116 protein-coding genes and 1 tRNA gene (2 of these 117 cut by a window edge) are annotated in these 110,996 nt (G+C 59.7%); 61 read left to right on the forward strand and 56 right to left on the reverse strand.

All coding sequences use genetic code 11. From position 1 onward, the window contains the following. Positions 1–492 carry the 5' portion of an ABC transporter substrate-binding protein gene (locus ACP0KA_RS02010; protein ID WP_424627167.1) on the reverse strand. The gene continues 765 nt to the left of window position 1, outside the view, so only the first 492 of its 1,257 coding nucleotides appear in the window; the start codon lies at positions 490–492; its stop codon lies beyond the left edge, outside the window. A 180-nt stretch (positions 493–672) separates the two neighbouring features. Here ACP0KA_RS02010 and ACP0KA_RS02015 point away from each other — a divergent pair, with 180 nt between their 5' ends. Next, a complete protein-coding gene (locus tag ACP0KA_RS02015; RefSeq protein WP_424627168.1) occupies positions 673–1,371 on the forward strand; it encodes a GntR family transcriptional regulator in 699 nt (232 codons plus the stop codon). A 27-nt stretch (positions 1,372–1,398) separates the two neighbouring features. Next, complete coding sequence (locus tag ACP0KA_RS02020; protein ID WP_424627169.1) at positions 1,399–2,175, forward strand: SDR family oxidoreductase; 777 nt, start codon at positions 1,399–1,401, stop codon at positions 2,173–2,175. A gap of 63 nt (positions 2,176–2,238) precedes the next feature. Here ACP0KA_RS02020 and ACP0KA_RS02025 read toward each other — a convergent pair whose 3' ends face one another. After that, positions 2,239–2,835, reverse strand: coding sequence for a TetR/AcrR family transcriptional regulator (locus ACP0KA_RS02025; RefSeq protein ID WP_424627170.1), 597 nt, complete (start codon positions 2,833–2,835; stop codon positions 2,239–2,241). Positions 2,836–3,055: 220 nt separating this feature from the next. On the opposite strand from ACP0KA_RS02025, the gene ACP0KA_RS02030 reads away from it, so the two are divergent. Both ACP0KA_RS02030 and ACP0KA_RS02035 read left to right on the forward strand, forming a co-directional pair. Beyond that, on the forward strand, positions 3,056–4,234 hold the full coding sequence (locus tag ACP0KA_RS02030; RefSeq protein WP_424627171.1) for an efflux RND transporter periplasmic adaptor subunit: 1,179 nt from the start codon (positions 3,056–3,058) through the stop codon (positions 4,232–4,234). Between the two features lie 92 nt (positions 4,235–4,326). Then, positions 4,327–7,527 (forward strand): efflux RND transporter permease subunit, encoded by a 3,201-nt coding sequence (locus tag ACP0KA_RS02035; RefSeq protein ID WP_424627172.1) that lies wholly within the window; start codon positions 4,327–4,329, stop codon positions 7,525–7,527. A 73-nt stretch (positions 7,528–7,600) separates the two neighbouring features. Here ACP0KA_RS02035 and hutX read toward each other — a convergent pair whose 3' ends face one another. The 3 genes from hutX to ACP0KA_RS02050 all read right to left on the reverse strand — a co-directional run bounded on the left by hutX (position 7,601) and on the right by ACP0KA_RS02050 (position 10,988). Next, positions 7,601–8,101 (reverse strand): heme utilization cystosolic carrier protein HutX, encoded by a 501-nt coding sequence (gene hutX / locus ACP0KA_RS02040; protein WP_424627173.1) that lies wholly within the window; start codon positions 8,099–8,101, stop codon positions 7,601–7,603. 27 nt (positions 8,102–8,128) lie between these two features. Continuing rightward, positions 8,129–8,464 (reverse strand): antibiotic biosynthesis monooxygenase family protein, encoded by a 336-nt coding sequence (locus ACP0KA_RS02045; RefSeq protein ID WP_424627174.1) that lies wholly within the window; start codon positions 8,462–8,464, stop codon positions 8,129–8,131. Positions 8,465–8,612: 148 nt separating this feature from the next. Further along, positions 8,613–10,988, reverse strand: a complete 2,376-nt coding sequence (locus tag ACP0KA_RS02050) for a TonB-dependent hemoglobin/transferrin/lactoferrin family receptor (RefSeq protein ID WP_424627175.1) — start codon at positions 10,986–10,988, stop codon at positions 8,613–8,615. Positions 10,989–11,226: 238 nt separating this feature from the next. On the opposite strand from ACP0KA_RS02050, the gene hemP reads away from it, so the two are divergent. The 4 genes from hemP to ACP0KA_RS02070 are packed head-to-tail and all read left to right on the forward strand — an operon-like array spanning position 11,227 to position 14,289. After that, positions 11,227–11,430, forward strand: a complete 204-nt coding sequence (gene hemP / locus ACP0KA_RS02055) for a hemin uptake protein HemP (protein WP_424627176.1) — start codon at positions 11,227–11,229, stop codon at positions 11,428–11,430. Between the two features lie 8 nt (positions 11,431–11,438). Next, a complete protein-coding gene (locus ACP0KA_RS02060; RefSeq protein ID WP_424627177.1) occupies positions 11,439–12,401 on the forward strand; it encodes a heme/hemin ABC transporter substrate-binding protein in 963 nt (320 codons plus the stop codon). A 50-nt stretch (positions 12,402–12,451) separates the two neighbouring features. Beyond that, complete coding sequence (locus ACP0KA_RS02065; protein ID WP_424631467.1) at positions 12,452–13,495, forward strand: FecCD family ABC transporter permease; 1,044 nt, start codon at positions 12,452–12,454, stop codon at positions 13,493–13,495. Beyond that, positions 13,492–14,289: a heme ABC transporter ATP-binding protein gene (locus ACP0KA_RS02070; protein ID WP_424627178.1), complete on the forward strand. Its 798-nt coding sequence runs from the start codon at positions 13,492–13,494 to the stop codon at positions 14,287–14,289. Before ACP0KA_RS02065 ends, ACP0KA_RS02070 begins: the two co-directional genes overlap by 4 nt. Before the next feature lie 62 nt (positions 14,290–14,351). Here the strand turns inward: ACP0KA_RS02070 and ACP0KA_RS02075 are convergent, their stop codons facing one another. Beyond that, entirely contained in the window at positions 14,352–15,479 is a 1,128-nt protein-coding gene (locus tag ACP0KA_RS02075; protein WP_424627179.1) for an iron-containing alcohol dehydrogenase, read from the reverse strand. A gap of 188 nt (positions 15,480–15,667) precedes the next feature. On the opposite strand from ACP0KA_RS02075, the gene ACP0KA_RS02080 reads away from it, so the two are divergent. The 8 genes from ACP0KA_RS02080 to ACP0KA_RS02115 all read left to right on the forward strand — a co-directional run bounded on the left by ACP0KA_RS02080 (position 15,668) and on the right by ACP0KA_RS02115 (position 21,632). Then, positions 15,668–16,477, forward strand: a complete 810-nt coding sequence (locus tag ACP0KA_RS02080) for a FadR/GntR family transcriptional regulator (protein ID WP_424627180.1) — start codon at positions 15,668–15,670, stop codon at positions 16,475–16,477. Further along, entirely contained in the window at positions 16,467–16,964 is a 498-nt protein-coding gene (locus ACP0KA_RS02085) for a 2,4'-dihydroxyacetophenone dioxygenase family protein (protein ID WP_424627181.1), read from the forward strand. Before ACP0KA_RS02080 ends, ACP0KA_RS02085 begins: the two co-directional genes overlap by 11 nt. Then, on the forward strand, positions 16,964–17,740 hold the full coding sequence (locus ACP0KA_RS02090; RefSeq protein ID WP_424627182.1) for an SDR family NAD(P)-dependent oxidoreductase: 777 nt from the start codon (positions 16,964–16,966) through the stop codon (positions 17,738–17,740). The genes ACP0KA_RS02085 and ACP0KA_RS02090 overlap by 1 nt, the downstream gene beginning before the upstream one ends. A gap of 134 nt (positions 17,741–17,874) precedes the next feature. Beyond that, a complete protein-coding gene (locus ACP0KA_RS02095; RefSeq protein WP_424627183.1) occupies positions 17,875–18,687 on the forward strand; it encodes an ABC transporter permease in 813 nt (270 codons plus the stop codon). Then, the gene (locus tag ACP0KA_RS02100) at positions 18,684–19,490 is read left to right on the forward strand and encodes an ABC transporter permease (RefSeq protein WP_424627184.1); all 807 of its coding nucleotides are present in this window, start codon (positions 18,684–18,686) and stop codon (positions 19,488–19,490) included. The genes ACP0KA_RS02095 and ACP0KA_RS02100 overlap by 4 nt, the downstream gene beginning before the upstream one ends. Then, a complete protein-coding gene (locus ACP0KA_RS02105; RefSeq protein ID WP_424627185.1) occupies positions 19,487–20,245 on the forward strand; it encodes an ABC transporter ATP-binding protein in 759 nt (252 codons plus the stop codon). The genes ACP0KA_RS02100 and ACP0KA_RS02105 overlap by 4 nt, the downstream gene beginning before the upstream one ends. Continuing rightward, complete coding sequence (locus ACP0KA_RS02110) at positions 20,242–20,574, forward strand: hypothetical protein (protein ID WP_424627186.1); 333 nt, start codon at positions 20,242–20,244, stop codon at positions 20,572–20,574. The genes ACP0KA_RS02105 and ACP0KA_RS02110 overlap by 4 nt, the downstream gene beginning before the upstream one ends. A gap of 2 nt (positions 20,575–20,576) precedes the next feature. Beyond that, positions 20,577–21,632 (forward strand): ABC transporter substrate-binding protein, encoded by a 1,056-nt coding sequence (locus ACP0KA_RS02115; protein WP_424627187.1) that lies wholly within the window; start codon positions 20,577–20,579, stop codon positions 21,630–21,632. Between the two features lie 92 nt (positions 21,633–21,724). On the opposite strand, the gene ACP0KA_RS02120 is transcribed toward ACP0KA_RS02115, so the two are convergent. Then, entirely contained in the window at positions 21,725–22,111 is a 387-nt protein-coding gene (locus ACP0KA_RS02120; RefSeq protein WP_424627188.1) for a c-type cytochrome, read from the reverse strand. A gap of 319 nt (positions 22,112–22,430) precedes the next feature. On the opposite strand from ACP0KA_RS02120, the gene ACP0KA_RS02125 reads away from it, so the two are divergent. From ACP0KA_RS02125 to ACP0KA_RS02150, 6 genes are all read left to right on the forward strand, one after another. Next, a complete protein-coding gene (locus ACP0KA_RS02125) occupies positions 22,431–23,741 on the forward strand; it encodes an ABC transporter substrate-binding protein (RefSeq protein ID WP_424627189.1) in 1,311 nt (436 codons plus the stop codon). Positions 23,742–23,873: 132 nt separating this feature from the next. Beyond that, the gene (locus tag ACP0KA_RS02130) at positions 23,874–24,770 is read left to right on the forward strand and encodes a branched-chain amino acid ABC transporter permease (protein WP_424627190.1); all 897 of its coding nucleotides are present in this window, start codon (positions 23,874–23,876) and stop codon (positions 24,768–24,770) included. Next, entirely contained in the window at positions 24,770–25,759 is a 990-nt protein-coding gene (locus tag ACP0KA_RS02135; RefSeq protein WP_424627191.1) for a branched-chain amino acid ABC transporter permease, read from the forward strand. Before ACP0KA_RS02130 ends, ACP0KA_RS02135 begins: the two co-directional genes overlap by 1 nt. Continuing rightward, entirely contained in the window at positions 25,756–26,508 is a 753-nt protein-coding gene (locus ACP0KA_RS02140; RefSeq protein ID WP_424627192.1) for an ABC transporter ATP-binding protein, read from the forward strand. The genes ACP0KA_RS02135 and ACP0KA_RS02140 overlap by 4 nt, the downstream gene beginning before the upstream one ends. Next, positions 26,505–27,161, forward strand: a complete 657-nt coding sequence (locus ACP0KA_RS02145) for an ATP-binding cassette domain-containing protein (protein ID WP_424627193.1) — start codon at positions 26,505–26,507, stop codon at positions 27,159–27,161. Before ACP0KA_RS02140 ends, ACP0KA_RS02145 begins: the two co-directional genes overlap by 4 nt. 26 nt (positions 27,162–27,187) lie before the next feature. Continuing rightward, positions 27,188–28,783 (forward strand): class I adenylate-forming enzyme family protein, encoded by a 1,596-nt coding sequence (locus tag ACP0KA_RS02150; protein WP_424627194.1) that lies wholly within the window; start codon positions 27,188–27,190, stop codon positions 28,781–28,783. 21 nt (positions 28,784–28,804) lie between these two features. On the opposite strand, the gene ACP0KA_RS02155 is transcribed toward ACP0KA_RS02150, so the two are convergent. From ACP0KA_RS02155 to ACP0KA_RS02175, 5 genes are read right to left on the reverse strand one after another with little or no spacing between them, the layout of a single operon-like run. Continuing rightward, positions 28,805–29,644 carry a phosphodiesterase gene (locus tag ACP0KA_RS02155; RefSeq protein WP_424627195.1) on the reverse strand — a complete coding sequence of 280 codons (840 nt, stop codon included), beginning with the start codon at positions 29,642–29,644 and terminating at the stop codon, positions 28,805–28,807. A gap of 14 nt (positions 29,645–29,658) precedes the next feature. Further along, positions 29,659–30,720, reverse strand: a complete 1,062-nt coding sequence (locus tag ACP0KA_RS02160; RefSeq protein WP_424627196.1) for an ABC transporter ATP-binding protein — start codon at positions 30,718–30,720, stop codon at positions 29,659–29,661. Further along, a complete protein-coding gene (locus ACP0KA_RS02165; RefSeq protein WP_424627197.1) occupies positions 30,717–31,502 on the reverse strand; it encodes an ABC transporter permease in 786 nt (261 codons plus the stop codon). The genes ACP0KA_RS02160 and ACP0KA_RS02165 overlap by 4 nt, the downstream gene beginning before the upstream one ends. Positions 31,503–31,506: 4 nt before the next feature. Beyond that, positions 31,507–32,322: an ABC transporter permease gene (locus ACP0KA_RS02170; protein ID WP_424627198.1), complete on the reverse strand. Its 816-nt coding sequence runs from the start codon at positions 32,320–32,322 to the stop codon at positions 31,507–31,509. A 37-nt stretch (positions 32,323–32,359) separates the two neighbouring features. Beyond that, on the reverse strand, positions 32,360–33,367 hold the full coding sequence (locus ACP0KA_RS02175) for an ABC transporter substrate-binding protein (protein WP_424627199.1): 1,008 nt from the start codon (positions 33,365–33,367) through the stop codon (positions 32,360–32,362). A gap of 307 nt (positions 33,368–33,674) precedes the next feature. Between ACP0KA_RS02175 and ACP0KA_RS02180 the strand changes: the two genes are divergently transcribed. Next, the gene (locus ACP0KA_RS02180; RefSeq protein WP_424627200.1) at positions 33,675–34,670 is read left to right on the forward strand and encodes a hypothetical protein; all 996 of its coding nucleotides are present in this window, start codon (positions 33,675–33,677) and stop codon (positions 34,668–34,670) included. 24 nt (positions 34,671–34,694) lie between these two features. Here the strand turns inward: ACP0KA_RS02180 and hisI are convergent, their stop codons facing one another. Both hisI and folE read right to left on the reverse strand, forming a co-directional pair. Continuing rightward, positions 34,695–35,135 (reverse strand): phosphoribosyl-AMP cyclohydrolase, encoded by a 441-nt coding sequence (hisI, locus tag ACP0KA_RS02185; RefSeq protein WP_424627201.1) that lies wholly within the window; start codon positions 35,133–35,135, stop codon positions 34,695–34,697. Between the two features lie 112 nt (positions 35,136–35,247). Further along, positions 35,248–35,916 carry a GTP cyclohydrolase I FolE gene (gene folE, locus ACP0KA_RS02190; RefSeq protein WP_424627202.1) on the reverse strand — a complete coding sequence of 223 codons (669 nt, stop codon included), beginning with the start codon at positions 35,914–35,916 and terminating at the stop codon, positions 35,248–35,250. Positions 35,917–36,180: 264 nt separating this feature from the next. Here folE and ACP0KA_RS02195 point away from each other — a divergent pair, with 264 nt between their 5' ends. Further along, positions 36,181–36,681, forward strand: coding sequence for an iron-sulfur cluster assembly scaffold protein (locus tag ACP0KA_RS02195; protein WP_424627203.1), 501 nt, complete (start codon positions 36,181–36,183; stop codon positions 36,679–36,681). A 13-nt stretch (positions 36,682–36,694) separates the two neighbouring features. Here ACP0KA_RS02195 and ACP0KA_RS02200 read toward each other — a convergent pair whose 3' ends face one another. Beyond that, positions 36,695–37,624, reverse strand: a complete 930-nt coding sequence (locus tag ACP0KA_RS02200; RefSeq protein ID WP_424627204.1) for a hypothetical protein — start codon at positions 37,622–37,624, stop codon at positions 36,695–36,697. A 252-nt stretch (positions 37,625–37,876) separates the two neighbouring features. On the opposite strand from ACP0KA_RS02200, the gene yidD reads away from it, so the two are divergent. Continuing rightward, positions 37,877–38,215 (forward strand): membrane protein insertion efficiency factor YidD, encoded by a 339-nt coding sequence (gene yidD, locus ACP0KA_RS02205; RefSeq protein ID WP_424627205.1) that lies wholly within the window; start codon positions 37,877–37,879, stop codon positions 38,213–38,215. On the opposite strand, the gene ACP0KA_RS02210 is transcribed toward yidD, so the two are convergent. Next, positions 38,212–39,333, reverse strand: a complete 1,122-nt coding sequence (locus ACP0KA_RS02210; RefSeq protein ID WP_424627206.1) for an MFS transporter — start codon at positions 39,331–39,333, stop codon at positions 38,212–38,214. The two genes, yidD and ACP0KA_RS02210, sit on opposite strands and share 4 nt — an antisense overlap. A 266-nt stretch (positions 39,334–39,599) precedes the next feature. On the opposite strand from ACP0KA_RS02210, the gene thrS reads away from it, so the two are divergent. Together thrS and ACP0KA_RS02220 are read left to right on the forward strand one after the other, a co-directional pair. Then, the gene (gene thrS, locus ACP0KA_RS02215; RefSeq protein WP_424627207.1) at positions 39,600–41,609 is read left to right on the forward strand and encodes a threonine--tRNA ligase; all 2,010 of its coding nucleotides are present in this window, start codon (positions 39,600–39,602) and stop codon (positions 41,607–41,609) included. Between the two features lie 292 nt (positions 41,610–41,901). Continuing rightward, on the forward strand, positions 41,902–42,471 hold the full coding sequence (locus ACP0KA_RS02220; RefSeq protein ID WP_424627208.1) for a nitroreductase family protein: 570 nt from the start codon (positions 41,902–41,904) through the stop codon (positions 42,469–42,471). Here ACP0KA_RS02220 and ACP0KA_RS02225 read toward each other — a convergent pair whose 3' ends face one another. Together ACP0KA_RS02225 and ACP0KA_RS02230 are read right to left on the reverse strand one after the other, a co-directional pair. Continuing rightward, complete coding sequence (locus ACP0KA_RS02225; protein ID WP_424627209.1) at positions 42,472–44,952, reverse strand: putative bifunctional diguanylate cyclase/phosphodiesterase; 2,481 nt, start codon at positions 44,950–44,952, stop codon at positions 42,472–42,474. 175 nt (positions 44,953–45,127) lie between these two features. Beyond that, the gene (locus tag ACP0KA_RS02230) at positions 45,128–46,183 is read right to left on the reverse strand and encodes a hypothetical protein (RefSeq protein ID WP_424627210.1); all 1,056 of its coding nucleotides are present in this window, start codon (positions 46,181–46,183) and stop codon (positions 45,128–45,130) included. 236 nt (positions 46,184–46,419) lie between these two features. Here ACP0KA_RS02230 and ACP0KA_RS02235 point away from each other — a divergent pair, with 236 nt between their 5' ends. Beyond that, positions 46,420–47,457 (forward strand): patatin-like phospholipase family protein, encoded by a 1,038-nt coding sequence (locus ACP0KA_RS02235; protein ID WP_424627211.1) that lies wholly within the window; start codon positions 46,420–46,422, stop codon positions 47,455–47,457. 42 nt (positions 47,458–47,499) lie between these two features. Here ACP0KA_RS02235 and ACP0KA_RS02240 read toward each other — a convergent pair whose 3' ends face one another. Continuing rightward, positions 47,500–47,928 carry a CBS domain-containing protein gene (locus tag ACP0KA_RS02240; RefSeq protein ID WP_424627212.1) on the reverse strand — a complete coding sequence of 143 codons (429 nt, stop codon included), beginning with the start codon at positions 47,926–47,928 and terminating at the stop codon, positions 47,500–47,502. 229 nt (positions 47,929–48,157) lie between these two features. After that, a complete protein-coding gene (locus tag ACP0KA_RS02245) occupies positions 48,158–48,886 on the reverse strand; it encodes a rhomboid family intramembrane serine protease (protein WP_424631468.1) in 729 nt (242 codons plus the stop codon). 557 nt (positions 48,887–49,443) lie between these two features. Here ACP0KA_RS02245 and ACP0KA_RS02250 point away from each other — a divergent pair. From ACP0KA_RS02250 to ACP0KA_RS02265, 4 genes are all read left to right on the forward strand, one after another. Then, positions 49,444–50,007, forward strand: a complete 564-nt coding sequence (locus tag ACP0KA_RS02250) for a PAS domain-containing protein (RefSeq protein ID WP_424627213.1) — start codon at positions 49,444–49,446, stop codon at positions 50,005–50,007. A gap of 122 nt (positions 50,008–50,129) precedes the next feature. Then, on the forward strand, positions 50,130–50,507 hold the full coding sequence (locus ACP0KA_RS02255; protein WP_424627214.1) for a VOC family protein: 378 nt from the start codon (positions 50,130–50,132) through the stop codon (positions 50,505–50,507). Positions 50,508–50,786: 279 nt separating this feature from the next. Next, positions 50,787–51,404: a PilZ domain-containing protein gene (locus ACP0KA_RS02260; RefSeq protein ID WP_424627215.1), complete on the forward strand. Its 618-nt coding sequence runs from the start codon at positions 50,787–50,789 to the stop codon at positions 51,402–51,404. A gap of 330 nt (positions 51,405–51,734) precedes the next feature. Further along, positions 51,735–52,355, forward strand: a complete 621-nt coding sequence (locus tag ACP0KA_RS02265; RefSeq protein ID WP_424627216.1) for a transglutaminase-like cysteine peptidase — start codon at positions 51,735–51,737, stop codon at positions 52,353–52,355. A 153-nt stretch (positions 52,356–52,508) separates the two neighbouring features. Here ACP0KA_RS02265 and ACP0KA_RS02270 read toward each other — a convergent pair whose 3' ends face one another. Together ACP0KA_RS02270 and ACP0KA_RS02275 are read right to left on the reverse strand one after the other, a co-directional pair. After that, positions 52,509–53,039, reverse strand: coding sequence for a gamma carbonic anhydrase family protein (locus ACP0KA_RS02270; RefSeq protein ID WP_424627217.1), 531 nt, complete (start codon positions 53,037–53,039; stop codon positions 52,509–52,511). A gap of 106 nt (positions 53,040–53,145) precedes the next feature. Beyond that, on the reverse strand, positions 53,146–53,475 hold the full coding sequence (locus tag ACP0KA_RS02275; RefSeq protein WP_424627218.1) for a DUF6949 family protein: 330 nt from the start codon (positions 53,473–53,475) through the stop codon (positions 53,146–53,148). A gap of 254 nt (positions 53,476–53,729) precedes the next feature. Here ACP0KA_RS02275 and ACP0KA_RS02280 point away from each other — a divergent pair, with 254 nt between their 5' ends. Further along, positions 53,730–54,443: a hypothetical protein gene (locus ACP0KA_RS02280; protein WP_424627219.1), complete on the forward strand. Its 714-nt coding sequence runs from the start codon at positions 53,730–53,732 to the stop codon at positions 54,441–54,443. A gap of 76 nt (positions 54,444–54,519) precedes the next feature. Here the strand turns inward: ACP0KA_RS02280 and ACP0KA_RS02285 are convergent, their stop codons facing one another. From ACP0KA_RS02285 to ACP0KA_RS02300, 4 genes are all read right to left on the reverse strand, one after another. Further along, positions 54,520–54,738 carry a DUF3126 family protein gene (locus tag ACP0KA_RS02285; RefSeq protein ID WP_424627220.1) on the reverse strand — a complete coding sequence of 73 codons (219 nt, stop codon included), beginning with the start codon at positions 54,736–54,738 and terminating at the stop codon, positions 54,520–54,522. A gap of 106 nt (positions 54,739–54,844) precedes the next feature. Beyond that, the gene (cysE, locus tag ACP0KA_RS02290; RefSeq protein WP_424627221.1) at positions 54,845–55,669 is read right to left on the reverse strand and encodes a serine O-acetyltransferase; all 825 of its coding nucleotides are present in this window, start codon (positions 55,667–55,669) and stop codon (positions 54,845–54,847) included. Positions 55,670–55,939: 270 nt separating this feature from the next. Next, positions 55,940–56,692 carry an alpha/beta fold hydrolase gene (locus ACP0KA_RS02295; protein ID WP_424627222.1) on the reverse strand — a complete coding sequence of 251 codons (753 nt, stop codon included), beginning with the start codon at positions 56,690–56,692 and terminating at the stop codon, positions 55,940–55,942. A 95-nt stretch (positions 56,693–56,787) separates the two neighbouring features. Continuing rightward, complete coding sequence (locus tag ACP0KA_RS02300; protein WP_424627223.1) at positions 56,788–57,921, reverse strand: hypothetical protein; 1,134 nt, start codon at positions 57,919–57,921, stop codon at positions 56,788–56,790. 288 nt (positions 57,922–58,209) lie between these two features. On the opposite strand from ACP0KA_RS02300, the gene ACP0KA_RS02305 reads away from it, so the two are divergent. Both ACP0KA_RS02305 and ACP0KA_RS02310 read left to right on the forward strand, forming a co-directional pair. Beyond that, entirely contained in the window at positions 58,210–58,455 is a 246-nt protein-coding gene (locus ACP0KA_RS02305; protein ID WP_424627224.1) for a zinc-finger domain-containing protein, read from the forward strand. Between the two features lie 7 nt (positions 58,456–58,462). Next, complete coding sequence (locus ACP0KA_RS02310) at positions 58,463–59,656, forward strand: FAD-dependent monooxygenase (protein ID WP_424627225.1); 1,194 nt, start codon at positions 58,463–58,465, stop codon at positions 59,654–59,656. Between the two features lie 7 nt (positions 59,657–59,663). Here the strand turns inward: ACP0KA_RS02310 and ACP0KA_RS02315 are convergent, their stop codons facing one another. Next, on the reverse strand, positions 59,664–60,038 hold the full coding sequence (locus ACP0KA_RS02315; RefSeq protein WP_424627226.1) for a hypothetical protein: 375 nt from the start codon (positions 60,036–60,038) through the stop codon (positions 59,664–59,666). Positions 60,039–60,304: 266 nt separating this feature from the next. Here ACP0KA_RS02315 and ACP0KA_RS02320 point away from each other — a divergent pair, with 266 nt between their 5' ends. Continuing rightward, positions 60,305–60,433, forward strand: coding sequence for a hypothetical protein (locus ACP0KA_RS02320; protein WP_424627227.1), 129 nt, complete (start codon positions 60,305–60,307; stop codon positions 60,431–60,433). Positions 60,434–60,561: 128 nt separating this feature from the next. On the opposite strand, the gene ACP0KA_RS02325 is transcribed toward ACP0KA_RS02320, so the two are convergent. Continuing rightward, positions 60,562–60,648 (reverse strand) — tRNA-Leu (locus ACP0KA_RS02325). Between the two features lie 194 nt (positions 60,649–60,842). Between ACP0KA_RS02325 and ACP0KA_RS02330 the strand changes: the two genes are divergently transcribed. Both ACP0KA_RS02330 and ACP0KA_RS02335 read left to right on the forward strand, forming a co-directional pair. Then, positions 60,843–61,754: a crotonase/enoyl-CoA hydratase family protein gene (locus ACP0KA_RS02330; RefSeq protein ID WP_424627228.1), complete on the forward strand. Its 912-nt coding sequence runs from the start codon at positions 60,843–60,845 to the stop codon at positions 61,752–61,754. A 10-nt stretch (positions 61,755–61,764) separates the two neighbouring features. Beyond that, positions 61,765–62,451, forward strand: coding sequence for a lipase family alpha/beta hydrolase (locus tag ACP0KA_RS02335; RefSeq protein WP_424627229.1), 687 nt, complete (start codon positions 61,765–61,767; stop codon positions 62,449–62,451). 3 nt (positions 62,452–62,454) lie between these two features. Here the strand turns inward: ACP0KA_RS02335 and ACP0KA_RS02340 are convergent, their stop codons facing one another. Together ACP0KA_RS02340 and ACP0KA_RS02345 are read right to left on the reverse strand one after the other, a co-directional pair. After that, entirely contained in the window at positions 62,455–63,426 is a 972-nt protein-coding gene (locus tag ACP0KA_RS02340) for an NADPH:quinone oxidoreductase family protein (protein ID WP_424627230.1), read from the reverse strand. Next, complete coding sequence (locus ACP0KA_RS02345; RefSeq protein ID WP_424627231.1) at positions 63,426–64,037, reverse strand: 2-hydroxychromene-2-carboxylate isomerase; 612 nt, start codon at positions 64,035–64,037, stop codon at positions 63,426–63,428. The genes ACP0KA_RS02340 and ACP0KA_RS02345 overlap by 1 nt, the downstream gene beginning before the upstream one ends. Before the next feature lie 200 nt (positions 64,038–64,237). Between ACP0KA_RS02345 and ACP0KA_RS02350 the strand changes: the two genes are divergently transcribed. Continuing rightward, entirely contained in the window at positions 64,238–65,260 is a 1,023-nt protein-coding gene (locus ACP0KA_RS02350) for a methionine synthase (protein WP_424627232.1), read from the forward strand. Between the two features lie 298 nt (positions 65,261–65,558). On the opposite strand, the gene gpt is transcribed toward ACP0KA_RS02350, so the two are convergent. Together gpt and ACP0KA_RS02360 are read right to left on the reverse strand one after the other, a co-directional pair. Continuing rightward, complete coding sequence (gpt, locus tag ACP0KA_RS02355) at positions 65,559–66,062, reverse strand: xanthine phosphoribosyltransferase (protein ID WP_424627233.1); 504 nt, start codon at positions 66,060–66,062, stop codon at positions 65,559–65,561. Between the two features lie 29 nt (positions 66,063–66,091). Beyond that, entirely contained in the window at positions 66,092–66,826 is a 735-nt protein-coding gene (locus tag ACP0KA_RS02360) for a competence/damage-inducible protein A (protein WP_424627234.1), read from the reverse strand. Positions 66,827–67,244: 418 nt separating this feature from the next. Here ACP0KA_RS02360 and ACP0KA_RS02365 point away from each other — a divergent pair, with 418 nt between their 5' ends. The 4 genes from ACP0KA_RS02365 to ACP0KA_RS02380 all read left to right on the forward strand — a co-directional run bounded on the left by ACP0KA_RS02365 (position 67,245) and on the right by ACP0KA_RS02380 (position 71,112). Then, the gene (locus tag ACP0KA_RS02365) at positions 67,245–67,991 is read left to right on the forward strand and encodes a peptidase (protein WP_424627235.1); all 747 of its coding nucleotides are present in this window, start codon (positions 67,245–67,247) and stop codon (positions 67,989–67,991) included. Further along, on the forward strand, positions 67,991–68,524 hold the full coding sequence (locus ACP0KA_RS02370; RefSeq protein ID WP_424627236.1) for a hypothetical protein: 534 nt from the start codon (positions 67,991–67,993) through the stop codon (positions 68,522–68,524). Before ACP0KA_RS02365 ends, ACP0KA_RS02370 begins: the two co-directional genes overlap by 1 nt. Before the next feature lie 24 nt (positions 68,525–68,548). After that, a complete protein-coding gene (locus tag ACP0KA_RS02375; protein ID WP_424627237.1) occupies positions 68,549–69,301 on the forward strand; it encodes an SDR family oxidoreductase in 753 nt (250 codons plus the stop codon). 227 nt (positions 69,302–69,528) lie between these two features. Then, complete coding sequence (locus ACP0KA_RS02380) at positions 69,529–71,112, forward strand: EAL domain-containing protein (protein ID WP_424627238.1); 1,584 nt, start codon at positions 69,529–69,531, stop codon at positions 71,110–71,112. A gap of 39 nt (positions 71,113–71,151) precedes the next feature. Here the strand turns inward: ACP0KA_RS02380 and ACP0KA_RS02385 are convergent, their stop codons facing one another. Beyond that, positions 71,152–71,451 carry an usg protein gene (locus tag ACP0KA_RS02385; RefSeq protein WP_424627239.1) on the reverse strand — a complete coding sequence of 100 codons (300 nt, stop codon included), beginning with the start codon at positions 71,449–71,451 and terminating at the stop codon, positions 71,152–71,154. A gap of 736 nt (positions 71,452–72,187) precedes the next feature. On the opposite strand from ACP0KA_RS02385, the gene ACP0KA_RS02390 reads away from it, so the two are divergent. The 4 genes from ACP0KA_RS02390 (at position 72,188) to groL (ending at position 77,219) form a co-directional block, all read left to right on the forward strand. After that, positions 72,188–73,867: an arylsulfatase gene (locus ACP0KA_RS02390; protein ID WP_424631469.1), complete on the forward strand. Its 1,680-nt coding sequence runs from the start codon at positions 72,188–72,190 to the stop codon at positions 73,865–73,867. 126 nt (positions 73,868–73,993) lie between these two features. Further along, complete coding sequence (locus ACP0KA_RS02395; protein WP_424627240.1) at positions 73,994–75,031, forward strand: HAD family hydrolase; 1,038 nt, start codon at positions 73,994–73,996, stop codon at positions 75,029–75,031. Between the two features lie 172 nt (positions 75,032–75,203). Further along, positions 75,204–75,518 (forward strand): co-chaperone GroES, encoded by a 315-nt coding sequence (locus ACP0KA_RS02400; protein ID WP_424627241.1) that lies wholly within the window; start codon positions 75,204–75,206, stop codon positions 75,516–75,518. A gap of 57 nt (positions 75,519–75,575) precedes the next feature. Next, positions 75,576–77,219, forward strand: coding sequence for a chaperonin GroEL (gene groL, locus ACP0KA_RS02405; protein WP_424627242.1), 1,644 nt, complete (start codon positions 75,576–75,578; stop codon positions 77,217–77,219). Between the two features lie 167 nt (positions 77,220–77,386). Here groL and ACP0KA_RS02410 read toward each other — a convergent pair whose 3' ends face one another. The 5 genes from ACP0KA_RS02410 to ACP0KA_RS02430 form a co-directional block, all read right to left on the reverse strand. After that, positions 77,387–77,707, reverse strand: coding sequence for a hypothetical protein (locus ACP0KA_RS02410; RefSeq protein WP_424627243.1), 321 nt, complete (start codon positions 77,705–77,707; stop codon positions 77,387–77,389). 216 nt (positions 77,708–77,923) lie between these two features. After that, on the reverse strand, positions 77,924–78,379 hold the full coding sequence (locus tag ACP0KA_RS02415) for a VOC family protein (protein WP_424627244.1): 456 nt from the start codon (positions 78,377–78,379) through the stop codon (positions 77,924–77,926). Positions 78,380–78,411: 32 nt separating this feature from the next. Further along, a complete protein-coding gene (locus tag ACP0KA_RS02420) occupies positions 78,412–79,098 on the reverse strand; it encodes a DUF899 family protein (RefSeq protein ID WP_424627245.1) in 687 nt (228 codons plus the stop codon). Between the two features lie 91 nt (positions 79,099–79,189). Beyond that, positions 79,190–80,713, reverse strand: a complete 1,524-nt coding sequence (locus ACP0KA_RS02425; RefSeq protein ID WP_424627246.1) for a glycosyltransferase family 39 protein — start codon at positions 80,711–80,713, stop codon at positions 79,190–79,192. After that, entirely contained in the window at positions 80,710–81,822 is a 1,113-nt protein-coding gene (locus tag ACP0KA_RS02430) for a glycosyltransferase (protein ID WP_424627247.1), read from the reverse strand. Before ACP0KA_RS02430 ends, ACP0KA_RS02425 begins: the two co-directional genes overlap by 4 nt. A gap of 292 nt (positions 81,823–82,114) precedes the next feature. Here ACP0KA_RS02430 and ACP0KA_RS02435 point away from each other — a divergent pair, with 292 nt between their 5' ends. The 3 genes from ACP0KA_RS02435 (at position 82,115) to ACP0KA_RS02445 (ending at position 84,972) form a co-directional block, all read left to right on the forward strand. Next, positions 82,115–82,918, forward strand: coding sequence for a DUF72 domain-containing protein (locus ACP0KA_RS02435; protein ID WP_424627248.1), 804 nt, complete (start codon positions 82,115–82,117; stop codon positions 82,916–82,918). Between the two features lie 26 nt (positions 82,919–82,944). Next, entirely contained in the window at positions 82,945–83,421 is a 477-nt protein-coding gene (locus ACP0KA_RS02440; protein ID WP_424627249.1) for a DUF488 family protein, read from the forward strand. Between the two features lie 264 nt (positions 83,422–83,685). After that, positions 83,686–84,972 (forward strand): MFS transporter, encoded by a 1,287-nt coding sequence (locus ACP0KA_RS02445; RefSeq protein ID WP_424627250.1) that lies wholly within the window; start codon positions 83,686–83,688, stop codon positions 84,970–84,972. A gap of 75 nt (positions 84,973–85,047) precedes the next feature. Here the strand turns inward: ACP0KA_RS02445 and ACP0KA_RS02450 are convergent, their stop codons facing one another. The 13 genes from ACP0KA_RS02450 to ACP0KA_RS02510 all read right to left on the reverse strand — a co-directional run bounded on the left by ACP0KA_RS02450 (position 85,048) and on the right by ACP0KA_RS02510 (position 95,964). Then, the gene (locus ACP0KA_RS02450) at positions 85,048–86,196 is read right to left on the reverse strand and encodes an ABC transporter permease (protein ID WP_424627251.1); all 1,149 of its coding nucleotides are present in this window, start codon (positions 86,194–86,196) and stop codon (positions 85,048–85,050) included. Next, positions 86,193–87,131 (reverse strand): ABC transporter ATP-binding protein, encoded by a 939-nt coding sequence (locus ACP0KA_RS02455; RefSeq protein WP_424627252.1) that lies wholly within the window; start codon positions 87,129–87,131, stop codon positions 86,193–86,195. The genes ACP0KA_RS02450 and ACP0KA_RS02455 overlap by 4 nt, the downstream gene beginning before the upstream one ends. Further along, a complete protein-coding gene (locus ACP0KA_RS02460) occupies positions 87,128–87,901 on the reverse strand; it encodes an HlyD family secretion protein (RefSeq protein WP_424627253.1) in 774 nt (257 codons plus the stop codon). The genes ACP0KA_RS02455 and ACP0KA_RS02460 overlap by 4 nt, the downstream gene beginning before the upstream one ends. Beyond that, positions 87,898–88,602: a TetR/AcrR family transcriptional regulator gene (locus ACP0KA_RS02465; RefSeq protein WP_424627254.1), complete on the reverse strand. Its 705-nt coding sequence runs from the start codon at positions 88,600–88,602 to the stop codon at positions 87,898–87,900. Before ACP0KA_RS02465 ends, ACP0KA_RS02460 begins: the two co-directional genes overlap by 4 nt. Before the next feature lie 103 nt (positions 88,603–88,705). Continuing rightward, positions 88,706–89,059 (reverse strand): DUF4189 domain-containing protein, encoded by a 354-nt coding sequence (locus ACP0KA_RS02470; protein WP_424631470.1) that lies wholly within the window; start codon positions 89,057–89,059, stop codon positions 88,706–88,708. 150 nt (positions 89,060–89,209) lie between these two features. Next, on the reverse strand, positions 89,210–90,814 hold the full coding sequence (locus ACP0KA_RS02475) for an NTP transferase domain-containing protein (protein WP_424627255.1): 1,605 nt from the start codon (positions 90,812–90,814) through the stop codon (positions 89,210–89,212). Next, positions 90,811–91,521 (reverse strand): XdhC family protein, encoded by a 711-nt coding sequence (locus ACP0KA_RS02480; RefSeq protein ID WP_424627256.1) that lies wholly within the window; start codon positions 91,519–91,521, stop codon positions 90,811–90,813. Before ACP0KA_RS02480 ends, ACP0KA_RS02475 begins: the two co-directional genes overlap by 4 nt. Then, a complete protein-coding gene (locus ACP0KA_RS02485) occupies positions 91,518–91,847 on the reverse strand; it encodes an XdhC family protein (protein WP_424627257.1) in 330 nt (109 codons plus the stop codon). Before ACP0KA_RS02485 ends, ACP0KA_RS02480 begins: the two co-directional genes overlap by 4 nt. A gap of 11 nt (positions 91,848–91,858) precedes the next feature. Beyond that, complete coding sequence (locus ACP0KA_RS02490) at positions 91,859–93,055, reverse strand: vWA domain-containing protein (protein WP_424627258.1); 1,197 nt, start codon at positions 93,053–93,055, stop codon at positions 91,859–91,861. A gap of 21 nt (positions 93,056–93,076) precedes the next feature. Beyond that, positions 93,077–93,994: an AAA family ATPase gene (locus tag ACP0KA_RS02495; protein WP_424627259.1), complete on the reverse strand. Its 918-nt coding sequence runs from the start codon at positions 93,992–93,994 to the stop codon at positions 93,077–93,079. A gap of 24 nt (positions 93,995–94,018) precedes the next feature. Next, positions 94,019–94,825, reverse strand: coding sequence for an FAD binding domain-containing protein (locus tag ACP0KA_RS02500; protein ID WP_424627260.1), 807 nt, complete (start codon positions 94,823–94,825; stop codon positions 94,019–94,021). Between the two features lie 23 nt (positions 94,826–94,848). Then, positions 94,849–95,334: a (2Fe-2S)-binding protein gene (locus ACP0KA_RS02505; protein ID WP_424627261.1), complete on the reverse strand. Its 486-nt coding sequence runs from the start codon at positions 95,332–95,334 to the stop codon at positions 94,849–94,851. A 180-nt stretch (positions 95,335–95,514) separates the two neighbouring features. After that, on the reverse strand, positions 95,515–95,964 hold the full coding sequence (locus tag ACP0KA_RS02510; protein WP_424627262.1) for an SRPBCC family protein: 450 nt from the start codon (positions 95,962–95,964) through the stop codon (positions 95,515–95,517). A gap of 142 nt (positions 95,965–96,106) precedes the next feature. Between ACP0KA_RS02510 and ACP0KA_RS02515 the strand changes: the two genes are divergently transcribed. The 3 genes from ACP0KA_RS02515 to ACP0KA_RS02525 are packed head-to-tail and all read left to right on the forward strand — an operon-like array spanning position 96,107 to position 98,661. Then, positions 96,107–97,459: a 3-carboxy-cis,cis-muconate cycloisomerase gene (locus ACP0KA_RS02515; RefSeq protein WP_424627263.1), complete on the forward strand. Its 1,353-nt coding sequence runs from the start codon at positions 96,107–96,109 to the stop codon at positions 97,457–97,459. A gap of 17 nt (positions 97,460–97,476) precedes the next feature. Continuing rightward, positions 97,477–98,259 (forward strand): 3-oxoadipate enol-lactonase, encoded by a 783-nt coding sequence (gene pcaD / locus ACP0KA_RS02520; protein ID WP_424627264.1) that lies wholly within the window; start codon positions 97,477–97,479, stop codon positions 98,257–98,259. Between the two features lie 9 nt (positions 98,260–98,268). Then, on the forward strand, positions 98,269–98,661 hold the full coding sequence (locus tag ACP0KA_RS02525) for a carboxymuconolactone decarboxylase family protein (RefSeq protein ID WP_424627265.1): 393 nt from the start codon (positions 98,269–98,271) through the stop codon (positions 98,659–98,661). On the opposite strand, the gene ACP0KA_RS02530 is transcribed toward ACP0KA_RS02525, so the two are convergent. Together ACP0KA_RS02530 and ACP0KA_RS02535 are read right to left on the reverse strand one after the other, a co-directional pair. Next, positions 98,634–99,167: a hypothetical protein gene (locus tag ACP0KA_RS02530; protein ID WP_424627266.1), complete on the reverse strand. Its 534-nt coding sequence runs from the start codon at positions 99,165–99,167 to the stop codon at positions 98,634–98,636. The two genes, ACP0KA_RS02525 and ACP0KA_RS02530, sit on opposite strands and share 28 nt — an antisense overlap. Positions 99,168–99,376: 209 nt before the next feature. Further along, entirely contained in the window at positions 99,377–99,541 is a 165-nt protein-coding gene (locus ACP0KA_RS02535) for a hypothetical protein (RefSeq protein WP_424627267.1), read from the reverse strand. 374 nt (positions 99,542–99,915) lie between these two features. On the opposite strand from ACP0KA_RS02535, the gene ACP0KA_RS02540 reads away from it, so the two are divergent. The 6 genes from ACP0KA_RS02540 (at position 99,916) to ACP0KA_RS02565 (ending at position 105,565) form a co-directional block, all read left to right on the forward strand. Then, positions 99,916–100,830, forward strand: a complete 915-nt coding sequence (locus ACP0KA_RS02540; protein WP_424627268.1) for an ABC transporter permease subunit — start codon at positions 99,916–99,918, stop codon at positions 100,828–100,830. Between the two features lie 8 nt (positions 100,831–100,838). Further along, a complete protein-coding gene (gene livM, locus ACP0KA_RS02545) occupies positions 100,839–102,242 on the forward strand; it encodes a high-affinity branched-chain amino acid ABC transporter permease LivM (RefSeq protein WP_424627269.1) in 1,404 nt (467 codons plus the stop codon). Next, positions 102,239–103,087: an ABC transporter ATP-binding protein gene (locus tag ACP0KA_RS02550; protein ID WP_424627270.1), complete on the forward strand. Its 849-nt coding sequence runs from the start codon at positions 102,239–102,241 to the stop codon at positions 103,085–103,087. Before livM ends, ACP0KA_RS02550 begins: the two co-directional genes overlap by 4 nt. After that, entirely contained in the window at positions 103,084–103,818 is a 735-nt protein-coding gene (locus tag ACP0KA_RS02555; RefSeq protein ID WP_424627271.1) for an ABC transporter ATP-binding protein, read from the forward strand. Before ACP0KA_RS02550 ends, ACP0KA_RS02555 begins: the two co-directional genes overlap by 4 nt. Further along, complete coding sequence (locus tag ACP0KA_RS02560) at positions 103,815–104,165, forward strand: DUF6867 family protein (protein ID WP_424627272.1); 351 nt, start codon at positions 103,815–103,817, stop codon at positions 104,163–104,165. Before ACP0KA_RS02555 ends, ACP0KA_RS02560 begins: the two co-directional genes overlap by 4 nt. 284 nt (positions 104,166–104,449) lie before the next feature. Beyond that, positions 104,450–105,565: a branched-chain amino acid ABC transporter substrate-binding protein gene (locus ACP0KA_RS02565; RefSeq protein ID WP_424627273.1), complete on the forward strand. Its 1,116-nt coding sequence runs from the start codon at positions 104,450–104,452 to the stop codon at positions 105,563–105,565. A 64-nt stretch (positions 105,566–105,629) separates the two neighbouring features. On the opposite strand, the gene ACP0KA_RS02570 is transcribed toward ACP0KA_RS02565, so the two are convergent. Further along, positions 105,630–106,364 carry a cytochrome c biogenesis CcdA family protein gene (locus ACP0KA_RS02570; protein ID WP_424627274.1) on the reverse strand — a complete coding sequence of 245 codons (735 nt, stop codon included), beginning with the start codon at positions 106,362–106,364 and terminating at the stop codon, positions 105,630–105,632. Between the two features lie 134 nt (positions 106,365–106,498). On the opposite strand from ACP0KA_RS02570, the gene ACP0KA_RS02575 reads away from it, so the two are divergent. Further along, positions 106,499–107,497, forward strand: a complete 999-nt coding sequence (locus ACP0KA_RS02575) for a P1 family peptidase (RefSeq protein WP_424627275.1) — start codon at positions 106,499–106,501, stop codon at positions 107,495–107,497. 39 nt (positions 107,498–107,536) lie between these two features. On the opposite strand, the gene ACP0KA_RS02580 is transcribed toward ACP0KA_RS02575, so the two are convergent. Next, positions 107,537–108,289, reverse strand: a complete 753-nt coding sequence (locus ACP0KA_RS02580; protein ID WP_424627276.1) for an EF-hand domain-containing protein — start codon at positions 108,287–108,289, stop codon at positions 107,537–107,539. Positions 108,290–108,560: 271 nt separating this feature from the next. Between ACP0KA_RS02580 and rpe the strand changes: the two genes are divergently transcribed. Next, positions 108,561–109,262, forward strand: a complete 702-nt coding sequence (gene rpe, locus ACP0KA_RS02585) for a ribulose-phosphate 3-epimerase (protein ID WP_424627277.1) — start codon at positions 108,561–108,563, stop codon at positions 109,260–109,262. Between the two features lie 47 nt (positions 109,263–109,309). Here rpe and ACP0KA_RS02590 read toward each other — a convergent pair whose 3' ends face one another. Further along, positions 109,310–110,996: the 3' portion of an alpha/beta hydrolase domain-containing protein gene (locus ACP0KA_RS02590; RefSeq protein ID WP_424627278.1), read on the reverse strand. Its footprint extends 260 nt past the window's final position; 1,687 of the gene's 1,947 nt are visible here — the last part of the coding sequence; its start codon lies beyond the right edge, outside the window; it ends in the stop codon at positions 109,310–109,312.

The following is a 110,996-nucleotide window of genomic DNA, read 5'->3' on the forward strand; positions in this document are numbered from 1 at the left end:
AGATTTCACATACATCGAGTTCTGCGACTCGACGTGGAACATGTAGCGCTTACAATCCGAACCGCGCAGCGCGTCGGAGTTCGCGCCGGTGTTGATGAACAACGTCTTGTTGCGCTGGGCGACCTGCGCAATGGTCAGCGCCGAAGCCGACGAGATCTCGCCGATAATGCAAGTGACCTTGTCGCGCTCGATCATGCGCTCGGCTTTGGTCGATGCCGTCTGCGGATTGACCGAGTCTTCCTTCAGCAGTTCGACCTTTCGGCCCATCACACCGCCCGATGCGTTGATTTCTTCGACCGCAAGATCTGCAGCCATCACCGCGTATTCACCGAGCGGCCCGAGAAATCCGGTCCGTGGCGTCAAATGTCCGATGCGGATCACATCCGACGACTGTGCCCGCAAAATCGATGGAGCTGACACGCTCGACATCACCGCCAGTCCGCCGGCGGTCTTCAGCAAAGCACGTCGCGTGAATTTGTTCTCGAAAGACATACCCTTCTCCCTGTGACGGCCGCATCGCGCGGCGCTTTTTCTTTCCGGTCGAGCGTCGCGCTTCTTTTTTGGCGCTTATATCGCTTGCCGTGATCTGTGATCACACTTAAGCTCGCAAACGATAGCGACCTTGTCTAGTCCTTTGTTTCAGTTTTGGTCGTTCGTCAGGAATTCCCGGTCATGAATCGTCCCGCTGCACTCAATCTCGTCGAGCCGCTCGATCGGCAAACGCTGGGTGAGCGCGCTTATGCACAACTGTCCGACCTTCTGTTTTCGGGACGTATGGCGCCGGGCGATAAGCTCTCGTTGCGTCAGGCTGCTGACGTTCTCGGCGTGTCCATCATGCCCATTCGCGAAGCTGTATCGCGTCTCGTCGCCGACAAAGCGCTCGAGGTCACCCCCAACCGCTCCATTCGTGTGCCGCGGATGACTGCAACGCAATTTCGCGATCTGACGCAGGCGCGCATTGAAATTGAAGGTCACGCGGCCGCCATCGCCGCAAGGACACGCAGCGACGACGATCTTGTGTCGATCGCAAAGGCCGAGGCCGCCATGCGCGCCGAGAGTCTCGCCAGCAAGCCGGACCTTCCACGCGCAGTCGAATTCAACAAGACTTTTCATTTCGCCGTTTATGAAGCGGCGCATTCCCCGACCTTTGTGGAGATCATCCGTGCGCTCTGGCTCAAGGTAGGACCCGTCATCAATCTCGACCTGCGGGCCAATCCCGAACGACTGGCCAAAGGCGATGCGATCCGCTTTCACGCCCAAGTGCTTGCCGCCATCAAGGGCGGTGACGAAGCCGCAGCGAAAGCCGGCATCAGCGCGGACATCAGTTCCGCGGCCAATGTCATCCTGTCCCGCGGCGGCCTCGCCGAATAAACCCAGAAAAACAAAAACGGAGCTTTTATGGATCTCGATATCAAAGGATTGCGCGTGCTGGTGACGGCCGGCGCCAACGGCATCGGATTGGCCATCGCACGCGCGTTCGTCGCGGAAGGCGCGAAGGTTCACATCTGCGATGTGGATACCACCGCCCTCTCCGCGCTCAAAACGAGCGATCCGGCGTTGACGCAAACGGTGTGCGATGTGTCCGATCGTGCAGCCGTCAAAAACTTGTTTGCGGAAGCCACTGCGGCGCTAGGTGGCCTCGATGTGCTGGTCAACAATGCCGGGATTGCCGGACCGACCTCGAAGGTCGACGAGATGAACCCCGAAGATTGGGATCGCTGTCTCGATATCTGCCTGACCGGGCAATTCAATTGCACGCGTCTCGCTGTGCCGCTGCTGCGCCAGAGCAGGAATGCGTCCATCGTCAACATCTCATCTGCTGCGGGACGGCTCGGCTTCGCCATGCGCTCGCCTTATGCCGCCGCCAAGTGGGGCGTGATCGGCTTCACCAAATCACTCTCGATCGAACTCGGACCGGACAACATTCGCGTCAACGCGATTCTTCCGGGCCTGGTCGCGGGCGACAGGCAACGTCGCGTACTGGAAGCAAAGGCCCAGCAGCGCGGCATCTCTTATGGCGAAATGGAAAAGACCGCGTTTTCCTACACGTCGATCAAGGACTACGTCACACCGCAGCAACTCGCTGACCAGATCGTCTTTATGGCGAGCCCGCGCGGCCGCACCATTTCAGGTCAGGCCATCTCGATCTGCGGCGATACGCAGATGCTTGGATAGTTCTCGCATCACGAAGTGAGAATATGCACGTCGCCGGATTAGCCTGCGAGGCGCGATCGATTGTCAGCCCGCGACCGGCGGCCAGGTGATCAAGACCATCTCGACAAGCTTGTGCAATTCGGAGCGTTTGGCGCCGCTCACGGCTTGCACAGCCATACCCTGCAGGATGGTCTGGACGTAGCGTGCCAATGCCGCAGCATCCGCGGCTTCAGGCAAATCGCCTTCCGCCTTGGCCCGCTCGAAGCGTAGCCGAAGGTCTTCCTCGTTCTTCGCGCGACGCGACGTCAACTCGTGCTTGATGGACTCGGCCGCGTCACTGCAGGTCAGCGCCGCATTCACGGAGAGGCATCCCGGCGGATATTCGGGATCGGTCACGGCATCCGCTTCGCCATAAAGGAGATGTTCAACGACCGCACGGGCGGTGGATTGCTGAAGCGCGATCTTCACAAAGCCGCCGGGACCATCGACGTAACGATCGAACGCCTTGCGAAATAGTTCTTCCTTGTTGCCAAACGCCGCATACAGCGAGGGCTTGGTGATGCCCATGCTTTCGGTCAACTCGGCAATGGACGCACCTTCATATCCCTTGCGCCAAAACACCTCGAGCGCCTGCTCCAGCGCCTGATCGAGGTCGAATTCACGCGGGCGTCCCATCGCCATGTCCCGGACCCTTCTGTTTTGTACCTTTCGTTAGATATGTCCCTTGACAGGGGTTGTCCACTTTCTATTTATACCGCTCGTTACAGATTTTTGCGATGCAGCGTAGCGTTAGAGATTTGGAACTGGAGCCGAGATTCCTGGTGGAGCGGGTCTCGAGGGCGTCCAAGCCTCTGTTTTGCAAGGCTGAATCGCATTTCTGGCAGATAATTGGGGACATGCGATGAAACTGCTTTCACTCAAAACCGGCCTTCTGGGCGCTGCAGCCGGAATTGCCATTCTCGCCGTAGCAGGAACGGCTTTTCTCACCACTTCCAACGGAAAGGCCAAGGCTGATGCTGTTGCGGCCGCGCCGGCGGCGGTCCCTGTTTCCGTATCCACGGTTGAAGAGCACGACGCCAACGTTTGGGATGAATTCTCCGGCCGGCTCGAGGCTATCGAACAGGTAGAGGTTCGTTCTCGCGTAGCCGGGGCCATTCAGGACATTCGCTTCCGCGAGGGCGCGATGGTCAAAGAAGGCGACATTCTCGTCGTTATCGACCCGGACCTCTATGCCGCCGATGTCGCACGCGCCGAAGCACAGGTCGCCGCAGCCCAATCACGACTGGTGTATGCAAAGAGCGACTTTGAACGCGGCCAGCAATTGACCGGCTCGCAAACGATCTCACAGCGCGATCAGGATAATCGTATCAACGCCTATCGCGAGGCCGAGGCCAACCTCAAAGGCGCTCAAGCCGCCCTCAAGACCGCACAGCTCAACCTCAGCTACACGGAAGTCCGCGCACCGGTGACAGGCCGCGTTGGCAAGCGGGAGATCACGGTCGGCAATCTGATTGCCGCAGGGCCCGGGTCGCCACTGCTGACGACGATCGTTTCAACGTCGCCGATCTATGCAAGCTTCAACGCCGACGAACAGGTTGTGCTGCGAGCGCTCAACGCCTTGGGAAAAGACGATGCGGCATCGAAAACCGGCCATATCCCGGTCAAGATGGGCACCGCGACAACCGACGGCACACCTTTCGAAGGCCACATGCAGTTGATCGACAATCAGGTCGATCCTCGTACCGGCACCTTCCGCGTCCGCGCCGTGTTCGACAACAGCGATGGTCACCTCATTCCCGGTCAATTCGTTCGGCTGGCGATGGGCCAACCGAAGGCTTCACGCGTGATGACGATCAATGAGCGCGCTGTCGGCACCGACCAGAACAAGAAGTACGTGATGGTCGTCTCCAAGGACAATAAAGCCGAATACCGCGAAGTGACGCTCGGTGCGACGATCGACGGGCAGCGGGTTGTCACCAGCGGCTTGAAGGTTGGGGAGCGCATTGTGGTCAAGGGATTGCAACGCATTCGCCCGGGAGCAACGGTCGCACCGCAACTCATCGCAATGACCGCCAATTAATCGAGAGACGTACTCTTCGTCTCTCCTCTTCCGCACCGATTTGCGCCGACGCCACACGTGCGTCGGCATTCAAGACCGAATGAGATAATGCCATGAATATCTCGAAGTTCTTTATCGACAGGCCGATTTTTGCGGGCGTGCTGTCGACGCTGATCTTCCTCGCAGGTTTGTTGTCCCTGCCTGCGCTGCCGATTTCCGAATACCCCGAAGTCTCTCCACCAACCGTCGTGGTTCGCGCGCAATATCCGGGCGCCAATCCAAAGGTGATTGCGGAAACGGTTGCGACGCCGATCGAAGAACAGATCAACGGCGTTGAAGACATGCTCTATATGAGCAGCCAGGCAACGACCGACGGCGTGATGACGCTCAACGTGACGTTCCGCCTCGGCACAGACCCCGACAAAGCGCAGCAGCTGGTGCAGAACCGCGTGTCACAGGCGGAACCTCGCCTGCCGCAGGAAGTCCGCGCGCTGGGCATCACCACCATCAAGAGCGCACCCGACCTGACCATGGTCGTGCATTTGCTCTCGCCCAACGACCGCTACGACATGACGTATCTGCGCAACTACGCGGTGTTGAACGTCAAGGACAGGCTCGCACGCATTCAGGGCGTCGGTCAGGTGCAATTGTTCGGCTCGGGCGACTATTCGATGCGCATCTGGCTGGATCCGCAGAAGGTCGCCGAACGTGGTTTGTCGGCCAGCGACGTCGTGCGTGAAATCCAGGCGCAGAACGTGCAGGCCGCCGCCGGCGTGGTCGGCGCGTCGCCCAGCGATAGCGGTCTCGACCTGCAACTTTCAATCAACGCGCAGGGCCGGTTGAAGGACGAAGAAGAGTTCGGCGACATCATCGTCAAGACCGGCGCCAATGGCGACGTCACCCGCCTGCGTGATATCGCGCGCATCGAGCTTGGTGCCGCGGACTATTCGCTCCGCTCCCTGCTGAACAACAAGTCGGCAGTGGCCATTCCGATCTTCCAGTCACCCGGCTCCAATGCAATCCAGATCTCTGACAATGTCCGCAAGACGATGGCAGAGTTGAAGGAAAACATGCCGGACGGCATGGACTACAGCATCGTCTATGACCCGACGCAGTTCGTCCGAGCCTCTATTGAAGCCGTCGTGCACACCCTGCTGGAAGCGGTGGCCCTGGTCGTGCTGGTCGTCATCCTGTTCCTGCAGACATGGCGCGCCTCGATCATCCCATTGATCGCAGTTCCGGTGTCGATCATCGGCACCTTCGCCGTGATGTTCCTGTTCGGGTTTTCCATCAACGCCCTCAGCCTGTTCGGATTGGTGCTGGCCATCGGCATCGTGGTCGACGATGCGATCGTCGTGGTGGAAAACGTCGAACGCAACATCGAGCAAGGTCTGTCGCCTGTGGAGGCGAGCTACCAGGCCATGCGCGAAGTGACGGGGCCGATCATCGCCATTGCCCTCGTGCTTGTGGCGGTGTTCGTGCCGCTGGCATTCATCACCGGTCTCACCGGACAGTTCTACAAGCAGTTCGCGCTCACAGTCGCCATCTCGACGGTGATCTCTGCGTTCAATTCGTTGACGCTCTCCCCGGCACTCGCAGCATTGCTGCTGAAATCTCACGACGCGCAGAAGGATGCCCTGACCAGGGGGATGGAAAAGAGCCTCGGCTGGTTCTTTAAGCGCTTCAATCGCGCCTTTCACGTCGCGTCCGACGGCTATAGCGGCGGGGTCAAGCGGGTCATTTCCCGCAAGGCTCTCGTGATGGGCGTCTATGTGGTCCTGATTGCCGTGACCCTCGGCCTGTTCAAGACGGTTCCGGGCGGCTTCGTGCCGGGACAGGACAAGCAGTATCTTGTCGGCTTCGCACAGTTGCCGGATGGTTCGACTCTTGACCGCACCGAAGAAGTCATTCGCCGCATGGGTGACATCGCGCTCAAGCAGCCCGGCGTTGAAGCTGCGGTGGCCTTCCCTGGCCTTTCGATCAACGGCTTCACCAACTCGTCGAACGCAGGCATCGTGTTCGTCACCTTGAAACCGTTTGAAGAGCGCAAGGATCCGAGCCTCAGCGGCAACGCCATCGCCATGGCGCTCAACGGCAAGTTTGCCGCGATCCAGGAAGCGTTCATCGCAATGTTCCCGCCGCCGCCCGTTCCAGGTCTCGGCACCATTGGCGGTTTCAAGTTCCAGATCGAGGATCAGGCGGGACTTGGCTACGCTGCGTTGAACGATGCCACGAAAGCATTTCTCGCAAAGTCCACCAGCGCGCCTGAATTGGCGGGCCTGTTCTCCAGCTATCAGATCAACACGCCCCAGCTTTATGCGGATATCGATCGCACCAAAGCGCGCCAGTTAAGCGTTCCGGTGACGAGCGTCTTTGACACGATGCAAATCTATCTGGGCTCGTATTACGTCAACGACTTCAACAAATTTGGCCGCACTTATACCGTGCGCGTGCAGGCGGACTCCAAATTCCGCGCCCGCGCTGAGGATGTCGGCCTGCTGAAGGTCCGTTCGAACACGGGCGAGATGGTGCCGCTGTCGGTGTTGCTGAAAGTGCAGGCGAGTTCCGGCCCTGAACGCGCCATGCGCTACAACAGCTTCCTGACCGCCGACGTCAACGGCGGGACTGCGCCCGGCTATTCGACCGGACAGTCGCGGGCAGCCGTTGATCGGATCGCCAAGGAAGTCTTCCCGAAAGGCATCGGTTATGAATGGACCGAACTGACCTATCAGGAGATCATCGCCGGCAATTCGTCGCTGTACGTCTTCCCGATCGCACTGTTCCTCGTGTTCCTGGTGCTGGCCGCCCAATACGAAAGCCTCACGTTGCCGCTCGCGATCATCATGATCGTGCCGATGGGTCTGTTGGCCGCCATGTTCGGCGTCTGGCTCACGCGTGGCGATAACAACGTGTTCACGCAGATCGGTCTGATCGTGCTGGTGGGTCTATCCGCTAAGAACGCCATTCTGATCGTGGAGTTCGCGCGAGAGCTCGAGTTCGCCGGACGAAAGCCGATCGAAGCGGCTATCGAGGCAAGTCGCCTGCGGCTACGGCCCATTCTGATGACGTCGATGGCGTTCATCATGGGCGTGGTGCCGCTGGTCACATCGACGGGCGCGGGTTCCGAAATGCGTCACGCGATGGGTGTCGCGGTGTTCGCCGGTATGATCGGCGTGACAGCCTTCGGCATCTTCTTCACGCCGGTGTTCTACGTGCTGCTGCGTGCCTTGGCGGGTAACCGCCCACTGACGCAGCACGGTGAATCGTCCGTGGGACATGCGCCTGCCGCCGCACATCACGCTCCAGCGGAATAGACCGACAGACACTGAAGATGAAAAAGGCGTCGCAACACTCGTTGCGGCGCCTTTTTCTTTTGCAGGGCTTGCCCTAGCTCAGACGCTTAGCCAAAGCGCGGAAAGCCTCAAGCTGATCGGCCTTCAGCGCGCGATTCTCATCGCGTCCGACGAAAACCTTGAACATAACGCCACCATCCACGTTCAGGAAGGTGACGAAGGCGGACGACTTGCCCATGAATGGCCGCTCCACAAAAGCGAGACCGCCGCAGCGCTCGTGCCGCAGATGACCATGCATGCCCTTCGGCTTCATGATGTTGTAGTAACCGCGGCCGACCTCGCCGCCCCCGACAGGTTCTGTGATTTCGAAAATCCCGTCGTCGGTGTGGACGATCAGCGTGACCTCGCCCCAGCTGGCAATGTCCTGCATCGCTGCAACGAACGCCGACCCCGGCGCGAAGCTGCGCATGTCGTCGGGCAGCGCTTCGATCACCGCACGTGCCGTGACATTTTTCTCCCGCGCCACGTCCTCGATCACGGCTCCGGGGTTTTCCGCCATATGCTTTCTGAGATCGGCCAGATCCATGCTGAGCATGCCGGACACTCCTTCGCTGTCCACGTGTCAGGCAGCGGCGCTGGAGTTGCGCTCGCTCTGGATCACCTCAAAGCCCTCGAACTTGGGATGACCAAGGTACAACGATCCGCCGGTGGCATTGTCGGCACGGGCATGAGCCTTGCGAAACTGTTCGGACTTTGTCCACGCCTCGAACGCAGCCGTGCTGGCCCAGGTGGTGTGCGTCGAATACAGCGTATGATCTTCCGCTGCAGGCCCCCGCAACAGGTGAAATTCGATAAAGCCCGCGAGCTCGCTCAAATACGACTCGCGGCTCGCCCAAAGAGTCTCGAATGCCTGTTCAGACCCCGTCTTCACCTGAAATCTGTTCATTGCAATAAACATACGCTGTTCTCCTGTTTGTCTCAGTTTAGGGCCGATCGGCCGGTGATGAAATGTTGCTGTTGTGGCGGAAGGTTGAAACACGCGGAACCGCGCAGAAAGCTCTGCGCGGCCAGGCTTCAGCTCTTCAGCGATTTGCGCGCCTGCTCGTTCAGCCTCCTCCGAAGTGGTATCTGAGACCCGCCTTGTAGGTGATGCCGGCGCCTGCGCTGGCCCAAAGCACGTCGTTCTGAGGCGACGTAAAGTCTGCGGCACGCGGAATGGCGTAAGGGCGGTAGTATTCGTTGAGAATGTTCTCAACCGAGAAGTTGAGCGCCAGATCCTTGGTCGGGCGCACCGCCAGATAGACATTCACCAGATCATAGGACGTACCCGGAAGATAGGTCACCGGGATATCGGTGTTGCTCTTGACCGACGTCCACATCGCCGAGAGCACAACCTGATTGTCGAGGAAACGCAATCCGGCAGTCGTCGTAAGTTTCTGCGGCTGCACGCTGTACAGGCCGATATTGGTCTGGGTGTTCTTGCCTTCCTGGATTGTCGCCGACAGCCCAATGAAGAACCGCTGGGCGTCATACATCGTCTCCATTTCGAAGCCCTGGATCCGAGCGCTGGCGATGTTCTGATACTGGAGGTACGTCGTCGGAAACGCGCCTGGAATTGGCGGGAAGGAATTGAACGGAGGGCCGGTGAACTGCACAGTGTCGATGTAATCAGATACATCGTTGCGGAAGACATTGAACTTGCCGCGGAAGCTGTCGCCTGCCGAGAAGATGTCGTTCTTCTTGACGTTCAACCCGATTTCCTTGTTCTTGCCGACCTCAGGCCGCAGGTTCGCATTAGGGAGGAAGCAGAAGAAGCCACGCTGTCCGTCTGGACAGACGGAAAAGTCGCCCTGCCCCGCGCCCGTTGCGACGTGCGCCCCAGCCACCAGAGTTTCGGTAATCGTTGGCGCGCGATAGCCTTCGGCATAGCTCACATAAGGCGTCGCGACCGCCGCGGGCAACAGACCCACCGTGATCTTCGGGGAGAAACGATCGCCCGAAGCCGAACCAATCGTCGAATTCAGCTGATAGTTGTCGTAGCGAACTGCGCTGATGACTTCCAAGAGTGACGTGTAGTTGGCTTTCCACTGAATGAAGCCACCTGTCACTGTGCGTTCGCCGCCCGGAGTTGTCTTGTTTGAGTTACCGGTCTTGTCGAATGTCGAGACGTCGTCGCGGAAGCCGTCCACTCCGTAGGTAATCGCATGACGCCAGTCACCACCATCGATGCGGGATGTATTGTAGACGTCAAAGCCATAGGTATCGATCAGATATCCACGAGGATCGCCGACGCAGCCGGTGATGCTGTTACCCGGCTGCCCGCCTGTGCACGTTCCAGTCGCGAGCGTTGAATTGTGTGCGATCTTGATCTGCTGGTTGTCGGTTCTGTTCCAATAAATGTTCGCATTCCAATCGAACAGCTGGTCATCAGGCCGCGAATATTTCCATCCAAGCGTCGTCGTGTAATTCTTCAAGTTCGTCGCATAGACCGACGTACCGTTTCCGGCGGATCCCGGCTGTGCGAATGGCGATCCCAGCGGGCGCCGCGGCTGGCCGACGTCGTAGACGTCTTCCTGGAAAATTCCGCCGAGCTTCACTTCATGTCCATCCGCCGGACGCACGGTCAGTTTGGCAATACCAGCGTTGAGGCGCTGCGCCGTATTCTCGACGGTGACGCCGAGACCGTCCTTGTAATTGTCCTGGGTCGAATACGTCCCGCCGGCGAACAGATCGACGTCCGGATTGACATGAACACCTCCGAAGACGGAGCCCAGTGCCCTGCCGTGGTTGGTGCCGAAGATCGTATTGGCATCGACACCCCAACGTTCGCCTGGACGAACCACATCCTGAATATCCTTGGTGCGGAACGACGCCACGCCACCGATGGCACCCGACCCGTAAACGTTCGCCGTCGGACCACGTGTGATATCGATACCGCCGATCAGCTCAGGATTGAGGAAAAACGATCCGTTCGAGTTGTGACCTGTGCGTTGATAATTCTGGCGCGCACCGTCGACGACAACGGCAACACGACCGAAATCCTGAAGACCGCGAATGTTGATCGATGTCGAAGGATCGTCGCCACGATCCTGCATCCACACCCCCGGTATGGTGTAGATGAGATCGGCCACGCGAGAAGCTTGACGGCTCTCGATTTGATCCAGCGTCATCACGCTCACTGGCGCGAGCGCATCGATCGCGCGTTGCTCCGTCTTCGTCGCCGTCACCGTGATTTCGTCGAGCGACTGATAAATCTGCTGCCCCACCTGCGCGTTCGCATTCATCACTGCCGGCGGCAACGGCACTTCGGCCATGGGAGCAGCAGCGCGCTTGCGCTTGATGGGTTTTGGTCTGGCAGCCTGCATGACGTCGGCAGGCGCGGCCGACTGAGCCAGCGCGGACGACCACCCTCCAAACATCCCAACCGGGATAACAGAGACAGATAAAAGTAACGCGCAGGCGCGCGCATTCAGCCCCGACATGACAGCCCCAAGGTATCTTTATGTGATGTGCGGCTGGCGGGCATCGCCCATATCGGGCGGCTGGCTGGCTATGTGTAAGATCGCGTCGGCGATTGCCAACGTCTTTCCATGTTTCGTAAGCGCGGCTCCGCAACCGGTCAACCGTAGTTTAAACTTATTGTAATGTGGAACATTGGAATAACGGCGCGAACAAACCTAAAGAGAATGAGAACTTTCTCGAATGGGGCGCAGAAGAAGGATGAATGCTGACTCGCGGCACGGTCCCGCAGGTAGCGGTGGCGATGCCAAGGCAACACATGGTGAGCGATCAATTCCCTTGGCGGACAATCGCTTAAACAGCCGCGATCTGTTTGCATCGTCACGGGAGATCATCATCTCGCATGGAGACGATATTTATCGCTTGCGCCTGACGGCACAGAACAAGCTGATCCTGACGAAATGAAATCGACGATGCTCACACGACGACTGTTTGCTGCGACATTTGGTCTCGCATTATTCACCGGCGGTGCTCTCCTCGCATCGGCGAGCGCAGAAAGCATCGTCATCCATGACGCGCGCGGACATGACGTCACTATTGGTGCTTCATCCCGCATCGTTTCGATCGGCGGCGCGATCACCGAGATTCTTTACGCGCTCGGCCTTGAAGACAGGATCGTCGGCATCGACACCACGAGCCTTTATCCGCCGAAAGCTCTGACCGAGAAACCGAACGTCGGATACATGCGGCAGCTGTCCGCGGAAGGCGTTCTTGGCCTCAATCCACAGCTGATCCTTGCTATCGAAGGATCAGGCCCCAAAGAAACGCTCGATGTGCTGTACTCGGCGAAAATTCCGTTCGTGTCGTTTCCGGAAACGTTCACCGAAGATGGCTTGATCGAGAAGATCAAACTCGTCGCCCATGCCATGGATGTCGATGCGCGTGGCGCGTGCCTGGCGTCTGCGGTCGCGAGCGACCTGTCTCAATTGCGGACGCTCCGCGAAAATATCAAACAACCTGTCCGCGTGATGTTCGTCATGTCATTCTTGAATGGCCGCGCCATGGTGGCGGGACAGAAAACGGCCGCCAATCAAATCATCAAGATGGCCGGAGGCCTCAACGCTGTTGAAGGCTTCGATGGCTACAAGCCGATCAACGATGAGGCCATTGTCGCCGCAAAGCCGGACGTCATCCTGACCATGCAGCGCGGACGCGAGCCGGTCGAAGCACAGACCATCTTCGACAATCCGTCGTTCGCCATGACTCCCGCCGCGGTGAAGAAGTCTTTCATCGCAATGGATGGTCTCTATCTGCTGGGCTTTGGTCCCCGCACGGCGTCCGCCGCCCGCGATCTTGCGCTGTCTCTTTATCCGGATCTCGCGACGCAGGCCGCGACATGGAAGCCCGCGGTCCTCTCAGCCGATTGCCGCAAATGACGACGAACACAGTCGCAACCGCACGTCGCCCATCGATCGGCGCATCCTTGATGCGACCGTCCGCCACGCTCGTCTTTAGCGTGCTCATTGCCGGCGTGATCGGGATTTCCCTGGTGGCAACCACCATCGGCGCCGCCGGCATCCCCCTGTCTCGTCTGGCAGCAGCCCTCGGCCTCAACATCGGTCACGCCGATCCGGCAATGCTTTCGCGGGACCAGCTGGTGCTCTGGTCCATTCGTATCCCTCGCATCGCGGTCGCGGGGATGATTGGCGGCCTCCTCGCGCTGGCAGGAACCATCATGCAGGGCCTCTTCCGCAATCCCCTCGCCGATCCGGCGCTCGTCGGCGTATCGAGCGGCGGGGCATTTGCCGCGGCGGCCGCAATCGTGATCTCGGACAGCGCCTGGGGCGCCAACTTGAAGTTCATGCAGCTTGAACTGCTCCCGATTGCGGCTTTCGCCGGGTCGCTGACCACCACCATTATCCTTTACAAAATCGCGAGCCGTGAAGGCCGGACATCGGTGGCGATCTTCCTGCTCGCCGGCCTTGCCATTGCCGCTATTGCCAACGCAGGCATCGGCCTCCTCGTTTTTGTCGCTGACGATCGCCAATTGCGCGACATCACGTTCTGGTTGCTCGGTTCACTCAGCGGCGCCACCTGGCCGAAAGCGGCGATGGTCGCGCCCGCGGTCGTCCTCGCCCTGATTGCCATTCCCTTCATCGCGCGCGGCCTGGACGTGCTGGTGCTCGGCGAAGCCGAAGCATTTCACACCGGCATCGACGTCGAACGGCTAAAGAAGATCTCCATCGTGCTGATCTCAGCCATGACCGGCGTGGCGGTTTCGATCTGCGGCGTCGTGGGTTTCGTTGGCATCGTGGTCCCCCATCTGCTGCGTGTAACTATCGGTCCCGGTCACCGCATGTTGTTGCCGGCCTCGACATGTCTTGGCGCGATTTTGCTGATTGGCGCCGATACCATTGCCCGCGTCCTTGCAGCGCCGGCCGAGGTGCCGATTGGCATTTTGACTGCAGCTCTGGGCGCCCCGTTTTTCCTGTTTATCCTGTTGCGACAGCGCTCATTGATCGGGTCATGACAGACACCCACCCCTCTGCGATGATCGAAGCAGATGCCGTTTGCATGACGATCCGGCATGCCAGGCTGCTCAACGACGTGAGAGCACAGTTTCGCGGCGGCGAGTCCGTCGCCATCGTCGGGCCGAACGGCGCGGGAAAATCGACGCTGCTGCGGTTGTTGTCCGGAGACCTGCGTTGCAGCGCCGGCAATATCTGTCTGAAGGGCCAAAATCTGTCGTCGTTCTCGTCGCGCGAATTGGCGAAGCATCGCGCCATGCTGTCACAACATGTCAACGTCAGCTTTCCTTTCACCGTCGAGGAAATCGTTGCCATAGGCGCCGGCGACCGGCCACGCGCCATAGCCCGACCTCTGATCGATGCCGCGATTGCCGAGCTCGCATTGGAGCCATTTCGGCATCGCGAGCTTCCGACCCTGTCAGGTGGCGAACAGCAACGCGCCCATTTCGCGCGCGTGCTGGTGCAGCTTGCCTGCGGCGAGGCCGAACACGGCCCCGGCGTGCTATTGCTGGACGAACCGACCTCGAGCCTCGACCTGCGCTATCAGATCAATCTCGTGGAAATCGCCAAACGCCGCGCGCGCGAGGGCACAGCAGTGATCGCCGTGCTGCACGACCTCAACCTTGCCGTCCGCTTCGCGGATCGGATTGTCGTGATTCACAAAGGCTCGATCGCCGCCGATGGCAAGCCCGCCGACACCATCACGAACAAGATGATCGCCGACGTCTTTGAAGTTGATACCAGGATCGGCTCTGAAGACGGACAACCTTATGTGCTGCTGCAGAGAATGCAGTAAGGCCGTCTTATGAATTCCGGTCACATGGCGAGATAATTCCGCCATGTGATCCAGATCAGAGATTAAAGCGCAGCCCGCAGCAACGCTTCGAACTCTTCCGCAGTCGCCTTGCGTGGTGTCGTCGCGTTGGAATGGTCCGCGAGCGCCCGCTGCACCGTTTCCGGAATATGCTTTTCCTCAAATCCCATCTGACCGAGCGTCAGCGGCAGACCGAGCGACGTGATCAGATCGGATACCGCAGCTGTGAGATCGGCTTTCGCGCTCAATCCGAACACCTCGCGAAGCTTGTCGTATTTCTCGCCGACGCTATCAGCATTGAAACGCAGGATGTGCGGCAGGAATACGCCGTTGAGCATGCCATGATGCAGGGTCGGCCGCCGCAGTGCGCCGGCGGCGTGCGACAAGGAGTGTACCGCGCCAAGTCCCTTCTGGAAGGTCATACCGCCCTCCAGTGCAGCCATCATCATTTCCCAGCGAGCCTCGCGGTCCGAGCCGTTTTCCGTCGCGCGCTTGATGAAGTGCCATGCGCGATAGGCCCCATCGAGCGCGATGGCTTCCGCCGGTGGATTGACGAGCGGCGACAGATACGTCTCGATGCAGTGCGTCAACGCGTCAATTCCAGTTGCCGCCGTCAGCACCGGTGGAAGTCCCAGCGTCAATTCGGGATCGCAAATCGCGCGCTTTGGAATCAGGTGCGGGCTGATCAGTGCAAGCTTCGAACCATTGCTCAGATTGATCAGCGCTCCGCGCCCCACTTCGCTTCCGGTTCCGGCGGTGGTCGGGATTGCGATCACCGGCGCGACGCTTGCGGTGATCTTACCGACGCCATTGCGGATTGCGGCGTAACTTTCAAGCGGCTCTGCATGCGTGGCTGCCAGTGCAACACTTTTTGCGAGATCGATCGGCGATCCGCCGCCCAATGCGATGATGCCGTCGCAACTTCCACTGCGATAAGAGGCCACGCCTTCGATCACCGCCTCTTCCGTCGGGTTGGCCGGCGTCTTCGCGAAGACCGTCACGGCAACTCCGTCAAGCTGCACGAGCACCTTCCCAGCAATGCCGGCCGCCTCGACGCCCGGATCTGTCACAAGCAAAGGCCGGCGGATGCCCAAAGCATCGACTTCGTTTTTCAGGCCTTTGATCGCGCCAAAGTCGAAAAGAGTGGTCGTCAGATAACCGATGGTCGCCATGGATTGCGCTGCCTCGCCTGTGATTTGTCGTTGCTGTCTTTATAATGTCGAGTGTCGAAGGCTCTATGCCACGCGAATGCATTTTCGCAGCGCAACATTTCACCAATCATCCGATGTTTAACATCGGATGATTGCATCCACAATCCTGACCGTGCTAGCGTCGCCGTACGTTGCCGTCAGAGCAGCGAATGGGGAGTTTCACCTTGGTCAAGGCACGTCCGAAAACAGCCGACAAGCGCGTCAAGCCGGGGCGTATTCATGCCGTGCTGACCACGCTCGGCAGCGAGATCGCGCAGGATCTGATCCCCGTCGGCGCTGCCCTGCCCCCCGAACATGATCTCGAAGTGCGCTTCGGCGTCGGACGAGGCGTCATCCGCGAGGCCATCAAGACGCTCGCCGCCAAAGGTTTGGTGAGCGTGCGCCCCCGCCACGGTACCCACGTCCGCCCGCGCCGCGACTGGAGCCTGCTCGATCGCGACGTGCTGGCGTGGCTGGTCGGCAAGGACGAGCCGGATCGCGAACTGCTTCTCGCGATCCAGGAAGTGCGTTCGATCATCGAGCCGGCGGCCGCGGCGATGGCCGCCACGCGCGCTACCAAGACGGACCGCCAGCGCATCAACGCTGCGCTCACCGCCATGGAAACGTCGCACGATCAGGCCAGCGCCATCGAAGCCGACAAGGCGTTTCACCTCGCCATTCTCGACGCCACGCACAACCCGGTGCTGCAGGGATTCAGGAGCGCGATCGACACCATTCTGAGCACGGTTTTCCTCGTGGCTGTCGGCAGCGCCGGCTGGTTCGAGGACAACCTGCCGAACCACGCGATTGCCGCACACGCCATCAACGAAGGCGATGCCGACAAGGCCCGCACCGCCATGGAGCAAGTGCTCGGTTACACCGAATTCAAGCTGTCGAAACGAAGAACCTCAGCCGCGCGAGCCGCGGCTGCAAAACCAGCCGTAAACGGCAAGACCAAAAGGAAGCGCCATGTATCGTGATATGAAGGGGTCAACCCATGTTCTCGCGTCGCCGGAGATTGCAGTCGTTGCAATCCCGGAGGATGAACGCGTGTGGGTGCCCCAGGCCCCTGATGTGTGGTTTCGGCCGTTGATGCTCAACACCCGCCAGGGCCAATGGTGCAACCTGCTGCGTGTGCGGCGAGCCGGGGTGCTGTCGCGCCACCTTCATCCCAACCCCGTTCACGGCTTTGTCCTGAAGGGAAAATGGTTCTATCGCGAGCACGACTGGGTCGCCATTGAAGGCTCATACGTGTTCGAGCCGCCGGGTGAGATTCATACTCTGGTGGTGCCGGAAGAGACTTCCGAGATGATCACCTTCTTCAACATCCAGGGCTCGATGGTCTATCTCGACGAGCAGAACAAGCACGTCGGCTACGAGGACGTCTTCACCAAGCTCGACATGTGCCGTGCTCATTACACATCAGTTGGTCTCGGCGCCGACTACGTCGATCAGTTTGTGCGCTGATGACCGACGGTTCCCCCATGTCTCATGACGCCACATCCGGCGCCTGGGCCTCGATGTGGTACGCAGGCAAGCGCGTGCTTGTGACTGGCGGCACATCAGGCATCGGCGCGGGCATTGCTCGCGGCTTTATCGAAGCCGGTGCGAACGTCACTGTCGCAGGCGTCAGCGATGCTGAAATTGCAACCGTCGCGTCAGACCCAGTCCTGAAGAAGGCAAATGCGCAACTCCTCGACGTACGGGACATCGCGGCCATCAAAGCCCTTATCGGCTCTCTCGAAAGCCTCGATGTGGTGGTGAATTGCGCCGGCGTCATCCGCCGCGGCGATGAACTCGATCCCGACGTCTTCGACTCCGTCGTTGATATCAATCTCAGTGGGACGATGCGCGTCTGCGCAACCGCCCGCCCCCTGCTGGCGCAATCGAAAGGCGCGATCGTCAATCTCGCGTCGATGCTCTCATTCTTCGGCGGCGGCCTGGTTCCCGGATACGCGGCCAGCAAAGGCGGCATCGCCCAACTGACGAAGTCACTGGCGATCGCCTATGCCGGCGACGGAATCCGAGTCAACGCCATTGCACCAGGTTGGATCGCTACGCCCCTCACCTCCGCGCTTCAAAGTGATCCCGAACGTAGTGAGGTCATTCTGGGCCGTACGCCACTCGGGCGCTGGGGACAGCCTTCGGACCTGCTGGGCGGCGTTCTCTACCTCTGCTCGCCGGCTGCGTCTTTCGTGACGGGCGCGGTGCTCGTCATCGACGGAGGTTACGCCGTTGTATGAGCGGATCATGGAACGTGTGGCGACTTGCCACGCTTCCAAGCGACGATTTCGCCCCTGATAACTGAAGTCGGCCAATAAAAAACGACAAAGAGTTTCGATCAGAAGCCTGATCACAAGGAGGTTGCGTGCTGGTCATGTCCAGTCGAAAAGTCCAATCGCGATGGGTCGCACGCGGGGTCAATTCCCTCGCGGGAGCAGCCGTGTTCGTGGCACCGCTGCTTGCACTCGTCGTTATCTGGGCCGTCGTCGTACCGCTGTTCAATGTCAATGCGCGGATATTCCCCTCGGTGGGATCGGTTGGAACCGCCGCCATTGAATCGATCAAGGACGGCACCCTTCTCAGCCATATCGGCGCCAGCCTGCTGCGCGTCGGTCTCGGCACGCTGATCGGCATTGTCACGGCCGTTCCGCTCGGTATCGCCATGGGTGTCAGTCCCGGCGTCTCGGCATTTCTGACGCCGCTCTTTCGCTTTTTCTCGGTGCTTGCCGGCATTGCGTGGATTCCGATCGCAACGCTCTGGTTCGGCTACGGCTTCGGTGCGATCATTTTCGTGATATTCAACGCGGTGTTCTTCGTCGTTGCCTATAATACGCTGCTCGGCGTCTCGACCATTCCTCATACCTTGCGCAATGCCGCCGCCTCGCTCGGTGCCGGCCGCTGGGCCTTGCTGACCCAGGTTCTTCTGCCCGGCGCATTGCCGAATATCGTGACTGGAGTCCGCACCGGTCTCGGCTTTGCCTGGCGCGGGCTGATCGCAGCCGAAATGATCGCGACCAATGTCGGTCTTGGCTACATGCTGTTTGTGGCACGCGATTTCTATCGCACCGAAGTCATCGTCCTCGGCATGATTGTCATTGGTGTCCTTTGGCTTTTGATCGACCGGCTGCTGCTTGTTCCACTTGAGCGCGCGACCATCGAGCGCTGGGGCTTGGTGAGGCGCGCATGAACCTCGTTCTGAAAAGTTGGGGTGCCTACACCCGCATGACGACACGCTGGCCGGCCCTTGCCGCCATCGTGCCGTTCATCCCGGTCATTGCGCTATGGACTGCGGTTGCCGAGTCCGGAATGTTTCCGCGCGCCTTTTTTCCCGGCCCTGCCGAGGTCGCGAAATCGTTCGTCACACTGACGTACAAGGGCATCCTGCCGGATTATCTGCAGGACAGCCTCGTCCGGCTGTTCGCCGGTGCGGCTGTCGGCATGGCGCTCGGCATTCCACTTGGCATTCTAATCGGCACCAACAAGACCGCACATCGCATCTGCTGGCCGGTGCTGTTATTCTTCCAGGCCATCGGCGACATCGCATGGCTTCCGATTCTGCTGATCTGGTTCGGCTTCGGCCTGACCACGATGACATTCGTGATCGTCTATACCGTGCTGTTTCCCGTCGTGCTCAACACGGTGCTCGGCGTGGAGTCGGTGCCTCGGGATCTCGCCCGCGCGGCGCGTAGCTTAGGCGCATCACGTGCACGCGTGCTCTTCGAAGTCACGCTGCCAGGCGCGTTGCCCAATATCATTACCGGACTGCGCAACGGCCTCGGCTATGGCTGGCGCGCGTTGATTGCCGTGGAGATGATCGTCGGCACCAGCGGCATCGGCTTCATGATGTTCGACGCCCGCCGCTCCGGTTCCACCGTCGAAATCCTGCTCGGCATGATCATTCTTGGACTGCTTTGGTACATCGTAGACGCATGGATCCTCGCGCCGATCGAACGCGCGACCGGTCAGCGTTGGGGACTGGTGACATCATGAAAACGCTCTCGATCCGTAATCTTCAGAAAACCTACTTCGATCCTTATGCGGGATCGCATGTGACTGCGGTTCACGACGTTTCGCTCGATGTGGAGCAAGGCGAATTCATTTCCGTGGTTGGGCCGTCCGGATGCGGCAAGACGACGATCCTCAACATGGTCGCCGGCTTCATCCCCTATTCGGGCGGTGAAATCCTGCTCGACGGCAAGCCGGTCAACGGTCCCGGCCCCGAACGCGGCGTTGTGTTTCAGTCATTTGCATTATTTCCGTGGAAGACCGTGCTCGACAATGTCGGCTTCGGTCCGAAAATGCGCGGCGTCCCGAAGGCCGAGCGCGACAAGATCGCTCACGAGTATCTGGCGCTCGCCGGTCTTTCTCATGCGGCCAATCGCTATCCCAACGAATTGTCGGGTGGCATGCAGCAGCGTGTCGGCGTGGTGCGTGCGCTGGCCAACAATCCTGCTGTGCTGCTGATGGATGAACCGTTCGCCAGCGTCGATGCGCAGACCCGTATGACGCTGCAGGAAGAGCTCACCCGCATCTGGCAAGAGCGCAAGCCGACCGTCATCTTCATCACCCACGATGTACCAGAAGCCGTGTTTCTCGCCAACCGCGTGGTCGTGCTGTCGAAGGGCCGCGTGCTCGACCAGATCAAGATCGATCTGCCTCGCCCGCGGGTGTGGGATGATCTGATCGAGGACGACACCTTCAAGCGCCTCTCCGCGCAGGTGCTGCAGATGGTGCGTGCAGCATGAACCTGCTGTCGGCAATTCTGCGCTCGAACAAGGGCCGTTTCGTTCTCGGCGTCATCGCCGCATGGGCCGGATTCCAGGTTTGGCTGACGCTCGCAGCTCCGGGAAAGATTTCGCCGGAGCTCGCAGGCAACTCGGAGAAGGTGAACGTACAGATCGAGCTGCCCTTCACGCCGGAGCGCTTTCACGTTCTTGCATTCCAGAAATACGGACGGGTCTCCGGTGCGGATGACCGTTCGATCGAACTTCGCGGCGTCAAACGAGCGGACCTCACTTCAGTTGCGCGGCCGTATTGGGTGACGAGCGTTGGACCAATTAAAACGGGAGGATGATAATGAAACGAATTTTATTGCTGGGCGCGGCGCTGGCACTGGCGTGTATGCCGGTCCAGGCGCAAAATCTGATTAAAGTGAAGGCCGGCATGGTCAGCAGCATCGACCAGCTCGGGCTGCCGATCGCACTGGAGCGCGGCTTCTTCGAGAAGCATGGCCTCGATGTCGATATCGCCCGCCCCTACGCCACCGGCGTTGACTCCCTCAACGCGCTTCAGGCCGGCGAGAGCGAGATTGTTCAAGTCGGCGTGCCGATGATCGGCGCTGTCCTGCGCGGCATGGATCTCGTTGCGCTCGGCAATTACAGCGGCAACGCCACCAAGGCGGGCTCGGACGCGACGATGGCGATCATCGCCCGCGAAGGTTCGGGGATCGTCAAGGGCGACACCAAGAGTCTCAAGGGCAAGAAGATCGCCGCGTCCTTCGGCACGATCAATCATCTTTATATCCTCGCGACCCTCGAGAAAGCCGGGTTGAAGCCGGAGGATGTCACGCTGGTGAACACGCCGCCGCCGGACATGACAGTCGCCCTGCTTGCCAAGGGCATCGATGCCTTCGCAGGATGGGATCCATGGCCGATCGTCGCCCAGAAGGATGTGCCGGGTGCCTTCGAAGTGGTTCGCGGTGGCGACGTAATCTCTTACCTCGGATTCAACGTCGCGTTGCGCTCCTGGGTTGAAAAGAACACCGAGACGGCGGCCAAGTTCCTTGCTGCAGTCTCCGAAGCCGACCAGTGGATGCGTAAAAACCCGAAGCAGGCAGCTCAGGTCGCAACCCGCTGGATCCCTGGCCTCAAGCAGGACGTCGCGGAGGCCGCCATGCAATTCAATATCCAGCAGGCAGACCGCCGCCTCTCAGCCAACAACTATCGTGCGCTGTGGAGTGCGGAAGACCGGCTGGCGCGGCTCGGCATGCTGAAATCGATTTTCGACGTCAACAAGCACATCGATCCGAAGCCGATCCTGAAAGTCATGAAGGATCACCCGGAACTGTTCTCCGATCTGCCGCCAATCCCAGCGGATGTGGCGATCGGGCCGGACTTCGTCTTCAAGCCGTAATCAAACGGCGCGGACAACTAAAAAACAAAGCGGGCGGAAAATTCCGCCCGCTTTTTGATTTCGACCAGAACAGCGATCGGCACGACTGCCGATTACTTCTTCTTGCCGTCCGCACCAAATTGCTTGAGGAACGCGGTGAGATCCTTGATCTCCTGCTCGTTCTTGATGCCCGCGAAAGCCATTTTCGTGCCGGGGATCTTGCCCTTGGGGTCCTTGATGTACTCGGCGAAGGTCGCCTCATCCCAGGTGATGCCGGACTTCTTGTTTGCCTCGGAATAGTTGTAGCCTGCGACCGAACCGGAGTGACGGCCGATCAGTCCGTTGAGTTCAGGGCCAACAGCGTTCTTGGCGGTTTCACCGATTTGATGGCAGGCGCGGCACTTGGCGAATGATTTCTCACCGGCTGCGGCGTCCTGAGCATGAGCGGCGCCGGCCATGGCGACCAGCGAAAGTGCTGCGAAAAGCGAACGAATGATCATGTGCCTTGTACCTTTGGACTGAAGGGATGCTTGGCGCTGAAGATCGCCCGGAAAGGAATCGACCCGCAGCAACCGGTGGGTTGGTCGCGTACTTAATGCACAGCCCCGTTAACTAAATATATCGTTCCGGTGTCAGCAAACCACCCCATATTTTCAATTGACTGAGCGGTTGCAGCATCTGCGGCTTTTCGTCCCTTGCAGTGGATTGGCGCTAGCTCCGTAGACGGGCCGAAAAACCCCGCCTAAGCTTCCGATTCCAAGACGTCCGGCAAACGGACGCGGGAGGAGGCCGGCAGGACTGGCCATTTGGGAGGACACAATGAATCACCTTTCGCGCATCAAGCGCTCACTTGCACTATTGGCCACGTGTTCCGGCGCAATGCTTGCTTTCGCAACCCCCTCGCCGGCTCAGGACACTTTCAAGCTCGGCATCGTCACATTTCTGTCAGGCCCAGCCGCGGAAAGCTTTGGCGTGCCGGCCAGCAAAGGCGCTCAGTTTGTCATCGACGAACTGAACAAAGGTACCGCGCCGGCGCCATACCAGAAAGTCGGCTTCGGCGGCATGAAGATCGAGCCGGTCGTGATCGATGAAAACGGCGGAGCGACCAAGCAGGTCCAGGAACTGCGCAATCTCTATCAGCGCGATAACGTCGATGCCGTGATCGGTTACATCGGCTCCGGAGATTGCCTCGCCGTCGCCCCCATCGCCGAAGAACTCAAAAAGCTGCTGTTGCTGTTCGATTGCGGCACGCCGCGCATCTTCGAAGAAGCAAAGTACAACTACGTGTTCCGCACGGCAGCGCATGCCACGATGGATAACGTCGCACTCATTCGCTACATGAAGTCGCGCAACATCAAGATGGGAACCTTCTCGGCGATCAACCAGGATTACGCCTGGGGCCAGGACAGCCGCGCCGACTTCGTTGCGGCCGCAGGGCAAATGTTTCCTGATGCCAAGCTCAATGCCGACCTGTTGCCGAAATTCGGCGCGGGCCAATACGGCACCGAAATTTCGGCCCTCGTCAGCGCCGGCTCAGATGTCGTGTACTCAAGCCTCTGGGGCGGCGACCTGCAGGCGTTTCTGCTGCAATCCGTGCCGCGTGGGCTCTCCAAGCGCAGCCAATTGGTGTTGAGCGCAGCCGACCACGTTCTCCCACCGCTGGGCGAGAAGATGCCCGATGGCGTGATTATCGGTGCCCGCGGCGCCTATGGATTGATGTCGCAGAAATCTCCGATCAATGACTGGTTCTTCCAGGGCTACGAAAAGGCGAATGGCGTCTACCCGGTGCAGGCCGCCTATCGCGTGACGCAATCGATCCTCGGATTGAAGAATGCCATCGAAAAGGCGATGGAGAAAAACGGCGGCAAGAAGCCGACCACCGACGAGATCATTACGGCATTGACCGGATCGGAATGGCAAAGCCCCGGCGGCCTGATCCAGATGAAGAACGGCGACGGCCATCAGGCCATCCAGCCGATCGCCATCAGCCGCACGAAATATGATCCGGCGAAGAAGCGGGTCGAACTGGTCGACATCCAGCTTTTTCCGGCGGAGTGCGTGAATCCACCCCCAGGCGTCAAATCGGTGGATTGGATCAAGGGCGGGATGACGGGCGCGAAGTGCAACTAAACAGGTTTATCGCCTGATCGTGCACGCAGTGCGCTTTTGCGGATCGCGTGCACGATAGGAAGCCCTCTCTGTCCAGCCCGGCAACGCCCGGGCCGCAGCCGTGTCCCTCGATAACCCGCTTTAAAGAGACCGATGAATTTCTTTCTGACAATCATTCTCGACGGCCTCATCCAGGCATCGTGGCTTTTCATTGTGGCGCTGGGACTGACACTCGTCTTCGGCGTCCTGAAAATCCTCAACATCGCCCATGGCAGTTTTTATGCGCTGGGTGCTTATCTCGCAGCGACCGCGGTGACATTCGTCGCAGCACGTGGCCTTTCGCCGGTTCTCGGCTTCGTCGTGATGCTGGTCTCGGTTGCCGTTATCGCGGCTCTGATCGGCCTGCTGCTCGAACGCGGCCTGCTCAAGATGTTTTACGGTCGCGACGAAGTGGTCCTGCTGCTGGTGACCTACGCCGTCTTCCTGATGCTGGAGGACATCACCAAACTGATCTGGGGCGTCAATCCCATCTATGCCAATCAACCGTACGAGCTGTTCGGCAATGTCGAATTCGCCGGACTGTTTTACGTCGGCTATGATTTGGCCTTGATCCCGATGTCGATCGCAATTGGTCTGATCGTCTGGTTTGGCCTCAACCGCACTGTCACCGGCAAGATCGTATCCGCCGTGATTCATAATGCGGAGATGAGCGCCAGCATGGGGGTGCGGATCAATCGCGTCTATGCCATCGCCTTTGCCGTCGGTGTCCTGCTGGCTGCGTTGGCCGGCGCGCTCACAGCGCCGAAAATTTCCGTCCAGCCGGGTCTCAGCTCCGAAGTCATCATTCTCAGCTTTGCCATCGTCGTCATTGGCGGGCTCGGCAGCGTCGAAGGAGCTGCGATCGGCGCCATTCTGGTGGGCATGGCCAGAGCTGCATCGGTTCACCTGCTGCCGCAGGCCGAGTTATTCATGATCTATCTGATCATGGCCGCCGTTCTTGTGTTCAAGCCCGAAGGCTTGTTCCGCCGTGAAACTGCGAGGCGGATCTGATGACACGCAGCACTTATCTTTTCAGCTTGTTTTGCCTGATCATCGCGGCCATGTTGTTCGGCCGCGTCATTCCGGCCTGGACATTGTCGCTTGCCACCGTCGCTGCGGCGAATGCGCTGATCGCGCTCGGCATCGTGGTGCTTGCGCGCACCGGCAACGTCTCCTTTGGTCAGGGTCTGTTTTTTGCTGCGGGCGGTTATGGCGTCGCCCTGCTTGCCCACTCCTGGGGTCTTACCGATGCGGTCTTGCAGGTCTTGATCGGTGCGGTATGCGGCGGCTTGCTGGGACTGATGATCGGGCCACTGATCGCGCGTTACACCGGCATTTTCTTCGGCATGTTGACGCTTGCGCTGTCCATGGTGCTGTACGGCGCCCTGGTCAAAACCACCATCCTGGGTGGATCAGACGGCTTCAACGTCGTCCGCCCGACGTTGTTCGGCACCGCGTTCACCGATCCGCGCGACGCCGACTTTATGCTCTACGCGGTATCCGTCGTGACTACGGGCCTCGCCGGCATCGCTGCAACCATATTCTTTCGCTCGCAGCTCGGCCTGATGAGTCTCGCCGTTCGGGAGAACAATCTGCGGGTCGAGTATCTCGGGACATCGGCCAATCGCATCGTGACGATCAATTTCGTCATTGCCGCGATCTTTGCCGGTGCCAGCGGCGCACTCACCCTAATGGCGCAACGTCACATCGATCCGCAATTCGCATATTGGACGACGTCGGGCGAATTCGTCTTCATTGCGATTCTTGCCGGAAACCAGAGCGTCGCCGCGGTGTTCGCCGCGTCCCTCGCCCTCGAACTCGTGCGCTCGTTCTCCAACCTCTATCTGCCGAACACCTGGCAACTGGTGCTCGGCGCATTCCTGTTGGCCGTCATTCTCTTCTTGCCACGCGGCATAGGTTCACTCTGGACGAGTGCAAAACGTAAACCCAGCGAGCCACCGCCAAGTCCTGTGATCGTTGAGAAAGGATCGGCGACATGACAACGCCCGTTCTTTCCGTCCGCGGTCTGGAAAAGCGCTTCGGCGCCGTGGTCGCCGCCGACAATATCAATATCGATATTCCAGCAGGGCAGAAGGTGAGCCTGATCGGCGCAAACGGCGCGGGCAAGACCACTTTCGTCAACATGGTGACGGGTTACACCAAGCCCAACAGCGGGCAGATTGATCTTGATGGCTCCCCCATCGGCAAGCGTTCACCGCGCGATGTCGCCAAGCTCGGTATCTCACGTTCGTTTCAGATCCCGCAACTGTTCATTGAACTCACGGCTGCGGAGAACCTGACGGTCGCAGTTTCCAGCGCGGCGGGAAGCCGGCTCTCCGGGATAGCCCCTGCCGAGGCAAACGGCTACCGCGAGCAGGCACTGGCGCTCCTCGATCGCTTTGGCCTTGCCGCTCATGCCGACCGCCCGGTCTCCGAACTGGCCGGCGGCGTCCGCAAGCTGGTGGACATCGCCATGGCCTTGGCGCGACACCCCAAGCTGTTGCTGCTTGATGAACCGACATCAGGCGTGTCGGCGGAAGAGAAGTTTGCGACCATGGACCGGGTCATCCACGCGGTCTCCGGCGGCGCAGCCACGATCGTTTTCGTCGAACACGACATGGATATCGTCAGCGCATATGCCGACCGTGTCGTCGCCTTTTATAACGGCCGTATCCTTGCGGATGGCATCCCGGATCAGGTTCTGAAAGACGCGGAAGTCCGCCGTTACGTGACCGGAGGTGCGCGATGACTCACCCTCTCATGGAGGTCGACAACCTCGCGGTCGAGATCCAGTCCATGCCGGCACTGCGTGGGTTCAGCATGCAGCTCCTGGAGGGCAAGATGATCAGCCTGGTTGGACGCAACGGCGCCGGCAAAACCACGCTGATGCGCTCGATCATGGGCCATCTCGCGCCGCGCCAGGGGACAATCCGGTTCAACGGCGAGAATCTCTCGGCCCTGCCGCGGCACGCCCGCGCAGGCCTCGGCATCGGCTACATGCCTGAAGACCGCGGACTCGTCCCGCAATTGACCGTCGAGGAAAACATCCTGCTGCCGCTGTGGGTCTCGAAGGAGATCGATCGAAAGGCCAGGCTTGAGTTCGTCTACGATGTGATCGGCGAGCTCACCAGCATGCGCGACCGCAAGGCGCTGCTACTCAGCGGCGGACAGCAGAAACTTGTTGCACTCGGTCGCGCGCTCGGCATCGGCACCCGGTGCCTTTTGCTTGACGAGCCATTCGAGGGAATCGCACCTGCCCTGTCGGAGCGCATTTCGGAAGTCTTGGCATCGCTCAAGGGAAAAGGCTTAACTGTCTTGATGTCACAATCTGACTTGAATCATTCCCGCTCGCTGTTCGACAGAGAATTTGTGATCGAACGCGGCGCCAATCTTGCAACCTGACGCCTGAGATCAGGGAGGAAACAGACATGGACTGGTCACAATATCCCTTGCCCGCAATGCAGCACGAAAATCGCTTCGGTGATCGCGTGGTGTCAACATTCCGTGATCGACCTGCAAGTATTTGGGCCATGGTGGCCGATGCCGCCGCTAGAAATCCGGATGGCGAAGCATTGATTGACGGCGCTCAACGAATGACTTGGCGCGACGTCGCGCAGACGTCTGTTCAGCTTGCCGCCGGCTTCAAGGAAGTCGGTTTGCAGCCCGGCGACCGCGTGGCGCTGCTGCTCGGCAACCGCATTGAATTCGCGCTCACGCTCTTCGGCGCCGCGTATCTTGGCCTTGTCACGGTCATGCTGAGTACACGGCAGCAGAAGCCGGAGATCGCCTACGTGCTGACGGATTGCGGCGCGAAACTGATCATCCATGAAGATAACATGGCCGATCGCCTTCCGGATCACGGCGATGTCCCCGATCTGCTCCATCGCGTATCAATCGGTGCAACGCCCGGATCGCTGCAGTTTCAGGATCTGATTGCGACCGATCTGGCGTTGCCCCCCGCCAAGGTGCACGAAGAAGATACCGCCATGATCCTCTACACATCGGGGACCACCGGCAGGCCGAAGGGCGCCATGCTCGCCCATTGCAATATCATTCATTCCGCCATCGTTTACGAAGCCTGCATGGATCTGACGCAAGCCGATCGTTCGATCGCAGCAGTGCCGCTTGGCCATGTGACCGGAATTGTCGCCAACATCATGGTGATGGCGCGATGCGCCGGGACCCTGATCATCGTGGCCGACTTCAAGGCGCGGGACTATCTCAAGCTTTGCGCCCGCGAACGCGCAACGCAAACAGTGATGGTGCCCGCCATGTACAATCTCTGTCTGCTGCAGGCTGATTTCGACACCTATGATCTTTCTGCCTGGCGCATTGGTGGCTACGGCGGCGCGCCGATGCCGGTCGCAACGATCGAAAAGCTCGCGGAGAAAATCCCGGGACTGAAATTGATCAACGCCTATGGCTCGACGGAAACCACATCACCCTCGACCATTATGCCACCCGAACTCACTGCGAAACACCTTGACAGCGTTGGGCTTCCTTGCCCCGGCGCAAACATCATCATCATGGATGCGGATGGCCGCGAACTGCCACGCGGCGAGGTCGGAGAGATCTGGATTCAGAGCGCATCGGTCATCAAGGGCTACTGGAATAATCCGCGCGCGACGGCGGAAAGCTTCACCGGTGGCTATTGGCATTCCGGCGATCTCGGATCGATCGACGAGAACAATTTCGTGCGCGTGCTGGATCGCCAGAAAGACATGATCAACCGGGGCGGCCTGAAGATCTTCTCCGCCGAAGTGGAGTCCGTCCTCGCAAGTCATCCGGCGGTGGTGGAGAGCGCCGTGGTGGCGCAGCCCTGCCCCGTGCTGGGCGAGCGCGTTCACGCCGTCGTCGTCACGCGCGTGGATACCGACCAGCCGACCCTGCGCGCCTGGTGCGCCGAGCGCCTCTCCGACTACAAGGTGCCCGAGACGATCACGCTGAGCGCCGAACCGCTGCCGCGCAATGCCAACGGCAAGGTGATGAAGAAAATGATCCGCGATGCTCTGGCTGGCGTCTAAGAAACGCTTGTCGGCGCCTATTTAAAGCAACTTCCCATCCGGCCCGAAAAACGGATGCGGGCCATCGAACGCACCGATCGGCACGGTGTGCGTTACGACATGCCCGAACGCGTCGCCCGGAAACCAAGTGTGCAGATGGAAGGCCGGCGGCTCGATCTTGAATGACGGCTCTCGAAGTTCGCCGAGATCAAGGTCGACCGCATGGTTCGGCGCCGGGCAGATCGTCGCAACAGTTCCGCCAAACATCGTGAATGCCGTACGATGGACGTGCCCAGCAGCGACAAGCTGCACGCGGGAATGTTGTTGAACGATCGCTTCGAGTTCGCTCGCGTTTAAAAGGTTTTGCCTGTCCATGTGCCAGATACCGGCCATGAATGGTGGGTGGTGCAGAAACACTAGTGCGGGTCGTTCACGCGATGAAGCCAGTGTCTCAGCCAGCCACTGCAAGGTCGACGCTTCAAGCTCGCCGTGAGGTTTGCCCGGAACGCTGGAGTCGAGCAATACGAGATCGAGTCCGTCGACTTGGGCGAATTGATTGAGCGCCCCGGACGGGAACGCGTACGTCTGCTCCGGAAATGCTGCGCGCATCATCTCGCGTGAGTCATGATTGCCCGGAATTCCCACAAACGGCAATTTGAGCAGTGCGAGAAGACGCTTGAGATGATCGTATTCGCTCACCGTCGGCGTATCGACGAGATCGCCGGAGATCACGACAAGATCGGGCTTCTGATCTAGCGCGTTCAGCGCGACGATACATTGCTCGAATGCCTTGGCGGTATCGACGCGCCCATAAGCAAGATCGCCGGGCGATTTGATATGCAGGTCGGAGATCTGTGCAATTAGAACTGGCTTTTGCGTCATCTGGATTCAGCTTCTCACTTGTCCGGCGGCAGCAGACGTATGGCGTCCTGAGCGATCGACAACCCGATGCGTTCCCCTGCTTTCGCCCTGATCGTATTGGGAGCGTCGATGGTCAGCAATTTGTCCGAAACATCTTTGACGATGATGCGTTGCCGATCACCGGAGAAACCAACGCTGTCGATAACTCCTGCGAGGAATGCCCCTTCGGCATGCGTAATCTGAATTGTCTCCGGTCGGATCATGGCCACCGCCCTCGCCTGATTATCACTGCCTCCGGTCGCCAACCGGCCACCGGGTAAAACAAAATGACCATTCACGAGCGGGGCTTCGATGATGTTGGCCGCACCAATGAACTCGGCGACAAAACGGCTCTGGGGTGCAAAATAAATATCTCGCGGCACTCCGATCTGGGCGATAGCGCCCTTCCGCATGACAACGATCCGGTCACCGAGCTCCATGGCCTCGGCTTGATCATGGGTGACGTAAATCGTGGTGATGCCAAGTGCACGCAACATACGGTTAAGCTCGCTACGCAAACGGTCACGTAGCGCCGCGTCAAGCGCAGTCAACGGCTCGTCAAGAAGCAAGATGCCGGGACGGATCGCCACGGCCCGGGCCAATGCCACGCGTTGACGCTGGCCGCCGGAGAGTTGATCGATGCGTCGATGTTCCAGTCCGCCGATATTGGTCAATTCGATCAGCTCCGCGATGCGGCGCGTGCGTTCGGCTTTGCCGACGCCCCGGATCTTCAGGCCGTATCCGATGTTATCGGAGACACTCATGTTCGGAAACAGAGCGTAGGACTGAAAAACCATGCCGACGTTGCGCTGTTCGATCGGCACGGGCGTCATGTCCTTGCCGTCGAACAGCACGCGCCCGCCGGCATCCGGCACTTCGAGACCGGCTATGATCCGCAACATCGTAGTCTTGCCGCAGCCGGATGGGCCGAGCAGCACCAGCGTTTCGCCGCGTGCGATATCGAGGGTGGCCGGTTCGAGCGCGTGGGTGCCGTCTGCGAATGTCTTGCCGCAGTTTTCGATCCGGACCGCGACGCCGTGGCCTTGAACTGCATTCATGCCTTCCGCCCCTCATCGGCCAGAATCTGCATCGCCACCAGAAGCGGAACAATCATCACAAAAAAGATCAGCGTGTAGGCGGAGGCGACCTCCAGCCGCATCGAAGCGTAGCTATCGGCAAGCCCGACCGGCAATGTCTTGGTCAGCGGCGTGTGCAGCATCCAGGTGAGATTGAATTCACCGAGCGAGAGCGTCACCACCATCAGCGATCCGGCAAGAATACCCGGCATGGCATTGGGTACGATCACATCGCAAAACCGCCGCCAGGGCGAAGCCCCCAGCGAAGCAGCGCCTTCGTCCAATGTCTTGATATCGATCGTGGCAAATACCGCCATCACCGAACGCACCATGAAGGGCAGCGTAAAGACGACATGACCCACGAGGATGAACAGCCAGGAGCGGCGGAAACTTCCAAACCCTCCGTAGGTCAGCAACAGCCCCAGCGCGATAGCGAGCCCGGGAATGGCGAGCGGCAGGGTAATGACCTCTTCGATGATGCGCGACAAGCGCCCACCGCGCACATGCAGCGCATAAGCGGCAGGCACCCCCACCGCCAGCGTCACCGCAAGTGTCGCGAACGCAATGATGAACGACAGCAAGATCGTTCCAGCATACAGCTCCCAGACCTGAACAACCCATTGCAAGGTCACGCCGGACTGAATGCCACGGAAATAATTGACCGTGACACCGGCTGATATCGACAAGATCGCGGGTACAACCAGAAACGCCGCAACGAGCAGCGTGAAGATCAGTTGTCCAACGAAGATCAGGCGATCACGCATGGCATCATCCAGCCGCGGCCACGGTGCCGCCGGTGAACGATCGCGCAATTGCGAGCATCGCCCACGCAATGATCCCGAGCCCAACGGAGAGCGATGCCGCGGTTGCGAGGTTCGCCGCGAGCGTGAACTCGGTGTAGATCAGCATCGGCAGCACATCGATGTTGGTCGCGAGCGTGAACGCCGTGCCGAATGCCCCCATTGCCGTGGCAAAGGCAATCGCGCCGGAAGCGACGAACGCCGGCGCCAATGCAGGCAGAACGACGTCCCGCTGCACTGCCCACGGACTTGCACCAAGCGAGCGCGCGGCTTCCTCCAGACCCACGTCAAGTTTCTGCACGGCCGCCATAATGGTCAGAATGACCCGCGGGACAGAGAAGTAGAGATAGCCAAGCAACAAGCCATAGATCGAGTAGGCAAAGACGATCCTGTCTCCGGTCAGGCGGTTCGACAGATCACCGATCAAGCCCTGCCGTCCTGCCAGCAGGATGATCATGAAACCGACCACCACACCGGGGAACGCCAGCGGAAACGTCAGCATCGCAATCAGGATCGCGCGGCCCGGAAAGCGATGGCGCTGAAGAAACATGCCCGCGACTGTAGATATGGCAAGTGTCAGAATGGTCGTCGCCGCAGACAGCAGCACGGTGTTGATTAGCGTCGCGCGATAGCGCGGCACCGTTAAAATGGTCAAATATTCGGCAAGGCCGCGCGGTCCCTCCGCCCCGGTCGCCACCAGCCGCGCCATTGGCAGCAGAAAAAACGCCGTCGTCACCACGGCGAGCGGCAGCAGACACAGCCAGACGAAGGACCGATGCGACATGGAGAAATGGCGCCCCTTATGAGGGCGCCATATTGCCTCAGCGGACTTCCGCGAGATAGCGGTCGGTGAAAGCTTTCTGCACGCTTTCCATCTCACCCCAGTCGACGCTCTTGGCCCGCGCGTAGTCACTATCCGGCAGGAACTTGGATTTGACGGCTGCCGGAAGCTCGATCTTACGTGCCGGGCGCAGATAGGCGTTGGTCCAGATCGCTTGTCCCTTGTCGGACAGGAGATAGTCCATCACCTTCTTGGCTTTCTCCTTGTCAGGCGCATTCTTGACGAGGCCAACGACATAGGGGAACACCACCGAACCTTCGCACGGGATGACGAACTCAAAGTTGCCCTTCTCGGTGTATTTCGCGCGATAGGCGTTGAAGTCATAGTCGAACAGGATCGGCATTTCTCCAGAAACGACACGTGCATACGACGTCTGCTTCGGCACGATTGGCTGGTTCTTCTGCAATTCCTTGAAGAAGTTCAGACCTGGGTTGAAGTCCTGCGCCGAGCCGCCGAGCGCGAGATTGACCGCCACGGCGCCAACGTAACCAACTGCGGCTGAAGACGGGTCAAGATAGCCCACCATGCCCTTGTATTCGGGCTTCAAAAGGTCTTTCCAGCAGGCAGGCACCGGCTTGCCGCCAAGCGCGTCCTTGTTGACGAACAAGCCAAGCGTGCCGGAGTGGATCGTCGTCCAGTAACCGTCAGTATCCTTCAATCCAGCATCGACCTGGTCCCAGTGGGCAGGCTTGTACGGCTCCAGCGCGCCTTGGGTCTTCGCCTTCATGCCGAATGTCACGCCAAAATAACCGATGTCGCCCACCGGATTGGCCTTCTCGGCAAGAATCTGTGCGAGAGCCTGACCGGAATTCTTGTTGTCATGCGGAATGTCGTAGCCGAGATCAGTCTTGATCGACTTGAGCATGGTCGCCCAATCAGCCCACTCGGGTGGGCAATTGTAGCAGATCACGTCGGCGGCCTGAGCGGCATGCCACGGGGCAAAAATCGACAGCACCATCGCCGCCAAAAGCGCGCGGAAAACCTTCATTGCTCCAGCTCCATTGTACGGAAAATTCAGCATGGTCGGGCCTGCGCGCCATGCACTATACGCGGCGTGTGAACGATTTGCGACAGCGCGAGTGCCCCGCTTCCGAAGTTCGCATTATTCCAGACACGCCCCGGATAGTGCGGACTTCTGAGCCGCCACACGAGCGGTTTTTGCTCTGCAACAGTTGATGACTTAGAATGACCGTTCAGAACACGATCCAGGACCATCCTCGTATCATTGCGTCTACCCGCATACCGGCGATCAGCCTGACATACTCAAGGACAATTTTGCTCGAGGACAATTTCGCATGATACCCGCCCTTCGCCGCGTTGCCTTATCACTGCCTGTAGCCGCGCTTTTGATCTCGCCATCTATCGCGACCGCCGCAGAGACCGTCGGTGGCGATACCGCCTTCTCCTTCGTGGCGCTCGGCGACATGCCGTACAATCTTCCCGGCGATTATGTGAAGTTCGACCGGTTGATTGCGACCATCAACGCCATGAAGCCGGCGTTCACGCTGCACATGGGCGATATCAAGTCCGGCGGCGTTCCCTGCAGCGACGACATCCTGAAGAAATCCTACGACCAGATCCAGACATTCGCAGGCGCGCTGGTCTATACCATTGGCGACAATGAATGGACCGATTGCCACCGCAAAGTGGCGGGCAACTTTGATCCGCGCGAACGGCTGGCAAAGGTACGCGAGATGTTTTTCGCCACCCCGAGCAAGTCACTTGGCAAGGCGCCAATCGATCTCGAGAGCCAGGCGCAGATCATGCCGGAGTATTCCACGTTCGTGGAGAACGCGCGCTTCGCCAAAAACGGCGTGCAATTCATCAGCGTCCATGTGGTCGGCTCAAATAACGGTTTCGAGGCTGAAGATCCCGAAGCCGCGAAGGAATTTTTCCCGCGCGACAAGGCCAATGTCGCCTGGATCAAGGCAGGCTTTGCGAAAGCAAAAGGAAGAAACGCGAAAGCAGCTGTGGTCTTCATGCAGGCGGAATTTGATCAGGCGCGCTTTCCGAATGGCGCAATGCCGCGCCAATCCGGCTTCACGCATGTGCTCGATGCCATTGAAGCCGGCGCGAAGGATTTCGGCAAACCGGTTCTTGTGATTAATGGCGACGAACACTTCATCGAGCTGACGCCGCTGAAGAACAGCCGTGGCAAGGCGATCCCAAACGTGCTGCGCTTGATGGTCTATGGCGATGGGGACGTTCACGCCATTCGCGTGCTCGTCGATCCGGACAGTGCAGGCGTGTTTGGTTATGTGCCGCTGATCATTCCGGAGAACCTCAAATAAGAGGCTGAGGCTCTCAGAACAGGCTCAGCGATAGACCTTCGACGGGTCAAAGACCTTGTCGGCATCCACGAACACAAGCTTTGCCGAGCCCGCGTCACCGGTTACCGCGCGATAGAAACATGAGCGCCTGCCGGTATGGCAGGCGCCGCCCCCGCTCTGCTCGACACGAATCCAGACCGCGTCCTGATCGCAATCCATTCGCATCTCGACAACACGCTGAACGTGACCGGAGCTCTCTCCCTTGCGCCACAGCGCTTTGCGTGAACGGCTGTAATACCAGGCCTGCCCCGTCTCGATGGTTTTGCGCAGCGCTTCATCGTTCATATGCGCAACCATTAGCACATCGCCTGAGGCCGCATCGGTGGCCACACAGGTCACAAGACCGGCCGCATCGAATTTGGGCCGGAACGTCAACCCCTCTTCGATGTCAGCGAGAGCGGCCTGAGATGAAGGTGCTTCAGTCACGGGAATTTCCGAAAAATGTTCGCTATCGTTGTGAAGATTTCCACGTACGCGCAAGCGACGTGACGCCTGAATCAATCGTCGGCAGTTCCAAGTCAGGCGCCAGTAATTGGCGTTAAATCCCGCGTACCATATTGAGGAAACGCGCCTGCTCTTCAGGATTGTCCTGGAACACACCGGTAAAGCGCGACGTCAGAGTCTTGGCGCCTTCCTTGCCAATCCCGCGCACCGACATGCAGGTGTGCTCGGCCTCCATCACCACCGCGACGCCGCGTGGCTTGAGGATGGCGTTGATCGCGCCAGCAACCTGCGCCGTCAGATGCTCCTGGGTCTGCAGGCGATGCGCGAAGATATCGACGAGGCGCGCAAGCTTTGAGAGACCCACAACCCGGTCCACCGGCGCGTACGCAATGTGCGCCTTGCCGTAGAACGGCATCACGTGATGCTCGCAGTGCGAGTTAAAGTTGATATCGCGGATCAGCACGAAATCATCGTAACCCGCCGTCTCCCCAAAGGTGCGGTTGAGCACTTCGGCCGGGCAAAGCGCGTAGCCCTGGAACAGCTCGTCATAGGCTTCCACCACGCGCCGCGGCGTATCGAGCAGCCCCTCACGGGCGGTGTCTTCTCCGATATAGGCCAGCAGCGTCTTTACGGCCTGCTCGGCCTCGTCGCGCGAAGGGCGGACCAGATCCGGCCGGATGGCCGAAGCCATGTAATCGGAAGCGGGAATTTCGGATTTTTCCGCAGGCTTGGCGGTGCGGATAGGCTTGATGATCGCGTCCATATCGTCTCCGTTCGACCGTCCCTCTTGCCGCAATAGCCTTGCGGAGGGCCGGAGTGTCACCGGTCAGCCGCGACAGCCCAACCTGCTGCCGGACGCCTCACCTTGCACAGTGGCAGCCAATTTAAGGGAAAATCACCACGATTTCCCGCATTGCTGAGATGCAGGCAGTTTATTCCTGTATCCACGGTACTATATAGGAACCGGGTACCGACCGCCAAGGGTTGCCGGCCGGCAAAGGTCTCATGCCAGAGCGAATTTGATCGCATGCTGAACGACATCTACAACAAGAAAATCATCGAATTGGCGGGGAATATTCCGCGCCTGGGCCGGCTTTCCGATCCGGACGCCTCGGCGACCGCCCATTCGAAGCTGTGCGGATCCACCGTCAAGGTCGACCTCAAAATGCAGGACGGCGTGGTGAGCGATTTTGCCCACGACGTGAAGGCGTGTGCCCTGGGACAGGCCTCCTCCTCCATCATGGCCAGCCACGTGATCGGCTCGAATGCAGCCGAACTGCGCGAACTGCGCGAAACCGTCCGGAAAATGCTCAAGGAAAACGGCGCCCCGCCCGAAGGGAAATGGGGGGACATCGCGCTGCTCGAGCCCGTGCGTGACTACAAGGCTCGCCACGCCTCAACGATGCTGACCTTCGACGCGGTTGTCGATGCCATCGGCCAGATCGAGACCAAGCGTTCTGGTGAGCAGGGTTCAGGCGAGAAGGCTTCCGGCCAGTCGGCTGAAAGCCTCGCCACGGCACGAAATTAACCCGCTCAAGCGGCTACTTGCGATCCACATTCGCGGGCGCCGCGCCACCGGTCGGCGGCTCGGCCGTGGCTGTCTTTGTCGGCAGCGGATTGAGCTGCGTGTTCTTGGCGGACGTATCGACAGCACTGACAAACCGGTCCTGGACCGGCTTGGAAGCAACTTCGGCTGCACCGCTCTTCACGTCGGGAACGGCCTTCACTTCGGCAACGGCATCGGTCGTGATGAGGTTGGTGAGGCGCAACTCGGCCGTCGACAGCTCATGCAGCGGCTCCCACGGCGGAACGCTGAGAGCGAGAGACAGCAAATCTCCCGAACCACCCATATCGAAGGTATATTTCGCAAGCCGGCCGACGTCGCGCTGAACAATCATCAAATCCTGCGCGGAATAGCTCGACGCTTTCGCGTCGTCAGCACGATCTCCCATCCAGATCTGATGCACGCGGACGTGGGCACCGGCTGGAACATGGCGCGTATTGCCGGACAGCAGCAGGAAGACACACATCGACTCGCAATACGCGTCGGGTGTGATCGTGCGCCTGGAATTGCCTGTGTCGGTTTTCTCCACGATGGTACCGACAGTGGTCCGAAGGCCGAGTTCGCGCCAGCGCCGTCCGAGTGTGATCGCATCGAGCACCGAGCCGCCGCTTGAATCAAGCACGACGGTGCTCCCCCTCAGCTTACGCTGCTTGGAAAACTCATCGAACTTCGCAGGCGTATCCGCCGTGATGATACCGACAGCAGCAACCCAGCCGTTGCAGTCACGGTCGCACGTGTTGGAAGCCTCGTGCCAGGTGAAGGTCATGGGAAGTTTGCGAACTTCCAGGCTTGCATCGGCGCGCGTTGCCGACACCCCCAACATGGCGGGGCCAGTCAGCGAAAGACAAAAGACGCTGGCGCAAATTCGCACCCAGCCGCCGAGACGAAGCGACCTCACGAGCTGCAAGTTTAGTTCCTTCCCCGCCCGACTAAGCAAAGGTATCCGACCCTTTCCACATGACGATTCCGTCACGTGGACGTTATGAAAAAGTAACCTTGTGAACGGTCAGCGTCTATTACACTTTTGCTGCGGCGCAGCCCCAGCCGTGCAATAATTCGCGAGGTGTGGCGCGAATGTCGCCAGTTCCAGTTCCTTGCGAAGGAACCGCCAGTTCAGCGTCCATGAATCTACAAACGCCGGAAAAGCCGCTAAAATAAGATGAAACATTCGTTCCATTGTTCCGCTTGCGGTGACACGCTTCATCGGCTGCCGCGTCATGCCGGGCGCGGCTTGATCTGGATTTACCGCCATACGCTGTCGCCGCTCGTTGGCTATAACTGTCGGCACCTTCCGACGTGTTCAGTCTACGGGGATGAGGCCATCGCAAGGTTCGGCTTGTGGGCCGGCGGATGGATGACGCTGGCGCGTTTGCTGCGCTGCCAACCGTGGGGCACATCCGGTATCGACAACGTTTCGCACGTCACGCCCGCCAATGCGCGATGGTATCTCCCATGGCGTTATGCGCGGTGGCGCGGCGTCAACGACGGCTCGAGTTAGTTCGCTCCCGCGCGCGGCTTTGTCAGCACAATCAGCATGAGAGCAACGACGACGAAGGCGATCGCAGCATAATTCATTGCGACAAAGGCATCGCGAACATAAAGCGAGCCCCCGATGGCAGAGCCGATGCCCTGACCGATGTAGAGCACCGACGTGTTCAGCGACACGGAAGCGCTGGCGAGCGGCGGCGCAGCAGCGACCAATCGCACCTGCTGCATGGAATTGGTGGCGGCGAATCCAAATCCCCAAAAAGCAATCGCAACAAAGATGGCAGGGATTGCTTCCGATCCGATCGCCCAGCCAATCACGCCTGTCAGCAGCGATGATGTAAACAACAACGACGAGCGCCATGCTCCCCAGGAATCCACGATCCGGCTCGCGAGCATGTTGCCGATAAAGCCCATTGCCCCCCACGTCAGAAACACCAACGCGATGGTTTCGGGACCCGCCTTCGTCAACCGCGCCATCAACGGCGCCGCGAATGTAAACACCACGAACTGCCCGGCCATCTGGCAGGTCGTGATGAGGAGCAACACGACCACGAGAGGGCTGCGGCCGAGTGCGGTCCAGGTTTTGATATCGACCGGCACGCCCGCGAGCCCAACCGGCAGCCGCCACGCCACAAGCAATGAACTGATCAACGCGATGACGGCAATTCCACCATAGGCAGCCCGCCAATCGGTATGGCTTGCAACATACGTGATCACCGGCAAGCCCAGAGCCGCCGCCAGCGACCAGCCGAGAAAGACATAAGACAGCGTGCTCCCGCGTTTCTCCGGAGGCACAATCATCGATGCCGTACCGGCGGCCTGGGGTGTGAATAGAGCGCCCACGGCGAGCATCACCAACCGAAAGATCAGCAGCGACACATAATTCGGAGCAAGAGCGGACGCGAGATGCGCCGCCGACATAAACATCAACGTCGCGGCAAGGAGAAACCTGCGGTCAAACCGGCTGGTGAGCCACGCGGTTAACGGCGATCCGATACACAACACCATCGCGCCGAATGTCACGAGCAGGCTGGCTTCCCGGATCGTCACGCCGAGCCCATCGGATAGTTGGGTCAACATCGCGGCCGGCGCGAGTACGCTCACGCCAGTCACAAAATTTCCGAGCATCAGGGCTGTCGGCGCAAAGCGTTTCATAGCGCTTTGTAGCAGGGAGCGATTTAAATGCAAATGCATGTAAATGCATGCCTGCACAACGGAGGCCCGTTTCACTCCGCAGACGTCGCCTCGATGTTCGCGTCCTCGGCTTGAGGACCGGCCTCTGCAGCGAGGTAGCAAAACATGCATATCTGATCATTGCAGCGCCCGATTCGGCTGCTATACACCCGTATCGCTTACCTGCGCCCGTTCGCAGGAGTGAGCCAAAGGAGCAGATCATGTCTGATAAGAATACCCCCTCTTCTTTCACGTACTCCGTCGCAAATCTGAAGCCCGTCGATACCAACCAGGTCACCGTGACCTTTCCCGACGGCGCCAAGCGCGAATTTCCAAAAGGCACCACCGGCCTCGACATCGCCAAGGGCATTTCGCCGTCACTCGCCAAGCGCACCGTCGCCATGGCGCTCGACGGCGAAGTCAGCGACCTCGCCGACCCGATCGAACACAATGCCGCTATCGAGTTCATCAACCGCGACGACCCGCGCGCGCTGGAGCTGATCCGGCACGATGCCGCGCACGTGCTTGCCGAAGCGGTGCAGACGCTGTGGCCCGGCACACAGGTGACCATCGGCCCGGTCATCGACAACGGCTTCTACTACGACTTCTTCCGCAATGAGCCGTTCACGCCGGAAGACTTCGCCGCCATCGAAAAGAAGATGCGCGAGATCATTGCGCGCGATCAACCGTTCACCAAGGACGTTTGGTCTCGCGAGAAGACCAAGCAGGTCTTCCGCGACAAGGGCGAAGCGTTCAAGGTTGAGCTGGTTGACGCCATCCCGGGCGACGAACCGATCAAGATCTACTATCAGGGCGACTGGTTCGATCTGTGCCGTGGTCCGCACATGACGTCCACCGGCAAGATCGGCAACGCGTTCAAGCTCATGAAGGTTGCAGGGGCCTATTGGCGCGGCGACGCCAACAATCCGATGCTGACGCGCATCTACGGCACGGCGTTCGCCAAGCAGGAAGATCTTGATGCTTATCTGAAGCAGCTCGAGGAAGCCGAGAAGCGCGACCATCGCCGCCTCGGCCGCGAGATGGATCTCTTCCACTTCCAGGAAGAAGCGCCCGGCTCGGTGTTCTGGCATCACAAAGGCTGGACCTTGTTCCAGATGCTGGAGAACTACATCCGTCGCCGCCAGACGCTGGCGGGCTATCACGAGGTCAACTCGCCGCAATTAATGGATCAGCAGTTGTGGGTCACGACCGGCCACATGCAGACCTACGGCGAAAACATGTTCATGACGGCCAAGCGCGAGGATGACAATCGCGTCTACGCCATCAAGCCGATGAACTGCCCCGGCCACGTGCAGATCTTCAAGAACGGCCTGAAGTCCTATCGCGAACTGCCGCTGAAGCTCGCGGAGTTCGGCAAGGTCCATCGCTTCGAGCCCTCAGGCGCGATGCACGGATTGATGCGTGTGCGCGGCTTCACGCAAGACGACGCCCATGTGTTCATCACGCAGGAGCAGATCGCCGACGAGTGCCTGGCGATGAACAACCTGATCCTGTCGATCTATAAGGATTTCGGCTTCGACGACGTTCACATCAAGTTCTCGGACCGCCCCGAGAAGCGCATCGGCGACGATGCGGTGTGGACGATCGCCGAAAACGCCCTGATGAAGACGCTTGAGGCGACGCAGCACGCCTGGACCCTCAACAAGGGAGAAGGCGCGTTCTACGGACCGAAACTCGAATACACCTTGCGCGACGCCATCGGCCGCGAATGGCAGTGCGGCACCATTCAGGTTGACCTGAATATGCCGGGCCGCCTCGGTGCGTTCTACATCGACGAGCACTCCAACAAGGTGACGCCGGTGATGCTGCATCGCGCGATCCTCGGGTCGCTTGAGCGCTTCACCGGTATCCTGATCGAGCACTTTGCCGGCCACTTCCCGCTCTGGCTTGCGCCATTGCAGGCCGTCGTCACCACCATCACCTCCGATGGCGATGACTACGCCCGCGAGGTCGTGGAGGCATGCCGGCGTGCGGGACTACGCGTCGACATCGATCTGCGCAACGAGAAGATCAACTACAAGGTGCGCGAGCACTCCCTGGCCAAGGTGCCTGCCCTTCTCGTGGTCGGCAAGAAAGAAGCAGAGAACCGCGCTGTCTCGATCCGCCGCCTCGGCAGCGAAGGCCAGACCGTGCTGCCGCTCGACGAGGCCCTCAAGGCGCTCGCCGATGAAGCGACCCCGCCGGATATCAAGCGGGCCCGCAACGCGTAAGACGAACTCATTCGACGAACAGAAAACCCTCCGCTCAGATTGAGCGGAGGGTGTTTTTAATTGCATGACACCGCTACGCACCGATCACCTGACGACAAATCGGGACAATCGGATTTTCTCGACCAAGTCCTTTGCGCTAAACCGCCGCAGAGCCTCCGAGGCGGACTATCCTAAACGCGCAAGATCGCAAGCAAAGCGAGTTTAGAGGTCTCTTAAGCTCTTTGCCTTGCCATCCGCTATTGCATGCCGATATTTGAACAAGACTGCAGCCATCCCGCGCTCTGGAGCCCGAATGCCCGACGCCCTCGAACTTCTGAAGACACGCCGCTCGCTCAAGCCGCTGGAAATGACCGGTCCAGGCCCTTCGCCTGCGGAGCTCGAGACGATCCTGACCATCGGGTCCCGCGTGCCGGATCATGGCAAGATCGCCCCGTGGCGCTTTATCGTGTTCGAGAACGATGCGCGGATGAAGGCCGGTGAGATTTTCGCACGCATTTTCCGGCTGAAAAACGTCACCGCGACGCCGGATCAAGTCGACGTCGAAAAAAAGCGCTTTGCTCACGCCCCGCTTGTCATCGCTGTGGTCAGCAAAACCACCGAGCACCGCAAAGTGCCGCCGTGGGAACAGCAACTGTCGGCCGGCGCGAGCGCGATGAACATCGTCCACGCCGCCCATGCCCTTGGCTACGTCGCGAATTGGCTGACTGGCTGGATCGCGTTCGATCGTGATGTGCTCACCGCTCTAGGTTTGCAATCCGAAGAGAAAATTGCCGGCTTCATCCACATCGGACGATCGGACCGCGCCATTGAGGACCGCCCTCGCCCGTCCTTGAACGAAATCGTCACGCGGTTCGGCGAATGATCAGGCGGCTTGCGACGCCGGCTTGCCGAACGTCGCGATCAACTCCGAAATTTCCGACGCCGGCCTCGCCGCGCTGAACAGGAAGCCCTGCACCTCCGTGCATCCTTCCGCCCGTAGCGCATCGAGCTGATCCTCTGTCTCCACGCCTTCTGCGGTCGTCGAAATATTCAGGCTACGGCCGAGGCCGGAAATTGCCCTGATGATCGCGGCGCAATCGGATCGATCGGCAAGGTCACGCACAAAGGAGCGATCAATCTTGATTTTATCGAAGGGGAAGCTGCGGAGATAACTCAAGGACGAGTAGCCGGTGCCGAAGTCATCCATCGAAATCCGGACGCCGAGTTCGCGCAGCTGATGCAAGGTTGCGAGATTGGCTTCGGTCTCCGCGAGGAAAATCGATTCCGTAATTTCAAGTTCCAGCCGGAATGGCGACAGTCCAGAGCGCGCCAAGGCCCCGATCACTGCCGGGACAAGATTGCGGCTACGGAACTGCACTGGCGAGAGATTGACCGCGACCTTGATGTCCTTAGGCCATTGCGCCGCCTGCTCGCAGGCTTCCTTCAACACCCATTCGCCCAATTGGACAATCAGGCCGATATCTTCCGCCACGGGTATGAAATCAGCCGGGGAGATCATCCCCTTCTTCGGATGGTTCCATCGCACCAGTGACTCGAAGGCCACAATGCGGTTCTCGGACACATCGATCAGTGGCTGGTAGTGGAGTTCGAATTCGTCGTTCGCCAGCGCATAGCGCAAGTCCAGTTCCATGTCCCGGCGCTTCTGTGCCGCGCGGTCCATGTCCTTCTCGAAGAAGCGGTGCACGCCGCCGCCCTCGGACTTGGCGCGATAGAGCGCCATGTCTGCATTGCGCAGAAAGTCCTCTCCGGTCTTGCCATCGCCCGGCGAAATCGCAATACCAACGCTGGCACCAATGACGATTTCCAGGCTGTCGATGCTGTAAGGTTCGCTCAGTCTATCGATCAGGCGCGCGGCAAACTGGCTGACCTCATTGGGCGAGGAATCCATCTCGAGGATCATGGCGAATTCGTCGCCACCGAGCCGTGCGACGAGATCGGTCGCGCGCAGGTTTGTTCCCAGCCGCTCCGCCACCATTTTCAAGAGACGGTCACCCATCGGATGACCGAATGAATCATTGACGTGCTTGAAGAGATCAAGGTCGATGCACAGCACCGCGATGCGCTTGTCGATCTGCTTGGTGCGCGCCAGGTCGCTTTGCAGGCGTTCCTGGAACAGCACACGATTAGGCAGCCCGGTCAGTGCATCATGATGAGCCATGAAAGCGACGCGAGCTTCCGCCTTTCGGCGTTCGGTGATGTCCACGGCGGAAACAAGGAATGCATCACGATCGTTAAACGGCACGCGGCGCCCGAACGTCAGCACCTCGATTTCGCTGCCGTCCGCCTTCAGGTGCCGCCAATTCGAGCCTGATTGATAGACGTCGCCAATCAAGCCCAGTGCACGGGTGTGTTCCTCCCACTCGTCGCGAGGCCAGATGTCCTGCAGCTTCATTGTCAGGAAATCCGAGCGGCTATAGCCGTAATGCTTCACCGCGGCGTCATTGACGTTGAGAAACTCCTTCGTCTCGGCGTCGAACACCCACATCGGCATGGGATTGCTTTCGAACAACAACCGGAACGACTGTTCGCGCCGCTTGAGATTCGTGACATCGGTCAGCGAAATCGAAATCAGTTCTCCTACCGGCGCCGCATTGATCTTCAAGGTATTGGAGCCAACGCTCACCTCGAACTGGTCGCCACAATTGCTGCTAATGACCGCTGTCAGCTTCGCAACGATCTCCGGCGAGCATAACGCATGACTGCCGGTGCTCAGGCGACGCCAGCGCAATTCATCCGCCTCAACCCCTAGCAATTTTGCGGTGCCCTGGTTGAATTGGACAATCTGGAAATCAAACGGCCGCTCGTGCGCATCGCGAATGGTCGCCAGTGACAGAATACCGTCATCTGTTGCGTAGAAGATCGCATCGAGCAAATTGTATTGCTGCCCACGTTCGTTCACATACGCGCCAACCAGCGTTTCGCCCCAACGCGACGTCATCGGCAACGCGAAAATATCGTAAGCCTGAACCAGCCCGTCACGTACGCAATGAGCCGATGTGAGATGCGGCTTGCCATTGCGACAAGCACTGGCCGCAGCCTCTTCCAGCATCAGCGCGCAGTCTGGCGGCAGCATGGTGAGAGGCGTGTCCCACACCTCCATATCCAGCCAGGTTTCGACGTATCGGCCGGCGCGAGAGATTTCGAGGTCGGAGTCTACGCCTTTGATGAGCATGACGTGATCGGACAGGCGACCAAGGCTGCCGAGCATCACGTCTTCAAACGAGGGCAGCTTGGTTTCCGGCTTGAGAGCTGCATGCCACTTGCGGCGCAAGACTGCGACATCAGAAAATTTATCCGAGTCCGAACCGGTCACTGCCCGTGACACTTTTTCGACCGCAACCACAACGCACCTCTACCGATCGACGCGACGTCCTGTCGTGTCTACGTAGCATCCAATGCCGCGCCACTTAAATCCGCGTAAACAGGTTTTCTGGATAGGGAGAATGCGGCGATTGTGAAAGTTATAAGTCGAGCGATGGTTAGTGCGGTTAGCAACTATGACAGTTTCACGACACAATTTATCGCGCGATAACCTCGATCTCGCCGTCCACGCCGTTCGAGACGTTGAAGGGGCGCTCGAATACCTTCCCCTCGTTCTTCGCGATCACGCGATATTCGCCTTCGGACAGCACGACACGCGGAAACGCACCGTTGTACTCCTTGATGACGTCACCTGCGGGCGTAATGACAGACCACGCTGTATTCGCCAACGCTTCGCCGCCCTTGTCACTGACGAGCTTGAGCGTGATGACGGCCGCGCGATGGGTCACGGTCACATCGGTCAACTTACCGGCCTGCACGCGAATATCCGAGCGCACCACCGAGTTCGCGTCGCCGTAGTTCGAGATGATGTAATAGACGCCTTCGGGCACAAGCAGCACATCGCCTGCCGCAACGTTTTGCGCGATCGGCGCACGTTCCCCGACTTCGAACTGACTGCCTTTGTAGAGCGAGAACGTGATCTGCCCTTGCGGGATCTTGCTGCTGCCGACCTTGCCTTCAATGCGAAGACCACCCGCAGGAAGCTCGAACGACTCGCGCAAGGTTTCCTGGCGCAGCGTCACAGGGCGCACGGCGCTGACGAGACCGAGCGAAGCATGAATCACGTAACCGCCCGGTGCGAGAACGATGTTCGGCGTCGCGCTGCGATCTTCGCGGACAAGCTGAAATACGCCGTTTGCATCAGGCTTGTCGGAATAAACACGCCAGATAATACCGGCATTGACGACAGGAAGATCCTTTCCAAAGCGCGCGCTGAGGGCGAGCACACTCTGCCCCGGCAGGTTCGCCTGTGTCGTCGGCGTTGGCGGTGGCGCGGTCGTGACCGGCGGCTGGGTCAGCGTTGCCGGCAGACCGGGCGTTGACGCAGGGCCGGGCGACGGCGGCGCAAGGCTGATGGCGGGGCCGGACGGCGTCGGAGCTTCGGGAACATTGTTGGGCGGAACCGGTGGCGGATTGTCGCTGAAAAACTGCGCCGCAGCAGGTTGCGTGACCACCAGACATGACAACGCGAACAGCCATGCCAGGCGCGCAACACGCCTGACGGGCCGGCCATGATGTCGGAGGATTGTCATGCGGCTGGTTTTTCACTGAAAACGAGGCAAATTCAAGCCTGAGAACACGCTTGACGAGCGTTATCAAAACCCCTGTGGGCCGCCTGATCTCTGCAAAATCAACATAAGTCGCCGTTCAGTCACATTTTCTGATTACGCGTGGGGTGTGTTCAGGCACAATCATTCACATTTCGCGCTTTAATGGCCTGGTCAGGCGTGCGGCCGATTCGCCGTCGTCGCTGTCAGGGAGACCGCCAGTGTTGGAAAGTTTGATCGGGTTCGGCCAGAGCGGCTCCCGCGGCAAAACCGGAATAGAGACCAGCGTCACGAAGAAGCCGGTGATCGGATTGGCTCTCGGCGGTGGTGCCGCGCGCGGCTTCGCCCACATCGGCATTTTGCGCACCCTGCTGGCGAACGGAATCGTTCCGGACATCGTGGTGGGCACCTCAATCGGTGCGGTGGTCGGCGCATCCTATGCCGCAGGCCATCTCGACACCCTTGAGCTCTGGGCGAAGAGCCTCCTGCCCCGCAACATCTTCAGCTATCTCGATATCCGGTTGAATGGTTCCGGCCTGATCGGCGGCAGTAAGCTTGCGTCGCAACTCGAAGCGTCGTTCGGCCGCATCCTGATCGATGAACTTCCGCTGAAGTTTGCTGCAGTCTCGACCGAGGTCAAAACCGGCCACGAGATCTGGCTCACCGACGGGCCGCTCGTCGATGCGGTGCGTGCGTCCTACGCCCTCCCGGGCATCTTCGAGCCAGTGTTGATCGAGGATCGCTGGCTGGTGGACGGCGCGCTCGTGAACCCGGTGCCGGTCTCGGCAGCGCGTGCGCTCGGTGCGGAGATCGTCATCGCCTGCAACGTCAGCACGGATGTTTTCGGACACGGCACCATCATTTCTGCCCACGGCAAGCGGCCAGCGGAGCCCGAAGCGCCCGCCGAACCGGTGGTGGAGAAACGAGGCTTCGGAAAATTCTTCTCGGCAGAGAAGACCGTGAAGCGGGAATTCTTCGGCAGCGCCAGCCGGCCGGGGATTTCCACCGTGATGGTCGAAGCATTCAATATCATGCAGGACCGCATCACGCGATCGCGCCTTGCTGGTGATCCACCGGATGTCCTGATTTCGCCGCGCGTCGGACGCATCGGATGGTTCGATTTCCATCGTGCGGAAGAAACCATCGGCCATGGCATTCGCGCCGCCGAACGCAACATCGAGTCGATTCAAGAGGCGATCAATCTGCTCACGTCGACCGCGAGCCAGCCGCCCGGCACCGCGCAGCCGACCTCGCCCTAAAGGCGTAGGCCGGCTATCGCGAAAATTCCTCGGCCGATCTTCTCAGGCGGTCTTGATGTAGTCGTGGAGCGCTTCCTGCTCGCGCTCGTATTCGGCAACGCGCCATTTCACGACGTCACCGATCGAAATCAAGCCGACAATCCGCTCGTTCTCGACAACGGGCAGATGTCTGAACTTGCCCGACGTCATGACCTCCATGATCGCACCGACCGTATCCGCCTCCCTGCAGGTGATGACTTTCTGCGTCATCACATTGCGGACAGGCTCATCGAGGACGCTTGCCCCGCGCTCACCAAGCACGCGCACAACGTCACGTTCCGAAAGAATGCCATCGATGCGCTGCCCGCTCATCACCAGCACCGCACCAATGCGGCGTTCGGACAAAATTTTCACCGCCGCCGAAACCTTGGCGTCCGGTGATACGCTGACAACCTGATGGCCTTTGGTGTCCAGAACAGCTCGAACCGTCATTGTCGTCTCCCCAGATAGCCGCCTGGGTTGTGCCAGCGGCCTTTTGCTCTTGAGTCAAACAACGCAGCATCAATTTGGTTGCGCTCGATCCGCGAAGAGAAACGGTTTCGGCGCAAATGAATGATGTCCCAAATGATATGAGGCTGCAAGCCAGTGGAGTGGATTTGACATTCGCAAGAGATACCTACCCAAACGGGACGCGAATGCTAGAATCGGACCGCTAGGTTGCTCAGCGCAGATCAGGGCCGCCGGCCGGAGGCAGCGCACCCGCACGGTTGTCCTGCACAATCGCCCGCGGCACGGGATCGAACAGCGAGAACAACAACAACCCTGCAAGAAATCCGCCGATATGCGCTTGCCATGCAATGCTTTGCGTGCCGGCGCCAATGGCAATCGCACCAAGGCCTGTCACGATGTTGAGGCCGAACCAGACCGCAAGGAAGCCCAGCACGCGGGAGCTTTGCAACGATTGCGCCAGCGAAAGCGCCGGCACATGTGCGGCGGTTGCGACATCTCGTCCGAACGAGAGGAAGCTGCCGCGCTGAAACGCAAAGCGGATAGCGGCTGCCATGGCTCCCGATACCGCTGCCGATGCCCCGATCATGGGTGCGACCTGATGCTGATGGGTCAGAAGGTGCGCAACGGCACCTGCGATGGCCGTAACAGCGAAAAACGCAAAGAACCTCACTGGCCCGAAGCGACGGGCGACCGCACTGCCGAACGGCAACATCCACAGCATATTAAACGCAATGTGAGTGATGTCGGCGTGCAGGAACGCATATGTCAGAAATGTCCAGATTTGCGCACCAAATCCACCCGGAAATTGCTCGGCCAGCACCGTCGTGTCGTAACGTGCGGGCACAAAGCCGAACATCCAGATCACTTCCTGGTCGACGTCCAGCGGCAACATGGCGCGTACGGCGTGAATGCCAACCATGATGACAAGCAACAACGTCATCGCACCAGGAATGGTCAGGATCGGCTCGCGAGGCGGTTCGGCCGGTTCAAGAGATGGGTCTGGAGAATCCAAGGGGCACACGGGTCCAAAGCGGCGGCTATCCCCCTGAGATAGGCGGCTTTGGCGGTGTGGCGCAAGCACTGGAACCAGGCATTGCAAAAGAAAAGGGAGGGCTGATGAGAGCCCTCCCTTCGGTTCTTTCGGTCTTTTGCGCGCCTTACGAGTAAGAGCGCTGACGCGCTCGGGCAATCCCCACCCCTCCCCGCGCAATGACCAAATTGTTTTCCGCCACCTGTAGTTCAACTCAAAAGTTCGACTTGCCACCGCCAGTCCCTGGAGAAGACCGGCGACATCGAGTGCGAGAACCTTACCCGCGCTCCCCCTATTCACAAAGCTCATGGTAAATTTAACGTTAACGAGACAAACCCCTGTCTATTGCCGCCTTCAGGCATGGACGCTGCACCTCTCCTCCCGCACAACAACCAAGGGGCCGCGTAGCGCCTGAAGCGGGACACCACTGTCCCATTTCGGGCCAGGCGCGGGGCAAGGGTTTGATCATGAAACATCCTGCAAGCCGTGAATTCTTCGGCTATTGGGACGAAAAGCGTGCCGGCGATGCTGCGCCGGAACGCGGCGATCTTGCGCCGGAGGACATCCGCCACCTGCTGGGCGACACTTTCGTGTTGTCTTACGACGTTGCGGCAGCCCATCCATTCCGCGTCGCAGGGACGCGGGTGTGCGCCCTGTTTGACCGTGACCTCAAGAACCAGAGCTTTACACGCCTGTTTAGTGACGAGAGCAGGCAAGACATCGAGGACATTGTCGGCATCGTCGCCGAGGAAACATTGGCGACGGTCGCAGGTGTCACTGCGCGCGCCTCCGATGGGTCACTTGCCCATCTCGAGCTGCTGCTGCTGCCGTTCAGCGCGCATTCGCACGCGCCAATCAGTATGAGTGGAATGCTGGTACCGTTCGGCCCACGCGAGTTGCAAGCCTACAGTGCCTTGAAGGACCTCAGCCTGACGTCGTGGAGACATATCGGCCAGGAACGACGCGGACCACGAACATTGCGCAAGTGGTCAGTGGCGCGCGGGCTGACCGTTTACGAAGGCTTTCGATAGCTAGGATCAGGACCTATAAACCGAGCGTCCCCCGCACGACGGCTTCAGGCTAGTGTTGTTGTTGGATTTCAGCGGTCTAAGCTTTTACTCAATTGCTCCCCTACTGATCGAACGAGACAGCGATGACCTGGAAGCCTGAAGACTATCCCTCGATGAGCCCGTATATCATCTGTTCGGATGGGGACGCGCTGATTGGTTTTGTTGAACAGGCATTCGGCGGGGTTCTGCAGCGCCGTTTTGATCGACCAGACGGCTCGCTGATGCATGCTGAAGTGAGGATCGACGACAGCGTCTTGATGATTGGTGGTGGCGCTACATCTGCGCGGTCAGCCGCGCCGCACATCCATCTTTACGTGCCGGATGCTTTGGCGGTGTTCGACCGCGCTGTTGCCGCCGGAGCGACTGTCGTGCAGGAGCCACAGAGAAAGCGGGACGACGACGATCTGCGCGGCGGGGTTCAAGACCCCTCAGGGACGACTTGGTGGATCGCCTCGCAATAGCCACGAGCGGTGAATCGTATCTCAGCTCGTTACGACCGCTGCGCGCATACCTTCTTCAGCGAGATCTGTATCGCCACAGCAATCATCTTCTGGATCAACGAATGAGTTCTGACCCTGGTGTTGTGATTCAGAAGTTCGCATCCGAGCAAGCCGCAAGCCTGTGCGAACTTCGGAATTGAGACACTCGCGGGCAAAACTGCCCCCGCTGCTTCGCTAACGCACCATTAACTCTGAGCATCCTAAGGTTAACCGAAACCGAACGATCGGTTGACCGGTGTGATGATGGCGTTGGTACAAAGACAAATAATTCGTCCGTCCGCTCAGGAACGGAGGCGCTTTCAACGTGTGAAGGTGCATTTGCTCGGCCGCTATATGCTGGCGGACCGGCGCGAATTTCCGTGCCAGGTCATCAATATGTCGCCGGGCGGGCTTGCCATGCTTGCCCCCGGCATCGGCAATGTGGGCGAACGCGTGGTCGCCTACCTGGACCACATCGGCCGCGTTGAGGGCAAGATCACCCGGCTGCTCGACAATGGTTTTGCCATGACGGTTGCCGCGACACCGCGCAAGCGCGACAAGCTCGCGGCCCAGCTCACGTGGCTTGCCAACCGCCAGATCCTCAATTTGCCGGAAGACCGCCGCCACGATCGCATCGTGCCGCGGAATCCGATGGCCTTGCTCAAATTCGACGATGGCCGCGCGATGCCATGCCGGATCATCGACCTCTCCCTATCCGGCGCAGCCCTTGCAGCGGAAATGCGGCCCCCGGTCGGCGAGCAGGTTGCGCTCGGCCGTGTGCGGTCTCGCGTTGTCCGGCACCTCGAAGAAGGCTTTGCGATCGAGTTCGTTCACGCGCAGCTTCCCGACACTGTCGAAGACAACGTAAGCGCCCGGTAAAGAGCCGCGGTTACCAACTTCTGATTTTGCAGTCCTCTCAAGGCGATATCCGCACCCGGATATCGCCTTGATGCATTTTGGGGCATGTAAAGACCGGCGACCGAGAAGCAGCCGTTCTTGAAAACCACCAGTAATATCAATGGCATAATTGATATTAGATAAAATTTGAATCAAATCCAAGTATTTCAAATTTTATGCTTGTTCTATTCAAATAAAGATCGATTTATGTCCGACTTTTACTTGTAATTGCTTCAATTCTACTTGGCGCACTTAGCCGGCCCGCAAAGCCTTTGTGGGAATGATGGCCCCAACAAAAACAAGGGGGCCACAATGTTCTCAATACGTGGACAGGGACTGGGCTTGGCAATTGTTGCCAGCCTCATCGGAATGACTGCAGCCGCACACGCGGCAGGCGAACGGGTCCTTTATGCAAGCCTAGGCGACACAGCACGTTCGCCGATCGGCTGGGTCGAATTCTGCGCCGATCATCCAGGCGATTGCCGGGGCGGCGCCACACAGGCCCGCGACATCGTGATGACGCAAGCCGCTTGGAAGGACCTGGTGCGCGTCAATCGCTGGGTCAATGACACCGTCAAGCCCATTACCGATCAGGATCATTGGGGTGTCATCGAGAAGTGGTCGTATCCGACGGACGGATATGGCGACTGCGAGGACTACGTCCTGCTCAAGCGCAAGATGCTGATCGATGCCGGATGGCCGCGCGAGGCTCTCCTGATCACTGTGGTGCGCGACAAGAAAGGCGAAGGCCACGCAGTTCTGACCGTGAAGTCTGACAAAGGTGAGTTCATCCTCGACAATCAGAACGAGGACATCGTGGCCTGGACCGACACCGGCTATCGCTTCGTGAAGCGGCAGTCGCAGACCGATCAGAATACCTGGGTCTCGCTTGGAGACAACCGTCCAGCTGTTGCGACTGCAAGCGCGCGCTGAACCTTAAAGAAGACCAACGGAGATACACGGCCGGTCATATCCCCACCCCTCCCCGTCCCAGACCGGTTCGTGCGCGGCCAGCTCTCCCCCAGGGCTGGCCGCACCATTTTGGAGGGATACTTGCGCTGATGAACAAAGGCGGCTCCGGACGTGTCAGCCGATCTTCTTCAGCCCCGCCTTGAAGCGCTTGCTGTTGGAAACATAGTGCGGCGCGCCTTGCGTCAACGCAGTCACCTGCTCCGGCGTCAAAGCGCGGATCACCTTTGCGGGAGCGCCGACGACAAGTGAGCGCTCCGGAAACTCTTTGCCCTCGGTAATGATCGCGCCTGCGCCGACGATGCAGCCTTTGCCGATACGCGCACCGTTCATGATAATCGAGCCCATGCCGATCAAGGCGCCATCCTCGATCGTGCAACCGTGCAGGATCACATTGTGCCCGATGGTACAGTTCTTCCCGATGGTCAGCGGAAAGCCGGGGTCCGTGTGAAATGTGCAGTTGTCCTGCACGTTGGATCCCTCGCCGATCTCGATCAGCTCATTGTCGCCGCGCAGCACCGAACCGAACCAGACGCTCGCTTTGCTTTTCAAGCGTACGTTGCCGATGACGGTTGCGGTTTCGGCGATGAAATATTGTCCGTCGGCGGGAAGCTCGGGGGCTTTTCCGTCAAGTTCGTAGAGCGACATTCACTGTCTCCGGTCAGCACGTTTCAGGCGAATTGGGATTGGGTTCGCGTGAGAGACGCGGGACACCAAATCGACAATGCCATGAATGGACCGGCTCTGGCGAGAGCTAGGCAATGAGGCCGGAGGCTTCCAGCAGCATGATCAGGAACGTGCCCGACATCATGCTCCAGAATCCGGCGATAATTGTCGCCATCATCACAAATTCGAAGCGCCGGCTTTCAAGCTGACGGCCGCGAACAGTGTTGCGCATGATGATGAAAGGCGCCGCGAACACCAGGAAAGGTACCGCTGCAACCGCCTTGGCGGTCGCCTCATGGGACAGCAGGCCAAATCCGGCAGGCCGCTGTACGAAGGCCTGATAGCCGCTCGTCAAAGCCCCTGCGAGCGCGAAGCCAACGAGAACTGCGAAAAACGAATTGAACGCTTCGGGCGACATCGGAGACTTCCAACACACGAGATGACTGGGACCGACCTGGTTCCGGCGCACCGTCAGGCCTCGGTTTCGCGCACTACGCTCGCAAAATGCCGCAGCGGCCGCCACCTTATCCTTAAAGAAAGGTTAACGGACGCGGGGCGCCCCCGCGCAATGACTTCCACGGACCTCATGGAAAACACGATCTCCGTGGCATACTCGGCGCCGATTCGCGGCCTCTGGTCCCAGCCGCCTGTACGGAAAGTTCTTGTTGTTTCATGGCCCTGTATTCCCCGACCTCAAACCCGAGGCCCGCCCCGCGCCGCGTCAAGCGCAGTCTTCTCGCACCGTTCTTCGTCATGGGGGGAATTGGGGCCGCAGCCGTCAGCGTCGTGACCTATTTGCTGTGGCCAACCTGGAACCTGGAAAAAGCGGGCGATCCGTCGCGCTTGCCGATCAGCATCGGCAATACTTTGTTCAACGTTCCGACCAAAGCCATTCGCGTGAAAATCCAGAAGCGCACAGGTCCACAAGAACGCGTCGATCTCGCGTTTGTCTATCCGTCGTTGAATCCGCCGGACGCGCCGCGCCATGTCAGTGCGGAGACTGTGGAGCAGAATCTCCCGGCAATCGACCGCATTTTTCTATCGATTGCCGCTCATCACGATACGATGTCACCTGACGAACGCCTGAAAACCATCTATCCGCGTTATCTCGATCCGAATGCCCAACGCGTCGAGGATGGTCTCGACATGCGGGCATTCCGCGACCACACCCCCTACGCCAGCGAGGATCTCGTTTACAGTGAAACGCCTCAGCTCATCGCGCGATGTACACGTGACGCTGCGACGCCTGGCATCTGCCTAAGCGAGAAGCGCATTGAGGGCGCGGATCTCACCTTCCGCTTTCCGCGTGACTGGCTCTCGCAGTGGCGCAACGTCTCCAGCGCCATGGACCAGATTATCAATACAATGCGGACGCCGCGGAGCTAGGGGCGATCTCATCACGACATAACTATCGCGAGATGCCTGGTAGGCTGGCACGCTCGAGCGTACCAGCCAGACGCTCTCAGACTTCTTCTTCGATGTCGGTCTCGAGGATCGCCATCTGGAACTGATAGGACCGATCATCGTCCTCGTCGTCGACGAACAACACGCCGACGAACTCTTCGCCGATGTAGACCTCGGCCGAGTCATCTTTCTTGGGGCGTGGCACAACGCGGATTTTTGGATTCCCGAACAGGCGCTTGAGATAAGCGTCGAGCTTCCTGACTTCTTGAACGTCCACGTGCATCTCCTGGTTATCGGTATTTGCGATAGCTTTAATGCGGGACAGCGCGACACGCCAGAGCCCGTGAACTGCCGTTCAAAAGAAAATCGAGAACCCTGTGATATCAGGTGCCGAGCGCGTTGAGCATCTGGTTCATCGTACGTGACGGCTCGGCGCAACCTGCCTCACCGACGATCTTCGCTGGCACGCCCGCAACTGTCACGTTGTTCGGGACCGGCTTAACAACCACTGAGCCGGCGGCAATTCGCGCGCAATGTCCGATCTCGATATTGCCGAGAATCTTCGCACCTGCGCCGATCATGACGCCATGACGGATTTTCGGATGGCGGTCCTCGTTTTCCTTGCCCGTACCACCAAGCGTCACATCGTGAAGAATGGACACATCGTCCTCGATGATTGCAGTTTCACCAACGACAAAACCGGTGGCATGATCGAGGAAGATACCGCGACCGATCTTGGCCGCAGGATTGATGTCGGTCTGGAATTCAGCAGACGCGCGGCTCTGGATATAGAACGCGAAATCTTTGCGGCCCTGATTATAAAGCCAATGCGCCAGACGATGCGCCTGGATCGCGTGGAAGCCTTTGAAGTAAAGCAGCGGGTCGATGAAACGCGACGTCGCCGGATCACGATCGAACACCGCCACCAGATCAGCACGGAAGGCGTTGCCGAGATCGGGCTCCTCGCGGATTGCTTCGTTGTAGGCTTGACGGATCAGGTCGCCGGACAAAGCGGAATGATCAAGCCTCTCGGCGATACGATGAACGACCGCTGCTTCGAGCCGGTCATGATGCAACACCGTCGAATAGATAAACGTCGCCAACTCCGGTTCGCGCCGAACGATTTCTTCGGCTTCGTCGCGAATGCGTGTCCAGACTGGGTCGACAGTCTGGAGCGTGGACTTCGTATCGAGTTGATGCTTGACCATGGTGATATCCGGCTGATCTCTTTGGGAAGATATTACCACATAATCGGCCGAAGAAAGGCCGCAATGCCCGCAAGGTTGACGGGCGAATAATATTCTACCCTGTTGTTCTAGTGTCCCGTCTCCGAATAACCGACCGGTTTGCGGCGCATTCGCACGGTTATTCGGAGACGAAAGGACACTAGCAAAATCAAAATGCTAGTGTGGCTTCTGTCTCGCAATTGCCGATAAGAGACCAGCCGCAAGACAGGTCGGCAATGGCGAGACGCCACACTAGGGTCGATTTGCCAAAAACTCCATCACGCCATCCTTATAAACGCGGTCGCCCACCGCACGCATGTGGTCGCGGTTTGGAATATCAAGCACTTGCGAGCCTGGTATCACCTCCGCCAAGCGATGTGACGATCCGGCGACATCGTCGGTCGTACCGACCGCAATCAATGTTGGAACGCTGATTGCTGCAGTTTCTTCACGCGTCATCAGGCGGCGCGAACCTCGCAAGCATGCCGCCAGCGCCCTGCGATCCGAGCGGGTCTGATCTGCAAATGCGCGGAAAGTCCTTCCCATCGGATCGGTGACATCGTCGAGCGAGTCCGCTTCCAGTGCCGTCGCAACGTTTTCGCCGGGGCCGCCGCCCTCGATCAGGCCCATCCCGATGCCGCCGAGAATGGCTGATCGTAAACGTTCCGGATTGCGCTGACCCAGATAAGCGGTGATCCGCCCTCCCATTGAATAGCCCATCATATCCGCGCGTGCGATGTCGAGGTGATCCATCAATGCGCGCACATCGCCCGCCATTGTGCCGATGTGATATTCCTCGGAATCGTAGAGCTTGCTCGACTCTCCATGCCCGCGATTGTCGAGCGCAATGACGCGCCGTCCCGCTTTTGCGAGCGTCGACACCCAAGTCGGATACACCCAGTTGACGTTCTTGGTGGAAGCGAAGCCGTGCACGAGCACGATCGGATCACCCTCGCCTTCATCAAGATACGAAATTTCCACGGAGCCGTTGTGAAAGCTCGGCATCACTTATTCCATTTTTTGTTGGGGGATCGTCTTAAAGCGGGACAATTGGGAAAGAAGATGGAGTTTAGCCCAGCGTGACCGGGACCGCCAGCACCCTAAATGGCCTGTATCGGACCTGGTGTTTGCGCCACCACCACATCTCGCAGCACGCGCTTGCGTCTTGACCGCTGCAGCCACGAGAGCGTGATCCGCTCTGTTGCCGATTTGATCGACGACAGAAAACCGAACACAGCCAAGCACGCTGCAAACATCCACCATGCGAGATTGAAAGCTCCCATGGCGAGCAGGAGCGCACCACGGCCAAGTATTTTCAAAATGGCGCGCGTCTGGCTTCCTTTCTTTTCAGCGAGGCGCGCTGCGCGCGCGACATCCTTTGGACCGTCGGCAATCCGCAGCACATCAAGCGCACCGCGTGTGCCTGCTTTTTCACTCACACGACCAACATCCTTGGCAAGGCGAACGAGAGCACCTGCCTTTTCTGCCTTGAAAGCAGCCTTCATGGCAGCGATGGCCTGACCAGGATGCGCGATCGACGCCGTTGCCACGGCCTGCTGTAGTGCCGGAGCATCCACCACGCCGCGCGCGGAACGGCCTGCCCATTCAGTAAGGCCCGTTCCCAAACGCCCCAACTTACGGGCGTCCTTCACCATCGAGAGGCCCGCGCGAACAGGTGCAACACCACCGGCCGAAACGTAGGTTGCGGCGGTCACCGCAAGCCCCGCACCGGCAAGCCCAAGCACCAAACGATCAGCGTCCTCGCCCATGGCAAGCCGCTTGCCCTCGCGGACCACGTCACGAATGTCGCCGAACACAAACAGGTCACCCGTGACCGTTCCCGAAAGGCTGGCAGCGTCATTGGCCTCGCCTGTCACCAGACCGGTGGCAAACCGCCGCGCCACACCGGCGGTTGAATTTTCCGCTGCAAGGGCAGCGTCGACGCGCTCCGACATCCCGGCGGGAAGCGGAATATCCCTGTCCTTTGCCAAATCCGTGAAACTTTTTGCAAGGTCCACGTCGCCCGCGTCCAACGCTGCCGTCACGTTCTCCACGATGGAGTTCTGGCGGTCTCGCAAGACGGCACCAAGCTGGAGATCCGACAATTCCGCTGGGTCATCCTGCGCCAGGAGCAATGCTGCAGCGTCATGCGCGCGTGGCCACACGACGGCAAACACGGCAACCGCAGCTGCCGCCCCCGCCAGTGCCACTCCGATGCGCCAGGACGTTCTCATTGCGAACTGCAACTCCAATCGCTTTCGCCGACCCAAACCGCCGATTGCATTCAGATGGGATGCCGCTTTTCGGACACAACCTCCCCAACGAAAGAAGGGCTTTCCCAAAGCGGCGGGATTGTGTCGAATCCACATAACGACTTTATCGCGGATTGGACGAATCCAGAGCCGCGACCTATGAATTCGTTGCATCGCTCAGTATGGTGCGGGCCGGTGACACAGGGTGAGCTGTGCCACTCCTGCATATGAGCATTTGGATTTGATTTTTGGATCTCAAGGTGACTTAAAATGGCGGATCACGTCGTTCCCCACTTTCAAAACGATGCAGGCGTGGCCATCATCGAAATCGGCTCGCGTGAATTCATGTGCATCGGCGCCAATCCGCCCTTCGACCACCCGCATGTGTTCCTCGACCTCGGCGACGACAATGAGATCATCTGCCCGTATTGCTCGACCCTCTACCGCTACGCGGCCGATATCGCCCCGGGCTCGGCACGTCCTCCGGAATGCGTCGTGAAGGACAAGGTGACCTGAGGCCCTTGTGGCCACCTCGCGCACCGTCGTCATTGCTGGTGCCGGCATTGGAGGCCTGACTGCCTCCCTGGCGCTTGCCAGACAAGGGTTCCGCGTCGTCATCATGGAGCGCACTGAGCGGCTGGAGGAAGCCGGTGCGGGGTTGCAGCTCTCCCCCAATGCCAGCCGTCTGGCCATCGAACTCGGCCTGGAATCCCTTCTTGCGCCCCATGTGATTGCCCCCGATGCGATCAGCATCACCACGGCCCGGACCGGCCGGGAGATTGGCCGCATCCCCCTGGGTGCGGCGGCGATCCTCCGCTACGGCGGCCCCTATTGGATTGTCCGCAGAGCGGACCTGCAATCCGCCCTGCTGACCCGCGTGGCGGATCACCCGGACATCGACCTCCGGCTCGGCGCACAGTTTGAGGATGTCGCCACCTATCCGAAGGGCGTGACGGTCGTCCAGCGCAAAGGAGCCGCTCGCTACCAGGAGCCGGCGCTCGCGCTGATCGGTGCTGACGGCGTGTGGTCGACCGTCCGTCACCAGATATTTCCGGAGGTCCGGCCGCAATTCACCGGCCGCATCGCATGGCGCGGCACCATCGAGGCGAAACAACTCCCGCGGGAATTCACCATGGGGCGCGTCCAGCTCTGGATGGGGACCAATGCCCACATCGTCGCTTACCCGATGGCCGGCGGACAGCGCATCAATGTCGTTGCCATTACGTCCGGCCAATGGAGCCGTCCGGGCTGGAGCGAACCCGGTGACGTCGTCGAGATCACCAATCATTTCTCCGCCCCCCGATGGCCGATCTCCGCGCGCATGATGATCGGCGCCGTGGACAGCTGGCGGAAATGGGCGCTGTTCGCGATGCCGGATGGCGGCGCATGGAGCAAGGGCAACATCGCATTGCTGGGCGACGCCTCGCACGCCATGCTGCCGTTCGTCGCTCAAGGCGCCGGGATGGCGATGGAGGACGCCATGGTCATCGCGAAGTGTCTGGCGGACGCGCAAGGCAACGTGGGCAGCGCGTTCACCCAATATGCCAAACTCCGGGCGCCACGGGTGACGCGCGCGCAACGCACCGCGCGCCAGACCGGGCAAATTTATCACCTGGGCGGCCCGATGGGCTTTGCCCGCGATCAGGTGATCAAAGCTCTGGGTGGATCGCGCCTGCTCTCACGGCAGGACTGGATCTATAACTGGCGAACGCCTTGATCCGTTCTCAGCGCCTTCGCTTTGCCGGCGGTTCAGCCGGCGCTGCAGGCGTCGTTGTCACTGCGGGCGCACTGGTGGCACTGCAATTGTCGTGGGCCATTTTTTCATCGATCTGATCACGCTGCGCGCGTGCCGTTACGTAGTCGGACTGATAAGCAAGACCCGATACGAGGCCACCGGCGGCCCCCGTTTCCGCCTTCGCCATCAATCTCTCCAGTTCGACGACACGCGTATTTGCGCTGGCGCGGGCCGTCGCAAGCTGCTGGCAATTGTAGAGCGAGTACTTCGCTGGATCGACGAACATGCTCGACCCGGCGGACGCACAGCCGCCGAGCGTCATTGCGACGACGCCCATAGCAGCCAGCGTAAGACCAGCACTCAACGAAGATGATGGTCCGCGGCGCAGCGTTCGACCGGGACTATTTGGACATTCAACCATTCACCGGCATTCCATGATCTTCGTGTTGATTGTGTGGTGCGGACGACGCGAATCGAAATCGCATGACATTGCCACCGCGAGATTTCAAGTCCCATCGGCACAGCCTTACCGGCTCGATTCTCTGAGGATATCGCCCTGGCGTGGGCGAGTCCTGAATCAAAGGTAAACGGCCCTCACGCATGGCGGAAATAAAGGCCGAGACTCCCGCAATGGAATCGCGGCATGCCTTCGTCGAGAACAATTATCGGTCGAAAGGAAAGCAAATGCTCCTGCCCGTGACGCTCGTCCTGACCGCGGCGCTATCGGTCAACACCGTGATCCTTTGGGGATTGCTTTAAGATTTTGCTGCCGTGACGCGATGCCTCGCCGACAGGCTAGGTGCACAGCACGACCTTTAGGTCGCTTGCCTGAGACAAAACCTCGCACGGGTCTGGGTCTAAATAAGATGGACGGCCCATCGAAAGACTGGTGCGGACGGCGGGAATCGAACCCGCACGACGTTGCCATCGAGGGATTTTAAGTCCCTTGCGTCTACCAATTCCGCCACGTCCGCGTGCGGGCCTTGTAGCACCGCCCGGGGCGCGACTGAAAGCCGGTTTGTACCCATCATTGCGAATATCGTGACGTTATCCGCCTTCAAATCCGCTAGGGATGGATTTACGCCGCCCCGGATGACAGGCTGCAGCTCTCCGCGAGCTGTCGTTCCGCTCGCGTGGACGGGCGCAAGATCAAGACGGAGGATTCGCGATGGCACAGGCAACGACCGGTTTCACAACGATCAAATACGAGATCCAGGACAACATCCTGACCATCACGCTGAACCGCCCGGACAAGATGAATGCGTTTACCCCGGTCATGCGGGATGAATTGATCGCAGCATTCGACGCGGCGGATGCCGACGACAGTGTCCGCGCCATCATCGTCACCGGCGCAGGCCGCGCTTTCTGTGCCGGCGCCGATCTTTCCGAAGGCGGCAAGACATTCGACCGCGCGGCACGGGCCGATCATAAAACCGCGCCCCTCCGCCCCAACGGTGAAGTCGAATGGAGCGACGACGCGGTGCGCGATGGCGGCGGCCGCGTGACGTTGCGCATCTTCAAGAGCCTCAAGCCGGTGATCGGCGCGATCAACGGTGCGGCCGTCGGCATCGGCGTCACCATGCAACTGCCGATGGATATCCGCATCGCATCTGAGGATGCGCGTTTCGGCTTCGTGTTTGCCCGGCGCGGCATCGTCCCGGAAGCTGCATCGAGCTGGTTTCTGCCGCGGATCGTCGGCATCTCGCAGGCGCTGGCGTGGTGCTATTCCGGCAAGGTGTTTCCCGCGCAGGAGGCTCTGGAAGGCCGTCTCGTCAGCAAGGTCGTGCCGGCAGATGAATTGCTGCCGACAGCGCGTGCGATCGCGCGCGAGATCGCCGACAATGCGGCGCCGGTCTCCATTGCGCTGATCCGGCAGATGATGTGGCGCATGCTCGGCGCTGACGATCCCATGGAAGCGCACAAGATCGACAGTCGCGGCATCTATTCGCGCGGCGCATCCGCCGACGTGCGCGAGGGCGTGATGTCATTTCTCGAGAAACGTCCTGCCGACTTCAAGCAAACCGTCTCGCAGGACATGCCATCCTATTTCCCGTGGTGGACGGAACGGGACTACAAATAGCGCTATCATCATGGTTGCTGCGCGGACGAATCAGCCCAAAGACGGCGTTGTCCTCCTGCATGGCATCAGCCGGACGTTTCGTTCCATGAACAAAATGCAACACGCGCTCGAGGCCGCCGGTTTCAGCACGCTGAATGTCGACTATGCGAGCCGCCGCAAGCGGCTCGAAGAGCTTGCTGAGGATATTCATTCGGCGATCACCGACTTTTCCGGGACAGTTGACGGAGCAACGCATTTCGTTTGCCACTCCATGGGTGGCCTGCTGGCACGGGCCTATCTCACCACCCACCCGCCCAAGCGTCTTGGCCGCGTCGTGATGCTCGGCACTCCCAATGGCGGAAGCGAGATTGCCGATCACCTCAAGAATTTCGTCGGCTATCGCATGTTTTTTGGACCGGCCGGACAACAGCTCGTCACGATACGGGACGAAGCGACAGAAGCGCTCCTTCGGCCGACCGCCTATCCTGTCGGCATTATCGCAGGCAATCGATCGATTGATCCCATCTCATCGTCATTTTTTCTCGCGGGACCGAACGACGGACGCGTGACCATCGCAGGCACAAAAATCGAAGGAATGTCCGACCATATCGTCGTCAATGCCTCCCATCCGTGGTTGATCAGGCATCTACCAGCGATCGAGCAAACGATCGCATTTCTTCGGCAAGGCCATTTTAATAACAACGACCGCAACGCCTAGATATCACGTCATCAGCACCACGCGCCCAATGGCACGGCGGTCCATCAACAGGCGCATCGCCGCAGCGTAACCTTCCAGTGGCAAGCGATGCGAGATATTGGGACTGATGCGGCCTTCGTTTGCAAGACGGAAAAGCGCTTCCTGACGCGCTGTGCCGAGTGACGGATTTTGCCGCACAGCCTCGCCCGCCCGCACGCCGAGCACGCTCGCGCCCTTGATCAAGACGAGATTGGTGCGCGCGTTGCCGGTGCCGCCGGTGAACCCGACCACGAGAAGACGAGCTCCCCAGGCGATGCAGCGCAGGCTCTGCTCGAAGATCTCGCCACCCACCGGATCGAACACGACGTCGGCGCCGCGCCCCTCGGTGATGCGCTTGACCGCGTCGCGGAAAGGTTCGCGGCAGTAGAGCACCGTATGATCCGCGCCTCGCTGCTTCGCGACGGCCAGCTTCTCTTCGCTCGAAGCCGCTGCAATTACCGTTGCGCCCAGCACCTTACCGAGTTCAACGGCGGCAAGCCCGACCCCGCCGCCCGCGCCGTGCACCAGGAGGACTTCGCCTGGCTTGATCTGCGCGCGATCCACCAGCGCATGGTACGCGGTGCCGTGTGCGGCCAAAAAGGTGGCGCCTTGCGCGTAGTCGAACGTTGCAGGCAACGGGACGAGCTGATCCGGAGAGACCAATATCTCGTCCGCAAAACACCCGAAGCGCGCCTTCACGATGACCTTGTCGCCGATGCCAACTCCGGGCGCGTCCGCGATCTCGATCACCTCGCCTGCCGCCTCCATGCCCGGGATGAACGGCAGCGGCGGCTTGAGCTGATATTGCCCGGCCACCATGAGGATGTCCGGAAAATTGATTCCGGCCGCATGGATGGCCACACGGACCTGTCCAGACGCGAGCGCAGCGGGGGCAACAGTCTCGAGGCGCAAAACTTCGGGCGCGCCAAGCTCGCAACAGACGACAGCTCTGACCATCAGGCGGCTGACTTCTTCCGCATCAAGGCTTCGCGGATCAGCGGCAGGCGATCGTTGCCGAAATACATGTCGGTTTTGTCGACATAGATGGTCGGCGATCCGAACGCACCGCGCTGGATCGCCTCGTCCGTATTGGCCTTGAGCTGATCCTTGATGGACTGCTCGCCGATGCCGGCAAGGAATTGCTGCGGATCGATCCCGACCCGCTCGCAGATCTTCGTCAGCACAGCATCCTGCGAGATGTCCTGATCATCGCTCCAATAGGCTTCAAAAACCGCGGTTGCAAACGGAATAAGTTTACCCTGCGGCTGCACCCAGAGGCAGCCGCGCATCGCCTTGACGCTGTTCACTGGAAACAGCGTTGGCGGCATCTTGATCTTGATCCCGGCAAGGCGCGACCAATCCGCGAGGTCCTTATACATATAGGTCTGCTTGGCCGGGACCGGGCGCTCACGCGCCTCATACTGGCTGCGATTCACGGTGTTGAAAACGCCGCCGACCAGAAACGGCTTCCAGGTGATCTCAGCGCCAAGCTCCCTCGCCAGAGGCTGGATGTTGTGGAACGCGAGATAAGTCCACGGGCTGGAGCAGTCGAAGAAGAATTCGATCATGATGGCGTTTCCTGCTGCATTTGTTTTGCGGCCTGGCGGCTTTCCGAAGTTCGCTACAAGTGCGCTGCAGTATGAGGAGAACTCCGGATTTAGGACACTAGTCCCGGCCACGGTGACATTCCATCCCGCAAGCACGAACATCTTGTATGAAACACGCCGGACATGGCAGATAGTCGCGCCAATCAATGAGAGGATACGCCATGCTGTTTCCAACGACGATCGCCGGCTCCCTGCCAAAGCCCGAGTGGCTGGCCGAGCCCAACACGCTCTGGGCGCCATGGAAGCTTCAGGGCGCTGAACTCACCAACGCCAAGCGCGATGCGACGCTGCTGGCCGTAAAGATCCAGGAAGACGCGGGCATTGACATCGTCACCGAAGGCGAACAGGCCCGGCAGCACTTCGTGCACGGCTTCCTCGAACGGGTCGAAGGCATCGACTTCGCGCACAAGGTCGAAATGGGAATCCGCAACGACCGCTATAAGGCGATGGTGCCCCAGGTCGTCGCGCCGCTCAAACTGAAAAGCCGCGTCCACGCGGACGAAGCCCGCGCCGCCCGCGGACACACGACGCGCAAACTGAAATTCACAATGCCCGGCCCGATGACTATCATCGACACCATCGCCGACAATTTCTACGGCGACCGGGTCAAGATGGCGTTCGCGTTCGCCGATCTGCTCAATGAGGAAGCGAAGGCACTTCAGGCCGACGGCGTCGATATGATCCAGTTCGACGAACCCGCCTTCAACGTCTACATGAGCGAAGTGAACGAATGGGGCATCGAAGCCCTGACCCGCGCCGCCAAGGGTCTCACCTGCCAGACCGCCGTTCACATCTGCTACGGTTACGGCATCAAGGCCAACACCGACTGGAAGGAAACCCTCGGCACCGAATGGCGGCAATACGAGCAGATTTTCCCGGCCATCGACGCGAGCCCTATTCAGCAGGTCGCCATCGAGTGCCGCAATTCGCACGTCCCGCTGGAGCTTCTCGGCTTGCTCAAGAACAAGGTCGTGCAGGCCGGGGTGATCGATGTCGCCAGCGACACGGTCGAGACACCGGAGGATGTGGTGAAGGTGATCGAGGCCGTGATGAAGTTCGTGCCGAAGGAGCGGATCACCGCCACCACGAATTGCGGCATGGCCCCGATGCGCCGCGACATCGCCGAGGCCAAGCTTCGTGCGCTGGGTGCGGGTGCAAAGCTGGCGCGTGAAAAACTGGCGTAACAATCCTCAGTCAGATTGAACCCTGTTGCATGGGGCTGCGACGAAAGGCCGATGCGGCCGCGTTCGCGGCCCCATCGCATTTTGGATGGGGATTCATCGTGATCAGGGCTCGGACTATCAAGATTCGGATTTTCGCCGCCGCGGTGGCGCTCGGCCTGCAGAGCGCCGGCGCGCTGGCTCATCAACCTGCGCCGGCTCCAACTCTGGGGTTGACCAGTATCTCCGATGCCGAACGATGTCGAATGCGTTCCGATGCGACATCACCCTCGCCTCGTGCTTACGGGGCGAGGTGCAACGCTCAAGCCGCTCCGTCGCGGATCGGCGGCTGGAACGACAACCCCGTATCCCAGGGAAAGAAGATCCAGGTGTCCTGCGACACTTCCGTGATGAAGGTGTCAACCAGCGGCTTGCCCAGCGGCTTGGCGTAGATCGCGGCGATGTGCGCGTCCGGCAGTAGGTTGCGCACAACGCGCGCGGTCTTGCCGGTGTCGACGAGATCGTCGACGACCAACACGCCCTTCCCCGTGCCCCCTCCGAGCTTCATCACGGTGTCGGAGACGTTCTTCAGAACCTGCAGCTCGCCCTGTGCCGTGTGGTTATAGCTCGCCACGCACACCGTATCGATCATCCGCATGCCGATCTCGCGCGCGATGATCGCGGCCGGCACCAGCCCGCCACGGGTGACCGCCACAAGGGCATGGAACGGCCCCACACCGTTGAGCCGCCACGCCAGAGCGCGGGCATCGCGATGAAACTGATCCCATGACACGGGAAATGGCTTGCGCGGGGTCTCATCCTTCATCGAGATCGTATCCTATCGTTCACGGGGTCTTACCGCGCGACCTTGAGCCCCGCCAGCATCGCCTCGACGTCAGTCATCGCCGCGCGCAGCTTCCCGGCGTCGCGTGACCGCACCACGATATTGGTGTTCGGCTTGCTGTTTTCGTCAAGAAACGGATAGCTGCCGATGCTGGTGTCGGGATGGTTTGCGGCGATGTCGCGCAGCGGCCCGCCGATGTCCCCCTCGCGCGCATTGGCGCGCACCGACTCCGACAGCATCCGCACGCCCGATTTCAGTTTCGGCGAAATGATGTCCATCATCGCCTGCATGATCGAAGGCACACCGGCCATCACGATGACATTTCCGAGCTTGAACCCCGGCGCCAAAATGGTCGCGCTCGAGATCAACTCCGCCCCATCAGGAATGCGCGCCATGCGCAGCCGGGCCTCGTTCAGGTCGGCTCCAAAACGCTCCTTGAACCGCGCCACCACATCGGGATGATGGTCGATCTTGACCCCGAAGGCCTTTGCCACGCTGTCGGCGGTAATGTCATCGTGGGTTGGGCCGATCCCCCCGGTCGTGAACACGTAAGTGTAGCGCTCGCGCAGCGCGTCCAGTGCTTCGATGATGGCGGTCTCATCGTCGGCGACGACACGCACTTCCTTCAGGTCGATGCCGATATTGGTCAGGTACTCGGCAATGAACCCGATGTTCTTGTCCTTGGTGCGTCCGGACAGGATTTCGTCGCCGATCACCAGAATGCCGGCTGTGACGATTTCAGTCATCTCAAGTCTCCCTGACCTCTCTCGGAACCTTTGCTCAGCCAAGGCACCTGTGTCCACGGCCAATGCCGCACCAATAAGCACTTCTCCGCCTGTTTTTCCGGGCAGAAGCAACGGATATCTTCACCAGTTGCCTTTCGGCAATGCATATCCCGTTGGCCCGAGCCTTGCTACCATCACTTTTGGGCACGGCGTCATGCGCGCGTCGTCTCAAAACCGGCCTGGGGGGTTGTGACACGCGCGTTCGATAATGGGTCTGGTGCACCCCGATCGCGGCATCCGTTACGGCGGAAGGCCTGAAACGCTCTCGGTGCGTGACCATCGACCGGGCTAGGCACCAAAGCCAATGCCGAACAGCCTGAACAGCCGCTGTTGCCCCGACAATCTCCGCCGCGTAGAAATGGCACGTGGAGAGTCTGGAATGACCTATTGCTGCGGAATCCTGGTGCGCGACGGCCTCGTCATGATGGCCGATACCCGCACCAATGCGGGTCTCGACAATATTTCGACATTTCGCAAACTCCATGTCTTCAGCAAGCCCGGCGAACGCATTATGGCAATCGCGAGCGCCGGCAATCTCGCGATCAGTCAATCCGTCATTTCCACGTTGTCTGAAGGGTTCGAGAGCGCGGACACCGGCGAATCCGAGACGCTGATGAACGCGCCCACCATGTTCAAGGCGGCGCAGCGCATCGGCCGTGCCATCCGGTCCGTCCACGCGCTCGAGGGCAGCGCGCTACGCGCCGAAGATATCAACTTTGACGTCTCGTTTCTGTTCGGCGGTCAGATCAAGGGCGACCGTATGCGCCTGTTCATGGTCTACCCTGCTGGCAATTTCATCGAATGCACCACCGACACGCCGTACCTCCAGATCGGCGAGCATAAATATGGCAAGCCGGTGCTCGATCGGGCGATCTCCTACGATGTCGACCTCTATGATGCCCTCAAGGTCGGCCTCGTTTCCATGGATTCGACGATGCGCTCCAACCTCGGCGTTGGCATGCCGATCGATATTCTGCTGGTGCGCCCCGACGTCTGTGATGCCGATTTGAACTACCGCATCGAAGCGGGCGAACCGTACTTCCATGACCTGCGCTCGCGTTGGTCAACAGCCCTACGCGCCGCACACCAGAACATTCCGCGCCCTCCTTACGGCAATAAAACCTGATGCGTGCATTGCTTATCGCAACGATGACAATTGCACTCGGCGCCATCACGGCGGCGGCGCAATCCGTTCCGTCCGACGATGTTTCGATCAACAAGAACGACATTCCAAAAGCTGTCGCAGCACAAGTTAGCTGCGGCACAACGCCGGACTCGATTTTGCGGAAGCCGTTCGCAGACGGCTTTATCTTCCGCTGGCCGTGTGCCGGCAATCACCCCAACCAGGTCGAAGCCCTGGTCTACGCAACCAGTATCGACGGTACCGACGCGCGGCTGCTGCGGTTTCCAATGCCCGGCCAACCGAGCAAGGTCAAACCCGCTTCCGAAATCGCCAATGTGACCTGGTTTGCGCCACGCGAACTGACATCGATCTTCGTCGATCCGAAAACGCGCGTCTGCCGCCGCGAAGGACGCTGGCGGCTCGATGGAAAAAAACTCACGCCGCGCTTGATTTTCTGGCGTGAAACACGCGATTGCGATGGCATGCGTGGTTGGCGTACGGTGCTTGATCAAACCCGCAGCTTCAAATCCAAATAACCAAGACTCGAAAGGGAGATACGAATGTCCGGCCAAAAGATTGCAATCGTCACGGGTGCAGGTTCGGGAATTGGGCGTGCCTGCTCGCTGGGACTGATGAAGGCCGGCTTCACAGTCGTGCTGACGGGACGCCGCAAGGAAAATCTCGAGGAGACCGCCAAGGCCGGCAAGGAGTTCGGCCAGAGCCTTGTGGTGCCATCCGACATGACCGATCCCTCGTCAATTGCCGCGCTGTTCGCCAAGACAGCGGAGGCGTTTGGCCGCCTCGATGTTCTGTTCAACAATGCCGGCATCGGCGCACCGGCTATTCCGCTGGAAGACCTGACCCTCGCGCAGTGGCAGGCCGTGGTGGACACCAACCTCACCGCCCCCTTCCTGTGCACTCAGCACGCCTTCCGTATCATGAAGGATCAGAAGCCCCAGGGCGGCCGCATCATCAACAACGGCTCGATCTCGGCTTATGCGCCGCGCCCGCTGTCGTCGCCCTACACCGCAACGAAGCACGGCATCTCCGGCCTGACGCGTGCAACATCGCTCGATGGACGGGCCTATAACATCGCCTGCGGCCAGATCGACGTCGGCAACGCTGCGACAGAGATGACCGAACGTATGACTGCCGGTGTCAAGCAGCCGCGTGGCGACACCATGGTCGAACCGCGCATGGACGTGCAGAACGTTGCCGATGCGCTGGTATTCATGGCCACGCGTCCACTCGACGCCAACGCACTGTTCCTGAACATCATGGCGACCCAGATGCCGTTCGTCGGGCGCGGATAATCCCGCGGCACTAACCTTCCGGTATTTAAAGCAATCCCGGTGATGCCCACGGCGCCGCCGGGATTGCGTTTTTCTGCCATCGCTAAACTGCCAGCTTGTTTGGAAGCCATTTCTTAACCGCGATCGGTAGCACTCTGTAGGGAGTTCCCGGTTAACCTTTCGCATGCAACCGTCGCGCCGTGCCCTTGTCAGCCGGCGGTTGCGGACGGAAACCGCGGGAGCGACCGGTGCATCGAAGGCGTGTGATCGTTATGGCGATCCTGTTCGCAATTCTCGGCGGTGTGCTGCCGATGGCTGCGATGTACTACGTGTCGTGGACACGCGCGATTAACAAAGAGCAGAAGCAACTCAAGATTGTTGCTGACCGCGTCATCCTCCGTGCTCGGACGTCGTTTAAGCAAGCGACCGAAGTGCTGAAGACCCTGGATCAGCTAAACGTCCAGCCGTGCTCGCCTGTCCATATCGCGCAAATGCGGACGTTGACCATCAATACGCGGGCGGTGGATGAGGTCGGATACTTTGAAGATGGCTTTCTGAAATGCACGTCATGGGGACTGACCGAGCAAACAATCAAGCAGCAGCCCGGAGACTTCGCGACCAAGGACGGCATCCACGTCAAGCTGCGTATGTCGCCACTGGTTACGGGCGGCAAGCCAATGATGGCGCTTCAGTACAACAAGTACAACGTCCTGATGGACCCTGCCCGCCTCGTTGACGTCATTGCAGATGAAAACGTTCAATTCGGTGTGGGCACTAACGACGGAGAATTGATCGCTGCATCAAGCGAGACGAACGCAACAGAGTTAGCCTGGTTTCTGGCGAAATCCGAAATATCCGTCAGTGACAATTATATCGTCGGCCAGGCCGGAGACGCCGCATGGACGGCAGCCGCTTTGATGCCTCGCGCCGATATGTTTGCGAGCCTGCGCCGCGAGCAAATGATGCTGCTTCCGGTCGGCGCCCTTATAGCGGCTGCTCTGATCGCCGTTGTGGTCTGGCTGTCCCGTCGCCGATTGTCTCCGCTCGGAGAGTTGGAAATCGCCATCCAGAAGCGCGAGTTCGTGGTCCACTATCAGCCGATCATCGAGCTCGGCACTGGCGCATGCATCGGCGCCGAGGCGTTGGTCCGCTGGAGGCGTCCGGATGGATCGATGGTACGACCGGACCTGTTCATCCCCCTTGCGGAAGACAGCGGTTTGATTGCGGCCATTACAGATCAGGTGATCGAAAACGTCGTGAAAGATCTTAAAGGCGTGCTGGTCGCAGATCGCACACTGCATGTTGCAATCAACATCTGCGCAAAGGATATCGAAACAGGCCGTATTCTTCCTGTGGTGCATGAGGCGATCAAAGGCACCGGCATCAATGCGGGTCAAATCTGGTTGGAAGCGACTGAGCGCGGCCTTATCAATCAGGACTCTTCCCGCACAACGCTTGTGCGCGCACGTGACCTAGGCTTCACCATTGCCATCGATGATTTCGGCACGGGCTATTCAAGCCTGTCTTATCTTCAGAGCATGCCGGTCGATATCCTCAAGATCGACAAATCGTTCATCGATACCATCGGTACCGATTCAGCAAAGAGCTCGGTGACGCCCTACATCATCGACATGGCTAAGGCACTCGACCTTAAAATCGTCGCCGAGGGCATCGAGACCAAAGAGCAGCAGGATTATCTGTGCGAGCACGGCGTGCAGTACGGTCAAGGGTGGCTGTTCGCAAAAGCTCTTCCAGCGCTCGAGTTCGTCGCGTTCTGCCAGCGTCACCGCAGGCCCGAGCGCGATCGAAGCCATATTCAGCTCGTCGCCTGACACGCAGATTGCGGCGAAACCTGCCGACGGCGACGTCGGCTAGTGCAATCGTAGCACGCCGTCGACGGCCTTGAGTTCGGCAGGCTTGATCAGCTTGGAGTGCGCGACGGTCACGGACACCAATGGTCCCTCCAGCTTGTCCTGCCAAAAGGCGAGAAAGTCTTTCAGCGCCGGGAAGTTCGGAAACAAATCGTAGTTCTGCCAAATGTAGGACTGCAGCAACCAGCGATGGTCCGGGCGGCGATAAAGAATCTCTGCGGTCGTCAGTCCATATCCCGCGAGCTGTTTCACGAAATCCGGTGAAACCTCACCGCGCGAAACCGCGTGCTTTGAAGCCATGCCAACCTCCATATCTGGAGCGCATTGCTTAAGAGCCGCACCGGGAGTCACGTCAGATGGCATCCGATGCCGCTTCATTTGACAACGCGCTCAAATGAAACTTTGACGCACTACATCCCATCATCACAAGCCTAAAGATTGAATAAACTGTTACTAATCAAGGTATTAGCAGCAGATATGACAGAGTGCTGACAGTACACTGAAGCATGGTCAGATGCGGTCGTTCTGACGGAAGAGCCAAAGTTGTGCAGGCCCTGAACTTTCCTTGCCGAAATCAGCTGGGTGAAGCTGGGACGTCACGTCGTCCGTTTCGATAGGGAGCGCATCCCGATGAATTCAGATCGACGTACTCCGTTCGTGTATCCCGACAGCTCGGTATCCCGCTGCTATCCTCGCCCGTTCGACACGGCAGAGACGGTGTTGGTGTGTCGCCGTTGTTCTTTCCTTCTTTCACCGCCACTCGTCTTGGAATTCTGCTTATCGATCACGTTTACGACAGGAGAAGTGAAATGAAATTCACCCGGCCGGCTACGCTGTGCGAAGCCAGCCGACCATCCACGCGTATGTGGGCTTTCGATGCATGGGGCGAGAAGCCCCCGATGCATCACAACCAGGAGGTGACGTCATGGTTGGCTGCATACTCAAGAACAATCCATCGACCATTCGAGGCGTTGTACGCAAGACGAAAGAGGGGTGGTATAAACGATCCTGCGCCGCATTGGTTGCGACGACACTCATGTCGGTACCGTTATCTGCACCTTCCACGTCACCGGCTCTGGCGCAGCAGCAACAGCAACAACGACCCAACATCCTCTTCATCATGGGCGACGACATCGGCTGGATGCAGCCGAGCATCTATCATCGCGGCCTGATGGTCGGAGAAACACCCAACATCGATCGCATCGGAAACGAAGGTGCGATCTTCATGGATTACTACGCCGAGCAGAGCTGCACCGCCGGTCGCAACGCCTTCTTCACCGGGATGCATCCGCTGCGTACCGGCATGATCCCTCCCCAATTGCCGGGCAGCCCGTCCTATCTGCGACCAGGCACTCCCGCGGTCGCCAGATTCCTTGCGGATCTCGGCTACAACACCGGCGAATTCGGCAAAAACCATCTGGGCGACCACACCGAGGCACTGCCCACCGCCCACGGCTTCCAGGAATTCTGGGGCTATCTGTATCACCTCGACGCGATGCAGGGCGTGAGCTTCCCCGACATCAACCGATCGCCCACCGAGCAAGCGATCGTCCCGCCCTGCAAGAACACACCGATCCCCGGTCTTCCGGAAGTTCCCGGCGCGGTCGATCCGAAGACCGCGACGTGTCTGACGCCGCCGCGTCCGGTCATGTCATGCAGATCCTCTGATGGCACGGCGAAGAACCAGACCTGCACGGACGAAGGTCCGCTGACCCTGGACCGCTCGAAGACAGTCGATGAAGAAATTTCCGCCAAGGTCGTCGACTTCCTCGACCGGAATGATCCGAAGAAAACCAACAAACCGTTCTTCGCCTGGTACAACCCGGCGCGCATGCACATCACGACGGTGTTCTCGCCCAAATATGAAGCGATGCTGGGCGAGCGCGGTGGCAAGGACTGGGGCATCAACGAAGTCGGCATGAAGCAGCTCGACGATAACATCGGCGTTGTCCTGAAAAAGCTCGATGAGATGGGCCAGCGCGACAACACAATCGTCGTATTCACCACCGACAATGGCGCCGAAGTCATCACCTTCCCCGACGGCGGCGTCACGCCGTTCAAGGGCGGCAAGCTGACCACCTGGGAAGGCGGCATGCGGGCTCCGCTCGTCGTCCGCTGGCCGGGCGTCATCAAACCCGGCACAGTGAAGAACCAGATGTTCGCGTCACTCGACTGGCTGCCCACACTCGTCAACATCGCCGGCGGAGATAAGGGCGATGCGCTGAACAAACGGATCATGGCTGGCTCTTATCCAGGCATCGTCAAGACCAAGCTCGACGGCGTGGATCAAACCGAATATCTCGCCGGACGATCGGAGAAGTCGGCGCGTGACACCTTCTTCTATTACACAGGCGCGCAGCCATCGGCAGTGCGGTACAAGAACTGGAAGCTCTATTACACGATGGTCGGTGCCGGCCCGATGGACGGCCTGACTGGCGCAACGACCTATCACTGGACCCAGATCGCCAACATCAAGCGTGATCCGTTCGAGTACACGGTGGGTGCTGATCAAAAGAGCCTGTTGGGCCTGGGCGGCGCCCTCGCAGCTCCCAGCACGGCCTATCTCTACAACTGGAACATCCTGCCGGTCGGTCAGCTGCTGTGGTTGAAGGAGCTGGAATCCTACAAGGAGTTCCCGCCGATGCAGGACCCGGCGAGCTACAACCTCGATCAAGTTCTCGCAGAGCTCAAGAAGAGCAATAACCGAACCGACTAACGGCTAGTGCCAACGCGGCGGGCGCGCCTTCGCCCGCCGCCAAGTGGTCAGGATGGTGCGTCTCTCTTCGCCTACTTTTCGTCGAACGCCTTCTCGTCATCGCGTTTGTTCGTCAGGAGGAGTGAAATGAAATCAACCCGGTCTCCTGCCCGTGGCCTCAGCCGCCGAACCCTGCTCTCAACACTCGCTGCGATCCCCACTCTGATCGGACCGCTGCGTCTCACACCCGCGTTGGCGCAAGCCGATCAGCTGCCGTCCTGGAACGCTGGCCGCGTGAAGGATTCGATCACGCAGTTTGTCACACGAGTGACCACGCAAGGCCCGGACTTCGTGCCGGAAGATCAGCGCATCGCAACCTTCGACAATGACGGAACGCTCTGGGTCGAACAGCCGATGTACGTCCAGCTTGCTTTCGTTCTCAGCCGCGTCAAAACGCTGGCGCCGCAAAATCCAAGCTGGAAAACCAAACAGCCGTTCAAGGCCGTGCTGGATGGCGACATGAAAACACTGGCCGCATCGGGCGAAAAAGGACTGATGCAGCTCGTGGCGGTGACGCACGCGGACATGACCGCGGATGAATTCACCACGATCGTGACCGACTGGCTCGCCACCGCGCGCCACCCGCGTTTCAAGCGCCCCTACACCGAGCTGGTTTATCAGCCGATGCTGGAGCTGCTCGCCTACCTTCGCGCCAATGGCTTCAAGACATTCATCGTCTCGGGCGGCGGCGTCGAATTCATGCGTCCATGGACCGAGAGGATCTATGGCGTTCCGCCTCAGCAGGTCGTCGGCTCATCGATCAAGACACGATTTCAGATGCGCGGCGATGTGCCGACGCTGTTCCGTCTGCCCGAGGTCAATTTCATCGACGACAAGGCGGGTAAGCCTGTCGGCATCTACGAATATATCGGCCGCCGCCCGATCGCGGCGTTCGGGAACTCGGACGGTGATCTCGAGATGCTGCAATGGACCACCATGGACGGCAACCGGGCGCGCTTCGGGCTGATCGTCCATCACACCGATGCGGAACGGGAATACGCCTACGACCGCCAGTCCCACTTCGGCCGCCTCGACAAGGCGCTGGACGCGGCCGCCATCAACAAATGGACGGTGGCGGACATGAAGCGGGACTGGAAGCGGATTTTCCCATTTGAAGCTAGTTAACGGTGCTTAACGAAGTTTGGCAGTCGCCATTTTTGAGTGCCAAAAAGTTTGCTAGACCCTCTTGCCCGCGCTGCGGGTCCAGCCTATGTCCGGGTCACGTTTCGATAGCACTCTCCTATCGAGACTGCCAAAATCACAAACCAAAGCATCTTCAAGTATTTAGGAGGACTGCATGAAATTCCGTCCGCTTCACGACCGCGTCGTGGTTAAGCGTATCGACGCCGAAGAGAAGACCGCTGGCGGCATCATCATTCCCGACACCGCTAAGGAAAAGCCCTCCCAGGGCGAGATCCTGTCGGTGGGTCAGGGCGGCCGCGATGAGGCCGGCAAGCTCATCCCGATCGACCTCAAGGTCGGTGACATCGTCCTGTTCGGCAAGTGGTCCGGCACCGAGGTCAAGATCGACGGTCAGGAAGTCCTGATCATGAAGGAAAGCGACATCATGGGCGTCATCACCGACGGCTCGTCCAAGAAGAAGGCCGCCTGAGCCCTTCTCTCCTCCCATTGATTTTCCAAACGTTCCTGAACTTTAAGGAAATCCACAATGTCAGCTAAAGAAGTCAAATTCGGCGTAGACGCACGCGACAAGATGCTGCGCGGTGTCGACATCCTCGCCAACGCGGTGAAGGTGACGCTCGGTCCGAAGGGCCGTAACGTCGTTCTCGACAAGTCGTTCGGCGCTCCCCGCATCACCAAGGACGGCGTCACCGTCGCCAAGGACATCGAACTCGACGACAAGTTCGAGAACATGGGCGCCCAGATGGTGCGCGAAGTGGCTTCGAAGTCGGCGGATCTCGCCGGTGACGGCACCACCACCGCAACCGTGCTCGCTCAGGCGATCGTGAAGGAAGGCGCCAAGTCGGTCGCCGCCGGCATGAATCCGATGGACCTGAAGCGCGGTATCGACCTCGCGGTCGAAGCCGTCGTTGCGGACCTCCAGAAGAATTCGAAGAAGGTCACTTCGAACGAAGAAATCGCCCAGGTCGGCACTATTTCGGCCAACGGCGACAGCGAAATCGGCAAGTTCCTTGCCGACGCTATGAAGAAGGTCGGCAACGAGGGCGTCATCACGGTTGAAGAAGCCAAGTCGCTCGAAACCGAACTCGACGTCGTCGAAGGCATGCAGTTCGACCGCGGCTACATCTCCCCCTACTTCGTCACCAACGCCGACAAGATGCGCGTTGAATTCGACGACGCTTACGTCCTCATCAACGAGAAGAAGCTCTCCTCGCTGAACGAACTGCTGCCGCTGCTCGAAGCCGTGGTGCAGACCGGCAAGCCGCTCGTCATCGTCGCTGAAGACGTGGAAGGCGAAGCCCTCGCGACCCTCGTGGTCAACCGTCTGCGTGGCGGCCTCAAGGTTGCTGCCGTCAAGGCTCCTGGCTTCGGCGATCGCCGCAAGGCCATGCTGCAGGACATCGCGATCCTGACCGGCGGCCAGGCGATCTCGGAAGATCTCGGCATCAAGCTCGAGAACGTGACCCTGCAGATGCTCGGCCGCGCCAAGAAGGTGATGATCGACAAGGAAAACACCACAATCGTCAACGGCGCCGGCAAGAAGGCCGACATCGAAGCTCGCGTTGCGCAGATCAAGGCGCAGATCGAAGAGACCACCTCGGACTACGACCGTGAGAAGCTCCAGGAACGTCTCGCCAAGCTCGCAGGCGGCGTCGCGGTGATCCGCGTCGGCGGCGCGACCGAAGTCGAAGTGAAGGAGCGCAAGGATCGCGTTGATGACGCGATGCATGCAACCCGCGCGGCTGTCGAAGAAGGCATCGTACCGGGCGGCGGCGTCGCTCTGCTCCGTGCTTCCGAGCAGCTCAAGGGCATCCGCACCAAGAACGACGACCAGAAGACCGGTGTCGAGATCGTCCGCAAGGCGCTCTCCGCTCCAGCCCGCCAGATCGCCATGAACGCAGGCGAAGACGGTTCGGTCATCGTCGGCAAGATCCTCGAGAAGGAGCAGTATGCTTACGGCTTCGACTCGCAGTCGGGCGAATACGTCAACCTCGTCTCCAAGGGCATCATCGACCCGACCAAGGTCGTGCGTGCGGCGATCCAGAACGCAGCTTCGGTTGCTTCGCTTCTGATCACCACCGAGGCGATGATCGCCGAGCTGCCCAAGAAGGGCGGCGCAGCCGGCGGCGGCATGCCTCCGGGCGGCGGCATGGGCGGCATGGACTTCTAAGTCCAGTCGCTTCGCTCAAGCGATCAAAGAATGCAAAACCCCGGCAGCAATGCCGGGGTTTTTGTTTGTGGATCGAAATATGCAGCCGCGCACCGCGAGCGAACTGCTTAGACGCTCCGATGGAAGAATTTTACGAAAATGATCTGTAGCCGCCAGATGACCTCTAATTAATCGTCGTCATCATCCTCGTAACGAGAGGGTGGCGAAGATTGCGGCGGTGGCACATTCCGACGACGTGACGCGCGTTGGGACGAATCGTCACGAGGTGGATTGAAAACCACGTAACAGGCCGGACTTAACCTCGGCCCCGCATTGCGCAAACAGGATTCGACACGCCCCGCATCGGGCATGAACTGCCCGCACAAACGGAACGCGTCCGGCGTGCAGGCTTCGCGTTGTTGTTCAGTGCCCTGCGCGAAAGCCGATGTCGGCCCGCATGAAATGACGGCAATCGCCGCAATCAACCCAAGCTTCTTGTGTGATGCCATGGCCTCTAGTCCTCCGATAGCGAGGGGAAAACTCATCGGCCATCGGACGGGTTCCGAATGTCGTCTTCACATCTGAATGAAAAAGCGACTAGCTCATTTGTGTGCGCTGCATGTCTTGCAATCGTAACACTCCGGAACTGTGCTCAGTGCGCGATCATTCGCCGGGGCGCAAACTTCCGATGGAAGAGGAACACACTTCCGGCGAGAAGCAGCCGCCTACGCTGCGTTGTCTTTAAACATCGCATCGGCGCGCTTCTGCAGTTCTTCCGGTGCGATATCCTCAATGCGCGTGCCGATGAACCACTGATTGCCTGCCACGTCGGTCACGCCCCCGCTGCGATCGCCGTAGAACATGTCCGACGGCTCCATGATCGAAGTGCCGCCTGCCGCCAGCGCGGATTGATAGACGGAATCCACGTCCGGCACATACACATAGAGCATCACCGGCGACGCCATCGCGCGATCGGAGGAATCCGCAAGCATCACACGCGAACTTCCGACCTTCATCGTTGCATGCATGATCCTTCCATCCGGACGCTTCATCGGCGGATGATCCAGCTCTGCACCAAATGCCTTTTGCATGAAGTGAATGACCTCGTTGGCGTCATCAGCCACGATGTAAGGCGTGACCGTGTCAAATCCGTCCGGAATCGGTTTCGCTTTTCGTGACATGAGCGTCCTCCCTCATGTAGATCTGCCAGCCCCTAATAGTTCAGCTTCGGATACCAGTCGCTTCCCCGCCCTTCGGGCGTGGTGTCGAGAAGTGTCCAGAGCGGATCAAGGTCCGGCGCACCGCGCGGATCCTGACCTGGATCGGCTGTCCCGGCGCCCATCTCGCTGCTCCAGAAATGGCGGATCGTCCCATCCCGGCGCGTGAAAACGTTGTAAGCCGGAATGTCCGCATCTTCTGCGCTGACGTAATCACGGGTGAAATCACCGCTGCTGTCGGAGTAAACTTTCAGCTTGTGCCAGCCAAGCGCCTCCTTGGCTGCGGTCAGCCGCTCGATTGGCGAGCGAGCGATACAGACGAATGCCATACGCTGCTCGAGATAGGCAACCTGGTTTTCCCATGCGCCCATCAAGGACGTACACATCGGGCACAGCGCCTTGCGCTGCGGACCGAACATATAAGAGTAGATCACCAGCGTTTGCTTGTCGCCAAACAGTTGCTTGAATGAGACGGGTCCGCTCTCGCCGTCGAAACGGTAATCGTCGCGAACTTCACCGCCCGGCGGCAATGCACGCCGCATTGCGGCAACGCGTTCGATGTGACGGCGTAGTTCGATCTCCTCCGCGAGCAATGCCGTGCGCGCACGGCGGTAGGCTTCGCTCTCATTGGGGTAACGTGCACCATTGGCGTTGGCGAGGTCTGCGGCGGGCTTGAGCTCCATTGGCGGCTTCTCCTTGATCGGGAGATAACGCCTGCGCGAGACTTCGGTTCGCAGCCTCAAGTCCTGTCACAAAGCGGCCGGCGTCGCCTTTTTAGTGTGCAGGCCCGCCAAGCTCCGGAGGCGGCGAGCGGTCAAGCAGATCACCTTTCGGCGTATCCAGCAGCGAAAGCTGGTAGGTCTCCACTGGAACACCGCTGCGCTTGCGCTCAATATTCGCAAGCTTTTCGACGCGTTCGTATTGTCCCGCCAGGTGCACCGGGCCCTGAGGGAAAACATCGCCAACCAGAAGAAGCTTTCCCATCAACAAGGCCGGCTCTGGCTCGGGCATGTTGACCCAGCGAATTCGCTGATTGCGCTGCGCGACGCATGTTCCTTTGGGCAGATAGAACGCAAGCAACGACGTGGTACCGTAGTCTTCCGCCACCACGCAACTTGCGCCAATGCGAATACGCGTTGCTTCGATCTCTTTCGCAAGCTCCCGCCAGCCCACGGCAACGGAGCGGACGGTCGGGTCGCGCCGGAAACCGGTGAATAGTCCCGTATTGGCCTGCACGATCAGAGCCACGAACAACAACACCCCGATGGGCAAGGCCCAGCGGCGAGACAGATCGATTGTCCACTGCTCTCGTGCAGCCCAGGTCCTGCCAAATGCGGCATAGGCCGCAGCGATTGAAAACGCCGGATAGACGGGCCCCAGCCAGTTCGCTTCCACGCGGGCGTGAAGCGAATGCCAGATGAAGTAGACGAAGATGATCCAGAAACTGGTGTTGATCAGGGTTCGCGCCGCCGCTTGCGTATCAGGTTTATGTTCACTGCGTTTCAACAATGCATAAAGGCCAAAGACACCGAGGATGAAGACCGACGGCGTCGCGAAGGCGATCTGCGCTGGTATCGTCTCCGCGATGAATTTGAGGGTCATCCCCTCGACGCGCGCGCGCCCTAATTGCTTGATGAACGAGACCCAGTGGTGGTCAGCATTCCAGAGCAGCACTGGCGAGAAGATCACAAACGCAAGCACACCACCCAGATACGGCCATGGCGACGCCAGCCAGCGGCGCATGTCTTTCGCAAGCAACAGCCACAGCAGGATTTGCGCCCCGAAAAACAGCGCGGTGTATTTCGACACCAGCGCACACCCCACCGCCGCGCCGACGGCGAGCCACCAGACACCGCGGCCCGTTTGCAGCACCTTGGCCTGGAACAACAGCACGAACGCCGATGTCACCATCAGGGGCGCATCAGGAGTTACAATGACAAGCCCCGCTCCGACCATCATCGTCGCATTGAGAAGGATCGCCGAGAGTGCCGCGATCCGGACGTCACCAAAGAGAATTTCCGCCGCGCGGTACACGGCCCAGCTCATGGGAAGCGCCAGCAGGATCGACACCAGACGAACGCCTAACTCGGTGTCGCCCGCGATCATGGTGCCGAGGCGGATCACGAGTGCAACTGCCGGCGGATGGTCGTAGTACCCTCCGGCGAGATGCTTGGACCAGGTCCAGTAATAGGCTTCGTCGAATGTCAGCGGCGTGACAGCCGCCACCACCAGCCTCAAGAGCACCAAAGCGCCGACGATCAGCGCCACGCGACGAGGCTTCAATGCATCTGAAATCATTTGGCGCGCCAGACAAACAGGCTCGACACGCCATAATTCCACACCACGCCCATCAGCGCCCCGGCAACGCCTGCGAGCCACCAGATCGGTTCTTGATTGTAGACGGAGAACGCGACGCCGACGTTGGCTAGAAGCCCGACGCTACAGACGAGATAAAACAGCAACAGACCGCGGATCAGTGCGACACCCTTCAGTCGCTGATCCCGGTACGTGAGGCGATTGTTGAGCAGGAAATTTCCGGTCATCGCCACCAGCGCAGCCAAAGCCTGTGCATGCGCAAACGGGACGGAGAGTGCAAGCGCTGTGTAAAGGGAAACCAGATGAACCAGAAGGCCGAGCGATCCAACCACAGCAAACAGCACGAAGCGGAGCGAGACCAGATCCCGCGTCAACTTCGCGAGGACCAGCCCGAGAAAATCCAGCACCACTCTGGAGTCCAGCTTGCTCTCGCCGTGCAGACGCTCGCCGAAGGAATAAGGAACCTCGACCACGCGCAACTTGCCGTGCGCGCTGGCGACAATATCAAGAAGAATCTTGAAGCCCTGCACCGACAGCGCGGGCGCCAACTGTTCGAAGCGATCCCGCCGGATCATGAAGAATCCGCTCATCGGATCGGCGACATCGATATGCAGCAACTTCTTCGCGATCGTCGTCGCAAACACGCTGCCCCCAAGGCGCGTGCTATTGAAATTTCCGGTATCGCCACCGCTGACATAGCGGCTACCGACGACGAGCTCTGCCTGCTTGGCCTGCAGCAGTGCAAGCATCTTCGGAAGCTGCGTTTCGTCGTGCTGTAAATCAGCGTCCATGACCGCCACGAATGGGGCGGACGAAGCCAGGATGCCCTCGATACAGGCGCCGGATAAACCGCGCCGGCCTATGCGGCGGATACAGCGCACTCTGGCGTCAGATTGCGCCAGGCTCCGCGCCACATCCGAGGTGCCATCCGGCGAATTGTCATCGACGAAAATGACTTCCCAGGAAATACCGGCAAGCGCCGCCTCCAGCTTGGCGAAAAGCTTGGGGACGTTATCGCGCTCGTTAAAGGTCGGCACCACCACGCACAGTTGCCGTGCGGCGGCTGCCCCGGGGATGGAAGCCTCAATCATGGGAGAGCGTATATCCGGGGGACCGGTGGATGCCAAGATATCCTCGACGGGTTCTGGCCGTGTATAACCAACGGAAATCGGGTCGGAAAAGCGGGATATGAGGCCCAGAAATGCCAACGACCACGGAGGGATCCTGCGGGAGATTTAAGACTGCGCGTACATCCGGCGCGCTCAAGTCTCCTACGGTATCTTCTCGTGGTCGTCCCAACGACGGAGCCAGAGCTGCAACGTCGCCGTTGAAAGAGAAATAGGTACGACCAAGGTATTCTGCAAGGGTCAGGAAAGAGGCGAAATGGCCAAGAAATCAGGGCAAATCCACATCGGCATCGGCGGCTGGACCTTCGCGCCCTGGAGGGGCGTCTTTTACCCCGAGAAGCTGACCCAGGCGAAGGAGCTGTCCTACGCCGCGTCGAAACTGACATCGATCGAGATCAACGGCACCTATTACGGTTCCCAGAAGCCGGAAAGCTTTCGCAAATGGGCCAGCGAGGTCCCCGATGACTTCATCTTCTCGCTCAAAGGGCCGAGATTTGCCACCAATCGTCGCGTGCTGGCTGAAGCCGGTGATTCCATTCAGCGCTTCTACGATTCCGGGGTCCTTGAGCTGCGTGACCGGCTTGGCCCGGTGCTGTGGCAGTTCGCACCGACCAAGAAGTTCGATGAAGCCGATTTCGGGGCGTTTCTCGAACTGCTTCCGCGCAAGCTGGAGGGTCGCGAGCTGCGTCACGTGGTTGAAGTGCGGCATGACAGCTTCTGCACGCCGGACTTCATCGCCCTGCTGCGCAAATTCCAAGTCGCCGTCGTTTACGCCGATCACGCCAAATATCCGGCCATTGCCGACGTCACGACGGATTTCGTTTATGCGCGGCTGCAGACCGGCAACGATACGATCAAGACCTGCTATCCCCCGAAGGAGCTGGATAAGTGGGCAGATCGCCTCAAGCTTTGGGCTCAAGGCGGCGAACCGGACGATCTGCCCCGCTCCGACAAAACGTCCGCCAAGAAGCAGCCTCGGGACGTCTTCGCCTATGTCATTCACGAGGGCAAAATCCGAGCGCCGGCAGGCGCGATGGAATTGATCGAACGCGTGAAGTGAGCGACATAACCTGCGCGAGGCGATAAATGGCCAAAGCTAAAAAGCTTTTCACCATTGGTTACGAGCAGACCCCGGCCAAGGCCGTGCTCGACGAGCTTCAGCAGGCCGGCGTCAAACTGCTGGTCGATGTGCGGGCGATTGCCTCTTCGCGCCGTCCTGGATTTTCCAAAACGCAACTTGCCGCCGGGCTCGATGCGCGCGGCATTTCGTATCTTCATTTGCGCGGCCTCGGCACCCCGAAAGAAGGGCGTGAAGCCGCACGCAAAGGCGATATGAAAGCGCTGACGAAAATCTATCACGCCCATCTCAAGACGCCGCAAGCCCGCGCAGAAATGGATGAGCTTGATGCGCTCGTGATGAAGGCTGGACCAGTGTGCATTCTCTGCTACGAGCGCGATCACAATGCGTGTCACCGCAAGTTCATTGCGGAGATCATCGCGGACCGCGAGGGCGTCAAGATCGACAATCTCGTCGCCTTCCAATTTGACCCGGACCTCGCCTGATCACATCGTTCGCCGACGAGCTCCAAGAAGCTGCTGCCTCTCCTGACCCGTCCCCAATCCGGCGCGGCCAACACCGCAATAGCCTACAAGACAAAGCTGTTCACCGGCTGTTATGATCAGGTACCGGTTTGAAATCACAAAGATTTCAGGCCGTTTCCGGAAAAATACATGCATTTGCCTTGAATGATATGATAGATATCATATTAAAAGACTTCGCCTTCGACGGGTGGTAGTTACACCGCCGAAAACCAGCCAGGATCAGCAATGCTATCATCATGGGTCGCCGCACGCCTCGCCAAGCGGGATATTCACTACGGTTGGGTCATGGTGGCCGTGACGTTTCTGACGTCGCTGATCAGTTCGGCGTCGGTCGGCGCCCCAGGCGTCTTTATCCTGCCGCTTGAAAAGGAATTTGGCTGGTCCACCACTCAAATATCGTCCGCGCTGTCGATCCGCCTGCTGTTGTTCGGCCTGATGGCTCCCTTTGCTGCCGCGCTGATGGAGCGCTTCGGCCTTCGGAAAGTGGTGGTGTCGGCGCTGACGATTATTGCCGCCGGCCTGCTCGCGTCGCTCGCAATGACACAGGCCTGGCACCTGATCGCGCTGTGGGGATTCGTCGTCGGATTTGGCACGGGCATGACGGCGATGGTGCTCGGTGCCACCGTCGCGGCCCGCTGGTTCGTTGCACGGCGCGGCCTTGTCGTCGGCATCCTGTCCGCCAGTGTGGCAACCGGGCAGTTGATTTTCCTGCCGATCCTCGCACATGTGACCGATGCCATGGGATGGCGCACAGCGTTGGGGCTGATGTGCGTGATGCTGGTCATCGCCGCGTGTCTGGTCTTCCTGCTGATGCGGGATCGGCCATCTGATCTGAAAATGCTGCCCTTCGGCGACGACGGCAGCACGCCGGTTGCGAAGCCGGCCCATCCGCCGACAGTCTCGACTGTCTTCACCGTGTTGAAGGATGCATCCCAAACCCGCGTGTTCTGGGTCCTGTTCGGGACATTCTTCATCTGCGGCGCCAGCACCAATGGACTTGTCCAGACGCACCTGATCCCGATGTGCGCCGACTTCGGCATTCCCGCAACCACATCCGCGACCCTGCTGGCGGCCATGGGCATTTTCGATTTCTTCGGCACCATTATGTCCGGCTGGCTGTCCGACCGTTACAACAACCGCTGGCTTTTGTTCTGGTACTATGGGCTGCGCGGGCTTTCGCTGGTGTTCCTGCCGTTCACGGACTTCTCGTTCTACGGGCTGTCACTGTTCGCGATGTTCTATGGTCTCGACTGGATCGCCACGGTGCCGCCGACGGTCAAACTGTCGGTCAAAAACTTCGGTCCTGAGCGCGCCGGCATGGTGTTCGGCTGGGTGTTCGTCGGTCATCAGATCGGCTCTGCATCGGCTGCCTTCGGAGCGGGCCTGACACGCACGCTGCTTGAAAGCTACCTGCCCGCCTTCTTCTTTGCCGGTGCGCTGTGCATCGTCGCGGCCATTGCGGTGGTCTCGGTGAAGCTGCCCACCAAACAGGCCGCTCCTGCCACCGCATAGAATAGCAGGCGAACGCTAAGAGCGTCGGTTCTGATGACCAGAACCGGCGCTCTTATTTTTTGTGTTGACGCGCTTTTAGTCCAGCGTGCGCCTGAAGCGCGTCACAGCGATGATCATTGCCACCAGCATCAGGCCGCACAAGGCGATCGCGTCATACTGCAGGCTCTCCATTGAGGCGCCCTTGAGCATGATGGCGCGCACGATGCGGATATAGTGCGTCAGCGGCAGCGCCTCCCCGATCCACTGCGCCCAGGTCGGCATGCCCGCAAACGGGAACATGAAACCGGACAACAGGATATTCGGCAGGAAGAACATCATCGACATCTGCATCGCCTGCAGCTGGTTCTGGGCGATCGTCGAAAACGTGTAACCGATCAACAGGTTTGCCGCGATGAACAGCGTGGACAGGATTGCGAGCATCGTCAGGCTGCCGAGGATCGGGACACCGAACAAAAAATATCCCAGCGCGATGATGATGGTCGCCTGCAGGAAGCCGACGAGAATGTAGGGAATGATCTTGCCGAGCATCACCTCGATCGGTGTGATCGGCATCGCCAGAAGATTTTCCATGGTGCCGCGCTCGATCTCTCGCGTCACTGACAATGCAGTGAAGATCAGCATGGTCATGGTGAGAATGGTGCCGACGAGTCCCGGCACAATATTCAATCGCGAGGCGGCGGCGGGATTGTAGCGCGCATGCGTGCGGATCTCGAACGGCATTGCGGGCGGCGCTCCGACGTTCAAATCGTTCTTGAGCGCGGTCTGTACCAATTGACCCAATGCAGCCAAAGCAGAACCTGCTGCAACCGGGTCGGTCGCGTCGGCTGCAACCAGCAGCGCGGGCCTGTCCCCGCGCCGCACGCCGCGCTCGAAGCCGCGTGGGATTTCAACGCCGAACAGAACCTTGCCGGATTCCAGCAAGTAATCAAATTCGGCCACCGTATGCACTTCCTGCGTAAAGCGGAAATAGGCGGTGTTCTGGATGGCCTTCAGCACCGAGCGACCGAGATCACTATCCTCCTGCAGCAATACCGCAGTGGGCAAATGACGCGGCGTCGTGTTGATGGCATATCCGAAGAGCAGCAGTTGCATGATCGGCAGCATCACGATCATCGCGAAAGACACCCGATCGCGGCGCAGCTGGATGAACTCCTTGGTTAGCATCGCAAACGTGCGCTGCCAGAAACCGCGGACGCCGCCGTTGATGACGTCAGTGGCGCTCATTGGAAGTTGTCCTTTGAACGGCTCATCAGCTCGATGAAAACATCTTCCAGCGACGGCTCCGACTTATGCCAGACAAGTCCGCTCTGATTCCTGTAAGGCGCAATCGCAGCCTCAAGCGCCGCCTCGTCGCGGCTGGAGACATGCAGGTTGTTGCCAAAGGGCGCGACCATGTCCACGCCCGGCTTGTCCGTGAGGTCGGTTGTCAGCTTGTTCAGGCCTTCCCCACTGACTGTGTAGGTCGTCAGAGCGGAATTGGCGATGACGGCTTCGACGGTGCCGTGCGTCAGCAGATTGCCATAGGCGATATAGGCGATCTCGTGACAGCGCTCCGCTTCATCCATGTAATGCGTCGAAACGAGCACTGTCAGCCCGTCCGCAGCCAGCGCATGAATCTCGTTCCAGAAATCACGCCGCGCCTTGGGATCGACACCCGCTGTCGGTTCATCGAGCAGCAGCAATTGGGGATTTGGTAAGGTGCAAGCCCCCAACGCGAGGCGCTGCTTCCAGCCACCGGACAATTCGCCGGCGAGCTGTTCCTCGCGTCCGGTCAGGCCGATGCGCTTGATCATGTCGCGCGCAGCACCGCGTGGATCGCGGACACCGTAGAGACGCGCCACGAACTCGAGGTTCTCGCGCACTGAGAGATCCTGATACAGACTGAAGCGCTGCGTCATATAGCCGACATGCCGTTTGATCTTGTCGGCATCGCGCCGGATGTCAAAGCCGAGACACGTCCCCTCGCCGCTGTCCGGCGTCAGCAGTCCGCACAGCATGCGGATGGTCGTGGTCTTTCCTGAACCGTTAGGCCCGAGGAAGCCATAGATCGAGCCGCGCTTCACCTGCATCGACAGATCATGCACGACCTCGCGCCCGTTGAATGATTTCGACAGGCCGGTCACTTTGATGGCGATATCGGACGCGGTCTCGCTGCTCACGGCGCTTTGCCATTCATGAAGATACTGACCGGCTGCCCCACACGGAGGCTGTCCGGTTTGTTGGGACGTGCCTGGATGAGATAGACAAGCTTGGAGCGCTCATCGAGGCTGTAGATCACCGGCGGCGTATACTCGGCCATGGTGGCAATGAAATAGATGGTCGCCGTGAGATCGTCCGCGCAGCCGTCACACGTCACACGAACTTCATCGCCGACCTTCAGTTTCGGCAACTCCGGCTCCGGAACAAAGAAGCGGACTTTCATGTTTCCCGGCGGGAGAATGGAAACCACCGGCCGCTGCGCCGGCACCGTTTCGCCTTCGCGAAAATAGATCTGCTGAATTGTTCCGGCGATCGGCGCGTTCATCCGGCGGCGGGCGAGCCGCGTTTGCGATGTGTTGACCCGGGCTTCCGCCACCCGTAACGCGGATATTGCGGAATCCAGGTTCGCCTGAGTACCGGAGCCTGTTTTCATCAGCGACGCCGCGCGATCATAGGTTTGCTTCGCGTTGGCAAGCGTTGCGTTGCTCTGATTGAGATCGGCCTGTTGCAGATCGTCATCGACGGCATAAAGCGGCGTACCGACTTCAACCTGATCGCCTTCGCGTACATTGAGCTTAACCACGCGCCCCTGCTCGTCAGGACTGACGAAAATAAGATCGGCCTCCACCCATCCCTGAAAGCCGGGGTTTCTGTCGTTGTCGCAAGCGGTAAGCAGCGCCATCGCGGCCAGCACACCCAGAACACGCAAGAGCTTTCGAGCCGCTGTCATGGCGCGCTCCGTTCACTGAAAATCAGATCGAGATGGACATGCAGCATCGCCTTCGTATCGAGCGGTGCGATCTTTCCGAACAGCGCCTGCCAGACGATAGACAGGATCGCCGGTGCGATCACGAGCTGCGGAAACTCAAGCAATCCCTTGTTCTGGATCTCGCCGCGGGCGACTCCGTATTCGACCAGCCTGCGCATCCCGGCGATGCCGTGGGCCACCACTTCGCGGTAGTAGAAGTCCGCCAACTCAGGAAAGCGCGTGCCTTCGGAGATGATCAGCCGCACGATCTCGCCGCGCTTCGTGCCGACGACCTCATGCGCCAGCATATCCGCGAAACCTTCCATCATGCCGCGAACCGAGCCTCCCATCGTCGGAGGATTGGACAGGCGCGCAATCAGAGGCACGAGCGCCGTGCGCACCAGCTCCTGAAACAGCGCTTCCTTGTCCTTGAAGTGCAGGTAGATCGTGCCTTTGGCGACACCGGCACGCTTTGCAACGTCGTCGAGGCGCGTCGCGGCAAAGCCGCGCGCCGTGAATTCCTCGAGCGCGGCGGCGACAATCGCCTCGCGCCGCTCACTCGCCCCAAGGGCGCGCTTCGACGGGCGTTTTGAACCACTCGCCTCGCCGCGCCCGCTTGAACGCTGCCGCTCGGTCGGACTTGGCGTCGAAGGCTGTGTCGGGGGTTTGGGCTGCTTGCTCATAAGACAAATATGACTGACGGGTCAGTCATTTTCAAGAGGCGCAACAGCAAATACGTTTCAATCCGCTAAACTATTGTTTCTGCAATACTTATGAGGATGGATCTCAGCCCTTGGCGTCACAGACCCATGCGCGGATCACACATTCCTTGCCGCCAAATCCGTAGCACTTCTTCGTCGCTTCATTCAGCGCGCTGGAAATGCGTGGCGCCACCGCGTAGCCGTGGGGACCGCAGGGATTTTTCATATCGATTGATAGAGCCGCGCAGGCGCGTTTCATCGGCACAGCCGTACAGCCACCGCCTTTGCATTGCTTCAGCGCAGCCGCACGCGCAGCGTCCTCACGCGGATAATCGAACGCCTGACCATAGGCGCCGCATTTGCCGATCGCCAACGCGCCCGCGGCAAGTGCGGGCGACGCCGGAACAGAGACAACAAAGGCAGAGACACAGGCAGCCACAAAAAATGCGCAGATCCGCGCGGCGATACAATCGAACACCAATCCCCTCCCCCGAGGCTTATCGAGCCCAAACTAGGGGACAGCGCGTTTCAACTTGGTGAATGAAACGGAAATGCGAGAGGTAAACAGATCCTCAACAACGAATTGTGATCAAGCCCGCTGGGCTTCAGCCAGCATCTCCGGCGTGTCGATATCGAGGAATGCGCTTTTGCCCTCGACTTCGACTTCCGCCACGGCTTCGGCGTGTTGGGTGATCAACCGTCGCGCACCGATATCGCCATCCAGCGCCATCAACTCCGCAAAGAAGCGCCGCGACCAGAGCACGGGATTTCCGCGCCGTCCGTCCGCCACCGGTGCCACGATCAGCGCACCGCGATCGGGCGCAAACGCATCGATCAGTTTGTCGATCAGCTTCGCATCGATTAGAGGCATGTCGCCGAGGCACACGACTGCGCCATCAATCCCCTCGGGAACAGCCGCGATCCCGGCTTTGACCGACGTGGCAAGTCCCTCCGCAAACTTCGGATTGCTGACAAACCTCACATCGAGGCCCGTGAGCGCAGCCTTAACTTCCGCGCTCTGGTGGCCGGTGACCACAATCACGGGCGCGGCTTTCGATGCCAACGCCTGCTCCACCGCAATGCGCACGAGCTTCTTGCCGTTCAATTCGGCAAGCATCTTGTTCGGCCCATTCATGCGCGTGGAGCGGCCAGCGGCAAGAACCACAGCCGCAACGCTGCGGCTCTCATCGCTGCCGACAGGCACGCGCGGCTGTGGCCGCGTGACGATTTCCATCAGCAATCCGCCAACGCCCATTCCGGTAATATCAGCGCGCGTCACTTCCAGCCCTGCGAGCAGGCGCATCAACACCCAGTCGAAGCCGTTTTCTTTTGGGGAGCGTGCGCAACCCGGCGCGCCGAGGACCGGGACCTGGTTCACAGTGCCGACCAGCATGAGATTGCCGGGATCGACCGGCATGCCGAAATGCTCGACCGCACCGCCAATGCCTTCAATCGCTGCCGGGATCACATCGCGACGATCCGCGATCGCTGAAGCGCCAAACACCAGCACCAGTTCGGCGCCGAGCTTGAGCAATTCCGCGATCGCCGGAGCGAGCGCCTCGTCATCATGCGGGACGCGCCGTTCGGCAATAATGGTCGCGCCAGCCGGCGCAAGGCGCTCCGCTGTCACACGCAGGGTCTTGTCAATCACCTTCGGCGCAAGGCCCGGCAGAATCGTCGAGACGATTCCCACCCGCTTGACCTTGAATGGAGCAACACGCATCCGTCCCGCAGCCGCCGCCTTGACGGCGGCATCGCGGAGCGATGCCTCGACGCCGAACGGGATGATCTTCACGGTCGCAATCATCTCGCCGGCGACAACGGCCTTGAATGCGGACAACGTTGCAAAGGTGATCGCCTCATCGACGCGATTGATGCGGTCGACCGCATCCCGGTCCACAATCAGCACGCCGGCTTCCGCGGCAAATAGATTGGCGCGTCCCGTGAAGGCACGCTCGACGCTCACGCCCTCGCCGGCGATCGCGGATGCAATGCTCGCCGCGGCTTCATCTTCGGAAACATCACCGTCGTCGAGCCGGGCAACGACGATTTCAGGAACACCGGCCTGCTTCAGCGCGGCAACTTCAGCGGCACCGATCACGGTCCCCTTCTTCAGCACCAGCGATCCCTGGCGAATGGCATGGACAGTCACGCCACCCAAACCATCGTCCGGTGCAACAGGGCCGAATTTCATGCTGCAGACTTCGCTTTGGGCCGTGCCTCGGCGGGCAGCCGCAAAACGGCGGTGATCTCTCCCATGATCGACACGGCAATTTCCGACGGCGATATTGCGCCGATGGCAAGACCGATGGGCGCGTGAATTCGTGCCAGCGCCTCATCGGAGACACCCTGTGCTCGCAACCGATCGAGCCGCTTGCTGTGGGTTTTTCGCGATCCAAGCGCACCGATATAGAAGCAGTCGCGCGACAAGGCGTGAAACAAAGCCGGATCATCGATCTTCGGATCGTGGGTCAAGGCCACAAATGCCGTGTAGCGATCAACGTTCAGTGGGGGCAACGCGACGTCGGGCCAGTCGGCAAACAGCGGAACGTCGGGAAATCTCTCGGGGGAAGCAAACGCCGTCCGTGGATCAACGACGAAGACATCATAGCCAAGCGACTGCGCCAATGGCGCCAAGGCTTGGCTGATATGGACGGCGCCGATGATCACCAGCCGGGCCGTCGGCGCATAAACGTTGAGGAACAGCTTCTTGCCGTCCACTTCGATCATGCCGCTCTTGCCCATCCGCAGTTGCTTGTCGAGGTCGGCGTGCAGCGGATCGGCCGCGATGTCTGCCGCCTTCACAAGACGCTGGTCGCCATTCGAAACATCGGTGATGACAATAACAGCACGGCGCGCGGCGCGTTCGCTATTCAGCTCAGCGAGCGTATTCTGTTTCAAGAGTTGCCCACCTTCTCAACAAATACGCGGATAGTGCCGCCACACGACAATCCCACATTCCATGCCGTTTCATCGGCCACACCAAATTCGAGCATCTTGGGCTCGCCGCTGGCGATGACATCGAGGGCTTCGGTCACCACGGCCCCTTCAACACATCCGCCGGACACCGAACCAAGGAAGGTGCCATCGTCATTGATCACAAGGCTCGATCCAGCCGGACGGGGCGCTGAGCCCCACGTCTCCACCACGGTGGCCAGCGCCACCCCGTGACCGGCTTTGGTCCAGTCCTCGGCAGCTTTCAAAATATCTTCGTCGCGATCCAGCATCTTTGTTGTCCTCAGGCGGCAGAACGAGAATCGAGGCGCCGGTTCGCCAATGGCGACGACAACGCTGCGATCAAGCTCTCCATCGAATTCAAGTTATGCACGGGGCGGAACTCATCAACGTGCGGTAGCATGATCTTAATGCCCTGAGCCTTGGCCTCAAACCCCTCAAAGCGCAACAGTGGATTGAGCCAGATCAGACGTCGGCAGGACCGGTGCAGGCGGTCCATCTCGAATTCGAGCTTGGAATCAACCTCGCGCTCAAGTCCATCCGAGATCAACAGGACAATAGCGCCCTGGCCCAGCACCCGCCTGCCCCAGAGATTGTTGAAGTTGTGCAGTGAGGTGGCGATCCGGGTGCCGCCGGCCCAGTCCTCGACGCAGGACGAACAGGCCGCTAGGGCCTCATCCGGGTCGCGCGCCCGCAACGCCCGCGTCACGTTGGTCAAACGAGTCCCAAACAGGAAAACCGATACGCGCTTGCGAGCATCCGTGATTGCATGCAGGAATTGCAGAAACAGCCGGGTGTATTCCGTCATCGATCCGGAGATATCGAGCAACGCGACGATGGGCGCAGGCTTGTCGATCCGCCCTAGCCGTTGAAATTTCACGATCTCGCCGCCGGTGCGCAGACTGCGGCGCAGAGTGCGCCGCAGATCCAATCGCTCGCCACGGGCATCCGGCGCAAACCGGCGCGTCCGCAGTTCGGCCTGCGGCAACTTCATCCGGGCGATGGCGCGCGTAACCTCGGCAATCTCCTCCGCACTCATCTGCGCGAAGTCCTTCGATTGCAGAACCTCGCGATCCGAGACCGAGAGTTGAACGTCCTTTTCCTCGATCTCGTGGGATTCGACGTTCTTGCTTTGCGCGAACGCTTCCTGCACCCGGCGGGAAGCCGGCGGAGGCGGCTTTTGCGCCTCAGGCGGCAGCGGCACGGAGTCGAGCATGTTGTCTGTGCCTTCCGCGCGGCGAAAGAACAGGTCGAACGCCTGCGCGAATATCAGCGCATGCTCGTGACGTTTGACGAAAATCGATTCCAGCGTGGTGAACAGGTCCGCGCGATGACCGATGTCGATGAGCTGCATCGCGTTCAGGGCATCGATCACCGCGCCGGGACCAATCGGCAATCCGGCAACGCGCAATGCCCGCGCAAAGCCGATGACATTGTCGGCGATCATTCCGGTCGTTGGGGTCTCGACGCCATTCGGCATAACAATTCCCGGCTCATCGTCTCACGCAGACGGATCAGTGACGGCTTCCTTGATCACTTTGGCGAGCGCGTCGCCCTGCATGCGTCCAATATCGTCCTGATACTTCAACAAGGCACCCAGCGTATCACCCACCACTTGCGGTGTCAGCGAACGCGCATCCAGCTCAGTGAGCGCGGTCGCCCAATCGATGGTTTCGGCCACGCCTGGAACCTTGAACAAATCCTGCTCACGAAGCGCCTGCACGAAGCCGACAACCTGCTGTGACAGCTTGGTGCTGATGTTCGGCACACGGGATTTGACGATGGCCAGTTCGCGTTCGGCCGATGGGTAATCGACCCAGTGATAAAGGCAGCGACGCTTCAGGGCGTCGTGGATTTCTCGCGTCCTGTTCGACGTGACGATGACGATCGGCGCCTGCGGCGCCTTGACCGTGCCGAATTCGGGAATCGACACCTGAAAATCACTGAGAATTTCGAGCAAATAAGCTTCGAACGCCTCGTCCGCCCGATCGAGTTCGTCGATCAGAAGCACCGGCGGTCCGGCCACATCCGGTTCCAGTGCCTGCAGCAATGGGCGCTTGATGAGATATTTTTCCGCGAAGATATCGGCAGAGAGTTGCTCGCGGTCGGTGTCCCCGCTCGCCTCGGCGAGGCGGATGGCAATCATCTGCGCGGCGCTGTTCCACTCATACACGGCGGATGCGACGTCGAGACCCTCGTAGCATTGGAGACGGATCAGCTTGCGGCCAAGGGCCGTCGACAGAACCTTGGCGATCTCCGTCTTTCCGACACCCGCTTCGCCTTCCAGAAACAGCGGTCGTCCCATGCGCAGGGCAAGATAGACGACAGTCGCAAGGGACCGCTCGGCGAGATAGCCACGGCTGGTGAGCAGGTCGAGCGTTGCATCGACGGATGCCGGGATCGCTGCGACCTTACTCATGCCATCTCCAAATCTTTAGGCAACTCAGGCTTTCGCCGTCGCGGCTTCAACCGCGCGACGGGCGAGCACCTGGATCAGATGCGCGCGGTACTCGGCGCTGCCATGAAGGTCACTGTTCAGCCCTTCGGCAGAGACTGTCAGACCATCCAGCACCTTCGGAGAGAACCGCTTCTTCAGCGCCTCTTCAAAAGAATCGACGCGGAACACACCATCGCTTCCGGCTCCCGTCACAGCAACACGCACATCCGATGGACGCTTGGCGACAAACACGCCAACGAGCGCATAACGCGACGCCTGATTGCGGAATTTCTGATACGCAGCCTTCTTCGGCAACGGGAACATCACACGCGTGATGATCTCATCCGGCTCAAGCGAGGTGGAGAACAACCCCTGGAAGAATTCCTCCGGCTTGAGCTTGCGCTTGTTGGTGACGATGGTTGCACCCAGCGCCATGACCGCCGCCGGATAGTCCGCCGTCGGATCATTGTTCGCGAGTGAACCGCCAATCGTGCCCCTGTGTCGCACAGCCGGATCGCCGATCAAGCCGGCCAGCTCCGCGAGGGCGGGAATCGCTTCGCCGACCACTGCCGAATTTGCAACTTCCGCATGGGTCGCGGTGGCGCCGATCACAAGATTGCGCCCCTTCATCTCGATGCCGTTAAGTCCCTCGATGTGGGACAGGTCGACAAGATGGGGCGGGCTGGCAAGCCGCTGCTTCATCACGGGCACCAGTGTATGGCCACCGGCGATCACCTTCGCGTCTTCGTTCTTGATGAGAAGGTTGGCGGCCTGCCGCACAGTCCCCGGACGATGATATTTAAATTCGTACATAACCGGCCCTTCAGGAATGCGCGTTACGCGAGATCGGATTTGGCCATCGCCTTGGCGCCAGCCGCGATGGACAGGACGATGTTCTGATAGCCGGTGCAGCGGCAAAGGTTGCCTTCCAGCTCTTCACGAATGACCTCGTCACTCAGATCGTGGCCCTTGCGGTGGACCAAATCGACCGCCGTCATGATCATGCCGGGCGTGCAGAAACCACACTGCAGACCGTGATGCTCACGGAATGCCTCCTGCATCGGATGCAGCGGAGCGCCGTCAGCGGCCAGCCCCTCGATCGTCTTGACTTCATGCCCGTCAGCCATCACCGCCAGCGTGGTGCAAGCCTTCACTGCCCTGCCGTCGAGATGAACGACGCAAGCGCCACACTGCGACGTATCGCACCCGACATGCGTACCTGTCAGCTTGAGGTTTTCACGCAAGAACTGCACAAGCAGCGTGCGCGGATCGACATTCGCTGTCACAGGATTGCCGTTCACGATCAGTGAAATCTTGGCCATCAACACTCTCTATTTTTGTCGGCTGGACGCCTGGCGCAACGCCGCGGGGAGCGGCGCAGGCGTGTTTATAATGGTTCCAAACGCATAATATGGGGCTGCGCGGCAATGAGCAACCTCAGGCCGCGACGCGCCGCACAAGAAGACTTGATTGATGCGAGGACCAGCTATGCCGAAATGATGTCAGCCGGCTTTGACGGCATCAGCAAATTTCGCAAAAAATTCATCCGCGACTTTTTTAGCCGAGCCGTTGATCAGCCGCTGTCCGAGCTGCGCCAGCTTGCCACCAATCTGAGCCTCGACATTATATGTCAACAGCGTGCCGTCATCCTTGTCAGCCAGCGCAACAGTCGCTCCGCCTTTGGCGAAACCGGCGACGCCGCCCTCGCCCTCACCTGAAATCTTGTAGCTGTTCGGCGGATCAAAATCGCTCAGCGTGACCTTGCCTTTAAAGCGCGCGGAGACTGGACCGACTTTCATCTTCGCCACGGCCTCGAACTGGTTGTCGCCCGACTTGGTCAATTCCTCGCAGCCGGGGATGCAGGCTTTGAGAATCTCCGGATCGTTGAGCTTGTCCCAAACCACCTGGCGAGGGGCTGCAAGCTGGACTTCACCGGTCATCGTCATCGCCATGGGATATCTCCGAATTCAGCTATGCCGCATCTGCGGCTGGCAGTTCTCAATTAGGCCGCGAAGGCGGTAAAGGAAAGAGGCTCGTACAATATTGATGCGGCCTATTGGCACGTTTGGGCGTGACAGCTAGGGTCCCCACATCATGACGACCGCCCTTTCGCCCCTGCTGGCCCCCCTGCTGTCCAGTCCCGCCATGCGCGCGGTCTGTGACGATACAGCATATCTGCAATACATGCTGGACTTCGAGGCGGCGCTGGCCCGTGCTGAAGCAGCTACGGGCACAATTCCCGGCTCCGCAGCAAGAATCATATCCGACGGATGCAGAGCCGAAAATCTTGACGCTGCCGCGCTGGCAAATGCTGCCAGCAAGGCGGGCAACCTTGCGATCCCGCTGGTCAAGGCCCTGACAGCCCACATCGCAAAAGCTGATCCAGAGGCCTCCCGCTACGTGCACTGGGGCGCCACGAGCCAGGACGTCATCGATACGGCAACGATGCTGCAATTGAGGGCAGCAACGAACGCGCTGCTGAACGATGTCGACCGGGCCATCAAGGCATTTGCCGCACTGGCGGTGACCCATCGCCATACCGCGATGGTTGCGCGGACGTGGCTGCAGCACGCATTACCAATGCCGTTCGGTCTGAAGCTCGCCGAATATGCAGCCGCCCTGCACCGTTCACGGGCTCGGCTCAAGCGTTTGCAAACTGAAACAATCGCGCTGCAGTTTGGCGGCGCCGCAGGCACCCTCGCAGCCCTCGGCGACCCGGGAATGAGCATCGCCGCACAACTCGCGAAAGAACTATCGCTTCCGCTGCCTGACGCGCCTTGGCACACGCATCGCGACCGGATTGCGGATGTTGCATCCGTTCTGGCGATCCTCGCAGGCACCTGCGGCAAGATCGCTCGCGACGTCTCGCTGATGATGCAAACCGACGTCGCCGAGGCGTTCGAACCCGCCGGCGCGGGCCGTGGCGGCTCTTCGACAATGCCGCACAAGCGCAATCCCGTTGCTGCGGCGAGCGCGCTGGCAGCAGCGACCATGGCTCCCAATCTCGCCGCCACGATTTTCGCCGCGCAAGTGCAGGAGCATGAGCGCAGTGCGGGTCCATGGCACGCCGAATGGCCGACCTTGCCCACGCTGCTCCTTGTCACGTCGGGTGCACTTGCCGCCATTGTCGACATCGCCGAGGGAATCGAAGTTGATCCCGCTCGCATGCGCACCAACCTCGAGACCACGCACGGTCTCGTCATGGCGGAAGCCGTTGCCATGGCATTGGCCGAAAAGGTCGGCAAAAGCGAATCACATCACATCATCGAGGCTGCGAGCCGCCGATCGGTCGAGACCGGGCAGCACCTGCGCGATGTGCTGAAAGATGACAACCTCGTCACCACCCACATCAGCGCCGAAAAACTCGATGACCTGTTCGAACCGATGTCCTATCAGGGCGCATCGCAACAGCTGATCGACCGGTTGCTGGCGTCGCTGAAGACCTAAGAATACGGAGAAGTTTTATGCCTATGATCGATGCGGACGGCTGCCTCCTCAACGTCTCGGTTGAAGGCCGCGAAAGCGGTCCCACGATCATGCTGTCCAATTCGCTCGGCACCACATTGCAGATGTGGGAGCCGCAAATGGCGGCGCTGACGAAATTGTATCGCGTCATCCGCTACGACCGCCGCGGTCACGGCAAGTCCGGCGTTCCTGCCGGCCCCTACTCGATGGAGCGCTTCGGCAAAGATGTGCTGGCGATCCTGGATGACCTCAACATCGAGAAGGTCCATTGGTGCGGCGTCTCGATGGGCGGCATGGTCGGCCAATGGCTGGGAGCGAACGCGCCGGAGCGTGTCGGCAAGCTCATTCTCGCAAACACGGCCTGTTACTATGCGGACCCGACCAACTGGTTGAACCGCATCAAAGCCGTCAGTGAAGGCGGCCTCGCTGCGATTGCCGACACGGTGATTGCCGCCTGGTTGACCGCTGACTTCCGAGAACGCGAGCCGCAGATTACGGCGCGCCTGAAGCAGATGCTGCTCAATAGCCCGGCACAGGGTTATATCGAATGCTGCAAGGCGCTGAGCACCCTCGATCAACGCGAGTTGTTGCCGCGTATCACCGCCCCAACGCTTGTGATTGCCGGGCGTCAGGACGTCGCAACACCGGTGGAAGCCGGCGAATTGATCCGCAAAAGCATTCCCGGCGCGAGCATGACCCTGCTCGATGCAGCTCATATTTCCAACGTCGAACAGTCGCACAGTTTTACCGAAGCCGTGGTCGGCTTTCTGACGCAGCGCTGAGGCCACGCGATGGATGAAGAAGCTCGCAGCCAACTCGGCACAAAACAGCGCCGCAAAGTCCTGGGTGACGCCTGGGTCGATAAATCAGCCGCGGGCAGGAATTCGTTCAACGCGGATTTTCTGGACCTGATCAGCCGCTACGCCTGGGGCGAGATCTGGACGCGGCCGCATTTCGACGAGCGGACCCGGCGTGTCCTTGTGATCGGCACGATGATGGCGCTCGGCCATTGGGACGAATTCCGGATGCATGTACGCGCGGCCCTCAATGAAGGCGGCTTCGCACCGGACGATATCAAGGAAATTTTGCTGCAGCAGGCGATCTATTGCGGTGTACCTGCCGCCAATCATGCCATCAAGGAAGCGGCCGCCATTCTTCAGGAACTCGGGCTGCTCGACAGATAAACCTGTTGAGGCATGTCTGCGGCGCCTGCGTCTGCCGCAGACGTCGCAACCTTCTGGTCATTCTCAATAATCAGCAAAATCGTTGCACCGAGCAGCAACAGCGCCTCGCTGGCATGCAGATGAAGCGCGGCCTGCTCGCCGACTTTCGATGCGGCGATCAGGCTCGCCATGCTGATGAACGCGCCGAGGCCAAGCGCAAAGCCGAGCGCCTCGTCACTGCTGCCCTTCTTGCGAATGGATTCGCGGATGATCAGCAATAAAAAGACCATAAAAAATGCGGCAACCATGATCTTTCCGAGCGCGAGCATCCATGCGAAGCGCGTGGTGCCCAATGCCGACAGATTGACAAAGTCGCTGACATACATCGCCGGACCGATGTTGGTGCGGTCGTAAAGTCCGCGAATTGGCGAAACCCAGATTTTCATCGCAGAGATCGTCCACGACGGAATGAAGTAGGATGCCAGAAGCACGCCGTTGAAAGTGCTGATCCGCCAGTCTTTGGACATGCCGCCCCGTCGAAAATCGATGAATGTCGACGGAGCTAACTCTACGCCACTGCGAGGGACAATTTAAACTCTTCTTTAACGTTAACGCGGCGGCGCCAGCGGTGGATCACTGTGGATAAATCAGGCTGCGACCATAAAAAATCCCGCCGTTTGGCGGGATTTTCCAAGGCGGGATTTTCCAAGTATCTGAGCAAACAGATCAGACCATCCTAATGGCCGCCTTTTTGCCCTTGCTGACCCGACTGCTGGCCTGGCTTCTGGTTGGGGTCCTGCTGCTGCTGGCCGGGCCGCTGGCCACCACCCTGCTGCTGGCCGGGCTTCTGGTTTGGATTCTGGCTCTGCTGGCCGGGATTTTGATTCGGATTGTTACCCATAGCGACGTCTCCCTTGTTGGGTCGCGGAAGGTAACGATCCCGGTCTCCGGTTGGTTGCAAAGGAACTTCTGTTCCTCTGCTGTCTTTTGGCGGTTTCGGCCAGCAGGCGCAGGAACCTTGCAGCGCAACCCAACTCGGCGTGGATGACGACGCCAAGCCGCAGCCCGTGCGGTTGCCGCCCCTTGTTCCCGCTGTTAGAAAATGGGACGACGCGACGATCCGGCTGCCGGAGCCCTCAACGTGTCGATTGTTGTGCATGATCTCGACACAGGAATCGGTTCTCCGGGTCAGGTCGCGCCAACACAGGATAAACGCAGCAAATTCGGATACATCCGGTATCCCCTTTTGCCGGATTTGCTCAAACACGGCAGCCTATGGACTATTTCGCCCAGCAACTCATCAACGGACTGGTGCTCGGTTCGATCTACGGTCTGATCGCCATCGGCTATACGATGGTGTACGGCATCGTCGGCATGATCAATTTCGCCCACGGCGATATTTTCATGATCGGCGGCTTTATCGCCCTCATCACGTTTCTCATTCTGGTCTCGATCGGCCTGACTGCTATTCCCGTCATCCTGCTGCTGGTGCTGCTGGTGGCGATGGCCGTCACCGCCCTGTACGGTTGGACAGTCGAGCGGATTGCCTATCGCCCGCTGCGTCAATCCTTCCGCCTTGCCCCGATGCTGTCCGCCATCGGCATGTCCTTCGTCCTGTCGAATTTCTCACAGGTAGCCCAAGGCGCGCGCGTAAAGCCCGTGCCGCCAATCATTACCGGCGGACACACCTTGTTCGAGCGCGATGGCTTTGTCGTGCAACTCTCCAACATCCAGATCATCGTCGTGATCACCACTGTGATCCTGCTTGCCCTCTTTTCCTGGTTGGTCGCGCGGACGCGGCTTGGCCGCGACATGCGCGCCTGTGAGCAGGATCAAACAATGGCCGCGCTGCTGGGTGTCGATGTTGACCGCACCATCTCCATGACGTTCGTGATCGGCGCAGCACTCGCTGCGGTCGCCGGCATGATGTATCTGCTCTACTACGGCGTGGTCGATTTCTTCATGGGCTTCGTCGCCGGGATTAAAGCCTTCACCGCCGCGGTGCTTGGCGGCATCGGCTCTCTGCCAGGCGCCATGCTCGGCGGACTCGCCATCGGCCTGATCGAAACGTTTTGGGCGGCCTACTTTTCGTCCGAATACAAAGACGTCGCCGCCTTCTCGATCCTGATCATCGTCCTCATCTTCCTCCCGACCGGCCTGCTTGGCCGTCCCGAAGTCGAGAAAGTCTGAGGTCAAACGTGGCGCAAACGTCCAATCCAACCACGCGTGCGCCATCCCGCAAATCGGCGTCGGATCAAGGCGTGGCCTTCATCTTCAAGAAAGCAATCCTGAGTGCGCTCGTAGCGCTCGTCCTGTTTTCATTGATGATCGGCATCCGTACCGAAGCCGGGCCCGCGGGACAATTGATCTACTGGACCCGCTTCGGTGACCTCGCGGCACTCGTCGCGGCCGTGTTCTTCGGAAGCATCGCAATCGAATTGCTGCGGCGCTGGATCGGGCCAACCAAACAAATCCTTGTTCTGCCTACAACTGTCAGCAACAGCTTTGCCTCGGTGCGTCATCTGGTTGCTCCGGCACTTCTGGTGCTCACCTGTCTGGTACCGGTGATCTTCTACGATCAGCGCTACATCCTCGATCTTGGCATTTTGGTACTGACTTACATCATGCTGGGCTGGGGGCTGAACATCGTGGTCGGCCTCGCAGGCCTGCTCGATCTCGGCTATGTCGCATTTTACGCCGTCGGTGCATATTCCTACGCGTTGCTCGCCAAGTTCGGCCTGCCGTTTCTGACCTTGCTTTCACATTATCCCTATGTGTCCGTCGACTTCGTCCAATTAGGTCCGTGGGCCTTCTGGGTGCTGCTCCCGATCTCGGGCATCCTTGCCGCCTTCTGGGGTATGCTCCTTGGCTTTCCGGTGCTGCGATTGAAAGGCGATTATCTCGCTATCGTCACCTTGGCGTTCGGCGAAATCATCCGTCTCGTTCTGCTGAACTGGCAAAACGTCACTGGTGGGCCGAATGGCATCGACGGCGTCCCCCGCCCAACACTGTTTGGAATCCCGCTCACCAACACTGACGATGGCCTCGCGGCCCGCCTCGGCATTGAGTTTTCGGCGACCCATCGCGTCGTGTTTCTGTTCTACCTCATCCTCGCGCTCGCACTGCTGACAAACTGGGTGACCATTCGCCTGCGGCGCCTGCCCATCGGCCGCGCGTGGGAAGCCCTGCGCGAAGATGAAGTGGCTTGTCGCTCCCTCGGCATCAACACCACGATGACGAAATTGTCCGCCTTCGCAACCGGTGCGATGTTCGGCGGCTTTGCCGGCGCATTCTTCGCAACGCGCCAGGGCTTCATCAGTCCGGAGTCGTTCACGTTTCAGGAATCTGCGCTCGTCCTAGCGATCGTGGTTCTCGGCGGAATGGGCTCGCAGTTGGGTGTAGCACTCGCCGCGGTCGCCATGATCGGCGGCTTCGAGCTGTTCCGCGGATTCGAACAATTCCGCATGCTGGTGTTCGGTTTGGCCATGGTCCTGCTGATGATCTGGCGGCCGCGTGGCCTGATCGGTCATCGCACACCATCGGTCTTTCTGGAAAAACGGACGGAGATTTCATCCTCGATGGTCAAGGAAGGCCACGGATGAATTTGACGACAGGCGCCCCCGACGACATTCTTGTGGTGGATCACCTGTCGATGCGCTTCGGCGGCATCGTGGCAGTGAACGACCTGTCGTTTGCGGCCAGGCGCGGCGATATCACCGCCCTGATCGGCCCGAACGGCGCCGGCAAGACCACGGTGTTCAACTGCATCACGGGTTTTTACAAGCCGACGACTGGCATGATGCGTCTCGTGCACGACGATCGCCGGGAATTCCTGCTTGAGCGGTTGTTCGACTACCGCATCTCCAAAGTGGCGAAAGTTGCCCGCACCTTCCAGAACATTCGCCTGTTTGCCGGCATGACGGCGCTCGAAAACCTGATGGTGGCCCAGCACAACACGCTGATGAGCGCATCAGGCTATTCGCTGCTGGGGCTGCTCGGCACACCCGGCTTTCGCAACGCCGAGACCGCGGCTATCGACCGCGCCCGTTATTGGCTCGATAGAATCGGATTGACCGCTCGCGCCGACGATGCCGCCGGCAACCTCGCCTATGGCGACCAGCGACGGCTCGAGATTGCGCGCGCGATGTGCTCCGAGCCGGCCTTGCTGTGTCTCGACGAACCTGCCGCAGGACTGAACGCGCGCGAGAGCGATGAGTTAAGCCAACTCCTGCTCGCGATCCGCAAGGACCACAGCACGTCCCTGCTTTTGATCGAGCACGACATGTCGGTGGTGATGGAAATTTCCGATCGCATCTTCGTGCTCGATCATGGCGTCAAGATCGCCGCCGGCACGCCTCGCGAGATCCGTGACGATCCCGCGGTCATCGCCGCGTATCTTGGTGCTGATGAAGAGACCGCCCTCAAGGTCATGGAGGGCGAGTCATGAGCAGACCGTTGCTCGCCATTCGTGGCCTGGTCGCGGCCTACGGACACATCGAAGCGCTGAAAGGCGTCGATCTCGACATCAACCCCGGCGAGATCGTGGCGCTGATCGGCGCCAACGGTGCCGGCAAGTCCACGCTGATGATGTCGATCTTCGGCCGGCCGCGCGCCAAGTCGGGGACTATCGAATTCGATGGACAGGACATTACCGGCATACCGACACATCACGTCGCGCGCCTGCGGATTGCTCAATCACCGGAGGGACGCCGTATCTTCCCTCGCATGAGCGTGGCCGAAAATCTTCGCATGGGTGCGGACGCCGCGGTTGAGACCAGCGAGGCTGAGTATAACACGACGCTCGACCGTGTCTTTGCATTGTTTCCGCGCCTCAAGGAGCGCATCGCCCAGCGCGGCGGCACCCTGTCCGGCGGCGAACAGCAAATGCTCGCAATCGGTCGCGCACTGATGAGCCGCCCTCGCCTCTTGATGCTGGATGAGCCTTCGCTCGGGCTGGCGCCGCTGATTGCACGCCAGATTTTCGACGCCATTCGCGAGCTCAATAAAAAAGATGGTCTGACGGTTTTGATCGTGGAGCAAAACGCCAACCACGCCCTGAAACTGGCACACCGTGGCTATGTGATGGTCAACGGTCTGATCACGCTCAGCGGGACCGGAACCGATCTGCTCGCCCGACCTGAAATCCGTGCGGCCTATCTCGAAGGTGGACGGCATTGAGCGATCTGTATTCAAACGAATCCATCGTTCAGGTGCTGTTCGTGACACTTGTGCTGGGCGGAGGGTGCGCTCTGCTCGCGGGACGTGCGATCGCTCTGACCTGGAGAAACATCTGGACCGTGGTCGCCGCGATGATCCCGATGGGGTTTGCGGTGCGCTTCGTTCACTTCGCGCTGTTCAACGAGACGTTGCTGGCGCCCAGAGCCTATCTCGTCGAAACGCTCATTCTTCTGATCATTGCCGGCCTTTCGTTCCAGCGCACGCGCGCGCGCCAGATGATCCAGCAATATTACTGGCTGTACGAATCAAATGGCCCCCTGGGCTGGCGACTGCGGCAAGATGCCTAGTGGTCCGATTCTAACATTCGCATACCGTTCGGCAGGCCCTCTTGCGAATGTTAGAATCAAAGGACCACTAGCAAGTATAACCAGCTAGTGGCGTTTTGGATTTGACATTCGCTTGACGAACTCGCGGTTAGGTCGGTAGCGAATGTCAAATCCACGCCACCAGTTAACTCCTGACCCGGCTGAAAATTGCCCATGACTTGACGGTAAAATCAGCCGACAATGGCTGTGATTTGTTCCCGACGGGCCGTCTGGCCATGCTTCACGAGCTTCATGAGGACTGTTCTATGAAACCAATCAACATCCTTGGCCTTGCATTCAGCGCGTCGATGCTGTTGTCGACTGCGGCGTTTGCGCAAGACATCTCGGTGGCCGTCGCCGGTCCGATGACGGGTAGTGAATCCGCCTTCGGCCGCCAGATGAAGAATGGTGCCGATATGGCTGTCGCCGATCTCAATGCAGCCGGCGGTGTCATCGGGAAGAAGCTATCGCTGCAAACCGGCGACGATGCGTGCGATCCGAAGCAAGCGCGCTCGGTGGCAGAGAAGCTTGCCAGTTCGAAAGTCAAATTCGTTGCGGGGCATTTCTGCTCATCGTCATCGATCCCGGCATCTGAAGCTTATGCCGAAGGAAACGTGCTGCAGATCACGCCAGCCTCCACCAATCCGGTCTTCACAGAGCGGAAGCTGTGGAATGTGCTTCGCATGTGCGGCCGCGACGACCAACAGGGTCTCGTCGCTGCGCAGTACATTCTCAAGGCGTATGCCGGCAAGAACGTCGCCATTCTCAACGACAAGACGACCTACGGCAAAGGCCTCGCCGACGAAACCAAGAAGGCGCTCAACGCTGCCGGTTTCAAGGAGAAGCTGTTCGAGTCCTACAACAAGGGCGACAAGGACTTTAACTCCATCGTCTCGCGCCTGAAGCGCGAGAACATCGATCTCGTCTATGTCGGCGGCTACCATCAGGAAGCCGGTCTCATCCTGCGCCAGATGCGCGATCAGGGCATGAAGACGGTGCTGATGGCCGGCGACGCCATGAACGACAAGGAGTTCGCCTCGATCACCGGCGCGGCCGCGGAAGGCACGCTGTTCACGTTCGGTCCTGACCCGCGCAACAAGCCGACCGCAAAGGCGATCGTCGAGAAGTTCAAGGCGAAGGGCATCGATCCCGAAGGTTATACGCTCTACACCTACGCCGCGTTCCAGGTCTGGTCGCAGGCGGTGGCGAAGATCAACAGCACCGACCCGAAGAAAGTCATCGAGGCCATCAAGGGTGGCGAGTGGGATACAGTGCTCGGCAAGTTGTCATTCGATGCCAAGGGCGACATCAAGCTGATCGACTACGTCGTCTACAAATGGGATGCCAAGGGCAACTATGCGGAGCTGGACAAGGGGTCCTGAACCTAGTTTAGCCGTCGAAGTTCCAACAAGCCGCTCTGTTTATTGCAGAGCGGCTTGTTTCATTTCATCCGAAGTTCTGTAGCGCAGGGAACGTCTCGAGCAGCCAGATACTCGCCGACGATACTGAGCCGGTGAGAAATGCGACACCGGTGAGGACCATCAACACGCCCATGACGCGCTCAACGGTGGCAAGATGTTTCTTCATGCGAGACAGCATGGAGGAGAAACGTTCAACCATGAAGGCTGCCAGCAGGAACGGAATGCCGAGACCGGCCGAATAAACCGCGAGCAATCCCGCCCCTTTTGTCACCGTCGCTTCAGATGCCGCGACCGACAGAATCGCGGCAAGGATCGGTCCGATGCACGGCGTCCAGCCGAAGGCGAACGCAAGCCCCATCACATACGAGCCCCACAGCCCGACAGGCTTTGGAATCGGCAACCTGCCCTCGCGCATCAAGAAACCGATGCGCGTCAGCCCGAAGAAATGCAGGCCCATCAGGATAATCACGACGCCGGCGACAATCGACAATTGCGCGGACCAGGCGCGAATAAACCCGCCGATAAAACTCGCGCTGGCCCCCAGGGCGACAAAAACCGTGGAAAATCCAAGGACGAAGATCAGCGCCGACAGCATCACCGCACGCCTGGAAGCCCGAGGCTCATCTTCGCTGGCGACATGCTCGATTGTCGCGCCTGTCAGATAAACAAGGTACGGCGGCACCAGCGGCAACACGCAGGGCGAAAGGAAACTGATAAGGCCGGCCAACAGCGCGGCGGGGATCGAAACACCATGGATCATGCCGCTTATTGCACTGTGCCCGGTATGCTATGCAAGCTCCGCTCCGCTCGTTCCGCGTGTTGTGATCGGAGTTTGGGTAGGCATTTCGTCTTGGACATCGGTTCTAACCGGGATGACACTTAGGGGGCTCATCGATGAACAATCTGCTGACCGACATCGACGGCGTCAGGGTCGGCCACGCCGAGGACGCAACCGTCGCATCGGGCGTCACAGCAATTATCTTCGACGAGCCTGCCGTCGCGTCTGCCGATGTCCGCGGCGGCGGACCGGGGATCCGGGATGGCGCTTTATTGGAATTGCCGAACACTGTTGAGCGCGTGGACGCGATTGCGCTGTCGGGAGGCTCGGCTTTTGGTCTCGAAGCCGGCGGCGGCGTCCAGGCCTGGCTTGCCGAACATGGCCGCGGTTTTCCGGTTGGCGACGCGCTGATCCCGATCGTGCCCGGCGCTGTCATGTTCGACATGCTGAACGGCGGCAACAAGAAATGGGGCCGGTTCCCGCCTTACCGTGATCTCGGACACGCCGCCGCAGCAGCAGCAAGCACAACTTTTGCGTTGGGCAGTGTCGGCGCAGGGCTCGGCGCCACGACCGCGAATTTCAAGGGCGGGATCGGGTCCGCCTCTGCCGTGACGCCGGATGGCGTGAAGGTCGCGGCCATTGCGTCGGTCAATGCCGTGGGCAGCGTCAACGTTGGCGATGGGCCGTGGTTCTGGGCTGCCCCCTTCGAGGTGAACAACGAGTTCGGCGGACGCGGACTGCCGCCCGCTTTTACGCCCGACATGCTGTCCATGCGCTTGAAGGGTGCCCCAGTTACGACCGCGATCGAAAGCACAACGCTGGCCGTCGTCGTCACCGATGCGATCCTGACCAAACCACAGGCGAAACGTCTTGCGATGATCGCGCAGACCGGATTTGCGCGCGCGATTTATCCGGTTCACGCCCCGCTCGATGGCGACGTCGTCTTCGCCGCGGCCACCGGCGTCAAGCCGATCGATCCGCTGATCGGATTAACCGAACTGGGCGCTCTCGCAGCAAACGTCGTTGCCCGCGCCATCGCCCGCGGCGTTTATGAAGCTAGCGCTCTGCCGTTTGCCGGCGCATTGCCGGCATGGAAGCAAAAGTTCGGGAAATAGAGCCCGCAGCGCGCTCAGAGCGCCGCGCGCCACAAGCCATTAGACACGAACAGAAAGCGATTGCTTCGCTGCCATTGAAAGCGCGTCGGTGCGGTGCTGCGCCATCTTCTCAGCCAGATTGTAGGTTGAGGCTGCATTGCCGGGCGTATTATTTGCCGGAGCCGCTTGGCTCGTCGTAAGGGTCGTACCGTCCGCATAAGTCATCGTGGTCGTGATCGAGCCATCGCTATTCGTCACCGACGTGGTCGTTGCAGCTTGCAGGGCCTGCATCAGTGCATCCGCACCGCCGCCGCCCTTGCCGCCGCCACCGTGTGCATGATGCGCCCCGCCGGCCTTGCCCTTCAGCGCGGAGGCCATTTCTTCGATCGTCACCGAACCGTCGCCGTCGGTGTCCATCTTGTTGAAGACATTGTCCGCAGCCGCAGTATTCGTCCCGCCGGCGCCGAGCTTGTCCTCGAATTCACCTTTTGTGATCTTGCCGTCGCTGTTGCCGTCGATCTGCCCAAACAGATCCTTGAGCGCGTCGGATGGCTTGCTGGGGTCTTGCGATGCAAGCAGCGCGTTAAACGTCGCCGGCGACAAGGTTCCGCTGGTGCGGGCAGCACTGCTCGACAGGATTTGCGTTGAACCGGACGTTTTGCCCAGATCGGTCAGGCTGAACGGGCTTGAGCCGTCTTGCGAACCAGTCGTTTTTGTCGCGCTGGACTTTGGCTTAACCAGCGACGACAGAAAATCCACCGCTCCCGCGGCGGCGCTCGCTGCAGCACCAGCAGCTCCCAAGGCAAAAAGCATCGCGACACTCCCCGAATGCCGCACGGGAATGCGGCTCAGATGATCCCGCAAATCATCCAGCAAATGCCGTGCCGCGCATCAAACCCAGCAAAAACAGGTACTTCGCAGCCCCACATCACCGCCCGGCACGGCAACTTCTGCCGCAACGGCAGAACTTGCCGTCCCCTTTGCCGCGCAAGCCTGTGTAAGCTTTATGCCTCGCGTTGCGAGCCGTACGCTCGCATGTTAGGCGGAACAGCTTGCCGCAGCCGGCGAACCACTGGAACCAACGATGTCCCAACCCTTCACGTCACGCCCCCTGATCATCGCGCCGTCGATCCTGGCCTCGGATTTCTCGAAGCTCGGCGAAGAGGTCCGCGCCGTCGATCAGGCAGGCGCAGACTGGATGCACCTCGACGTGATGGACGGCCACTTCGTGCCGAACATTTCCTACGGCCCGGACGTCATCAAGGCGATGCGCCCCTATTCGAAGAAAATCTTCGATGCGCACCTGATGATCGCGCCGTGCGATCCGTACCTCGAAGCCTTCGCCAAGGCCGGTTGCGATCACATCACCGTTCACGCGGAAGCCGGCCCCCATCTGCATCGGTCGCTGCAGGCGATCCGCGCGCTTGGCAAAAAGGCCGGCGTGTCGCTCAATCCCGCGACACCTACCAGCGCCATCGAATACGTGATCGACACCATCGATCTCGTGCTGGTGATGTCGGTCAATCCGGGCTTCGGCGGACAGTCGTTCATCCCCGCCGTGCTGGAAAAGATCTCGCAGGTCCGTGCGATGTGTGCCGGCCGGCCGATCGATATCGAAGTGGACGGCGGCGTGACGGCCGCCAATGCTGCGGAGATTGCGGCTGCGGGTGCCAATGCTTTCGTGGCGGGCTCCGCCGTGTTCAAGGGCGGCACCATGGAAAGCTACAAGGCAAACATCTCCGCGATCCGCAACGCAGCCGCATCGGTGCGCGGCGAAGCGATCTGATCACCGGCGACATCCGGGCTGCCGTATAGGCAGCCCGGCTTGCTCAATCAGTTCTTTGCCTGCGTGAAGATCTTCACGTCTTCTTCCAGCAACAACCTGTCCTTCACGAGCTGTCGCGCCGCCTTCTCGATGGCCGCAGCACGATCGCCTTCGTGAGGGTATCGCTCCGCCATCGACAGGCGTGGATCGCCGGTCTTCAGCCGCTCGTCTTTGGTCGCGGCGAACGGGATCATCGATCCATTGTTCTCGCACAACTCGCCTTCCGAATATCCCGCCTTGCGGACATTCCATCCGGTGTGCGTCGCAGCCGGTGCTTCCAATGTCGGCAGATGCACGCCCGCAATGGCGCGGCCATCGGCATCCGTCTTCGGCAGAAATGCCGGATAAGGCTTGCCCTTGCGTGGCGGCATGACGCTGAAATCGATCAGCACCGGCTTTGTCATCGTGCCCTTGTAGGGAAAGCCGGGAATCTTCGGAAAGCCGACAGCTTCGATCGTTGGCTCGACCAACGTCCCATCCGCCCGGCTCGGGTACCTGCTCGGCGGCGGCTCGGTTCCGTTGGTGATCCAGGCATCGAGCGCAACCAGCTGAGCCCGCACCGACGGACCCGCATTCAGCGGATTGGTCGGAAACTGGCAGGTCTTGGTCATCGCCGGTTTCGAGTTGGCCAGCGCGAAATGCTGCAGATTGGACAGGAAATACAGCCGGACATTGTCGGGCATCGTGATCGCGTTGCCCTGCGTATCGGTCACCACCAGCGAAGCGCGCTGCTGATAGAATTCGATCTCGCTGTCGGACTTGATGATCTTGGGACAATTCTTGGCCGCAAGGCAGCGCGCCAGCAGCCCATCGCTCTTCCCTGTCAGTGCATCGGTCGTGACCGGATAGGTGAACGGAAATTCCGATCCCGGGTAGATCATATCGGCGTGCTGATACGGAGAACGGCCGGGCTGGCTGAAGCGGTAGTTCGTGAACGTCTTCTTGCCACCGGAGATGTGCGGCATCAGTCCTTCAAACACCACACGATCGGATTCATCGCCGTTGAATCCGAGATAGATGAAATCGTGCAGATAGCGGCCGCTCTGCGACAGGCCGAACCCGATCGCCTTGTCGATGCGACCATCGAGCACATTGGCGTTGCCTGCGGCATCCGCCTTCTCATAGCGCAGAAACGAAACCACATCGCGCGTTGCGGCAAAGCCGAGCCCCATGACCTTCGGGTCTTTCGCGGGATAGACGAGTTCGTAGATCGCACCCGCATCGAAGTTCGCCGGCCGCGAAATCGACACCTTGCGATCGCCATCGTATTTAAACGACATATCCGCAGGCTTGGTTCTCTCGTCCGCTTCACGTTCGCGAACCGTCAGCTTGGCCTGCGCCGGATCAAGATCAGCCGCCGGATAGCTGAGCGTGCCAGTGACCGGGTTGTCCATGTTGTCGAACACGAATTCCTCGCGCGCCGCCCCTGTGATGCCGGGCACCACCGGCGGCGTAAACGTCATGCGTCCACCGCCCGGCACAATGTCACCCTGCCAGCCGCTCCACACCAGCGTGTAGCCGCGGTTCATCAGGAAGCCGTTCCCGGCGTCGCCAGCCTTCGCCAGATCATTGACGACCGGGTTGTCGTCATTGAACAGCGCAAAGCCGAGCTTGCCGCCACGGTTCAGCGCTTCATAAAAAAGCCTTCGATTGCCATTGGCGGCATTGGTCGGCCGAAGGATTTCGACATCGGTC

The organism is Bradyrhizobium sp. SYSU BS000235, from assembly GCF_049747295.1.
Classification (GTDB): Bacteria; Pseudomonadota; Alphaproteobacteria; order Rhizobiales; family Xanthobacteraceae; genus Afipia.

What these genes read in the sequence shown, in the direction of transcription:
- ACP0KA_RS02015 (WP_424627168.1), top strand. Translation starts at nt 673, where the DNA reads ATGAATCGTCCCGCTGCACTCAATCTCGTCGAGCCGCTCGATCGGCAA.
- ACP0KA_RS02020 (WP_424627169.1), top strand. Translation starts at nt 1,399, where the DNA reads ATGGATCTCGATATCAAAGGATTGCGCGTGCTGGTGACGGCCGGCGCC.
- ACP0KA_RS02025 (WP_424627170.1), bottom strand. Translation starts at nt 2,835, where the DNA reads ATGGCGATGGGACGCCCGCGTGAATTCGACCTCGATCAGGCGCTGGAG.
- ACP0KA_RS02030 (WP_424627171.1), top strand. Translation starts at nt 3,056, where the DNA reads ATGAAACTGCTTTCACTCAAAACCGGCCTTCTGGGCGCTGCAGCCGGA.
- ACP0KA_RS02035 (WP_424627172.1), top strand. Translation starts at nt 4,327, where the DNA reads ATGAATATCTCGAAGTTCTTTATCGACAGGCCGATTTTTGCGGGCGTG.
- hutX (WP_424627173.1), bottom strand. Translation starts at nt 8,101, where the DNA reads ATGCTCAGCATGGATCTGGCCGATCTCAGAAAGCATATGGCGGAAAAC.
- ACP0KA_RS02045 (WP_424627174.1), bottom strand. Translation starts at nt 8,464, where the DNA reads ATGTTTATTGCAATGAACAGATTTCAGGTGAAGACGGGGTCTGAACAG.
- ACP0KA_RS02050 (WP_424627175.1), bottom strand. Translation starts at nt 10,988, where the DNA reads ATGTCGGGGCTGAATGCGCGCGCCTGCGCGTTACTTTTATCTGTCTCT.
- hemP (WP_424627176.1), top strand. Translation starts at nt 11,227, where the DNA reads ATGAATGCTGACTCGCGGCACGGTCCCGCAGGTAGCGGTGGCGATGCC.
- ACP0KA_RS02060 (WP_424627177.1), top strand. Translation starts at nt 11,439, where the DNA reads ATGCTCACACGACGACTGTTTGCTGCGACATTTGGTCTCGCATTATTC.
- ACP0KA_RS02065 (WP_424631467.1), top strand. Translation starts at nt 12,452, where the DNA reads ATGCGACCGTCCGCCACGCTCGTCTTTAGCGTGCTCATTGCCGGCGTG.
- ACP0KA_RS02070 (WP_424627178.1), top strand. Translation starts at nt 13,492, where the DNA reads ATGACAGACACCCACCCCTCTGCGATGATCGAAGCAGATGCCGTTTGC.
- ACP0KA_RS02075 (WP_424627179.1), bottom strand. Translation starts at nt 15,479, where the DNA reads ATGGCGACCATCGGTTATCTGACGACCACTCTTTTCGACTTTGGCGCG.
- ACP0KA_RS02080 (WP_424627180.1), top strand. Translation starts at nt 15,668, where the DNA reads ATGGGGAGTTTCACCTTGGTCAAGGCACGTCCGAAAACAGCCGACAAG.
- ACP0KA_RS02085 (WP_424627181.1), top strand. Translation starts at nt 16,467, where the DNA reads ATGTATCGTGATATGAAGGGGTCAACCCATGTTCTCGCGTCGCCGGAG.
- ACP0KA_RS02090 (WP_424627182.1), top strand. Translation starts at nt 16,964, where the DNA reads ATGACCGACGGTTCCCCCATGTCTCATGACGCCACATCCGGCGCCTGG.
- ACP0KA_RS02095 (WP_424627183.1), top strand. Translation starts at nt 17,875, where the DNA reads ATGTCCAGTCGAAAAGTCCAATCGCGATGGGTCGCACGCGGGGTCAAT.
- ACP0KA_RS02100 (WP_424627184.1), top strand. Translation starts at nt 18,684, where the DNA reads ATGAACCTCGTTCTGAAAAGTTGGGGTGCCTACACCCGCATGACGACA.
- ACP0KA_RS02105 (WP_424627185.1), top strand. Translation starts at nt 19,487, where the DNA reads ATGAAAACGCTCTCGATCCGTAATCTTCAGAAAACCTACTTCGATCCT.
- ACP0KA_RS02110 (WP_424627186.1), top strand. Translation starts at nt 20,242, where the DNA reads ATGAACCTGCTGTCGGCAATTCTGCGCTCGAACAAGGGCCGTTTCGTT.
- ACP0KA_RS02115 (WP_424627187.1), top strand. Translation starts at nt 20,577, where the DNA reads ATGAAACGAATTTTATTGCTGGGCGCGGCGCTGGCACTGGCGTGTATG.
- ACP0KA_RS02120 (WP_424627188.1), bottom strand. Translation starts at nt 22,111, where the DNA reads ATGATCATTCGTTCGCTTTTCGCAGCACTTTCGCTGGTCGCCATGGCC.
- ACP0KA_RS02125 (WP_424627189.1), top strand. Translation starts at nt 22,431, where the DNA reads ATGAATCACCTTTCGCGCATCAAGCGCTCACTTGCACTATTGGCCACG.
- ACP0KA_RS02130 (WP_424627190.1), top strand. Translation starts at nt 23,874, where the DNA reads ATGAATTTCTTTCTGACAATCATTCTCGACGGCCTCATCCAGGCATCG.
- ACP0KA_RS02135 (WP_424627191.1), top strand. Translation starts at nt 24,770, where the DNA reads ATGACACGCAGCACTTATCTTTTCAGCTTGTTTTGCCTGATCATCGCG.
- ACP0KA_RS02140 (WP_424627192.1), top strand. Translation starts at nt 25,756, where the DNA reads ATGACAACGCCCGTTCTTTCCGTCCGCGGTCTGGAAAAGCGCTTCGGC.
- ACP0KA_RS02145 (WP_424627193.1), top strand. Translation starts at nt 26,505, where the DNA reads ATGACTCACCCTCTCATGGAGGTCGACAACCTCGCGGTCGAGATCCAG.
- ACP0KA_RS02150 (WP_424627194.1), top strand. Translation starts at nt 27,188, where the DNA reads ATGGACTGGTCACAATATCCCTTGCCCGCAATGCAGCACGAAAATCGC.
- ACP0KA_RS02155 (WP_424627195.1), bottom strand. Translation starts at nt 29,644, where the DNA reads ATGACGCAAAAGCCAGTTCTAATTGCACAGATCTCCGACCTGCATATC.
- ACP0KA_RS02160 (WP_424627196.1), bottom strand. Translation starts at nt 30,720, where the DNA reads ATGAATGCAGTTCAAGGCCACGGCGTCGCGGTCCGGATCGAAAACTGC.
- ACP0KA_RS02165 (WP_424627197.1), bottom strand. Translation starts at nt 31,502, where the DNA reads ATGCGTGATCGCCTGATCTTCGTTGGACAACTGATCTTCACGCTGCTC.
- ACP0KA_RS02170 (WP_424627198.1), bottom strand. Translation starts at nt 32,322, where the DNA reads ATGTCGCATCGGTCCTTCGTCTGGCTGTGTCTGCTGCCGCTCGCCGTG.
- ACP0KA_RS02175 (WP_424627199.1), bottom strand. Translation starts at nt 33,367, where the DNA reads ATGAAGGTTTTCCGCGCGCTTTTGGCGGCGATGGTGCTGTCGATTTTT.
- ACP0KA_RS02180 (WP_424627200.1), top strand. Translation starts at nt 33,675, where the DNA reads ATGATACCCGCCCTTCGCCGCGTTGCCTTATCACTGCCTGTAGCCGCG.
- folE (WP_424627202.1), bottom strand. Translation starts at nt 35,916, where the DNA reads ATGGACGCGATCATCAAGCCTATCCGCACCGCCAAGCCTGCGGAAAAA.
- ACP0KA_RS02195 (WP_424627203.1), top strand. Translation starts at nt 36,181, where the DNA reads ATGCTGAACGACATCTACAACAAGAAAATCATCGAATTGGCGGGGAAT.
- yidD (WP_424627205.1), top strand. Translation starts at nt 37,877, where the DNA reads ATGAAACATTCGTTCCATTGTTCCGCTTGCGGTGACACGCTTCATCGG.
- ACP0KA_RS02210 (WP_424627206.1), bottom strand. Translation starts at nt 39,333, where the DNA reads ATGCTCGGAAATTTTGTGACTGGCGTGAGCGTACTCGCGCCGGCCGCG.
- thrS (WP_424627207.1), top strand. Translation starts at nt 39,600, where the DNA reads ATGTCTGATAAGAATACCCCCTCTTCTTTCACGTACTCCGTCGCAAAT.
- ACP0KA_RS02220 (WP_424627208.1), top strand. Translation starts at nt 41,902, where the DNA reads ATGCCCGACGCCCTCGAACTTCTGAAGACACGCCGCTCGCTCAAGCCG.
- ACP0KA_RS02230 (WP_424627210.1), bottom strand. Translation starts at nt 46,183, where the DNA reads ATGACAATCCTCCGACATCATGGCCGGCCCGTCAGGCGTGTTGCGCGC.
- ACP0KA_RS02240 (WP_424627212.1), bottom strand. Translation starts at nt 47,928, where the DNA reads ATGACGGTTCGAGCTGTTCTGGACACCAAAGGCCATCAGGTTGTCAGC.
- ACP0KA_RS02245 (WP_424631468.1), bottom strand. Translation starts at nt 48,886, where the DNA reads ATGACGTTGTTGCTTGTCATCATGGTTGGCATTCACGCCGTACGCGCC.
- ACP0KA_RS02250 (WP_424627213.1), top strand. Translation starts at nt 49,444, where the DNA reads ATGAAACATCCTGCAAGCCGTGAATTCTTCGGCTATTGGGACGAAAAG.
- ACP0KA_RS02255 (WP_424627214.1), top strand. Translation starts at nt 50,130, where the DNA reads ATGACCTGGAAGCCTGAAGACTATCCCTCGATGAGCCCGTATATCATC.
- ACP0KA_RS02260 (WP_424627215.1), top strand. Translation starts at nt 50,787, where the DNA reads ATGATGGCGTTGGTACAAAGACAAATAATTCGTCCGTCCGCTCAGGAA.
- ACP0KA_RS02265 (WP_424627216.1), top strand. Translation starts at nt 51,735, where the DNA reads ATGTTCTCAATACGTGGACAGGGACTGGGCTTGGCAATTGTTGCCAGC.
- ACP0KA_RS02270 (WP_424627217.1), bottom strand. Translation starts at nt 53,039, where the DNA reads ATGTCGCTCTACGAACTTGACGGAAAAGCCCCCGAGCTTCCCGCCGAC.
- ACP0KA_RS02275 (WP_424627218.1), bottom strand. Translation starts at nt 53,475, where the DNA reads ATGTCGCCCGAAGCGTTCAATTCGTTTTTCGCAGTTCTCGTTGGCTTC.
- ACP0KA_RS02280 (WP_424627219.1), top strand. Translation starts at nt 53,730, where the DNA reads ATGGCCCTGTATTCCCCGACCTCAAACCCGAGGCCCGCCCCGCGCCGC.
- cysE (WP_424627221.1), bottom strand. Translation starts at nt 55,669, where the DNA reads ATGGTCAAGCATCAACTCGATACGAAGTCCACGCTCCAGACTGTCGAC.
- ACP0KA_RS02295 (WP_424627222.1), bottom strand. Translation starts at nt 56,692, where the DNA reads ATGCCGAGCTTTCACAACGGCTCCGTGGAAATTTCGTATCTTGATGAA.
- ACP0KA_RS02300 (WP_424627223.1), bottom strand. Translation starts at nt 57,921, where the DNA reads ATGAGAACGTCCTGGCGCATCGGAGTGGCACTGGCGGGGGCGGCAGCT.
- ACP0KA_RS02305 (WP_424627224.1), top strand. Translation starts at nt 58,210, where the DNA reads ATGGCGGATCACGTCGTTCCCCACTTTCAAAACGATGCAGGCGTGGCC.
- ACP0KA_RS02320 (WP_424627227.1), top strand. Translation starts at nt 60,305, where the DNA reads ATGGAATCGCGGCATGCCTTCGTCGAGAACAATTATCGGTCGAAAGGA.
- ACP0KA_RS02330 (WP_424627228.1), top strand. Translation starts at nt 60,843, where the DNA reads ATGGCACAGGCAACGACCGGTTTCACAACGATCAAATACGAGATCCAG.
- ACP0KA_RS02335 (WP_424627229.1), top strand. Translation starts at nt 61,765, where the DNA reads ATGGTTGCTGCGCGGACGAATCAGCCCAAAGACGGCGTTGTCCTCCTG.
- ACP0KA_RS02340 (WP_424627230.1), bottom strand. Translation starts at nt 63,426, where the DNA reads ATGGTCAGAGCTGTCGTCTGTTGCGAGCTTGGCGCGCCCGAAGTTTTG.
- ACP0KA_RS02345 (WP_424627231.1), bottom strand. Translation starts at nt 64,037, where the DNA reads ATGATCGAATTCTTCTTCGACTGCTCCAGCCCGTGGACTTATCTCGCG.
- ACP0KA_RS02350 (WP_424627232.1), top strand. Translation starts at nt 64,238, where the DNA reads ATGCTGTTTCCAACGACGATCGCCGGCTCCCTGCCAAAGCCCGAGTGG.
- gpt (WP_424627233.1), bottom strand. Translation starts at nt 66,062, where the DNA reads ATGAAGGATGAGACCCCGCGCAAGCCATTTCCCGTGTCATGGGATCAG.
- ACP0KA_RS02360 (WP_424627234.1), bottom strand. Translation starts at nt 66,826, where the DNA reads ATGACTGAAATCGTCACAGCCGGCATTCTGGTGATCGGCGACGAAATC.
- ACP0KA_RS02365 (WP_424627235.1), top strand. Translation starts at nt 67,245, where the DNA reads ATGACCTATTGCTGCGGAATCCTGGTGCGCGACGGCCTCGTCATGATG.
- ACP0KA_RS02370 (WP_424627236.1), top strand. Translation starts at nt 67,991, where the DNA reads ATGCGTGCATTGCTTATCGCAACGATGACAATTGCACTCGGCGCCATC.
- ACP0KA_RS02375 (WP_424627237.1), top strand. Translation starts at nt 68,549, where the DNA reads ATGTCCGGCCAAAAGATTGCAATCGTCACGGGTGCAGGTTCGGGAATT.
- ACP0KA_RS02385 (WP_424627239.1), bottom strand. Translation starts at nt 71,451, where the DNA reads ATGGCTTCAAAGCACGCGGTTTCGCGCGGTGAGGTTTCACCGGATTTC.
- ACP0KA_RS02390 (WP_424631469.1), top strand. Translation starts at nt 72,188, where the DNA reads ATGTCGGTACCGTTATCTGCACCTTCCACGTCACCGGCTCTGGCGCAG.
- ACP0KA_RS02395 (WP_424627240.1), top strand. Translation starts at nt 73,994, where the DNA reads ATGAAATCAACCCGGTCTCCTGCCCGTGGCCTCAGCCGCCGAACCCTG.
- ACP0KA_RS02400 (WP_424627241.1), top strand. Translation starts at nt 75,204, where the DNA reads ATGAAATTCCGTCCGCTTCACGACCGCGTCGTGGTTAAGCGTATCGAC.
- groL (WP_424627242.1), top strand. Translation starts at nt 75,576, where the DNA reads ATGTCAGCTAAAGAAGTCAAATTCGGCGTAGACGCACGCGACAAGATG.
- ACP0KA_RS02410 (WP_424627243.1), bottom strand. Translation starts at nt 77,707, where the DNA reads ATGGCATCACACAAGAAGCTTGGGTTGATTGCGGCGATTGCCGTCATT.
- ACP0KA_RS02415 (WP_424627244.1), bottom strand. Translation starts at nt 78,379, where the DNA reads ATGTCACGAAAAGCGAAACCGATTCCGGACGGATTTGACACGGTCACG.
- ACP0KA_RS02420 (WP_424627245.1), bottom strand. Translation starts at nt 79,098, where the DNA reads ATGGAGCTCAAGCCCGCCGCAGACCTCGCCAACGCCAATGGTGCACGT.
- ACP0KA_RS02425 (WP_424627246.1), bottom strand. Translation starts at nt 80,713, where the DNA reads ATGATTTCAGATGCATTGAAGCCTCGTCGCGTGGCGCTGATCGTCGGC.
- ACP0KA_RS02430 (WP_424627247.1), bottom strand. Translation starts at nt 81,822, where the DNA reads ATGATTGAGGCTTCCATCCCCGGGGCAGCCGCCGCACGGCAACTGTGC.
- ACP0KA_RS02435 (WP_424627248.1), top strand. Translation starts at nt 82,115, where the DNA reads ATGGCCAAGAAATCAGGGCAAATCCACATCGGCATCGGCGGCTGGACC.
- ACP0KA_RS02440 (WP_424627249.1), top strand. Translation starts at nt 82,945, where the DNA reads ATGGCCAAAGCTAAAAAGCTTTTCACCATTGGTTACGAGCAGACCCCG.
- ACP0KA_RS02445 (WP_424627250.1), top strand. Translation starts at nt 83,686, where the DNA reads ATGCTATCATCATGGGTCGCCGCACGCCTCGCCAAGCGGGATATTCAC.
- ACP0KA_RS02450 (WP_424627251.1), bottom strand. Translation starts at nt 86,196, where the DNA reads ATGAGCGCCACTGACGTCATCAACGGCGGCGTCCGCGGTTTCTGGCAG.
- ACP0KA_RS02460 (WP_424627253.1), bottom strand. Translation starts at nt 87,901, where the DNA reads ATGACAGCGGCTCGAAAGCTCTTGCGTGTTCTGGGTGTGCTGGCCGCG.
- ACP0KA_RS02465 (WP_424627254.1), bottom strand. Translation starts at nt 88,602, where the DNA reads ATGAGCAAGCAGCCCAAACCCCCGACACAGCCTTCGACGCCAAGTCCG.
- ACP0KA_RS02475 (WP_424627255.1), bottom strand. Translation starts at nt 90,814, where the DNA reads ATGAAATTCGGCCCTGTTGCACCGGACGATGGTTTGGGTGGCGTGACT.
- ACP0KA_RS02485 (WP_424627257.1), bottom strand. Translation starts at nt 91,847, where the DNA reads ATGCTGGATCGCGACGAAGATATTTTGAAAGCTGCCGAGGACTGGACC.
- ACP0KA_RS02490 (WP_424627258.1), bottom strand. Translation starts at nt 93,055, where the DNA reads ATGCCGAATGGCGTCGAGACCCCAACGACCGGAATGATCGCCGACAAT.
- ACP0KA_RS02495 (WP_424627259.1), bottom strand. Translation starts at nt 93,994, where the DNA reads ATGAGTAAGGTCGCAGCGATCCCGGCATCCGTCGATGCAACGCTCGAC.
- ACP0KA_RS02500 (WP_424627260.1), bottom strand. Translation starts at nt 94,825, where the DNA reads ATGTACGAATTTAAATATCATCGTCCGGGGACTGTGCGGCAGGCCGCC.
- ACP0KA_RS02505 (WP_424627261.1), bottom strand. Translation starts at nt 95,334, where the DNA reads ATGGCCAAGATTTCACTGATCGTGAACGGCAATCCTGTGACAGCGAAT.
- ACP0KA_RS02510 (WP_424627262.1), bottom strand. Translation starts at nt 95,964, where the DNA reads ATGGCGATGACGATGACCGGTGAAGTCCAGCTTGCAGCCCCTCGCCAG.
- ACP0KA_RS02515 (WP_424627263.1), top strand. Translation starts at nt 96,107, where the DNA reads ATGACGACCGCCCTTTCGCCCCTGCTGGCCCCCCTGCTGTCCAGTCCC.
- pcaD (WP_424627264.1), top strand. Translation starts at nt 97,477, where the DNA reads ATGCCTATGATCGATGCGGACGGCTGCCTCCTCAACGTCTCGGTTGAA.
- ACP0KA_RS02525 (WP_424627265.1), top strand. Translation starts at nt 98,269, where the DNA reads ATGGATGAAGAAGCTCGCAGCCAACTCGGCACAAAACAGCGCCGCAAA.
- ACP0KA_RS02530 (WP_424627266.1), bottom strand. Translation starts at nt 99,167, where the DNA reads ATGTCCAAAGACTGGCGGATCAGCACTTTCAACGGCGTGCTTCTGGCA.
- ACP0KA_RS02535 (WP_424627267.1), bottom strand. Translation starts at nt 99,541, where the DNA reads ATGGGTAACAATCCGAATCAAAATCCCGGCCAGCAGAGCCAGAATCCA.
- ACP0KA_RS02540 (WP_424627268.1), top strand. Translation starts at nt 99,916, where the DNA reads ATGGACTATTTCGCCCAGCAACTCATCAACGGACTGGTGCTCGGTTCG.
- ACP0KA_RS02550 (WP_424627270.1), top strand. Translation starts at nt 102,239, where the DNA reads ATGAATTTGACGACAGGCGCCCCCGACGACATTCTTGTGGTGGATCAC.
- ACP0KA_RS02555 (WP_424627271.1), top strand. Translation starts at nt 103,084, where the DNA reads ATGAGCAGACCGTTGCTCGCCATTCGTGGCCTGGTCGCGGCCTACGGA.
- ACP0KA_RS02565 (WP_424627273.1), top strand. Translation starts at nt 104,450, where the DNA reads ATGAAACCAATCAACATCCTTGGCCTTGCATTCAGCGCGTCGATGCTG.
- ACP0KA_RS02570 (WP_424627274.1), bottom strand. Translation starts at nt 106,364, where the DNA reads ATGATCCATGGTGTTTCGATCCCCGCCGCGCTGTTGGCCGGCCTTATC.
- ACP0KA_RS02575 (WP_424627275.1), top strand. Translation starts at nt 106,499, where the DNA reads ATGAACAATCTGCTGACCGACATCGACGGCGTCAGGGTCGGCCACGCC.
- ACP0KA_RS02580 (WP_424627276.1), bottom strand. Translation starts at nt 108,289, where the DNA reads ATGCTTTTTGCCTTGGGAGCTGCTGGTGCTGCAGCGAGCGCCGCCGCG.
- rpe (WP_424627277.1), top strand. Translation starts at nt 108,561, where the DNA reads ATGTCCCAACCCTTCACGTCACGCCCCCTGATCATCGCGCCGTCGATC.